Source organism: Mycolicibacterium litorale, assembly GCF_010731695.1.
Lineage (GTDB): Bacteria > Actinomycetota > Actinomycetes > Mycobacteriales > Mycobacteriaceae > Mycobacterium > Mycobacterium litorale.
In genome coordinates, this window is the sequence record NZ_AP022586.1 from 2,908,979 (window position 1) to 3,022,935 (window position 113,957).

Sequence of the window (113,957 nt, forward strand, 5' to 3'; positions counted from 1 at the left end):
GCGGCTCGGCCCGGTGTCCTACTGCGCGGCTCGGCCGCGGTGTCCTACTGCGCGGCTCGGCCGCGGCGCCCCAGCGGGACCCTCAGCACCACATCCGTCCCCCCACTCGACACGTCATGCATCCCCAGTGACCCGTCCAGCTCGGCCGACACCAGCGTCCGCACGATCTGCAGCCCCAGCCGATCGGACTTCTCCAGGCTGAACCCGGCCGGCAGGCCCTTGCCGTCGTCGTGCACCACCACGTCCAGCCACCGCGCCGAGCGCTCGGCGCGGATCGTGACACTGCCCTGGGCGGTGTCGGCGTCGAAGGCGTGCTCGATCGCGTTCTGCACCAACTCGGTGATCACCATGATCAGCGCCGTGGCGCGGTCGGCGTCGAGCACGCCGAGATCGCCCTCGCGCTTGATCCGGATCGGCGGGCCGACGCTGGCCACGTCGTTCATGATCGGCAGGATGCGGTCCACCACCTCGTCGAGGTTGACCTCTTCGTCCACCGACATCGACAGCGCGTCGTGCACCTGGGCGATCGACGACACCCGCCGGACCGACTCCATCAGCGCCTCGCGGCCCTCGGCGTTGTTGGTGCGCCGCGCCTGCAGGCGCAACAGCGCCGCTACCGTCTGCAGGTTGTTCTTCACCCGGTGATGGATCTCACGGATCGTCGCGTCCTTCGACAGCAGTGCGCGGTCGCGCCGCTTCACCTCGGTGACGTCCCGGATCAGCACGGCCGCGCCGACCGCCGCCCCGTGCACCACCAGCGGCAGCGTCCGCAACAGCACCGCCGCGCCGCCCGCGTCGACCTCCATGCGCATACTCGATCCGCCGGCGAGCGAATCCCGCACGTGGTTGGCCAGTTCCTGGGCCTCGAAGGGATCGGAGATCAGCGGCCGGGTCACGGTCACCAGGTTGTGGCCCTCGAGGTCGGCGGCCAGCCCCATGCGGTGGTATGCCGAGATCGCGTTGGGGCTGGCGAACACCACGTTGCCCGCGCCGTCGAGCCGGATGAATCCGTCGCCCACTCGCGGGCTCGACCGGGACATGGCCAGGTCGCCCACGTTGGGGAACGTGCCCTCCGACAGCATCAGCAGCAGGTCCCCTGCGCAGTCCAGATAGGCGACCTCGAGCGGGCTCGCCGTGCGCCGCGCCGCCAGCGCGGTCTGGTGGGTGAGCACCGCGACGACGTCGTCGCGGTAGCGCACCGGAACCGCTTCGACGTTCAGCCCGGGCGAATCAGTCTGCGGCGCAGGCCCTTCCCGGCCGATGGTGCCGGACTCGAAAGTCGCGGTGACCAACGGCATGGTCTCGGGGATCGCGGTGGTGCCGACCGCGTCGGCCAGCAGCACGGTCGGCGCGGTGTTGGGCCGCACCTGCGCCACGCACACCAGCACGCCGTCGTCGCGGCGGACCCACATCAGGTAGTCGGCGAAGGACAGGTCGGCGAGCAACTGCCACTCACCGACCAGGACGTGCAGATGATCGACGGCGTTGCCGGGCAGCACGGTGTGCTCGGCGAGCAGATCACCGAGTGTCGACATGTCGCTCTACCGGTGGTGCCGGGAGGGGCTAACTGATCACCGCGATGAGGTCACCGGCCTGGATGACGTCGCCTTCGGCCACGTTGACCTTGGTCACCGTGCCGGCGACCTCGGCGAGCACCGGGATCTCCATCTTCATGGATTCGAGCAGCACCAGGGTGTCACCCTCGCCGATCTGATCGCCTTCGTGAACCACGACCTCCAGCACACTGGCCACGATCTCCGCGCGAACGTCCTCGGCCATCTTCACCCCACTCATCCTCGGCTGCTGCCTGCCGGTCTATCGAACCACAACACCGCGTCGCCAGAGCATTCGCCGGGCCATGAGACAATGGTGCGAAGCCGCCTGCGGTACGCGGGCCGGGCGAACTTTGACCAGACGGAGGAACATCATGGCCAAGCGTGGCCGCAAGAAGCGCGACCGTAAGCACTCGAAGGCCAACCACGGCAAGCGGCCCAACGCCGGTTCGAAGTCGGTGCGCTGACCGTACGTACACACGAAACTACGGTTGTTCAGGGAATTCGGCCGAAATCCCTCAACAACCGTAGTTTCGTCGTTTGTACCGTCAGCTGCGGTAGATCGTCGTGCGGCTGATCTCGATCCGCAGCCGTTCGCGGAGCCGGTCCGGCGCCTTCTCCCCACCGCATTTGGCGGCGATCAACCGCTTGACGCGTTCCTCGACGCCGTAGTGGCGCAGGCACGCGGGGCACTCCTCGAGGTGATGTTTGAGTTTGTCGCGGGTCTCCGGTGTGCACTCGCCGTCGAGCAGCGTCCACACCTCGGCGATGACCGCCGCGCACTCGGGATGCTCGGGGTCGACCGGGCCTACCGGCGGTGTCCACCGCTCTTCGTCACTCACGACGACACCTCCTCGGGCGCTTGCGCACCGCGGACGAACCCGCGGTCTCGCGCGACATCGGCCAGCAGCTCACGCAGCTGCTTGCGGCCGCGGTGCAACCGGGACATCACGGTCCCGATGGGCGTATCCATGATCTCCGCGATCTCCTTGTACGGGAACCCTTCGACGTCGGCGTAGTACACCGCCATCCGGAACTCCTCCGGCAATGCCTGCAACGCCGCCTTGATCTCGGTGTCGGGCAGCAGTTCCAGCGCCTCCACCTCGGCTGACCGCAGACCCGTCGACGAATGCTCGGCGTTGGCGGCGAGCTGCCAGTCGGTGATCTCCTCGGTCGGGTACTCCGACGGCTGGCGCTGTTTCTTGCGGTAGCTGTTGATGTAGGTGTTGGTCAGGATGCGGTACAGCCACGCCTTGAGGTTGGTGCCCTCGCGGAACGAGCGGAACCCGGCGTAGGCCTTGACCATGGTTTCCTGCAGCAGATCCTCGGCGTCGGCGGGGTTGCGCGTCATCCGCAGCGCACCGCCGTAAAGCTGGTCGAGCAGCGGAATCGCGTCGCGCTCGAAGCGTGCGGTCAGTTCGGCGTCGGATTCGTCTCGTTCGACCGCCGATCCGTCGATGTCGGTCATCGTGGTCGACACCGTCCCTTCTGTCGCGGCGCCGTCGAACAGGCCCGGCAAATCCACCGGACGGTCCAGGCAGGCCAATGGCACCAGAGTCCTCCCTTGATCCTAGAGGTAATGACCGACGTGTTCCCGGCTGCGTGTGCTGCCGAAGTCCTTCCGATCAACAGCACAACCTCGCACCGTTGTTCCCGGCCACATCGGAGCCGCCTCTAAGCTGATCCGCGTGCGCGCAGCGACGCCGGCGATCGCGGCCCTCCTCTCCGCCGGAGTGGACCACGAGGTCCTGCAGTACCGGCACGATCCGCGGGCCGGGTCCTACGGCGAGGAAGCCGTCGAGGAACTGGCCGACACCGGTATGGAGGCCACACAGGTCTTCAAGACGCTCGTGATCGCGATACCCAGAGGGCTCGCGGTGGCGGTGCTGCCGGTCCCGGCCAGACTCTCGCTCAAGGCCGCGGCCGCCGCGCTCGGCGTCCCGAAGGCCGCGATGGCCGAACGCGCCGCCGCCGAACGGTCGACGGGCTACGTGCTCGGCGGCATCTCTCCGCTCGGGCAGCGCAAGCGGCTGCCGACGGTGGTCGACGCCTCCGCGCTGCAGTGGGACCGGGTGCTGTGCAGCGCCGGTAAGCGGGGCCTGGAGATCGCGGTCGCACCGCAGGACCTCGTCCGGTTGACCGACGCGGTGACCGCCGACATCCGCGCGTCATAGGCTCACACCCATGACACAGACGTCAGGCACCCCGCTGGCCGGCAAGACCATGTTCATCTCCGGCGCGAGCCGCGGCATCGGGCTGGCCATCGCCAAACGCGTCGCCGCCGACGGCGCCAACATCGCGCTCGTCGCCAAGACGGCCGAACCGCATCCGAAACTGCCCGGCACCATCTACACCGCCGCCAAGGAGATCGAAGACGCCGGCGGCCAGGCGCTGCCGATCGTCGGCGACATCCGCGACGGCGACTCGGTCACCGCCGCGGTGGCCAAGACCGTCGAACAGTTCGGCGGCATCGACATGTGCGTGAACAACGCGTCGGCGATCAACCTGGGCTCGGTCGAGGAGGTGCCGCTCAAGCGTTTCGACCTGATGAACGGCATCCAGGTCCGCGGCACCTACGCCGTCACCCAGGCCTGCATCCCCCACATGAAGGGCCGGGACAACCCCCACATCCTCACGCTGTCACCGCCGATCCGGCTGGAGTCGCAATGGCTCACCCCGACGGCCTACATGATGGCCAAGTTCGGGATGACGTTGTGCGCGTTGGGGATCGCCGAGGAGATGCGTGACGCCGGCATCGCGTCGAACACGCTGTGGCCGCGCACCATGGTCGCGACGGCCGCGGTGCAGAACCTGCTTGGCGGCGACGAGGCGATGGCGCGGGCCCGCAAACCCGAGGTGTACGCCGACGCGGCCTATGCGGTGCTCACCCGGCCGTCCCGCGAATACACCGGCCAGGCACTGCTGTGCGAGGACGTGCTGCTCGACTCCGGCGTGACGGACCTGTCGGTCTACGACTGCATCCCCGGCTCCGAACTCGGCGTCGACCTGTGGGTGGACAGCCCGAATCCTCCTGGCTACCAACAGGGTTAGTCCGCCTGGTAGACGATCCCCCGCCCGATCGCCTCCCGCACCACCGGCAGCGCCGCGGTGGCCAGCGCGCCGGCGTCGACGCCGTGGTGCGCGGCGAGCAGGTCGATCAGCGTGCCCAGCGGCACCTCACCGCGGCAGCCGGCCAGCAGCGCCCGCGACACCTCGTCGACGCCGATGACGGCGCCCGGCCCACCCGGCCGGCGCACCGCGGCGCCGACGACCTGCCAGCCGTCCGGCCCGGGCAGCGACTGTTCATCGAGGAACACCGGTGCGGTGGACAGCCGCGCGGCCAGGAGCGCCTCGTCGGTGGTGTGGTGCAGGTATTCGCGGCGGGCGAAGAACGCCTGCACTTCCGGACCGGTGACCACCTCGTCGGCCGCGGTGATCTCTTCGAGGACGTGGTCGGGTGGGCGCTGCTCACCCGCGCGCGGGGCGCGCAGCGCGATCATGCCCATGCCGATCGCGGTGATGCCCTCGGCGGCGAACCAGTCCAGCCACTCCCCTCCCCGCCGGGCCGCCTGCTCCGGCGCCTCGCCCGCATCGGAAGTCCACAACGAGACGTAACTGACCGGATCGGCGAGTTCACGCTGCACCACCCAGGCATGCAGGCCGGTACCGGCCAGCCACCCGCTCACCCGCTCACGCCAATCGTCGCCCGCGCGCACGATCCAGTTCGCCATGACGTGGGCGGTCCCGCCTGGCTGCAGATGCGCGCCGACCTGTTCGATCAGGCTGCGGCACAGGCCATCTCCGACGACGCCGGAATCCCGGTAGATGTAGTCGCGGGCACCGGCGCCGACCACGAACGGCGGATTGGACACGATCAGGTCGAAACGCTCACCGGCGACCGGCTCGAACAGGCTGCCGCAGCGCAGATCCCACGACATCCCGTTGAGCCGGGCGGTCGCCGCCGCCAGCGCCAGCGCCCTCACGTTCGTGTCGGTGGCGACGATGTCGGCGCAGTGGGCGTCGAGATGCAGCGCCTGGATCCCGCAGCCGGTGCCGAGGTCGAGCGCACGCCCGACCGGCTCGCGCACCACGGCGCGGGCCAGCGACACCGACGCACCGCCGATGCCCAGGACGTGGTCGCGCCGGACGGCGCCGTCGCGCAGCGCGGAGTCCAGATCGGACACTACGAGAAAGTCTCGGTGCCCGTCGCCATGCGGGCGGATATCCAGGGCCGCCCGGAACGTCCCCCGCGGGGTCGTCGCGAGCACCCCGTTGGCCACCAACCCGTCGGCCCCCGCGGCCGGGAACGCCGCGTCGACGCGTTCCCGCGGTTCTTCTGCGCCGAGCAGGAACAATCGCGCGACGACGGCAAGGGCCGTTCGGTCGCCGGAGGCCCGCTCGGTGGCGCGCAGCGCCGGCCACCACACTCCCCGCGCGAACGCGGCGTCGGCGTCGGCGCCGAGCAGACTCGACACCCCGTCGGTGGTGAACTCCGCGGCCCGCAGGTCAGCGCCGAGTGCGTCCAGGACGGCGGCGTCGTGCAGCGGGCCGGACGATTCCGGCGGCCGGGTCAAAGCAGGGTGGCCTGTTCGGGTTCCGGTTCGGCGGGCGCGATGAGCTCCGGACCGTTGTTGCGGACGCTGTTGACCAGCCGGGACACCTCACGGACTTCGATGCGGTCGAGATCGCCGTGCCCACGCAGCAGCCCCTCGTCGATCGGTGCGTCGGGGTCGAGCCAGCGATCCCAGTCGTCGGCGCTGATGGTCAGCGGCATGCGGTCGTGAATCTCCGCGAGCGGCCCTGCGGCGTCGGTGGTGATGATCGTGCAGCTCAGCAGCGGCGGCGCCTCCTTCGGCGCACCCTTGGGCCGCCAGGTGGTCCACAGCCCGGCCATGAACAGCGGTTCGCCGTCGGCCCCGTACATGAAGAACGGAGTCTTCGCCGCCTTCTTGCCCGACCCGCCGTCCGCCGGGTTCGGCCGCCATTCATACCAGCCGTCCATCGGCACCAGACAGCGCTTGGTCTTGGCGGAGCTGCGGAACGCCGGCGAGGTGGTGACCTTGTCGGCGCGTGCGTTGATCAGCAGCGGGCCCTTGTTGTCGGGTGTGCCGTCCTCGCCGCTCTTGACCCACGGCGGGATCAATCCCCACCGCATGGACCGCAGCCGGCGCGTCGACTCGTCGTCGGGTTCGCTGTGCCGTTTGACCACCGTGCTGATCGTGGTGGTCGGTGCGACGTTGTAGTTCGGGCCGGTGTCGTTCGGTGCGGTGTTGGTCTCGTCGATCGCCTTGATCTTCTCGGCCAGCAGGGCCGGGTCGGTGGTCACTGCGAAACGTCCACACATACCTCCGATAGTGGCACGCGCAGCCGACAAGGCAGGATGGGAACCGTGAACAACTGGCCGGCCCCCTCCACGCCGACCCCCGTCCACGCGACGCTGACGATTCCGGGTTCGAAGTCCCAGACCAACCGCGCCCTTGTGCTGGCGGCGCTGGCCACCCCTGCGGGGGCGTCGACGATCAGCGGTGCGCTGCGCAGCCGCGACACCGACCTGATGATCGGCGCGCTGCAGACGCTCGGCTACGAGGTCGAGTGCGTGGACACCGTCGCATGCGAACTCGTGGTCAGCGGCGCCCTCGCACCGGCTGCCGAAGCCCGAGTCGACTGCGGGCTGGCCGGTACGGTGCTGCGCTTCCTGCCGCCGGTGGCCGCGCTGAGCACCGAGACCGTCGCGTTCGACGGCGACGAACAGGCCCGCGCCCGCCCGATCTCCCCGCTGCTGGCCGGTCTGCGCGCCCTCGGTGTGCACATCGACGGCGACGGTCTGCCCTTCTGCGTACGAGGCGAGGGTGCGGTGGCCGGTGGCACCGTCGAGATCGACGCCTCGGCGTCCTCACAGTTCGTCTCCGGGCTGATGCTCTCGGGAGCGGCGTTCCGCGACGGGCTGACCATCGTGCACACCGGAGAGTCGGTCCCGTCGGCGCCACACGTCGCGATGACCGTCAGCATGCTGCGGGACGCGGGTGTCGAGGTCGACGACAGCCGGGCCAACCGGTGGACGGTGCATCCCGGACCCGTCGCCGCCCGGCAGTGGACCATCGAACCGGACCTGTCCAACGCGGTGCCGTTCCTGGCCGCCGGCGTGGTCAGCGGCGGCGCGGTGCGGGTGACCGGCTGGCCCGCCGCGAGCACCCAGCCCGCCGACGCGATCCTCGCCATCCTCGAAAAGCTCGGTGCGGTGGTACGCCAGACCGAGTCGTACCTGGAGGTGCAGGGCAGCCGGCACTACGACGGATTCGACGCCGATCTGCACGACGTCGGTGAACTCACCCCGGCGGTGGCCGCGCTCGCCGCGGTCGCCGCACCCGGCGCGGTGTCGCGGCTGCGCGGGGTGGCGCATCTGCGCGGTCACGAGACCGACCGGCTCGCCGCGCTGCGTGCCGAGATCAACGGACTGGGCGGGCAGTGCGAGGAGACCGACGACGGACTGGTGATCACCGCCACCCCGCTGCACGGTGGCGTCTGGCACTCCTACGCCGACCACCGGATGGCGATGGCCGGCGCGATCGTCGGATTGCGCACCCCCGGCGTCGAGATCGAGGACATCGCCACCACCGCCAAGACGCTGCCCGAGTTCCCGCAGCTGTGGACCGACATGCTCGCCGGGCAGACCGGAGCGGACCCCGAGGCAGGCGCTTGAGCCCTCGCGAGTACGACGAGTCCGACGTCCGGGTCCGGCCGGGTCGGGGCTCCCGACCGCGAACGAAGACCCGTCCGGACCATGCCGACGCGCGCAGTGCCATGGTCGTGACCGTCGACCGCGGCCGCTGGGGCTGCGCACTCGACCGCGATCCGCAGCGGGTGGTGACCGCGATGCGGGCGCGCGAGCTCGGCCGCACCCCGATCGTCGTCGGCGACGACGTGGAAGTGGTCGGCGACCTGACCGGGCGGCCGGACACGCTGGCGCGCATCGTGCGGCGCGGCGAACGCCGAAGTGTGTTGCGCCGCACCGCCGATGACACCGATCCGACGGAGCGGGTGGTGGTCGCCAACGCCGACCAACTGCTCATCGTCGTCGCGCTGGCCGATCCGCCACCGCGGACCGGCTTCGTCGAACGCGCCCTGATCGCGGCGTACGCCGGTGGCCTGACCCCGATCCTGTGCCTGACCAAGAGCGACCTCGCCCCCGCCGAGCCGTTCGCCGCCCAGTTCAGCGACCTGGACCTCACCGTCATCACCGCGGGCCGCGACGATGCGCTCGACCGGGTCGTCCCGCTGCTGACCGGACAGGTGACCGTGCTACTCGGCCACTCCGGTGTCGGAAAGTCGACTCTGGTCAATCGTCTTGTGCCGCAGGCTGATCGGGCGATCGGCGCGGTGAGCGGCGTCGGCAAGGGGCGGCACACGTCGACGCAGTCGGTGGCGCTGCCGCTGGCCGACGACGGCTGGGTGATCGACACCCCGGGCATCCGCTCGTTCGGATTGGCCCACATCGCGCCCGAAGACGTGTTGCTGGCGTTCTCCGATCTGGCCGAGGCGATCGCCGACTGTCCACGCGGCTGCGGGCACATGGGTCCGCCTGCCGACCCGGAGTGCGCACTCGACGAGCTCACCGGCGCCGCGGCGGGCCGGGTGGCCGCCGCCCGTCACCTGCTCGGAGCGCTCAACGACGCATGAGCGGCGGATATCTCGACGACACCCGCGCCCCTTACGACGCGACGGCGGCTGCATACGCCGAACGCTTCCACCACTGGCTCGACCGCAAGCCGCTCGAGCTCGCGGTGCTGCAGGCGTTCGCCGGGCTGACCGGACCCGGCGGACCCATCCTCGACGTCGGCTGCGGGACCGGGGCGACCACCGCGATCCTCGCGGGCCACGGCGCTGCGGTGACCGGAATCGACCTGTCCCCCAACATGATCGGTGAAGCGCGAAAGTTCAACCCGGAGCTGGACTTCCGCATCGGCTCGATGACCGCACTCGACGTCGACGACGCATCCGTCACCGGCGTGTGCGCGTGGTATTCGGTGATCCACATCCCCGACGAAGGCCTCGGCGCCGTCTTCGCCGAATTCCGCCGGGTGTTGCGGCCCGGCGGGTTTCTGCTGCTCGCGTTCCAGGTCGGCGACCGACCACGCATCCTCGACGAGGCGTTCGGCCGGACGGTGTCCCTGGTCTTCCACCGTCGCACCCCGGCGCAGGTCGTCGCGGCGTGCCTGTCGCACGGATTCACCCCCTACGTCGAGATGGTGCGTGAACCCGACGACGACGGGCTGGAGTCGACACCGCAGGGCTTCGTGATCGTGCGCAAACCCACAGCACCCTGACAGCACGACACGGAAAGCCGCGCGGCGTGTGCGGGGTTGCACGAACGGGCACACAGAACACGTCGATGCCACTATTTCAGAAGGAGAATCGACCTTGAGCAACGCTCCCACCATCACCCTGAACGACGGTGCGCAGATCCCACAGCTGGGATTCGGCGTCTACCAGATCAAACCCGACGAGACGGCCAAAGCGGTCAAGACGGCACTCGACATCGGCTACCGCCACATCGACACCGCCGAGATGTACCGCAACGAGCGCGGCGTCGGCCAGGGCATCCGAGACGCCGGAGTCGAACGCTCCGAGGTGTTCATCACCAGCAAGCTCAACAACGGGTTCCACCGGCCCGACGACGCGCGTCGCGCCTTCGACCAGACGTTGAGCGAGTTGGGTTTCGACGGTGCGGACGGGTATGTCGACCTGTTCCTGATCCACTGGCCGCTTCCGACGCTCTACGACGGCGACTTCGTGTCGACGTGGCAGACCCTCGAGGAGTTCAAGAAGGACGGCCGCGCCCGCAGCATCGGCGTCTCGAACTTCCAGGTCGACCATCTGGAACGGCTCGCCCGTGAGACGGAGACGGTGCCCGCGGTCAACCAGATCGAGGTGCACCCGTACTTCACCAACGAGGCGGTGCGCGCCTACGGCGCCGAGCACGGAATCGCGACCGAGGCGTGGTCCCCGATCGCGCAGGGCCAGGTCCTCGACGACGCCGTCGTCACCCGCATCGCCGAGGCGACCGGGAAGACCCCGGCCCAGGTGGTGCTGCGCTGGCACATCCAGCGCGGCGACATCGTGTTCCCCAAATCGGTGACGCCCCAGCGGATCGAGGAGAACTTCGCACTGTTCGACTTCGAACTGGGCGATGACGACGTCCAGGCGTTGGCCGGCCTCGACAAGGGTGAGCCAGGCCGCACCGGGCCCAACCCGGACACGTTCGACTACATCCCCGACTGACCCCGGAAACGCCGAGACTGCGGGGAGATCGCCGATTCCGATGGAATCGCGATCTCCCCGCAGTCTCGATGCGTCTAAGCGGCGAGCGCCGCGCGCGCCTCGCGCTTCTCGCGACGACGTGCCCGCACCGCGGCGATCGACGACTTGAGGCCGCGCCGCTGAGTCGGCTCGAGCTCGGCGAACATCCGCTCGCTGCGGGTCTCGGGCGCGTTGTCGGCGGTGTCGCGCAGGTACTTGTCCGGCAGCGACAGCTTGGCGATGGTCCGCCAGCTCTTGCCGTACTGCACCAGGAACGACCCGGTGGTGTAGGGCAGGTCGTACTTGTCGCACACCTGCTGCACCCGCAGGGAGATTTCGTGCAACCGGTTGCTCGGCAGGTCCGGGAACAGGTGGTGCTCGATCTGGTGGCACAGGTTGCCGCTCATGAAGCGCAGCAGCCAGCCGCCGGTGAAGTTGGCGCTGCCCAGCATCTGACGCAGGTACCACTGCCCCTTGGACTCACCGACCATGTCGGTCTTGGTGAACTTCTCGGCGCCGTCGGGGAAGTGGCCGCAGAAGATCACCGCGTTGGCCCAGACGTTGCGGATGACGTTGGCCACCGCGTTGGCGGTCAGCGTCGACCGGTACGTCGCGTGCGGCGACAGCGCCGTCACGGCGGGCCACGCCACGTAGTCCTTGGCCAGCTGCGCACCCGCCTTGGCGGCGAATTCGCGTGCCCGGATCTTGCTTTCGTCCCGGTTGTCGCGGCCCTTGAAGATCTTGCCGAGCTCGACGTGCTGCAGTCCGACACCCCACTCGAACCCGATGGCGAGGATGGTGTTGTAGAGCAGGTTGCCGAGGTTGAACGGCTTCCACTTCACGTCGCGGGTGACGCGGATGAGGCCGTAGCCCACATCGTCGTCCATGCCGAGGATGTTGGTGTACTTGTGATGCATGAAGTTGTGGGTGAACCGCCAGTGCTTGGAGGCTCCGCCCATGTCCCACTCCCACGACGACGAGTGGATCTCCGGATCGTTCATCCAGTCCCACTGGCCGTGCATGACGTTGTGGCCGATCTCCATGTTCTCGATGATCTTGGCCACGCCCAGGGTCGCGGTGCCGGCCCACCAGGCCGAACGACGGGAGCTGGCGGCCAGCAGGAGCCGGCCGGTCACTTCGAGTGCCCGCTGCGCCGCGATGGTGCGACGGATATAGCGCGAATCGCGCTCACCGAGGGAGTCTTCGATGTCTTGCCTGATCGTGTCGAGTTCGACACCCAGGCTCTCGATGTCGGCGTCGGTGAGATGTGCGAATTCGGGTACGTCTGTGATTGCCATCCTGGCGCCTCCTTCCTCTACCTACGGTAGCGTAACCTACGAAGCCGTAGGTTACCAGTGGGTAACCGCTGAACGGCCACTACTAAACGTCGAGCACACAATCGCCGGAAGCGGCGGAGACGCAGGTCTGGATCCGGTTACCCGGTTCGTGTTCCACGCCGGTGCGCAGGTCGCGGACGTGGCCCTCGACCAGGCCGACGACACACGACTGGCAGATGCCCATGCGGCAGCCGAACGGCATCTGGATGCCGACCTTCTCCCCGGCGTCCATCAGCGAGGTGGCCGCATCGGCTTCGACGGTCTTGCCGCTGCGCGCGAACTGCACCGTTCCGCCCTGCCCGTGCGGCGCGGCCTTGGTCACCGCGAACCGCTCCAGGTACAGCCGGTCAGCGATGCCGGCCCGTTCCCACACCTTCTCGCCGTCGTTGAGCATGCCTTCGGGGCCACACGCCCAGGTGTGCCGCTCCCGCCAGTCGGGCACGATCTCGTCGAGCCGGGACAGGTCGAGACGGCCCTGGGTCCGGGTGGTCCGCAGGTGCAGGCGGTAACCGTCGTGGCTGCCCTCCAGAGCGGCCAACTCCGAGGCGAACATCACGTCGGACTCGGTCGGCGCCGAGTGGACATGGACCACATCGGTGATCTGGTCCCGGCGCGCCAGCGTGCGCAGCATCGACATCACCGGGGTGATCCCGGACCCACCGGTCAGAAACAGCACCGAGGCCGGCGCCGGATCGGGCATGACGAAATTGCCCTGCGGCGCGGCCAACCGCACGATCGTGCCGGGCGCCACGCCGCCGACCAGGTGAGTCGACAGGAACCCCTCGGGCATGGCCTTCACCGTGATCGTGATGGTCCGGCCCCCGCTGCGCGGGCTCGAGGTCAGCGAGTAGCTCCGCCAGCGCCACCGGCCGTCGATCAGCAATCCGATCCCGATGTACTGGCCTGGTTGGTAGTCGAACGTGAAGCCCCAGCCGGGTTTGATCACCAGGGTCGCGGAGTCCTCGGTCTCCCGTCGGACGTCGATGACGCGACCACGCAACTCGCGGGCCGACCACAACGGATTCGCCAACTGCAGATAGTCGTCGGGCAGCAACGGCGTGGTGATCTTGGCCGCGATCTTGCGCAGCGCATGGATCGCGGGATGCTTCGCGGGAACGTCGGGGCGCACCGTGTCGGCCACTTTGGCCGAGACTTTGACGTGACTCTTGGCCATGAACCTACGGTACCGTAACTTACGGTTCCGTATCCAGCCCTAGAGCAGGTCGAGCAGGAATGGCAGCTCCTGCGGGGCGTACCAGGCGAGGTCGTGATCTTGCGCGTCGCCGACCGTCAGTTCGGCGTCCTCGTCGCCGAAGTCCGCGATGTCCACGGCGTTGATCGCGAGCCGGACCGCGCTCTCGGCATCCGCGTTGTCGACGTAGGCGGCGATCACGTCGGAGTAGGCGACGGGGCTCGTCAGGCGCACCACCGCCTCGTCCAGATCGGGCCGGGCCGCCGCGTCCTCGACGTCGACGACCAGGACCGCCCGCCGCGGCGGCAGGCTCGCACCTTCGTCGGCGGCCAGCAGCCGCAGCGAGGCGAGCGCGGCGTCCCGCAGTGCCACTTCGGCCAGTTCGTCGTCGTCACCCTCGGCGTACGACTCGCGCAACGCCGGCGTGACCGCGAACGCCGTCCCGTTCACCGCGTGCAGCGACCGGTCGGCGACGAGCTGGCTGAGCATGGCGAGGGTCGCCGGGATGTAGACGCGCATCCCGCGAGACTAACTACTTGGCGTCGGGATCCTTCTCCACCGAGATCATGAAGTCGTCGCCGTGTTCGATGACACCGTGGATCACCGCGCTGTCCACCGCCTCGGCGGCATACCGCTTCCGCACCATCATCGGGTCGTTGCGCAGATCCTTCACCAGCGCGACGGCCAGCCCCACCATCACCAGTACGAACGGCAGCGCGGCGATGATCGTGATCGTCTGCAGTCCGGTCAGCGCGTCGGCGCCGCCGACCAGCAGCATCACCAGGGCCACCGCACCGGTCGTCACACCCCAGAAGATCACCACTCCGCGGGTGGGTTTGATCGTGCCGCGCTCGGACAGCGAGCCCATCACGATCGATGCGGCGTCGGCGCCGGAGACGAAGAAGATGGCCACCAGCACCATCACCAGGATGCTGGCGATGGTGGCGATCGGATACTGATCGAGCAGGGTGAACAGCTGCTCTTCGTTGCTGCCCTCACCCGCCAGGTCGACGCCCCCCTCCTGGGTGTTGATCGCCGCGCCGCCGAGGATGCAGAACCACACCAGCGACACCAGGCTGGGCACGAGAAGCACCCCGGTCACGAACTGCCGAATGGTGCGGCCGCGCGAGATGCGGGCGATGAACATGCCGACGAACGGTGTCCACGAGATCCACCACGCCCAGTAGAAGACGGTCCACGACTGCAGCCAGGTGTCGACCTCGGCGCCTTCGGCGCCGGTGCGGGCCGACATCACCGGCAGTTCGGCGAGGTAGCTGCCGAGCGAGGTCGGCAACAGGTTCAGGATGAACACCGTCGGGCCGACCACGAACACGAAGACGGCCAGCAGCAACGCCAGCACCATGTTGATGTTCGACAGCCACTGGATGCCGCGCGCCACACCGGACACCGCCGAGAGCACGAAGGCGATGGTGAGGCCGGTGATGATCACGATCAGCACGGTGTTCCCGGCTTCCCCGATGCCGGCGACGATCTGCAGGCCGCTGCGAATCTGCAACGCGCCCAAGCCGAGTGAGGCAGCCGAACCGAACAGCGTGGCGAAGATCGCCAGCATGTCGATGACCTTGCCCCACGATCCGTTGGCTCGCGAGCCCAGCAGCGGTTCGAACGCAGCGCTGATCAGCTGCAGCCGGCCCTTGCGGTAGACGCCGTAGGCGATGGCCAGGCCGACGACGGCGTAGATCGCCCACGGATGCAGCGTCCAGTGGAACAACGTGGTGGCCATCGCGGCCTGCACGGCATCGGAGTTGCCCTCCGGTCCGGTGCCCGGCGGCGGCGTGGTGAAGTGCGTCAGCGGTTCGGCCACACCGAAAAACATCAGGCCGATGCCCATGCCCGCGCTGAACATCATCGCGACCCACGACACGCTGCGGAACTCGGGTTCCTCGTCGTCGCGGCCGAGCGGGATGTTGCCGTAGCGACCGAGCGCGAGCCACAGCACGAAGACCACGAACCCCGACGCGGTGAGCACGAACAGCCAGCCGGTGTTGTTCATCACCCAGCTCAGCGCGTTACCGGATGCGGTCGCCAGTGACTCGGTGCTGACGAAGCCCCAGACGAGGAACGCGACGGCGATGACGGCGGTCACGCCGAACACCACCCAGTCGAGGCCTCGCGAGCCGGTGTAGGCCTCGTGCTCGATCGGGGTGTCGAGCGCCGGGTGCGGGATGGCCTCGTCGGTGGGCGATTTGAGCGCCGAGTCCACCGTGTGTCGCCGCAGCCGGTGTTTGTCCTTCTCTTTGCTGACCGTCATGGTCTGACCATGAGACCCCTGCGAAGCGGTTCCGTCAATCCGCAGAAGGTAACCGTCGTGTCACCGGGCGGCCTCCAGCAGTTCGTCCAGTGACTCCGCCAGCAGGCCGGGCAGCACGTCGACGTCGCTCATCGCGTCACGGTCGGCGTTGATGCCGAAATAGAGCTCTCCGTTGTACGACGTGACACCGATCGCGAGCACCTGGTTGTGCAGCAGCGGCGGCACGGCATAGGTCTCCAGCAGCTTCGTGCCCGCGACGAACATCTGTTTCTGCGCGCCGGGGACGTTGGTGATGAGCAGGTTGAACTGCCGCGGCGGGAAATTGGTGGCGACGCGAATACCCATGGCGTGCAACGTCGGTGGCGCGAAGCCGGACAGGGTGACGATGGTGCGGGCGTCGACGAGGCTGCCCGCCGTCGGGTGCGATTCGGTGGCGTGGGCGATCTGCGACAGCCGCACCACGGCGTTGCTCTCCCCGACCGGCAGGTCGACCAGGAACGGCGACACCTGGCTGATCGCCTGCCCGGGTCCGGTGGAGTCGAGGTCGGCGTCGGGGTAGATCGACATCGGCGCCATCGCCCGGACGGTGGCCGTCGGCGTGACCGGCTCTCCGCGGGAGAGCAGCCAGTTGCGCAGCGCCCCGGCGACGACGGCGAGCACCACGTCGTTGATGTCGCAGTCGTAGCGCGCCCGCACCGTGCGGTAGTCCTCGAGGCGGTGTCCGGCCACCGTGAAACGCCGGTTGCGTGACACGGTGGTGTTCAGCGGGCTGCTAGGCGCGGTGCCCCGGGTGAGGTTGCGCGCCATGTCGGTGACCTGGCGGGCCGCCGCGACGAGCTGTTCGGCGTTGGTCAGGTCGGTCACCGCGGCACGCACCGCGGCGAGCTGTTCGGCCGGCCGGGTGATCCACTCGCCGACGGCGCCCAGCAGCAGCGCGCGGTCGCTGGGCTCGCGCGCGGGGATCCAGATGTCCTCCCCGAATTGGGGCGGCTTCTGGGTGCGGTCGGCGATGACGTGGCCGATCTCGAGCGCGGTCATCCCGTTGACCAGCGCCTGGTGGCTCTTGGTGTAGATCGCGACGCGGTTCTTCGCCAGCCCCTCGACCAGGTACATCTCCCACAGTGGCCGCGACCTGTCGAGCGGCCGGGAGCCGAGGCGGGCGACCAGGTCGTGCAGCTGGGCGTCGCTGCCCGGAGACGGCAGCGCCGAGCGCCGGATGTGGTAGGTGATGTCGAAGTCGCGGTCGTCGATCCAGACCGGCCGCGCCAGGCCCATCGTCACTTCCCGGACCTTCTGCCGGTAGCGCGGGATCTGGGGTAGGCGTTGTTCGACGGTGTGCAGCAACGTCTCGTAGCTCAACCCGCTGCGGGGTTTGCGCAGGATCGACAGCGTGCCGACGTACATCGGCGTCGAGGTGTTCTCGAGGTGGTAGAACTCCGCGTCCGACGCCGACAGCCGGCTCACCATCCGACGCCACCCCTTTCGTCGACCGCCGATCCCCCGCCACGGTAGCGGCCCCATCTGTGCACCCGCATCACGGGTGCTCCCGACCTGCGCGCAACCGTGCGACGATGAAGGCGTCTGTTCCTCTCCAGCAGACGGCCGTGTCGTGTCCTGCCGAGCATGGAGAGTGCCGTGACCCCATCTTCGCCGTCATCGCCGTCATCGCCGTCGCACGCCGAGCGCCCGTCGTCCATCTCGCCGGTCGTGGACTACGAACCCGCGCCCCTGGGCGTTGCGGGTACCGCATGTCCCCCGCCGTCGCCCGCGGCGCTGCACCGGCGGACCCCGCGGATGCTGCGCCCGGCCCCGCGGCCGGACACCGAACCGGCGGTACCGCGGGCGGCGGCGGTGTTCACCGACGTGGCGCTGCGCCGGGTTCTCGAGGTCCTCGACCGCCGACGGCCCCCGGCGCACCTCAAGCCGATGCTGGCGCCACCGCTGCTCGACACCGTCGGCACGCTGTGCCGCATCCGCTACGGCAACCCGGCCAGGCTGCGCCGCGTGCGGTTACGCAGTGTCGGCCCCTCCGCAGCGGAGGTGTCCGCGAGCTACACCCGTGGTGACCGTGTCCGCGCGATCGCGGCGCGGGTCGAACTCACCGGCGACGGCCGCTGGCAAGTGGTCGCCCTCCAGATCGGCTGATCAGCCGCGCCGCTGCGTCCGCGAGGGCTTGGCCTTGGCCTGCTTGCGGGCCGCCTCCCTGCGCTCCCGGCGGGTGGTGCCTGTCGTGGCCGCGTGGCGCGGGCCGCCGTTGGAGCGCTGCACCTCGGCGCTGCCGTCCTCGCCGGGGCCGACGTAGGTCAGCGGCGGGGCGTCATCGTTGTTGATGCCCTTGGCGCGCAGAGTCGGCGCCGGAGTCTCGCGCTCCTTGGTGGCCACACCGCCCTGGCTGGTCTGCTCCTGGGCCTGCGCCGCGGCCGCCGCGAACTCCGACAGTCCCGGCGGTGCGGCGACCGGTGCCACGCGGGTCGACGGTGCGGCGGGCGCCGCCTCGACGGTCACGTTGAACAGGAAGCCGACCGACTCCTCCTTGAGCGCTTCGAGCATGCCGACGAACATGTCGTAACCCTCGCGCTGGTACTCCACGAGCGGGTCGCGCTGCGCCATGGCGCGCAGGCCGATGCCCTCCTTGAGGTAGTCCATCTCGTAGAGGTGCTCGCGCCACTTGCGGTCGATGACGTTGAGGAGCACGTTGCGCTCGAGCTGGCGCATCGCGCCTTCGCCGGCCAGCTCCTCGAGCTCCCGCTCCCGCTCGGCGTAGGCCCGCTCCGCATCCTTGATCAGCAGGTCGAGGAGTTCCTCGCGGGTCAGCTCGCCGGCTTCGCCGACCGCATCGGAGTCCACGAGGTCGTGGTAGTCGACGCCCACCGGGTAGAGCTGCTTGAGCGCGGTCCACAGCTGCTCGAGGTCCCAGTCCTCCGAGTAGCCCTCGGCGGTGGCGCCGTCGACGTAAGCGGTGATGACATCGACCAGCATCTTGTGGGCCTGCTCGGCGAGATCCTCGCCCTCGAGGATCCGGCGGCGCTCCTTGTAGATGACCTTGCGCTGCTGGTTCATCACCTCGTCGTACTTGAGGACGTTCTTGCGGACCTCGAAGTTCTGCTGCTCGACCTGGGTCTGCGCGCTCTTGATCGCGCGGGTGACCATCTTGGCCTCGATCGGCACGTCGTCGGGCAGATTCAGCCGGGTCAGCAGCGCTTCGAGCGTGGCGCCGTTGAAGCGCCGCATGAGCTCGTCACCGAGCGACAGGTAGAACCGGGACTCGCCGGGGTCGCCCTGACGGCCCGAGCGGCCGCGCAGCTGGTTGTCGATTCGGCGCGACTCGTGGCGTTCGGTGCCCAGCACGTAGAGCCCGCCGACCGCCCGGACGTCCTCGGCCTCTTCGCTGGCCTCGGCCTTGATCTGGTTGAGGGTGGCCTCCCAGGCGGCCTCGTACTCGTCGGGGGTCTCCACCGGGTCGAGCCCCTGCTCGCGCAGACGCCGGTCGGCGAGGAAGTCGACGTTGCCGCCGAGCACGATGTCGGTACCGCGACCGGCCATGTTGGTGGCGACGGTGATCGCGCCGAGGCGGCCGGCCTCGGCGATGATGTTCGCCTCCTGCTCGTGGTACTTCGCGTTGAGGACGTTGTGCGGAATCTTGCGCTTGGTGAACTGCTTGGACAGGTACTCGGAGCGTTCGACGCTCGTGGTGCCGATGAGGACCGGCTGCCCCTTCTCGTACCGCTCGTAGACGTCGTCGACGACCGCGATGAACTTCGCCTCTTCGGTCTTGTAGATGAGGTCGGTCTGGTCCTGACGGATCATGTCGCGGTTGGTCGGGATCGGCACGACACCGAGCTTGTAGATCTCGTGCAGCTCGGCCGCCTCGGTCTGGGCGGTACCGGTCATGCCGGCGAGCTTGTCGTAGAGCCGGAAGTAGTTCTGCAGCGTGATCGTGGCCAGCGTCTGGTTCTCGGCCTTGATCTCGACGTGCTCCTTGGCCTCGATGGCCTGGTGCATACCTTCGTTGTAGCGGCGGCCCAGCAGCACGCGGCCGGTGAACTCGTCGACGATGAGGACCTCGCCGTTGCGGACGATGTAGTCCTTGTCGCGCTGGAACAGCTCCTTGGCCTTCAGCGCGTTGTTGAGATAGCTGACCAGCGGCGAGTTGGCGGCCTCGTAGAGGTTCTCGATCCCGAGCTGGTCCTCGACGAACTCGACGCCGATCTCGTGGACGCCGACGGTGCGCTTGCGGATGTCCACCTCGTAGTGGACGTCCTTTTCCATCATCGGCGCCAGCCGGGCGAACTCGCTGTACCAGCTGGAGGCGGCGTCGGCGGGGCCCGAGATGATCAGCGGCGTACGGGCCTCGTCGATGAGGATGGAGTCGACCTCGTCGACGACGGCGTAGTTGTGGCCGCGCTGCACGAGGTCTTCGAGCCGGTGCGCCATGTTGTCGCGCAGGTAGTCGAAGCCGAACTCGTTGTTGGTGCCGTAGGTGATGTCGGCGGCGTAGGCCTCGCGCCGCTCGTCGGGGGTGAGCCCGGACAAAATGACGCCGACGGACAGGCCGAGGAAGCGGTGCACGCGGCCCATCCACTCGCTGTCGCGTTTGGCCAGGTAGTCGTTGACCGTGACGACGTGCACGCCCTTGCCGGACAGCGCGTTGAGGTAGGCAGGCAGCACACAGGTGAGCGTCTTGCCCTCACCGGTCTTCATCTCGGCGACGTTGCCGAAGTGCAGGGCCGCACCGCCCATCACCTGGACGTCGAAGTGGCGCTGGCTGAGCACCCGCCAGGCGGCCTCGCGGGCGACGGCGAACGCCTCGGGCAGCAGGTCGTCGAGGTCTTCACCCTCGGCGATGCGCTTGCGGAACTCGTCGGTTTTGGCGCGAAGTTCGGCGTCAGACAGCTTCTCGACGTCGTCGGACAAGGTATTGACATAGTCAGCCACCTTCTTGAGGCGCTTGACCATGCGGCCTTCACCGAGACGGAGCAACTTATCGAGCACGCTTTTTCCCCTGTGGGTTGAGGTATCAGACGTGTCCCATGGTAGAGGTCGCGCCTGGGAACTCCGTCTTCCTGGCAGTCCCGGCTGCGTGTTCGCACGACGAACCCCGCGACGGGGTGGCGTCGCGGGGCCGTGGTCAGCAGGTCAGGCGGGCGGGATCACGCCAGCCGGATCAACCCGTAGTCGTAGGCGTGGCGGCGGTACACCACGGTGGCCCGGTCGGTCTCCTTGTCGTGAAAGAGGAAGAAGTCGTGGCCGACGAGTTCCATCTGCGACAGGGCGTCGTCGACCGTCATCGGCGTGGCCGGATGCTCCTTGACGCGGACGATGCGTCCCGGCTCGTGCTCGTCCTGCGGGGCGCCGAACAGGTTGGCGTCCTCGGCGGGCGCCGGCTTCTCGTCCTCGATCGCCGCTGTTGCGGCCGTCGCCTCCGCGACCGACACGGGCCGCTTGTCCCCGTAGTGGATCTTGCGGCGGTCTTTGCTGCGGCGCAGCCGGTTCTCGAGTTTGCTGACGGCCGCCTCGAAGGCGCCGTAGAAGCTGTCCGCACACGCCTCGCCCCGGACCACGGGTCCACGTCCGCGCGCGGTGATCTCCACATGCTGACAGTTCTTGCGCTGGCGGCGGTTCTTCTCGTGGTCCAGTTCGACGTCGAAGAGGTAGATGCTGCGGTCGAACCGCTCGAGACGCGTGAGCTTCTCGGCGACGTAGGTTCGGAAGTGATCGGGAATCTCGACGTTGCGGCCCTTGACGACGACCTCGGCCTTCGGCGCCTCGACCGGCGCTTCGTCCTCGATCACCATCGTGCGGTCAGTTTCGACGGAATACGTTGACATACTTGGCAACTCGTTTCTCTTTCGCGTCGCACGCAGAGCGCGTGCCGGGATTGTCACGGAACGCGCCGACGGGAGTTGAGTGTCGCATGGATTTGCCGCAGCCCACCGGCGCAAGGTGTCGACTGTCACCTCCTACCGTTGTGCGGTGAAGTGGCGCCTCGTTCTGAGCGCCGCCGTGAATTCACGGGTGGTTAAGGCCGACGGTAGTCGTTGTTCACCGGGTCGGCCAGTGGTTCCCGAGACTGTTTCAAGTTCTTCACGGCGGTTTCATCCGACGGTGATCGCTGATCATGCGCGTCATGCATGAGCGAGGGTGACCACAGCAACCACCCGGGCGCCGGTCGTTTGCAGCACACGGACCGATTCGGTGGCCGTGGCGCCCGTGGTGATGACGTCGTCGACGAGCACGACGGCGCCGTCAACCGGCCGGATGAGCCTGATCCGGTTGGCGACATTGCGCTGCCGATCGGGCACGGACAGGCCGACCGAGTCCCGCGTCAGCGCGCGCGAGCGCAGGGCCGAGACGACCTCGAGTGAGGCGGCGCGGGCGATTCGGGTCACCGGGTCACCGCCGCGGCGCCGGGCCGCGAATCGGCGGGTGGGCGCCGGCACGAAGGCGACGGAGGGTTCGACGATTCCCCACGACCCCAGGTGCTCGACACCCTCGCGCAGCGCGCCGGCGAGCGGCGCGATGAGATCGGCGCGGCCGCGTTCTTTGAGCGCGAGAATCGCGTGTCGCCGCGGACCGGCGTATCTGCCCAGCGCGAAGACGGGAACGCCGGGATCGAGGCGCGGGCTGACCAGGTGCGGTTCGTCGGGCCGCACGATTAGCGTCGCGGCACAGTGTTCGCACCACCGCGTGGCCGGCCGGCCACAACCGCCGCATTCGAGCGGGAGGATCAGGTCGAGCATGGCTGCAGTGTGGCCGGAGGGGGCGACAGCTCCGCGAAGCGGCGACTTGTCGGTGGTTCGAACTAGTGTTCGAGTCATGGGTTTCAGCGTCGGATGCCACCCGCCCACCTCGACACCGGCCAACCCCGCACCAACAACCACTTCCACCCGCAGCGCTACCTCACCGACCACACCGGCGAGGACGACGAACCCGAATAGCGCTGGCGGCGTGAGGTTCCGGAGCCGAGGGCTATCCCGGGAGGACCGGCACCGTGCCGGCGACCATCAGCGGGCGCACCTCGGTCCACGTGGGGTCGCCTTCGGCAGTCGACGGCGACAGCTGGACCACGCCCCGCGCGTCGGCGACGTACACCGTCGACGGGTTGGCCGCCACGGTGGTGACCGGCATGGCGAGGTTGCGGCTCGGCCCGTCGGAGTTCACGCCGTCGAGGTTGACGTAGGACACCGGATGCTGCGGATCCTTGCGACTGACCACGATGTCGTCGCCGGTGCGCCAGGACAGCGACACCACCGTCTCCCCCAGGCCGAACCCGAGACGCCGCGGATAGGTCAGCGCGAACTGCCCGCCCTGGGTCTGCTCCACCGAGGCGAGGATGACCTGCCCGCCGATGACCATGGCCGCCCGGGTGCCGTCGCGGGACAGCTGCAGTTCGGCGATCGGGCCGGGGAACTTCAATGCCACCGGACCGGCGTCGACGGGGATCCGCGCCGGCTGGCCGGACGCGTCCTGGATCACCCGCACCACGTTCGCGCCGTCGACCACGACCCACACGGCGTCGTCGAGTGACCAACTCGGCCGCGACAGGCTCCGGCCCTCCAGCGCCTGATTCGCGCGTCCGCCGAGCGGACCGATCCACAGCGTCGACTGCATGTCGGGCGCGCCGGGCCGCAAGACCACCACCGAGGCGGCGTCCTGACCGTTACGCGACACCGCGGCAGACGCCTGGTTGGGTGCCTGCCCGAACGAGCCCGGCACCCGCGGCGCGCGCTGCGCGTCCAACGACACCAGCGATCCGCCCATCAGCGCGTGCAACCCAGCCGCCGCACCCGCGAACGCGCCGGGGTCGGTGGCCGCGACGTCGGAGGTCTCCCAGCCGTCGGCGAAGCGGTCGTCGAGCGGGGCGCCGTCGGCGTTGATCACGTACGGCCCGTTGATGCCTGCTCGGTTGAGGGTCCAGATGATCTGGGCGGCGAGCAGCTGCCTGCTGTGCGGATCGGTGGTCGACAGGTTCTCCAGATCGACCCGCGCGCCGCCGTATCCGCGGCCCACCCCGGTCTTCCCGCCGTCGGCCCGCGTCACCGGTCCGCGCAGCGTCAGCGGCGACCCCAGTAGGTTCCGTACGGTGTTGGCCATCTCGGGCCGTGCCCCGGCGATCAGTTTCGACACCAGCTCGGTGGCCAGTTGGTCGGGATCGGACACCGCGACGTATCGCGGATCGGGTACGACGGTGGTGCCGGTCGGGTCGACGAAATAGAGCGTGTTGCGCTTGTAGGTCGACTGGAACTGCTGCCAGTCGAGGAACACCCCGTTGGGCAGCCGGTCGATGCGCCAGCCGTCCGAGGTCTTGACCAGCTCGATCGGCCCGGGGTCCGGCAGCGCACCCTCCCCCGTCTCGAAAACGCCCATATCCGAGATCGAGCCCAGGATGTCGGCGCGCATGGTCACCGAAACGCGTTCGGGCTCACGGGTTTCGACGAACACCACGCGGTCGATGAGCAACGCGCTGCCTGCGTCGTCCCAGGATTGTGACGCCGACTCCGTCAGGAACTGGCGCGCCGCCAGATGCCGGTTCGCGGGATCGGCGGTGGCCTTGAGGAATTCGCGCAGCAGCACGTCGGGATCCATGCCCGGTGTCGGCTTCGGAAGGCTCGGCGGTGCGGGGCGCTCGACGGTTCCGATCGCCTGCGGTGCCGACGAGTTCGGCACCCCGGCGCAGCCGGACGCGGCCAGCGCGAACGCGAGCAACCACACCACCGCCCCGAGACGTCTCACACCGTCTCCCCTGCCGGTTGGCGTTCGCGGCCACCACGTCGCGGCGCCTTCTCGGGCGAAATGGGTTTCAGCGGCAGCGGGCTGGTCGTCACCTTGTGGCCGCGCACCAGCGGCAGGGTCAGCCGGAAGCAGGCGCCCTTGCCGGGTTCGCCCCACGCCTCGAGCCGGCCCTGGTGCAACCGGGCGTCCTCGATACTGATCGCCAGCCCCAGCCCCGTCCCGCCGGAGCGGCGCACGCGTGACGGATCCGACCGCCAGAACCGACTGAACACCAACTTCTCCTCGCCCGGCCGCAGACCGACCCCGTAGTCCCGCACGGTGACGGCGACGGTGTCCTCGTCGGCGGCCATCCGGATGCGCACCGGCTTGTGCTCGGCGTGGTCGATCGCGTTGGCGATCAGGTTGCGCAGAATCCGTTCCACGCGGCGCGGATCCACCTCGGCGATGACCTCCTCGGCGGGTTGGTCGACGATCAACTCGATGTCGGCCTCCTGCGCGAGGTGGCCGACGTTATCCAGCGCGCTCTGCACCGTCGAACGCAGATCCACCGACTCGACCGACAGTTCGGCGACGCCGGCGTCGTGGCGGGAGATCTCGAGCAGGTCGCTGAGCAGCGTCTCGAACCGGTCGAGTTCGCTGACCATCAGCTCGGTCGACCGGCGCAGCGCCGGGTCGAGGTCGTCGGCATGGTCGTGGATCAGGTCGGCGGCCATGCGCACCGTCGTCAACGGCGTCCGCAATTCGTGGGACACGTCAGAGGTGAAGCGGCGCTGCAGGTTCCCGAATTCTTCGAGCTGGGTGATCTGACGCTGCAGGCTTTCGGCCATATCGTTGAACGACACCGCCAGCCGGGCCATATCGTCCTCGCCGCGCACCGGCATCCGTTCCGACAGATGCCCTTCGGCGAACCGCTCCGCGATGCGCGACGCCGAGCGCACCGGCAGCACGATCTGGCGGGCCACCAGCAGCGCGATCGCGGCGAGCAGGCCCAGCAGCACGATGCCGCCGGTGGCCATGGTGCCGCGCACCAGCGCGATCGTGGACTCCTCGTTGTTCAACGGGAAGATCAGGTACAGCTCGAGGTTGGTGACCTCCGAGGACGTCGGGCTGCCGACGATCAGCGCGGGCCCGGAGAAGCCGTCGGCGGTCACGGTCGCGTACTGGTAGCTGACCTGGCCCGCCTTGACGAAGTCGCGCAGCGCGTCGGGCACCTGGCCGACAGGTCCTGCGGCGGTCGCGGCGCGGGGTCCGTCACCGGGCACGACGAGCACTGCGTCGTAGGCACCGGCGAGTCCGCTGCCGGCGTCCGCTTTGCGGTCGATCAGCGTGTTCCTCGCCAGCTGCAGACTGCTGTCGAGGGAGCGGGTCTCCTCACCGCCCACGATGCCGCCCACGGTGTTGCGGGCCTGTTCGATCTCCTCGATCGCCGCCTTGACCTTGACCTCGAGGATGCGGTCGGTGATCTGGCTGGTCAGCACGAAGCCGAGCACCAGGATGACGGCGAGCGACAGCCCGAGGGTCAGGCTGACGACACGCAACTGCAGCGAGCGGCGCCACACCAGGCTCAACGCCCGTCCCAGCGCGCCGAGTCCGCGAATCAGCGGTCCCGACCGCCAGAAACCTCCCCGGATGCGCCGTCTCGCGCCCCAGATCATGGAGGTCCGGCCTTGTATCCCACTCCTCGAACGGTCAACACCACCTGCGGATTCTCCGGGTCTTTCTCGACCTTGGCCCGCAACCGCTGGACGTGCACGTTCACCAAACGGGTGTCAGCGGGGTGACGGTATCCCCACACCTGTTCGAGCAGCACATCTCGAGTAAACACCTGGCGCGGTTTGCGTGCCAGCGCCACCAACAGGTCGAACTCCAGCGGGGTCAGCGAGATCTGCTCGCCCTGCCGGGTGACCTTGTGGGCGGGAACGTCGATCTCCACATCGCCGATCGACAGCAACTCCGCCGGCTCGTCCTCGTTGCGGCGCAACCGGGCGCGAACGCGTGCGACGAGTTCCTTGGGTTTGAACGGTTTCATGACGTAGTCGTCGGCACCGGATTCCAGGCCGAGCACGACGTCGACGGTGTCCGTCTTCGCGGTGAGCATGACGATCGGCACACCGGAATCGGCCCGCAGTACGCGGCAGACGTCGATGCCGTTCATGCCGGGCAGCATCAGATCCAGCAGCACCAGATCCGGGCGGAGCTCCCGGACTGCGGTCAGCGCCTGGGTGCCGTCGCCGATGACGGCGGTGTCGAATCCTTCCCCGCGCAGGACGATGGTGAGCATCTCGGCCAGCGATGGGTCGTCGTCGACAACCAGAATCCTTTGCCTCATGGTGTCCATGGTGTCACCAGATCGCGATAAAACCCTGCTGCCACACGGGGCGTTTCGCCTGTTGACCTCAGGAAGCGGTGAGCCGCTCGGCCAGTGCCGCCCCGTCGGCGTCGGGCCCGGCCACCATCCAGCGGCCACACCAGTCCATTGCGGCCAGCGCCGTGTAGACGTCTCCAGTGCGCCGCTGCAGCCCGCCGTCGCGCTCGTAGGCGTCGCGGGCACGGTCGGCTTCCTGTTCGGCCCGGCGCTCGGCGCGCTCGGCGGCCACCTCCGTGGGCACGTCGAGGAGGATCTGCCAGTCGACGGCAGGCAGATCCAACCGGTCGTACTCCAGCGTCCGCACCCACTCGACGACCTCGCCGTCGGCGGCCTGGTGCAGGCGCGCGGCGCTGTAGGCGGCGTTGGAGGCGACGTAGCGGTCGAGGATCACCACGTCGTAGGCCGCGGTGAGGTGCCCGATCTCCTCGCGGGCGTCGGCGCGGTCGAGGGCGAACAGCACCGCCATTGCGTACACCGATCCGGCGAGGTCGCCGTGACCGCCGTGCAGCGCCTCGGCGGCCAGGTCGGCGGTCACCGACCGGTGGTAGCGCGGGAACGCCAGCGTCGCCACCGAGCGGCCGACCCCTTCGAAGGCGGCACGCACACCGTTGGTCAACGTCCGTTTGCCGGCGCCGTCGACACCTTCGATCGCGATCAGCACCCGCCGAGCGTAGCGGGGTGCCGGTCGGTCGTGGGGTCAGCCGGCGGGGGTCAGCCAGGTCATCGCCGCCACCACCAGCGCCTGGGTGGCGGTGTCGAGGGTCGGCTGGATGACCGGTGCGAAGTTCGGCGAGTGGTTGACCGGAATGTCCTGCTCCACCCGCCCGGCTTCGGCGGCTCTGCGGAACGCCGCCGGATCGACACCGCCGACACCCCAGTACGTGTACGGCACCCCGAGCGCCGTCGGGATCTCGCTGAAGTCCTCGCTGGCCGCGCCCTGCGGCATCTCCCAGCATTTGTCGCCGAAGAACGACGCGAACGCGTCGTGCACGCGCGTCGTGGTCTCGGCGTCGTTGTCGGTCAGCGGGAAGCGGTCGAACAACTCGAACTCCGGGTCCTTCGGCGATCCGGAGGCCTCGCATTCGGCCGTGACGATCCGGCGGACCGTGTCGAGGATCGTGGTGCGCGTCTGCTCGCTGAATGTGCGGATGTTGAGTTGCAGCACCGCTCGATCCGGGATGACGTTGCTCTTGCTGCCCGATTGGATGCTGCCGACGGTGAGAACAGCGGGTTCTGACGGAGCGACCTCACGCGAGACGACGGTCTGCAACCGCAGCACGATCATCGCGGCCAGCACCACCGGATCGACCGACGACTGTGGCATGGATCCGTGCGAACCGCGGCCGTGCACGGTGATCCGCATGCTGTCCGCGGCGGCCAGGAACGGACCGGCGTGCGTGCCCACCATGCCAGCGGGAAGCGGCAGGACGTGCTGTCCGAGTGCGACGTCGACCGCGGGCAGCACGTCCGCCAGGCCGTCGTCGACCATGGCGCGGGCGCCGTCGGCCGTTTCTTCGGCCGGCTGGAACAGGGCGACGGCCGTACCGTGCCATTCGTCGGTGCCCTCGGCGAGCAGTTGCGCCGCGCCGAGCAGGGCGGTCACGTGGACGTCATGCCCGCAGGCGTGCATGACCGGGACCTCGTGGCCGTCACGATCGGTGCTGTGGACGGTGCTGGCGTAGTCCAGTCCGGTGGCCTCGGCCACCGGCAGCGCGTCCATGTCGGCGCGCAGCAGCACGGTGGGTCCGGGCCCGTTCGCGAGCACGCCGACCACACCGGTGCCGCCGATACCGTCGTGCACCTGGTATCCGAGGCCGCCGAGCCGGTCGGCGATCTTACGGGCCGTGCCGAACTCCTGGTGTGACAGTTCGGGGTTCCGGTGCAGATCTCGGTAGCAGTCCTGCTGCCAGTCGCGGATCCCGGCCAGGCCGGCCAGGACGGTGTCGGTGGCGCTCATGTGTGCCCTCCTCCGCAGTCGCAGACACGACTGCCTCCCGGAGTACCTCGTGCGCTACGGCGGAAACACCCACGGCGCCGCGTTGGACGCGACTCGATGCCGGTCGGTTCCGTCGGGCGCACAACTGGTGCATCCGACCTCCCCCAACCGCCGATAAGCTCCTAATCGCCGGCCGGGGAGTTTGCTGTTGGTTGATGGAGCCCCAACCGGCGTCAGCGCACCATGCACGTTTCATCGATTTCGACGTCGAAGCCGACCGCCTAGGTTCTGGAGGTTCGCCGAATGGGGCAATCAGTGGAAGTTGTCGTCTCCGAGCTGGACTCGGCGGCGGCGCGGCTGGCAGACGCCGGACAGCGCCTCCAGGACGGCCTCTCCGGCGTGGATCTGGAAGTCGGGCAGCTACTCGGGTCCGGATGGAAGGGCGGGGCGGCGTCGGCCTTCGGCACGGAATGGGACAAGTGGCATTCCGGGGCGGGCCAGGTGGTGCGCGGTTTGCAGACGATGTCGCAGTGGTTGACGGTCGCGGCCAAGGAGTACGCGAAGACCGACGAGCAGGCTGCCGGGGCGGTCGACTCGGCGATGCAGCAATCGGGCGGTCCAGGTGCGTCCACGGGCGGGGGCAGCACGGGTGGAGGCCCCGCCGGCGGGCACGCCACATGGCAGACCGCCGGCGGGACCGCGCGCGGCCAGGGCGGTGGTGCCGACTTGGCTCAGCAGATGAACCTGTCGGGGCCGGCCACCTCGCCGGCAGCGCAGTTCGGTCAATTCGTCCCGACGGCCGCGCAAGCCGTACAGGGGGCCGCGGGACAGTCCGCCCAGGCGGCGGGCGGGCTGGCACAGCAGGCCGCCGCGCTGGCGCAGCAGATCGTCGAGCTGGCACAGCAAGCCGGTGACGACGAGAAAGACTCGGAAGACGCACCGCTCGGCGATTCGGCGGAGCCAGGGAACGTCACCGGGTCCCCCGTGCCCCTCGACTCGCTCGAGCCGGCCGTCGAGGCCGTGCCTGTTGTGGGAGACCAGCTGCGATGACCCAGTTGGTGGTGAGCTTCTCGCAACTGCAGTCGGCCATCGACCACATGCGCGAGTTCGAGCGTGACGTCGCGGAGGTCCTGGAGGACGTCGACCAGACCATGGTGGCCCTGCGCGCGACGTGGCACGGCGAGGCTTCGGACGCCCAGGCGCGGTCGCAGCAGCAGTGGGAGGACGGCGCCGAACAGATGAAAGAGGCGCTGTCGCAACTGCAGAAGATCGCCGAGATGGCGCGCAGGAACTACGCCGATGCGGTGGAGAAGAACGGGCGGATGTGGGCGTAGCAGCCTCCGGCCTGCTGATCGAGGTCGATCCGGACGCGCTGATCGCTGCGGGCAAGCAGATGGGCTCGCTCGGCACGCAGTTGGGCATGCTGTCGGATGCGTTGGGCCAGCTGGTGTCCGGCGGCATCGCCTCGGGCACCGATCCGGCCGGGTTGAACTTCGGGTTGAAATACGGCGACCAGGCGCAGGAGTTCGCCGATGGGCTGGCCGACGGGGCGAATTCGTTCAAATCCGTGGGCTACATGATCGAGGCGACCGGCTACAACTACAAGAACGCCGACGCGGTGTCGACCGTCGGCGGATCGGGGCCGACGGGAGGGCTGGGCGCTGAGCCGAGTCCGACCGCGGCCGGGGACGCGGCGACGGGCCCGAACGGGGTCATGATTCCCCCACCGAGCAAATGGCATCTCGTCGTGCCGTTTCTGAACGTGATCCCCGGCGGCATGTTCGCGGGCGCCGCGCTGACGTGGCCGACCGGCAATTCCGCGATGATGCGGCTGACCGCCACGCAGTGGCACAACCTCGCCACCGGATTGTCGGTGTTCGAGCAGGAGATGGCGACAGTGAAAAGCACTGTGGCCGCGCAGAACATCCCCGAAGGCGAGAAGATCGGGGAAGTTCTCACCAAGCTGGGACAGTTCACGACGGGACTCGCGGATTCGGCGTCGACACTCGGAACGTCGATCGACGATTTCGCCGCCGGCGTGCAGGAGACCCAGGACGCCATCCGCCGCCTGCTCGACCGCATCTCCCTGGACGGCCTGTGGGACACGGTGAAGGGCATCTTCACCGGCGAGGCCGACGACATCCTGCGCGAGGTCGCCCGCGATATCGGCACCGTGCTGGAGAACTTCCAGGACCAGGTCAAAGGAGTCGTCGGACTACTCGAGGAACTCGCCGCAGCCCTCGGCGACGCGGTGACGAGCATTCAGCAATGGGTGCGCCCCAAGCTGGAGACGCTGCTCGGCGACGAGGTGGGTGGCGCTCTCGCCGACGCGTTCACGCTGTACACCGACTTCCAGGTCGGGCTGACGACGGGGTTGATCAACACCGTGGCGGGCACCGTGTCGATGGCCGACCCCGACACCTGGAAGGGGATGGCGGAGGTCGCGATGTCGGTGGCGCAGGACCCGTCGAAGCTGCCCGGCGTCCTGGCCGACATGGGTGCGGAGTTCATCGCGTTGGACAAGTGGTCCGGCGACCACCCGGGCCGGGCTGCCGGTGAGGCCGCGTTCAACATCGGCTCCCTGTTCGTCCCCGGGGGGGCGCTGTCGAAGACGGGCACCGTGGCCAAGGGGCTGCGGGCCACCCGCGGACTGCTGGAAGACGGGCGGATACCGGGGCTGCGCGGCCTCGGCTCGGGAAGCGGCACACCGAACCTCGACAATGTTCCCGACCTCGAGGGAGTGGGGTCGAGGGTTCCGGATATCCCGGAGGTCCGCCCGCCGGCGATCCCGGAGTCCCTGATCAACCCGACGGCACCCGGCGGCGTCGACGCCCCGTCCAGCCCGCGCGGCTTGGAAGGTCCGGCGGGCCCGCCGAACCCGCCGGGGCCGGCCGCCGCCCCGGGCGGTGGCGAGAGTCGCGGCGTCGGCGGCGGAGGCGACGGTCCGCCACCTGGTCCCCCTGGAACCGCCAGCGGCCCACCGGATTCCGGCCCGGTGCGAACGGACGGACCGTCACCGCAGCCGCCGTCACCGGCATCGCCGGGGCCGAGCCAGCCTGTTGACGCGCCGAGCCAGGTACCGACCGCCGGCGATTCTGCGCCGCCTGCCACCAATCACGCACCAGAGTCGTCGAGTCCCTCGACGTCCCCCGACGCCGGCCGGCCGGCGTCGGAGCCCAGCCACTCGCCCACGACCCAGGAACCCCCGAGGTCCGAGACGGCGCCGTCCCACAACGGCCCGATCCACCCGGATGCCGGCACGTCCCCGTCGCCAGACCAGCACGCCGGCGGCTACCCGCCGAGCGAAACACATTCGAACGCAGTCGAACCCAACGGACAATCGGCCGACCGTACGCACACACCGGTGGATCAGCCCGCTGCTCCCCCGCCCGCGGCGGAGCATCATGCCGGACACGATCGCACTACCGCCGCGGCCAATTCGCCTGACCAACACGCACATACGCCGAGCGAGGGGCGTCAGGACTCGGCCGCCGCGACGCCGCCGGTCGGGATGGCCGGCATCGGGCCGATGGCCTCGCACGCTCCGGGGACGACCCACAGCGCGAGCCCGACGCCCACACCGGATGCGCGGACCCCCGAGGCGCGGACACCGGATTCGCGGACATCGGATGCGCGGACGCCGCACGCGGGGTCGACTGAAGTTCCACGCACACAACAGCCGTCGGCAACTGGCCCGGCGCCGGGTCATACGCCCACGGCACCGGTGAATCCGGCGAAAGAGCCTCCGTCGAGCTCCGCGAATCAGCAATCTCCCACAGGATTGGACACGCCCAGCGCCCGGGGCGCGGAGGCCTCACCTCCTCCCGCGGAACGCCCGGCAGACCACAGACAACCCGATCTGCCGAACAACCCCCCACACACCGGATTACACGACCCGCCGGCCAACCACGGCATCCCCGGCGAGCGACTGCCCGATCTTAGCGACATCAACAGGGAATACCGCCTGCCGGACGGATCGGTCGACCCGGACCGGTTCGACGACTGGGCGAGCGCTGTCGCCGATGCGTATCCCAGGATCACCCAGGACGGCGTCGCCGGTGTGTACGACTACACGACTGAGAACTACCAAGGCATGAACCCTTATCTCCGGGATATCGATCCGCTGTCACCACAACAGCAGTCGGCCCTCGGGGCAGATTCGATCGAATCGATGACCGATGCTCAGCGCGCATCGTGGGAAGAGAGGATCTCAGACACTGACGATGGGCTGGCGGCGCTGCCACCGTACAGAGCCGACGCAGCCGACTCGGTGTCGTCCACCTGGCGAGGGCTGCATGCCTCTGACGAGTTACTTGCGCAATTGGAGATGGGCGACATCTTCACCGATGCTGCGTACTTCAGTACCTCGCTCGACTCGAACGTCGCCCGACACTTCGCGGTCAGCGCGGCCCCAGACAAGACTCCCACGTTGCTGCGTGTGGAGGGCCACAATGGAGTGGATGTGTCACAGCTCTCCCGCTATACCGACGAAGCCGAGATTCTGTTTCCGCGTGGTTCGCAGTTCGAAGTGGTATCCCGCACTCTCGGAGCCGACGGCGTCGTAGAGATCACCCTGAAGCAGGTCCAACCATGAGTCCGCAGCCATTCACCCCAGCTGACATCACCGATGCGCTTGTCTCGCGAAGACGGAAAGGCCATGGCCTTTCGGTCCCGTATGCGCGCAAGTGGGAAGTCGGCGGATGCCAGGCGGTTCACTCGCTGCACGACTACCCGTACAACGGAATCGACGTGTTGAGTGAAGGCCTTGTGAGGCTCGGTCGACCGTTGTTCCCCACCGAGTACGGGGTGGCCGTGGGAGAAGGCACAACGGCACTGTGGGTCGCCATCAACCGGAGCACACGAGGCGAAGGCCCCCCTGACGCCTACTTGCTGGGGCGGCACAACGAAGAGACCGCTCAATACACGGGGAACACCCCCGAGGTGGTGATCAAGCTCCTCGAACAGACGGCGCAACCCGTGGTCGCGATGCCGATGGCGGAAGAATTGCAAGTAGGGTTTCCCGGTCTCCCCGACCGCGGGGTGACCTATGTTGGAAGTTGGCAATGGGACGTGCACGGTGAGGCACGCGGTGACGAGTTCGTCCTACGCGCCGCCGTGGCGACGTTGGCCGCCATAGAGTCCAAGAGAGCAACAGATGCCCACTGATCCAGTAAGCGCGCTATCCCAGCTTCCCGCGACCGCTGCGATCACATACAGAGGCATGTCGGGACCTCCCCCGAATGCGGCGTTCACTTTGGGCGACATCCTTCCCACGTCAGCCGATCCACGAGTGGCCAGCGAGAATTTCACCTCGGAACGTGTCGCGGCCATCGTGACCATGACCGGCCGTTCCATCGCGCCGATGTCGCGGCACCCCGAGGAGTTGGAGATTGCGATTCTTCCGGGAACGCTGCTGCTGCCGGCTGGGGCGATCGCTGTTCCCGGCCTCACCAACCCCGTCGTTCTCCTGACTGAGAAGGGTTGGGCGCCTGAACTCCCAGAGTCGAGAGCCGAACTGGAGCGGACAGTCATCGAGCACGTCACCCATGCTATGGCCCAGCCCGCGGTACCCATATTCTCTCCCGGAAGGTTCACGCCACCGCGGCGCTCAGCCGGTCAATGAACCCCGGTCCAGTCCCACCTCACCACAGCCGCTCGCCGGTCACCGCTCCGACGATCACGACCACAGGCAGAGGCAGCACCAGCACAGACGCCGCCACTGCGGGCACCGTCATCGCGCCGATCGCGGCGGTCAACGCACCCAGCACCACTGCCGCGACCAGCTGCAGTATCCGTACCGCGAGCATCTGCCGTTGTCGCGCAACCGATTTGAGCTGCCTGCCCGGCATATCGCGCATCACGCGCGCGTACATCACGACCAGCGCCAGTGCACCGACACCCGCCACAATGCGCAGGATCACGGTGGGGTGGCCGTCCTCGCCCAGCGTGTACGTCAGGATCACCGCGAACCCCACGATCAACACCACCCACGCCGACCGGCGCAGCACACCACCGACAATGACACCGAGGTTCTGGCGCAGGCAACTATGGTGGACATACAGTTCCGACGGCCGAGCTGTCATCGAAGGTTCACATGCGACCGTGGTGGTCTACCCGGAGAATGCGGCTGAACCTGCTTGGTGGCACCCGCAGATGCGGACCATGTCTGACCATCCACCGGCCGCGATGATCGACCGGAGTGCGTCGCTGTGGGCGACGCCAGTTTCCCCCAGTGAAGGAGTACGCGGAAATGCAACTGGAGACGCGGGAACAGGCACTGGCGTATCTGGCACAGATACAACCGAGCGTGACGTTCGAGGTGCAGCCCTTCGAGAGCGGATGGATCTGCAAGCAGAACCTTCCCCCGCAGGAGAACCTGGGGCGTGGTCTGGGGATGGCGAGTCTGATCATCGACAAGGAGACCGGGGTGGTGACGGTTCAGTCGAGCCTCCCGAGGGACCTGATAGCCCAGCAGTACGCGGAGGCGAAGAGGACGGGCGAACCGCTTCCTGGTCGCCAGATCTATCCGCACCAGTGGCGCATCACGATTCGCCGGATCCGGGAGGACAGGCAGCGGATCGAGTACCAGATGGCAGCGGAGTCGTTGACCGATCCGCCGGAGCCGACGCAGCAGCATCCCCTGACGATCGACAAACAGACATACCTTCACGATCCGACGGATTGGCTGTCGAGCGTGGCGATGTCGCACGCGGAGTGGATGAGCCGGCAGAACCAGGGGGCGTGGCCGGAAGTGGACACGACCGAGGTGTAGGCAACGCCGACCGACTACCGGACGATCTGCCGCCGGTCGCTTCGCCGCAAGTGGATGGGCGGGACACCACCGCGCTACCTGACTACGACTGGACTACACCGACACACCCTTCGCCCCACACGACGCGGAAACTCATCTCATCCGGTTCCAGGCGACCCGGAATCAACCGGTCAGTACGACGTCCCACGCAACTCCGACATGGGCGGTAGCGGAGAGTACGACGCATGGGACGATCGTTCACGGGGAATGGCTTCACCAAAGCGGGCGACGACGTCGTTCCGGAGTACATCGCCAAAGACTTCACGATGCGGAAAGGTGCCGAGATGTGGGAGGTTCTCGATGACGGGACTCAACCTTTGGTGCCGGTGCTCAGGGGCGGGTCGTGGATTCCACAGGGCAACTGATGGATGAGGTACCGGTGACGGGTGCGGTGGCCGAGTACCACGGGCATCGTTATCCGATCGCGTTCAGCGGCGACGAGTGGGTGGCGCTACGAGCCGACCCCGCCGACGTCCCCGACGGCTTCGAGTCCGGTGAGTCGTCGGTAGGACAGCGCCGCTATCAGGCCTGGGTGAAGGTACCGAGGTCTGAACTGGATGGATTGATCCATGTCCGAGCGCGCGGCAAGCTTGCCGGTCACTCCGTCTCTCTCCAGGAGCGGTTGCCCGACGGCCGGATAGGGATCGAATTCGTCGGTCCGCCCGGCGTAGCTATCGAACTCGGCTTGAATGGTGATCAGTACACGGGTTGGACTGGCGTCGTCGCTCCAGAGGACCTGACAGACGTCACCGTGGAGGAGGTTCGTCGTGTCTGAACCGCTGGTCCTTCAGAAACTGCTCACGGCCAACCTCGCTGCGGCCATCGTCGAACACGGACTGGACCACCATGACGAGCCGAGGTGCTTCTACTCTCCGATGACCCAGCCGACGCTGAACGAGTCACTGCGGAACTTGTAGAGCCCGCGGTGTATGAAGTTGCCGTCGACGCCAGTCGCCTGGCGAATGTCCGGGGAGTAGAGAACCAGCGCAGTCCGACAAGCCAGGGAGACGACGAATCAGTCGCATCGCGTGGATTTCGACCATCATCAGGTAGTCGAGAGACTTCGCTGTGAATCGAACCGAGCTCGCACGAGCGCTCGAAGCCATAGGGATAGCTCCCGAAGTTCTCGCCCTAGGGGACATGCCGATTATTCGTGGTGTCTCGAGCAGTCATCGGATGGCATGTGGGAGGTGTACTGGTCTGAGCGAGGTGGCTGCCTGCCCGGGGGAAAACTCCCCGAAGGAGACTTCGAGGCCGTGGTGCACACGGATGGGATGCCGAATGGGCGGGACTACACCGTGAGAGGCATGAAGACAGGAGAAATCATCTGATGCAATTGAGTAAGATCGCCATGAGCCCATGGGATTTCACGCTCTACGCGACTGAGAATGGATCGAGGGTTTTGAAAGTCATGTTCAGCGATGGCGACTACAAGGTGGACATCGGCCGCTTTTTCCTGATCGATTCGCTCGCCTGGGGCGCTGACGATATCGAACAACTCAAGAACCTGGCCGCCCAAATCCGTGCCGACTATCCGGATGTTTCCTTTCCCGTTCTGGACAAGGCGGACCTGGAGATCCTCAAGTGAGGGTTCGATCCGTGCACGCCGGCAGTGTGTCCGCCGAAAGTCGGCCTCTATGGCGGCCCTGACGGCTCGCAGGGGGTCCAGATGATCGGCGCACAATCACAGATCATGTGAGGGTTGCGCTATGAATCAGACTGAGTAGGAGCGCGGAACAAGAACAACCTCGTCCCCTTGCGCGCTGTAACCGATGCGTGCTTCCAGCTGCTCGGTCGCAGACCTACAGCCAGCTCCTGGCAGGTGACATCGCCCTCAATAGTCAGACCCAGCGGCCACCTCACCACAGCCGCTCGCCGGTCAACGCTCCGACGATCACGACCACCGGTAGCGAGAGCACCAGCACAGACGCCGCCACTGCGGGCACCGTCATCGCGCCGATCGCGGCGGTCAACGCACCCAGCACCACTGCAGCGACCAGCTGCAGTATCCGTAAAGCGAGCATCTGCCGTTGTCGGACAACCGATTTGAGCTGCCCGCCCGGCATATCGCGCATCACGCGCGCGTACATCGCGACCAGCGCCAGTGCACCGACACCCGCCACAACGCGCGGGATCACGGTGGGGTGGCCGTCTTCGCCCAGCGTGTACGTCAGGATCACCGCGAACCCCACGATCAACACCACCCACGCCGACCGACGCAGCACACCACCGACGATGACACCGAGGTTCTGGCGCACCACATCCCGGTACGACGGATCCGCGCGTTCCGCCTCGACGAAGCCCCGCATCGCACTGCGCCGCCTGCCGCGGGCGTTCTCGAGTACCGCGAGACTGTGGATGGCGTCGGCGTGCTGAGGGTTCAGCTGTAATGCCTGCCGGTAATCGGCCTCAGCCCATTGGTATTGCCCGAGCGCGCTGAACATGTCCCCACGCAAGATCAAAGAGTCGACGTCTGCCGGGTTGAGCCGCAACGCCTCGTTGACCGCCGCCATCGCCTCGCCCATGCGACCCGTTGCCTTCAACAGTCGCGCATGGCCGTACTGCGCCTGGTAGCTCGACGGATGCGCCGAGGCCGTCCGCCAAGCCATCGACAGCGCCTCGTCCCTCCGGCCCAGCATCTCCAGCGCGCGCGTGTAGACACGCATCGTGTGCTCGTTGTCCGGTTCGGCGGACAGTGCCGCGTGCGCGCTGGCCGCGGCGGCCGACCAGTCCGACTGCCCCAGCTTCGCGCGCGCAAACGCCGTCAACAAGCGCGGATTGTGCGGGTCCGCTGCCAACGCCGCCCGAATCGCCTCCTCGGCGCGTATGTGATCGCCTGCGGCGAAGTGGTTCTCGACCACCTGCAGGACCCGGCCGGCGTCACCGGCCGCGGTCACCGCGCACTCCCACCCCAGGTGCCGTCATCGAGAACAAACTCTACGACACCTACACAGCCAATGGGCTGTCTACACCGCCTCGGCGGTGGAGGCGCTCTGCCCCGCGGCAACGTCGTGCACCGCATCGACGAGCATCGGCATCACCGCATTGTCGTACCAGCGCAGCCATTGTGCGCAGGAATCGGCGTGCCCGTGCAACATCTCGACCGCGAACGGGTCGATGCGGGGCCGCGGCGAGTCGAACATGACCGTCACGGCTCCCCAGTTGCGTCCATCCTCGTCGCACATCGGCACCGCGAGCTCGGCCTGAATCCCGGACTGCGCCAGCACTTCCATGTCGATGAGGTTGTACAGCGAAGAGATCGCGACATCGTCGACGCGCACGACCTCACAGTGCCCGGTGGCGTACCCGGCCGCCGAACCGTCCAGCTCCACATAGCTGAAGTGATGCCGGAATTGCTCCGACAGACCGGTATGGCTTTCGATGCACAGTCCGCCATGCATGGCGTCGCGCAGCTGCACCGCACCCGCCGGTGCGGAGAAGAGGTCGACCGCGGTGGTCAACAGGTCGGCGAGCACGTCCGCCCGCTTCGGCGCATCGCCGCGGCCGCGCAGCGAGAACGACAGGGCCGGCGCCGGCCCGCTCGTGGTCGACCGGGTGGCCGCCTCTGTGTTGACGACCGCCGCCGACAAGTGCCGCAGCTTGACGTCGTAGCGCTGCGAAATCGTCAGCAGCGCACGGAAAGCCGTATCGGGATCGGTGAGTCGATGGTCGTCCTGCAGCCGGGCGACCGCGTTGCGCACCGTGGCGTGCGAGATGAGATTGACCGGCGCCACCAGCATCGACAACTCGTCACGGACCTGCTCGTCACCGATGTGGACCTCGGCCATCCCATGCCCTCTCGTCAAGTGATTGTGAGCTCTCAATACCCCAGGGCCCACAGCACGAAACGGTGGTCACCGACACGTAAGATCCATGCCGGCCTCGCGGAAACCGGTGTCAGAACCGCCCGCAGTTGGGCGCCGTCGGCACGCCCTTGAACCGGTCGGTGATCCACTGCATCGCCGGTTCGCCGTCGACGAGCATCGGCAACGCATGGTTGATCACCGCCTTGTTCAGGAACGGCGGTTGTTCGTTGGTCCGCGCTTCCACATCGGCGCCCTGCGCGCACCAGTCCCGACCCAGTTGCATCGCCGGCGCCCACGGCACCAGCGGGTCGAATCTGTTGGCGTTGATCAACACTGGCGCATTCGGCGTGGACCGTCCCAGCTTCTGCTCGTCGAACAGAGCCTTGAACGGCTCCTGCTCGACGAGTTGGTGGATGTCCTGATTGAAGTACGGCTGCAGGTGCCGGAACATGAACTTGCTGATCGTCTCGGCGACGCACTGGTCCTGCACCTTGAACAGCATGTCCGTGCCGCGCGGGGTGAGCGTCGCCCGGATCGCCGCCTCGTGCTCCGGGTAGGCGGTCATCACCGAGTTGAGCGCGTAACCGACGACGCCGACGAGCATGCTTCCGTCGGCGAACGGGAACAACGCCTTCAGGTCGGCCGGCGGTGCGCCCGCATAGGTCCCGACGATGCCGAGCTCGGGCGCGTACTGCTGGGCCATCTCGGCTGCCGACGCCGCGGCCCCACCGCCCTGGGAGTATCCCCAGAACGCCACCGGCCCATCGGATTTCAGCGACGTCCCGGGTAACCGCTTGGCGGCCCTGGCGGCATCGAGCATGGCGTGACCCTGGGAGACGCGGCTGACGTAGGTGTGCAGGCCCGGCGTTCCGAGCCCTTCGTAATCGGTCATCACGATCGCGAAGCCGCGGGCGACCATCGTCGCGACGAACAACTCCTCGTAATTGAAGGCGATGTCCAGATACGGCGCCCAGTGGATGCCCTGGTTGAACTGGCGCGACGGGGCGCACTGGTCGCCCTGCCCCTGTGTTCCGGGTCCGTAGACGATCAGCGGGCGCGGTCCGGGATGCGGCCACGGGTTGTGCGGTTCGAAGTAGGTGCCGGTGACGGCCACGGGTTTGCCGCGAGCATCGTTGCTGCGGTACATGATTCGCGTGCCGTTCGCCATGATCATGCCGAGTGCGCCGGACGGTTCGAGCACCAGTCGCGACGGCTCCGTCCGGATCAGGTCCCCCGGCGCACCCGGCGGCAACGGTTCCGGCGGGGTGTAGAAGGCCTGGTACTCGTCTTCGTTGAAGTACGGGTGATGGTCGTCGATCGTCGGATCGTCGGCGGCGGCGATGCCGGATACCGAGACCGCGATGACGAGAATGCTGACAACGGCGAAGAGAACCCGAATCCCCCGACCCATCCGCGAAGGTTAACAAATCGGCTCGTGTCCGTAACGGCCACCCTCGCGAAGCCCGCCCAATGAACCGAAGAGCCCCGGCACACACCAGGTGCCGGGGCTCTTTCGTGCGGGCTGTCAGTACCGGTAGTGCTCCGGCTTGTACGGGCCCTCGACGTCGACGTTGATGTACTCCGCCTGCTCCTTGGTGAGCTTGGTCAGCGTGCCACCGAGCGCCTCGACGTGGATGCGGGCGACCTTCTCATCGAGGTGCTTGGCCAGCCGGTACACCGCGTTGTCGTACTCGTCGTTCTTCGTCCACAGCTCGATCTGCGCGATCACCTGGTTGGAGAAGCTGTTGCTCATCACGAACGACGGGTGGCCGGTCGCGTTGCCCAGGTTCAGCAGTCGGCCCTCGCTCAGCACGATGATCGACTTGCCGTCCTCGAACGTCCACTGGTCGACCTGCGGCTTGATGTTGAGCCGGTGGGCGCCCGAACGCTCCAGCGCCGCCATGTCGATCTCGTTGTCGAAGTGGCCGATGTTGCCCAGGATCGCCTGGTCCTTCATCGCCTTCATGTGGTCGAGGGTGATGATGTCCTTGTTGCCGGTCGAGGTGATGACGATGTCGGCCTGGGAGATCGCCTGCTCGACGGTCACGACGTCGAAGCCGTCCATCAGCGCCTGCAGGGCGTTGATCGGATCGATCTCGGTGACCTGGACGCGGGCGCCCTGGCCCGCCAGCGATTCCGCGCAGCCCTTGCCGACGTCGCCGTAACCGCAGATCAGCACCTTCTTGCCACCGATCAGCACGTCGGTGCCGCGGTTGATGCCGTCGATCAGCGAGTGCCGCGTGCCGTACTTGTTGTCGAACTTGCTCTTGGTGACCGAGTCGTTGACGTTGATGGCCGGGAACGGCAGCTCGCCGGCGGCCTCGAACTGGTACAGCCGCAGCACGCCGGTGGTGGTCTCCTCGGTCACGCCCTGGACCGACTCGGCGATCTTCGTCCACTTGGTCTTGTCGGTCTCGAACCGCTCACGCAGCAGGTTCAGGAAGACCTTGTACTCGGCGGAGTCGTCGTCCTCGGCGGGGGGCACCACGCCGGCCTTCTCGAACTGCGCACCGCGCAGCACCAGCATCGTGGCGTCACCGCCGTCGTCGAGGATCATGTTGGCCGGCTCGTTCGGCCAGGTCAGCATCTGCTCGGCGGCCCACCAGTACTCCTCCAGCGTCTCGCCCTTCCAGGCGAACACCGGGATGCCCTGCGGCTCTTCCGGGGTGCCGTTGGGGCCGACGACGATCGCGGCGGCGGCATGGTCCTGGGTGGAGAAGATGTTGCACGACGCCCAGCGCACCTCGGCGCCGAGCGCGGCGAGGGTCTCGATGAGCACCGCGGTCTGCACGGTCATGTGCAGCGAACCCGAGATGCGGGCGCCCTTGAGCGGCTGCACGTCGTGGTACTCGCGGCGCAACGCCATCAGGCCCGGCATCTCGTGCTCGGCCAGGCGGATCTCCTTGCGGCCGAATTCGGCCAGGGACAGGTCGGCGACCTTGAAGTCGATGCCGTTGCGGACATCGACTGTCAGCCGCTGCTCAGTCGTGGTCATGTGTGTTTCCTTCTCGTGCGCGCGTCGCATTATTTAGCTAAGTTACATATTAGCCATCGGGGCGGTGCGTCTTCGCCAACCGCGGATCCTGCTCGATAACACCGTAGCGCTCCGCGAAGGGCGTCATGAGCCGGGCCAGGTCACCGGCCACGTCGTGGTCGGCTTCCGGCGGCATGGAGACGTAGCTCATCGCCAGGCGCACGATGGCCCTGGCGAGGATTCCGGCGTCCTCGTCACTGGCCTTGACCCAGCTGTGCTGGAACGTCGAGGTCAGCCGGTCCGAGCACCGGCTGATGATCGGACCGCTGTCGGTGGTGATGATCTGCAGCAGATCCGGTTTGGTGTCCCCCGACAACAGCGAGATCACCAGCGGGTCGGCGGCCGATTCGGTGAAGAACGCGCGGAAGCCTTCGAGGAACGCGGCGTACACCTGGCCGACGTTGCCCTCGATCGCGTCGTCGACCGCGTCGACGAGGCGGTCCGCCAGGCGCAGCGCGTACCCCTGGGCCAGCCCCTGGCGGGAACCGAACTCGTTGTAGATGGTCTGGCGGCTGATGCCGGCGGCCTTCGCGACGTCGGTCAGCGTGATCGACGACCAGTCGCGGGTGTGCAGCAGTTCGCGCATCCCGTCGAGGATCGAATCGCGCAGCAGCACCCTCGACGCCTCGGCGTAGGGGACGCGGCGGTCGCGCGGGCTGGTCACACGCGCGACCTTAGCGGTCATCCCCGGGCGACCTCCACCATCTCGAAGTCCGATTTGGCCGCGCCGCAGTCCGGGCAGCTCCAGTCGTCGGGGATGTCGTCCCACCGGGTGCCCGGGGCGATGCCGTCCTCCGGCCACCCCTTGGCCTCGTCGTACTCGAAACCACACTGCACGCAGACGAACAGCTTGTAGTCCTCGCTCATGGTCGAGCTCCGATCTTTTCGAAATCGACTTTCTCCCGCACCGCACAGTCCGGGCAGCACCAGTCGTCGGGCACGGCGTCCCAGCGGGTGCCCGCCGGGAACCCCTCGCGTGGCGCACCCTCGGCCTCGTCGTAGACGTACTCGCAGCCCGGGCAGCGGTAGGCGGTCATGCGGCGTACCTCGCCAGCACCTTGTCGCGCACCCGCGGATGGATGTTGACCCGGGTGATGTCGCCGCCGTAGTGCGCCAGCACCCGGTGGTCCATCACCTTGCGCCACAGCGGCGGGAAGTACGTCAGCGCGATCATCGACGCGTACCCGCTGGGCAGGTTCGGCGCGTCCGCCATGCTGCGCAGCGTCTGGTATCGCCGGGTGGGATTCGCGTGGTGATCGCTGTGCCGCTGCAGGTGGTAGAGGAACAGATTGGTCACGATGTGGTCGGAGTTCCAGCTGTGCACGGGTGCGCACCGCTCGTAGCGGCCGCTCTCGAGCTTCTGCCGGAGCAGCCCGTAGTGCTCCAGGTAATTCACCGTCTCGAGCAGCGTGAAGCCGAACACCGACGAGATGACGAGGTACGGGAGCAATCCCACTCCGAACGCCGCGATCAGCGCACCCCACAGCACCACCGACATCGCCCAGGCGTTGAGCACGTCGTTGGACCAGTGCCACGTGCTCTTGCCGGCGCGCTCGAGCCGCTTGGCCTCCAATTCCCACGCCGAGCGCAAGCTCCCCCAGACACTGCGGGGCAGGAACTCCCAGAACGTTTCACCGAACCGTGCCGAGGCGGGATCCTCCGGTGTGGCGACGCGGACGTGGTGGCCCCGGTTGTGCTCGATGTAGAAGTGGCCGTACCAGGTCTGCGCCAGCGTGATCTTGGACAGCCAGCGTTCCAGCGAGTCCTTCTTGTGGCCGAGTTCGTGCGCGGTGTTGATGCCCACGCCGCCCAGCACGCCCACCGACAGCGCGAGCCCGATCTTCGCCGGCCAGCCCAGACCGCCGTCGAAACCGAGCCAACCGAGGTCCGCCGCGGTGAACAGGTAGGCGCCGAAGATCACGCTGGCGTATTGGAACGGCAGGTAGATGTAGGTGCAGTAGCGGTAGTACCGGTCGTTCTCGAGCCGCTCCATCACCTCGTCGGGCGGATTCTGCCCGTCCGGCCCGAACCGCAGATCGAGTGCGGGCAGCAGGACGTAGAGCAGGATCGGGCCGATCCAGAACGGCACCTGGGCCGCGGCGTGCCAGCCGACTTCATTGAGCGCCCACACGATCGGCAGCATCACGAACAGCGCGGTCGGGGCGATCAGACCCATGAGCCACAGATGGCGCTTCTTGTCGCGCCACTCGATGACGTCGAGGGCTTGCGGATCAGCGGTCACTGCACCACCTCCATGTGAGCGTCAACACGAACTGAGTTGACTATAGAGGCAGTTTTGTCCGATGTCTAGACACGGGACGCCATTTTGTAAAACGGACTACTCGACGACTGCCTTCCGCTCGCGCCGACCCAGCACCGAATGGCGACGGCCGTAGAGGAAGTAGACGGCCACGCCGATCGCCATCCAGATCAGGAACCGCATCCAGGTCAGCCCGGTCAGGTTCAGCATCAGCCACACGCACGCGATGATCGAGGCGATCGGCAGCAGCGGCACCAACGGCGCCTTGAAGCCGCGCTTGAGGTCCGGCCGGCTGCGCCGCAACACGATCACACCGGCCGAGACCAGCACGAACGCGAACAGCGTCCCGATGTTGACCATCTCCTCGAGCTTCCCGATCGGGAACACCGTCGCTGCGATCGCGACGACCACGCCGACGATCACCGTGATCCGCACCGGCGTGCCGTGTTCACCGGTCTGGGCGAGCTTGCGCGGCAACAGACCGTCGCGCGACATCGCGAACAGCACCCGGGTCTGGCCCAGCATCAACACGATCACCACCGTGGTAAGGCCCGCCAGCGCACCGATCGAGATGACGGTGGCCGCCCAGTCCACCCCGTTGGCCTCGAACGCGGTCGCGAGGTTGGCACCGCTGCCCGCGTCGCGCAGCTGGGTGTAGGACACCATCCCGGACAGCACCACGGCCACGGCCACGTAGAGCACGGTGACGATCGCCAGCGAGGCGAGGATGCCGCGGGGTACGTCGCGCTGTGGGTTCTTGGTCTCCTCCGCCGTGGTGGCCACGATGTCGAAGCCGATGAAGGCGAAGAACACGATCGAGGCGCCGGCCAGCAGGCCGTACCAGCCGTAGTGGCTGCCCTCCGCGCCGGTGATCAGCGAGAACAGCGACTGTTCCGAACCCGAGCCGCCCCCGCCGGTCTCCGCGGGCGGGATGAACGGCGAGTAATTGGCCGCCTTGATGAAGAACGAACCCACGATCACCACCAACAGCACCACCGCCACCTTGATGACGGTGATGACCAGGCTGACCTCCGCCGAGAGCTTCGTCCCGCGGGCCAGCAACATCGTGACGATCGCGATGATCACCAGTGCGCCCCAGTCCACCTCGAACCCGCCGAAGTTCGCGATCCCGCCGCCGAATCCGAACACCGTGCCCAGATAACTCGACCAGCCCTTGGCGACCACCGCGGCCGCGACCGCGAACTCCAGGATCAGATCCCAGCCGATGATCCACGCGACGAACTCGCCGAAGGTCGCATAGGAGAACGTGTACGCGCTGCCCGCCACCGGCACGGTCGAGGCGAATTCGGCGTAGCACAGCGCCGCCAGCCCGCAGGCGACCGCGGCGATGATGAACGAGATCGAGATCGCCGGCCCGGTGAGGTTGCCCGCCGTCGACGCCGTGATGGTGAAGATCCCCGCGCCGATCACGACCGACACCCCGAACACCGTCAGATCCCACCAGCTCAGATCCTTGCGGAGCCGGGTCCCCGGTTCGTCGGTGTCGGCGATCGACTGCTCGACCGATTTCGTGCGCCATCTGCCGGCCATGACGTTTCCCTTTCGGATGGGTCCAGATGCGAGTTCGGGCCCGGATCTGGGGAATGTACCGAGTACTGTGACCCGATGGGGCGGAGTACTAAACACGCGGTCGTCATCGGCGGCAGCATCGCGGGAATGTGTGCGGCGCGCGTGCTGTCGGACGTTTACGACCGGGTGACCGTATACGAGCGAGACGAGCTGCCCGAACGCCCGGTCAACCGGGCGGCGGTACCGCAGGGCCGCCACGTCCACCTGCTGATGGCGCGCGGTGCGCAGGAGTTCGAGAGCCTCTACCCCGGCCTGCTCGACGACATGGTGGCCGAGGGCGTGCCGATCCTGGAGAACCGCCCCGACTGCATCCACTTCGGCGCCGCCGGCCATGTGCTGGGCACTCAGCACACCCTGCGCGACGAGTTCACCGCGTACGTCCCCAGCCGTCCGCAACTGGAATGGCAGATCCGGCGGCGCACCACCGCGATTCCCAACGTCACCGTCGAACGCCGGTCGGTCGACCAACCGGTCTTCGATCGCGCCGCGCAACGCGTCACCGGCGTGCTGCTCGACGCCGACGGCGAGCCGGAGACCGTCCACGCCGACCTCGTCGTCGACGCCACCGGCCGCGGCACCCGGCTGCCGGTGTGGTTGAGCCAGTGGGGTTTCGAACGGCCCCACGAGGACACCGTCGAGGTCGGCATCGCCTACGCCACCCAGCAGGTGCACATCCCCGAGGGCCTGCTCGCCGAGAAGGTGGTGGTGGCCGGCGCGTCGGCCGCGCAGCCGCTGGGTCTGGGCATGCTGTTCTACGAGGACGGCAACTGGAACGTCACGACGTTCGGCGTGGGCAAGGTGCCGCCACCGCAGGACTTCGCCGAGATCTGCGACCTGGCCGACAGGATCCTCCCCGCGCACGTCGCATCCGCGCTCCGCGCCGGAACGCCCCTGGGCGACATGGCTTTCCACAAGTACCCCACCAGCCGCTGGCGCCGCTACGACAAACTCGACCGATTCCCGGCGGGCATCGTGCCATTCGGCGACGCGGTGGTGAGCTTCAACCCGACCTTCGGGCAGGGCATGACGATGACGTCGCTGCAGGCCGGTCACCTGCGCCGCGCGCTGCAGCGTCCCGAGCGCGATCTGGCGCGCACACTGAGCAAGGCGACGGCGAAGACCACGTTCCCGGTGTGGCAGATGAACGCGATCGGCGATCTCACGCTGCACAACGCCAGCGGCCCCATGCCGAAGTGGTACGGCCCGGTGGGCAGCCTGTTCGACCAGTTCCTCGGCGCCGCGGAGACCGATCCGGTGCTGGCGGAGTGGTTCCTGCGGCGGTTCAGCCTGCTCGACAGCCTCTACATGGTTCCCTCACCCCGACTGGTGGGCCGCACCATCGGCCACAACATGCGGTTGTGGCTGGCGGAGAAACGCGCGTCGAAACGTACGGCCCCCGACCTGGTGGTGAGCGGCTAGATCCCGACGGTCACCCGGAACAGCTTCGTCGGCTCCGCCGCGAGCAACCGGATCGGCCCGTCGTCGGCGGTGACCCACGCCGCCGCGCCGCGCTGCAAGGTCAGCGTGCCGCCCTTGGCGTGCACCTCCACCGCGCCGTCGGTGCACACCAGCACCTGGGGGCCGTCGTGGCGCGACGGTGCGTCGACCTCGTGGCCGAGGCTGTCGCCGTCGAGATGCAGCACCGACACCGCGAACTCCGCCGCCGGGGTGAGGTAGTCGAGTTCGACTCCGTCCCTTCCGATTTCGGGACGCAGGACGAGGTCGGGAGTCGGCGTGAAATCGAGTACCCGCAGCAGTTCAGGCACGTCGACGTGCTTGGGTGTCAAGCCGCCGCGTAGGACGTTGTCCGAGTTGGCCATCACCTCGACACCCACACCGTGCAGATACGCGTGCAGGTTCCCTGCGGGCAGATAGATCCCCTCACCCGGGCTCAGTGTGATGCGGTTGAGCAGCATGGCGGCCAGCACGCCGGCGTCCCCCGGATAGCGTTCGCCGAGTTCGAGCACCGTCTTCACCTCGGCCGCGAACTCGGTCTGCCCGGCGCGGATGTAGTCGATCGCACCGTCGAGCACCGCGGGCACCAGCACGTCGAGATCGGGTTGCGGCGCGGTGATCCACGTGGTGAACAGGGCGCGCAGCCCGTCGGGTTCGGACTGCCCGTGCAGCAGATTGACGAACGGGTCGAGTTCGGGCACCCCGAGCGCCCGCATCAGGTCGACGGTGCGCGCGACCGGGCGGAACCCGGCGAGCGCCTCGAACCGGTCGAGCGCCACCAGCAGTTCGGGTTTGTGACTGCGGTCGCGGTAGTTGCGCATCGGCGCCGTCACCGGGATCCCGAGGCGCTCTTCACGATCGAATCCCTCGGCGGCCTGTATCGCACTCGGGTGGGCCTGCAGCGACAACGGCTCGTCGGCGGCCAGCACCTTCACCAGGAACGGCAGGGTCTCGCCGAACCGGCCGAGGACCGCTGCGCCCAGCTGGCCTTCGGGATCGGCGCGCAGCGCGTCGAGCAGCGAGACTTCACCGTCGTCGGCTTGCAGGTACGCCGGGTCGCCCGGATGCGCACCGAACCACAGCTCGGCCTCCGGATGCGCTGTCGGACTTGGCCTTCCGGTGAACTCGGCAATCGCGGTCCGCGAACCCCACGCATAGGTCCGCACCGCCCCCCTCAGCAGATGCACTCGCTCAACCCCGGACCAGTCGCAGGTAGACCGCGGTCATCTCCAACCGCACGGCCAGTTTCGCCAATTGCTGTTCGATCCCCCTGCCGGCGGACGCGACCGCGGTGGGTTCCGGTCCGTCGGGCACATCTTCGGCCGTGACCACGTCGACGTCGTCGTACCCACTGACCCGCGACGACACCGTCGGGCGCTCCGCGTCGGTGGTCAGGACGAAGGTACGCACGCGGCGCGGTAACGGCCCGTCGAGTTCCTCGTCGTGGAACAGCGAGCTCTCGTGGCCCCCCGCACCGGGGGCGCCGAAGCCGGCGCGCAGCGCGACCAGCACGTCACCGAGACCGACCGCCGCGACGGTCTCCTGCGCCACGCGCAGCAGCACCGCGGCACCGTGCCGGGCGAGCGCAAGCGTGGTCGCGTTGTCACCGGCGAAGACGACGTCGCGGCCCGAGATGCGCTCGGCCAGCGCCTTGGCCGGGTTGGTGAACAGATCCCGCCCCGCGCTGTTGCGCAGCGCCTCGGCGTCGAGTTCGTCGGCGAGTCCGCCCAGGTCCACCCGCAGCGCCGGGTCGATCACCTGCAGGATGGCAAGTCCCGACGCGAGATAGCGGGACAATCCGAAGTCGTCGGGCACCCACAGCCGTGGCGCCAGCACGACCGCCCGCCCCGCCGTCGCATCCCGGAGCGGCCCTTCGTAGGGCGCGACCACCACGACGCGGGCGCCGCGGCGCACCCCGGTGGCGGCCGCCGACACCAACGCGGGGTCCGCGGGGTCGTCCCCCGCCACGACCAGGACGTCGAGCGCGCCGATCCAGGGCGGCGCCTCGGAAACGGTGACGATCGGGGCCGCGACGCCGGCGCCGAACGCGGCGGCCAGCACCGCTCCAGCCGTCTCTGCTGCACCCCGGCCCGCCAGCCAGATCACGGTGCGCGGCGGCTGGCCGGACCGCAGCGGCTCGAGCAGACCCTCGTCGAGGGCGGCCGCCGTCGCGCGCACCTGCGCACCGGCCATCGCCGCGGCCCGCAGCAGCCCTTCGCGGTCGGCGGCCAGCAGACCGTCACCGTCGTCGAGGTCCACCACGGCAGCCGACGACCCGGCGCTCACGTCGATGCCCTGCCCTGTTCGGAGTTCGCGGCCTGGACCGTCTGCGAGACCTGCCCGACCACCTCGGCGACCTCTTCGACCGTGCGCGCTTCGACGTTGAGCCGCAGCAACGGTTCGGTGTTCGAGGTGCGCAGGTTGAACCACCGGCCGTCGCCGAGGTCGACGGTGACCCCGTCGAGGTGGTCGATGGAGTGGATCCGGGTGCCGAACGACTTGAGTACGGCCTCAACGCATACCGGCGCGTCGGCGACGGTGAAGTTGATCTCGCCGGACGCTTCGTAGCGCTGGTAGTCGGCCATGAAGTCCGACAGCGGCCGGTCCTGTTCGCCGAGGGCCGCGAGCACGTGGAGCGCGGCGAGCATGCCGGAGTCGGCACCCCAGAAGTCGCGGAAGTAGTAGTGCGCCGAGTGCTCGCCGCCGAAGATCGCGCCGGTCTCGGCCATCAGCGCCTTGATGTACGAGTGCCCGACGCGCGAACGGACCGCGGTCCCGCCGCGTTCGGCGACGAGTTCGGGCACCGCCCGCGAGGTGATGAGGTTGTGGATCACCGTCGCGCCGATCTCGCGGCCGAGTTCACGCGCGGCCACCAGCGCGGTCACCGCCGAGGGCGACACGGCCTGCCCCTTCTCGTCGACGACGAAGCAGCGGTCGGCGTCGCCGTCGAACGCCAATCCGATGTCCGCACCGGTCTCCAGCACGTAGGCCTGCAGGTCGATGAGGTTGGCCGGGTCCAGCGGATTGGCCTCGTGGTGGGGGAAGGTGCCGTCGAGTTCGAAGAACAGCGGCAGCAACCGCACCGCCTCGATCGGCCCGAGAACCGCGGGCGTCGTGTGGCCCGCCATACCGTTTCCGGCGTCGACCGCGACCTTCAGCGGACGCAGCCCCGAGATGTCCACCAGCGAACGCAGGAAATCCCCGTAGTCGGCCAGCACGTCACGGTCCGAGGCGCTGCCGCGGGGCCCGTCGTGGGCGGGCACCCCGGTGATGACCTGCTCGGCGATCTGGGCCAGTCCGGTGTCCTTGCCGACGGGTTTGGCGCCGGCGCGGCACAGCTTGATGCCGTTGTAGGCGGCCGGGTTGTGGCTTGCCGTGAACATCGCACCGGGGCAGTCGAGAAGCCCGGAGGCGAAGTACAGCTGATCGGTCGACGCGAGGCCGATCCGCACGACGTCGAGCCCCTGGGCCATCACCCCTTCGGCGAAGGCCTCCGACAGGGCGGGAGAGCTCGACCGCATGTCGTGACCGATGACGACCTGTCCCGCGGAGTCGGAGACCAGTCGCGCGAAGGCACCGCCGACGTCGGCCACGAAGGCCTCGTCGAGCTCCTCACCGACCAGGCCACGTACGTCATACGCCTTGATGACGCGATGAACCGTCGCAGCCGGCCGAGACATACTCCTCCTAGGAGACGGGGACGTTGCCGTCAGCCTATCCGCACCGGAGGCTTCGCTCCGCAGCTATGAGGCCCTACTCGGACGGGTCCGGCAGCACGCGCAGGTGCCCGCGCCGGCGTCCGGTCGTCTCCGGCCTGCGGACCGGCGGTGCCAGCAAAGCTCCGCCCTGGGCACCGCTGGTCGGATCGGAGAAGCCGGGGACGACGCCGCCTGCGGGCGCGACCGCCTCGCGACCCTCGCGGACCGCATCGGCCAGGGCGACGAGATCGTCGTCATCGGAGTGCGAGGGCAACGGTCCGGCGTGGCGGACCAGTTCCCACCCGCGCGGCGCGGTGATGCGTCCGGCGTGGCCCACACACAGATCCCACGAGTGCGGTTCGGACACGGTGGCCAGCGGGCCGACGACAGCGGTGGAGTCGGAGTAGACGAACGTCAGCGTCGCCACCGCATAGTGGGGGCACCCGGGCCGGCAGCAGCGACGGGGAACATTCACGAACGGAAGGCTATCGCGGGAGAAACGCCGCGTGGTGCCGGACACGCGCAGCGGCGGACCCGCCGATAGCCAACCGTTACGATCGGTGACCGTGGCCGAGGGCAACCGCTGGAGATCGCGCCGCGGTCGCGGGATGCGCGGCCCGCTCCTCCCGCCGACCGTGCCGGGGTGGCGCAGCCGTGCCGAGCGATTCGACATGGCGGTGCTCGAGGCTTACGAGCCGATCGAGCGGCGCTGGCAGGACCGGGTCTCCGGTCTGGACGTCGCGGTGGACGAGATCCCGCGGATGGCCCCGAAGGATCCGGGAAGTGTGCAGTGGCCGCCGGAGGTGGTGGCCGACGGGCCGGTGGCGCTGGCCCGGCTGATTCCCGCCGGGGTGGATGTCCGCGGTAACGCCACGCGGGCGCGAATTGTGTTGTTCAGGAGGCCGATCGAGCGCCGGGCCAAGGATTCCGACGAACTCGCCGAGCTGTTGCACGAGGTGCTGGTGGCTCAGGTGGCCACATATCTGGGGGTCGAGCCCTCCGTCATCGACCCGACGATCGACGACGACGACTGAGAGCGCCCCCGCAGGGGGAAATCCGGAGGGGTCAGATGATGCCGCGTTTGAGGCGACGGCGCTCGCGCTCGGAGAGCCCGCCCCAGATGCCGAACCGCTCGTCGTGGGCCAACGCGTAGTCGAGGCACTCGTCACGGACCTCGCAGCCCATGCAGATCCGCTTCGCCTCGCGCGTCGACCCGCCCTTTTCGGGGAAGAACGCCTCGGGATCCGTCTGAGCGCACAGCGCGCGCTCCTGCCACAGATCGTCGGCGTCCTCGGTCTCGGTGTCGATCTGTTCCGGAACCAGACTCAGTTGGGGCCGACCCATGGCCCCCATCGGTGCGGCTCCCGCGTCGGTGTGTGGTGCCCCGCCGACGGAGCCGAGTAGCCGGCTGTCGAACCGGACCACGCGATCGAATTCGCTTTGCTCAAAAGACATTTCCCGCCCCTCCTCACTCGGTGTCGTAGATCCACGTGGCCCCACTAGGTGCTGTACGGCCAACCCAATTCGAACAAGTGATCGAATCTCGGTCTGCGACACCGAAATCGGCTGGCCAACCGGGAAATGACACTGGTGTGATTACACACGCGTTGGCAGCTGGGGTCAAGCGCTGGAACAGGAATTCATATCACCTCGTGACAGTTCCGCGGCGCGTCGGAAATGTCGGCGTGTCCGATCCGTGACTTCGCCGGCCACGGCGAAGCGTCAGGAGCGGTGCAACCCGCCGGCGGACAAGCGCCTAGTCTCGTTCGATGTGAAGGTGACGGTACTGGTCGGCGGCGTAGGCGGGGCACGCTTCCTGCTCGGCGTACAGCGGCTGCTCGGGCTGGGACAGTTCGGCCCGGACACCGCGCAGGTCGAGACCGACCACGAGCTGACCGCGGTGGTCAACGTCGGGGACGACACGTGGATGTTCGGGGTGCGGATCTGCCCCGATCTCGACACGTGTATGTACACCCTCGGCGGCGGGATCGACCCCGAGCGCGGGTGGGGCCATCGCGACGAAACCTGGCATGCCAAAGAGGAACTCGCCGCCTACGGCGTGCAGCCCGACTGGTTCGGACTCGGCGACCGCGACCTGGCCACCCATCTGGTCCGCAGTCAGATGCTGCGCGCGGGCTATCCGCTGTCCCAGGTGACCGAGGCGCTGTGCGCCCGGTGGGCGCCGGGCGCGCGACTGCTGCCCGCCAGCGACGACCGCAGCGAGACCCACGTCGTCATCACCGACCCGGACACCGGGGAACGCCGCGCCATCCACTTCCAGGAGTGGTGGGTGCGCTACCGCGCGAAGGTGCCCACCCACAGCTTCGCGTTCGTCGGCGCCGAGAAGGCCACCGCCGCCCCCGGCGTCACCGACGCCATCGCCGAGGCGGACGTCGTGCTGCTCGCGCCGTCCAACCCGGTCGTCAGCATCGGCTCGATACTCGCCATCCCCGGCGTCCGCGGCGCGCTGCGGTCGACCACGGCGAAGGTCATCGGGTACTCCCCCATCGTCGCCGGAAAACCGTTGCGCGGCATGGCCGATGAGTGCCTGTCTGTGATCGGCGTCGCATCGACCTCCGAGGCGGTCGGACGCCACTACGGCGCCCGCGCGGGCACCGGCATCCTCGACGGGTGGCTGATCCACGAGGGCGACAGCGCACAGATCGACGGCGTGGCGGTCGAAGCGGTGCCGCTGCTGATGACGGATCCGGCGGCCACCGCCGAGATGGTCCGCGCCGGGATCCGGTTGGCCGGAGTGACGCTGTGACCGAAGACGGCTCCGCCGCGATGACCGAACACGGCTCCGCCGCGGCGATCGAACTGCTCCCGGTGCCGGGGCTGCCCGAGTTTCGGCCCGGTGACGACCTGGCCGCCGCGCTGGCCCGCGCCGCGCCGTGGCTGCGCGACGGTGACGTCGTCGTGGTCACCAGCAAGGTGGTGTCGAAGTGCGAGGGCCGCATCGTGACCGCGCCGCAGGATCCCGAGGAGCGGGACGCATTGCGGCGCAAGCTCATCGACGACGAGGCGGTGCGCGTCCTGGCCCGTAAGGGCCGCACGCTGATCACCGAGAACGCCATCGGGCTCATCCAGGCGGCCGCCGGGGTCGACGGCTCCAACGTCGACGCCGGCGAACTCGCACTTCTACCGGTCGACCCCGACGGCAGCGCCGCGCGTCTGCGGACCGGCCTCGCCGAGCGACTCGGCGTCACCGTCGGGATCGTCATCACCGACACCATGGGCCGCGCGTGGCGCAACGGCCAGATCGACGCGGCGATCGGCGCTGCGGGCCTGAGCGTGCTCTACGGATACGCCGGCGCGCACGACGCGCACGGCAACGAACTCCTGGTGACCGAAGTCGCCGTCGCCGACGAGATCGCCGCGGCCGCCGACCTGGTCAAGGGCAAGCTCACCGGGATCCCGGTGGCCGTCGTGCGCGGACTCTCGTTGCCGGACAACGGATCCACCGCACATGATCTGCTCCGGCCCGGTGCGGACGACCTGTTCTGGCTCGGCACCGAGGAGGCCATGGCGCTCGGCCGGGCACAAGCGCAGCTGCTGCGCCGGTCGGTGCGCCGCTTCAGCGCCGATCCGGTGCCGCCGGAGATCGTCGAGGACGCGGTCGCCGAAGCGCTCACCGCCCCGGCACCGCACCACACCCGGCCGGTCCGCTTCGTCTGGGTGACCGAGCAGGCGGCGCGCACCCGCCTGCTCGACCGGATGAAGGACCGCTGGCGTGCCGACCTGCGCGCCGACGGCCTGCCCGATGACGCCGTCGAGCGACGGCTCGCCCGGGGCCAAATCCTCTACGATGCACCGGAACTCGTGATCCCGTTCCTGGTGCCCGACGGTGCGCATCACTATCCGGACGCCGCCCGCACCGCCGCCGAGCACACCATGTTCACCGTCGCCGTCGGCGCCGCCGTCCAGGCGTTCCTGGTCGCGCTGGCGGTCCGCGAGGTGGGCAGCTGCTGGGTCGGGTCAACGATCTTCGCCGCCGACCTCGTGCGCGACGAACTGGACCTGCCCGCCGAATGGGAACCGCTGGGCGCCGTCGCGGTCGGCTACCCCGCCGACCCCTCGGGTCCCCGGGATCCCGTCGACCCGGGCGACCTGCTGGTGCGCCGGTGAGCCTGCACGGGTCCGCGGTCGAGCTGTTGACCGACTGGGCCGCCCCCGACCCGGCGCAGGACTCGTTGCGGCACGCCGTGCTCGCCTTCCTGGCGGCCCGCCCCGACGGCTGCCTGCGCGCCTGCGTACCCGGTCACGTCACCGCGTCGGCACTCGTGCTCGACCACACCGGCAGCCGGGCGGTGCTGACACTGCATCCCCGCTTCGGCCGCTGGCTGCAGGTGGGCGGACACTGCGAACCCGACGACCCCGACGTCGTGTCCGCCGCACTGCGGGAGGCGAGCGAGGAGTCCGGGATCGACGGGCTGGTCATCGACCCGCGTCTCGCGGCCGTGCACGTGCACCCGGTGACGTGTTCGCTGGGCGTGCCGACCCGCCACCTCGACCTGCAGTTCCTGGTGCGCGCGCCGCAGGGTGCGCGGCTCACCCGGTCGGACGAGTCACTCGACCTGCGGTGGTGGCCCCTGGACGCGCTGCCCGCCGACACCGATTTCGGGCTCGCTCAGCTCGCCGCGGCCGCCCGCAGGGGCTGAGCTCAGACGTCGGTCGAGTACCGGATGCCGCCGTCCGGGATCGTCACGCCGGGCCACACGCGCGCCCCGCGCAACAGTTCGCACCGGGCGCCGATGTCGGCGCCGTCACCGATCACCGCGTCACGGATCAGTGCCCGCGGACCGATGCGCGCACCGAACCCGATGATGGACCGCTCGATCACCGCACCCGCCCCGACGTCGGCTCCGTCGAAGATCACCGCACCGTCGAGGCGTGCCCCGGCCTTGATCTCCGCGCCGCGGCCCACCACGGTGCCGCCGATGAGCAGCACACCCGGCGCCACCGACGCGCCGTCGTGGACGAGCGACTCCCCGCGGCGACCGGGCAGTGCCGGCGACGGCGCGATCCCGCGCACCAGGTCCGCCGAACCGCGCACGAAGTCCTCAGGCGTCCCCATGTCCCGCCAGTACGTCGCGTCGACGTACCCGCACACCCGCAGGCCGTCCGACAGCAGGCCGGGGAACACCTCGCGCTCCACCGACACCGGACGGTCGCGCGGGATGCGGTTGATCACTTCCCGCTTGAAGACGTAGCAGCCGGCGTTGATCTGATCGGTCGGTGGATCCTGCGTCTTCTCCAGGAACGCGGTCACCACTCCGTCGTCGTCGGTCGGCACGCAGCCGAAGGCACGGGGGTCGCCGACCCGCACCAGGTGCAGGGTGACGTCGGCGTCCCGGCTCTCGTGACTGTCCAGCAGCGCGCGCAGATCGCAGCCCGAGAGCACGTCGCCGTTGAACACCATCGCGGTGTCGTAGCGCAGCTTGTCGCTGACGTTGGCGATCGCGCCGCCGGTGCCCATCGGCTCGTCCTCGAAGACGTAGTCGATCTGCAGGCCGAGTTTCGACCCGTCGCCGAACTCGGCCTCGAAGACGTCGGCCTTGTACGCCGTGCCGAGTACGACGTGCTCGATGCCCGCTTCGGCGATCCGGGAGAGCAGATGGGTCAGGAACGCCAGCCCGGCGGTCGGCAGCATGGGTTTCGGCGCCGACAGCGTCAGGGGCCGTAACCGCGTGCCCTGTCCGCCCACCAGGACGACGGCGTCCACCTGAGCCGGATTCACCATGACCTACCCCCCTTGGCCTGATTTCGACGCGCCTTGCGCACCACCAACCCGGCCCGCACGGCCAGCGCGCCCTTCATCGCCGCCCGCAGCGGCGCCTGCCACCGGCGCGGGTACCGATCAGACAAGAAAGTGTAGGTGCTGCGGTGATGGGCGGCCAGGTTGCGAGCCGGATCCCGCCCGGTCGAGTGCCCCTTGTCGTGCAGGATCTCCGCCGACGGCACGTACACGTTCAGCCACCCGGCCTGACCGAGCCGATCGCCGAGGTCGACGTCCTCCATGTACATGAAGTAGCGCTCGTCGAACCCGCCGATCTGCGCGAACGCCGCCCGCCGCAGCAGCAGGCAACTGCCCGACAGCCAACCCACCGGGCGTTCGCTGGGCTCCGCGCGGTCCTGGCGGTAGGCCGCGGTCCACGGGTTGGACCGCCAGAACGGGCCGACGACGGCGTGCATACCGCCGCGGACCAGGCTGGGCAGATGCCGTGCCGACGGATAGACCGAACCGTCGGGGTCGCGGATGAGCGGCCCGAGTGCGCCGGCCCGCGGCCACCTGGCCGCCGCCGCCAGCATGAGGTCGATGGATCCCGGGCCCCACTGCACGTCGGGGTTGGCGACGATCAGGAACTCCGGGTCACCGGCATCGGCGTCGATCGAGGCGACCGCGCGGTTGACCGCGGTGCCGTAGCCGAGGTTGCCGCCGGTGCGCATCAGCCTGGCGTTGGGATAGCGCTCGACCGCCCGCTCCGGTGCGCCGTCGGTGGACCCGTTGTCGGCCATGATGACCGTGACCGGCCGATCGGTGGCGTGCGCGAGGGTCGCCAGGAACCGGTCGAGGTGCGGCCCCGGTGAATACGTCACCGTGACGACGGTCAACTCGTCACTCACCTGGCGACCACCGATTCACGCCCCACACGGCGTAGAGGGTAGCGGCCGCTCACCGCTGCCCCCGAACGGCCGCGACGAGCGCCTCGCGCCACGGGCGCAGCGGCGTCAGCCCGCGCGCGGCGGACGCCGCACCCGACAGCGCCGAGTACACCGGCCGTCGCGCCGGCCGGGGAAACCGGTCACTGCCGACCGGGCGCACCCGCTCGGGATCGGCGCCGAGCGCTTCGAACACCGCGCGGGCCTGGTCGAATCGGCTGGCCTCGCCGCTGTTCGCCGCGTGCAGCACCGGGCCCCGCACCCGTCCGTCGGCGATCTCGAGCAGCGCGCCGACGAGGTCGTGGGCGCTGGTCGGCGATCCGGTCTGATCGGCGACCACGTCGACGGTCTCGCCGCCGAGCGCTTTGCGGCGCATCGCCGCGACGAAGTCAGACCCGTCGGCGCCCTCGTAGACCCACGCGGTGCGCACGACAGACGTCTCGGGAAGCGCGTCGAGCGCGGCCCGCTCACCGGCGAGCTTGCTGCGGCCGTAGACGCTCAGTGGCCTCGGCTCGTCGTCGATCTCGTACGGCCGCGGTGGCGCGCCGCCGAATTCGCCGCCGAAGACGTAGTCGGTGGAGATGTGGATCAGGCCCGCGCCGACCCGCGCGCAGACCGCGGCCAGATTCCCCGGCCCGGCGCCGTTGACCGCGTGCGCCCGCTCCGGGTCGGCTTCGGCGCCGTCGACGTCGGTGTAGGCCGCGCAGTTGACCACCACGTCGCCCGCGGTGACGTGGCGCGCGACCGCCGACGGGTCGGTGATGTCACACTCGGCGGAGGTGAGCGGCAGCGCATCGCGACCCTGCCGGCGCGCCTGAGCAGCGAGGATGCGCCCCACCATGCCGCCGGCACCGGTGATCACGAGACGTTGCGGCATGCGTGTGAGTTTGACACGCGTGCTGGCGCGCCGACGATCGCTACCCCGTCTGCGCCGCACTCGCCAGTAGCCTGAGCTGATGCCCGCTCGAGTCCTTCGTGCCGTCGCCGTGACGGTGACCCTCGCCGTGGTGCTCGGGACCGGTGTGGCCTGGAGCCGGATCCGGTCGTTCGAAGAGGGCATCAACCACATCAGCTCCCCGGCTCTCGGGGAGGGCGGCGAGGACGGTGCGATCGACGTCCTGCTGGTGGGCTCCGACAGCCGCACCGACGCGCACGGCAACCCGCTGTCGCAGGAGGAGCTGGCCACCCTGCGCGCCGGTGACGACGTGTCGACTAACACCGACACGATCATCCTGATCCGCATCCCGAACAACGGGCAGTCGGCGACCGCGATCTCGATCCCCCGCGACTCGTACGTCCAGGCGCCGGATCTGGGCAAGATGAAGATCAACGGTGTCTACGGGTCGGTGCACCTCGAGAAGCTCAAGGAGCTCGTCGAGGAACAGGGAATGGACCCGGCCGAGGCCGAACCGATCGCGGTGGAAGACGGCCGTGAGGCGTTGATCAAGACGGTCGCGAACCTGACCGGTGTGACCGTCGACCACTACGCCGAGATCGGGCTGCTGGGCTTCGCGCTGATCACCGATGCCCTGGGCGGCGTCGACGTCTGCCTGAAACAACCTGTCTACGAACCCCTTTCGGGTGCCGACTTCCCCGCCGGCTGGCAGAAGCTCAACGGGCCGCAGGCGCTGAGCTTCGTGCGCCAACGTCACGATCTGCCCCGTGGCGACCTCGACCGGGTCACCCGCCAGCAGGCCGTGATGGCCTCACTGGCGCACGAGGTGATCTCCGGCAGGACACTGTCCAGCCCGGCCACGCTGAGCCGGCTCGAAGCGGCCGTGCAGCGCTCGGTGGTGCTCTCCGACGGCTGGGACATCATGGATTTCGTCGACCAGCTGCAGAAGCTCGCCGCGGGCAACGTGGCCTTCTCCACCATCCCGGTGCTGCGCGAGGACGGCTGGAGCGACGACGGTATGCAGAGCGTGGTGCGCGTCGACCCCGCGGCCGTGCAGGAGTGGGTGACGAGCCTGCTCAACGAGCAGGACGAGGGCAAGACCGAGGAACTGGCGTACACACCGGACAAGACTACCGTCGAGGTCGTCAACGCCACCGACATCAACGGGCTGGCCGCCTCGGTGTCGGCGGTCCTGTCCCAGAAGGGGTTCACCCCCGGCCCGACCGGCAACTACGACAGCGGACCCGTCGACTCCAGCCAGGTGCAGGCCGCGAAGGTGGACGACTTGGGAGCGCAGGCGATTTCGCGAGACCTGGGCGGGCTCACGGTCGTGGAGGACAAGTCCGTGGCGCCGGGCACGGTCCGTGTGGTGCTCTCCGACGACTACACCGGACCCGGTTCCGGCCTCGACGGCACCGATCCGACGATGCTGACCGCCGACCCGGCCGGCACCACCGCCGTCGACCCGGCCGCACCGCCGCCGCCCCCGCAGATCATCACCGCCGGATCCGAGGACCCGGAGTGTGTGAACTGACCGTCACCGCCGCGCTGCTCGGGCCTCTGCTGGACTCGGCCCCCGCCGCGCCGAGCATCACCTACTACGACGACGCCACCGGCGAGCGCATCGAGGTGTCCGCCGTGACGCTGGCCAACTGGGCGGCCAAGACCGGAAACCTGCTGCGCGACGAACTGGGCGCGGGACCCGCGAGCCGGGTCGCGGTGCTGCTGCCCGCGCACTGGCAGACCGCGGCGGTGTTGTTCGGGCTGTGGTGGATCGGGGCCGAGGCACTCATGGGCGGCGGCGCCGACCACGACGGGGCCGACGTGGCACTGTGCACCGCCGACCGGATCGACGAGGCGGACGCAGCGGTCGGTGCCGGTGAGATCGCCGCCCTGTCTCTCGATCCGTTCGGCAGGCCGGTCGCCGATCTGCCGGTCGGGATCACCGATTACGCCACCGCCGTCCGCGTCCACGGCGACCAGATCGTGCCCGAGCGCGGGCCCGGTCCGGCGCTGAACGGCCGCTCGGTCGACGACGTACTCGCCGCGGCCGCGCGCGCCGCCGCCACCGCGGGCCTGCAACCGGGCGACCGGGTGCTGTCGACCGCCGACTGGGCGACGGCCGATGACGTCATCGGTCGTCTGCTCGCCGTCTACGCCGTCGGCGGTTCACTGGTGCAGGTCGCGCACCCGGACGCCGCTGCGCTGGACCGGCGGCGCGCGATGGAGAAGGTCACCCGCACCCTGGAATGAGCCGGTACCGCCGGTGTCAGCAACGGCTATCGACTGCAGAGCCATTTCCCGAGCTGGCGAAACACGGTTGCCCCCGCCGAGTGGTAAATTCAGCGGCGACACGGCGTGCCATCGAGTCGTCCGCCGTGAGAGCAGGGGTGGTTCCATGCACGGTCCGGTCACCGCGGTGGTCACGCTGCTGGCGCTTGGTTTGTGGCACCTGCACAACCGCCGCCATCCGGGCTGGCGGGTGAGCGCCGACGGCAGGTTCTTCGTGCTGTCCGGCTACCCCACCCTCGCGATCGCCGTGTACTGGCTGACCGCCGCGCCGAGCCACACCGCGTGGGAGTGGCTGCTGGGCAACGCGTGGACCGTCGTGTCCATGGTGTCGTTCGTCTACGGATTCAATGCGCTCAACACGGTGCCGAAGCGGCAGCGGTCGGCCTCCCGGGCCATCGAGACCCTGCCCGGGTGTTCTGCCCGGCTGAACTGACCCCGGTCGGAGGTCCGGTCAGAACCGGAATTCCGTCGGGACGGTGTCTGCGCGTCCGAGCATCCAGGAGATCGCCGCCGCGCACCGGTCGGCCGCCCGGCCATCCCCGAACGGGTTGCCCCTCGACACCATCGCCGCTCGCTCATCGGCGTCGTCGAGCAGCCGGCAGGCCTGCGCCAGGACCGCATCGCGATCGGTGCCCACGAGCACCGCGCACCCGGCGTCGACAGCCTCCATCCGCTCGGTGACCTCCCGCAGCACGATGACCGGGACGCCGAAGCTGGGAGCCTCCTCCTGGATTCCCCCGGAGTCCGACAGCACCAGGGTGGACGCCGCCAGCGTGGCCACGAGGATCGGGTATGCCAGCGGCTCGGTCACCAGCACGCGGGGATGGGCACCGAGCGCGGTCCGAACCTGCTGCGCCACCGCCGGATTCGGGTGCGCGGGCAGGACCACCTCGACGTCGGAGTACTTGTCGAGCAGCAGCAGCACCGCGTTCAGCACGCGGTCGAGCGGCTCACCCCAGGACTCACGCCGGTGGGCGGTCACCAGCAGCAGCCTGCTCCGGCCGGTACGGGCGCGCTCGACGAAAGCGGCGACCCGGGGGTCGGCGACCCGCCCGCCGCGGGCTGCGATGTCGAGCACCGCGTCGATCACGGTATTGCCCGTGACGACGATGTCTGCCGCCCGGGTGCCCTCCCGTTCGAGGTTCGCGCGTGCGTCGGCGGTGGGCGCGAGATGCAGCCGGCTGATCTGACCGACCAGCCTGCGATTGCCCTCCTCGGGGAAAGGCGCCGCCAGATCGTGTGACCGCAGCCCCGCTTCCACATGGGCGATCGGCAGTTTCGCCCAGAAGGCGACCATCGCCGCCGCCAACACCGTCGTGGTGTCGCCCTGGACCACCACCGCGTCGGGAGTTCGCTGTCCCCAGTGTTTTTCGAGCTGGGTCGTCAACGCGGCCATGAGTTCGGCCTGGCTGCCGCTGCCACGGTCGATGCTCAGCGTCACGTCGGGTTCCAGCCCGAACGCGTCGAGGGCCTGGTGAACCATCGTCGGGTGCTGGCCGCTGGCGACGAACACCGGCCTCATGCCGTGCGCCCGCAGAGCGGGCACCAGCGGCGCCAGCTTGATGGCCTCGGGACGGGTTCCTGCTACCAGATGGACTTCGGTCACCTCGCCCACTATGCCGGAAGCAGTGAAGTGTTGTAAATTCGCTTGGCAAAGTTACCTTGAAAGTTCCCGCCCATCGGCTCGACGATCAGAAACGGCAGTTCAACCCGGTGATAGCCGCTCTTATGCTCACTTCCTCGACGTTTTCGTACGCGATCGGGCTGATTCTGCAAAGCATTGCCGCTCGCCGTACCATCACCAGCAACAGCATTGAGCGCGGGTTGGTCATTCGGCTCGCGACCGACCGCTGCTACGCGTGGGGGCTGGCCGCCCAGGTCGCCGGCTTCCTGCTGGCCTTCTACGCGCGCGAAACGCTGCCGGTGTACCTGGTGCAGGCCGCGGCGTGCGCGGCAGTGGGCGTGGCCGCGGTCATGGGCGCGGTCGCCTTCGGCTGGCGGGTCACCCGCGCCGAGGCCGCCGTGCTCGCGGTGTTGACCGTGGCGCTCGTACTGCTGGCCGGGGCCGCCGAACCGTCCCGGGTCACCGCCGTGCCGCCGGCGACCGGGTGGGTGCTCACCGCGCTCCTGGCGTCCTGCCTCGCTCTGGCACCCGCGGCCTGGCGGGCCCGCGGCGCGGTGCCCCTGGCTGGTCTGGCGGGCGCGGCATTCGCCGTACTCGCCGTGGCCAGCCGTCCGCTGCCCGCCCTCGACGTGACGGCGTTGCCGCTGCAGCCGCTCGCCTGGCTGACGCTGGCGGCGGCCGCCGTCGGGCAGATCCTGCTGGCCGCCGCGCTGCAGCGCGGGTCGACGACATCTGCCGGGTCCGCGATGGACGCCGTGACCATGGTCGCCGCATCCGCGGCCGGGCTCGCCCTGGTCGGTGATCGCATCGCCGACGGCCGAACGGCGTGGCTGGTCGTGGGGCTGATCCTCGTCGTCGCCGGCGTACTCGCCATGGCCCGCGTCGGCACCGTCGTCGGCGAGCCGATCCGCCACACGGACAACGACGTCGCCGACCAACCGATCACCCAGGGGAACGCCCGATGACCGACCACCGTCCCGTCGCCAGCCTCTCGTTCGACCTCGACAACGTCTGGTCGTTCCTCAAGACCCACGGCGATCCCGAATGGGAGACGCGGCCCAGCTATCTCACCACCGCGACACCGCGGATCGTAGAGTTTCTCGGCGAATCGGGCCTACGGTCAACGGTTTTCGTGATCGGCGCGGACGCCGACCGCGACGACGGGGCCGAGGCGGTACGGGCGTTCGCCGCCGGGGGCCACGAGATCGGCAACCACTCCTACGAGCACGAGCCGTGGCTGCAGCGGTACAGCGCCGACCGGGTCGCCGCGGAGATCGACCGCACCCATGCGGCGATCGTCGCCGCAGGCGCACCGGCGCCCACCGGATTCCGCGGTCCCGGTTACAGCACCAGTGCCACGCTCGAACGGCTGCTGGTCGAGCGGGGATACGCCTACGACGCCAGCACGTTCCCGACCTGGATCGGCCCGCTCGCCCGCGCCCACCACTTCCGCACCGCCACGCTGACCGCCGAACAGCGTGCGGATCGCGGGCAACTGTTCGGCGGCGCGCACCAGGCGCTGCTTCCCCTGCGCCCGCACCGGTCCGCGAGCGGGATCGCCGAACTGCCGGTCACCACGATGCCGCTGCTGCGCATCCCGATACACGGGTCCTACCTCATGCAGCTGTATGCGGTCTCGCCGCGGGTGGCGCGGCTGTACTTCAGCACCGCCGTGCGGCTGTGCCGGGCGCGGGGCATCGGGATGACGATGTTGCTGCACCCCACCGATTTGCTCGACCGCCGCGACGCCCCCGCGCTCGACTTCTTCCCGGGAATGGGTGTGCCGGCGCGCGAGAAGTTCGCATTCATGCGGTGGGTGACGGCGGCGATGCAGCGTCATTTCACCGTGCTGGGAACGCGCGACCACGTCCTACACGCGCTCGAAGCGGAGAGCTCCTGTGCGCCCGTTCCGTGACCCCCGTCGACGCCGGCGGACATCGTTGGGATCCGTCGTGGCCGCGGTCCTGACCACGACGCTGGTGATCGCGCTGGCCGTCCACGGCGTCCAGGCCGCGCACAGCGCGCCGCCGGACGAAACAGTCTCGCTGCAAGCGCAATTCGACCAGTTGCGACCCGGTGACACCATCCGGCTGGAGCGGCGTACCTACTTCCACCACGGCGTCCTCCGGATCACGGTGCCCGGCGTCCGGATCGACGGCAACGGCGCGACCCTGGCCGCGACGAACGCCCCGACATCGGCGGTCCTCATCGACGCGCCGGGGGTGTCCGTGACCGACGTGACGCTGAGCGCGCCCACCGACGGGCCCCGGCGCACGGGACTCGAACAGCACAAACTCGTCGTCGGCGGCAACGGCGTCTCGCTGACCGACGTGACCGTCGACGGGTCGGCGGCCGCGGGCGTGTTCGTCGACGGCGTCAGCGGCTTCCACCTCACGCGCGTCACCGTTCGCGACTCCCTCGCCGACGGCATCCACATGACCGACGGCGCCACCAACGGCACACTCGAGAGCCCGCGCACCGAACGGACCGGCGACGACGGCGTGGCGGTGGTGTCCTACGGCACCGACAGACCGTGTGCCGGTATCACCATCACCGCACCGGTCGTCGAGGGAACCCGTTGGGGCCGTGGCATCTCCGTCGTCGGCGGCCGGGACGTCGCGATACGTGACATCACGGTGTCCGGTACCAGCGGCGCCGGGGTCTACATCGCGTCCGAGGGCGACCCGTACTTCACCGATTCCGTCGCCGGCATCCGGGTCACCGGCGGCACGATCGCCGGGGCGAACACCGATCCCGCCGTCGTGCACGGCGCGGTGCTGGTCTACTCCGGCCACGCCGGTCACTCCGTCAGCGGTGTCTCGGTCTCGGATCTGACGATCACCGCGACCCCGCCGACCGCGCAGCGCGGCATCGGCGTGATCGCCAAGCCCGGGACGGTCGACGCCATCGCGTTCCGGCAGATCCGGTTGCAGGACAACGGCGTTCGACCGCTGCTGGTGGACGCACCCGCCCCAGCCGTCGAGACCTCCGATTTCACCGTCAACGGCACACCGGTCGACGTCCGTTGACCAGCCGACCCGCAAGGAGCACCGTGACCACTGCCTTCACCGTCGTGCACGTCACCGAGTCGTTCGCCAGCGGCACCGCCGCGGCGATCCGCGACTTCGCGCGCAACTACCCGGCCGCCGACCACCACCTCGTCTACGCGCGCCGCACGGAGGCCGCGGTCGGCACAGCGGAATTCGCGGGATTCACCGCCACCGCCGAGTTGCCCGACGGGCATGCCGCCCGGCTGCGGTTCATCCGCCGCTACGTCACGGGGCTGGAGGGGCCGGTCGTGGTACACGCCCACTCCAGCAAGGGCGGGGTGTACGCCCGGCTCGCCGTGCGCCGGTCCGCGCGCCGCCCGATCGTCTACTCACCGCACTGCTACGCCTTCGAACGCCGCGACGTCGGTCCGGCGATACGGGCGGCGTTCCGGGCCGCCGAATGGCTGCTCTCGGTGAACACCAGCGCGTACGGCGTCTGCTCACCGCGCGAGGCGCGCCTGTCCCGCTGGCCGCTGAGCACACCGCGTGTCGTCACGGTGCCCAATGTCGCCGGACCGTGCACGGTGCCGGCGAACACCCGCACCACGCCTGAATCCGTTCTGCGGGTGGTCGGCAACGGCAGACTCGGCGCCCAGAAGGATCCGGTGTTCTTCGCCGACGCCGTCACCTGCGCCCGGCGCACGCACCCCGATCTGGAGGCGGTGTGGATCGGGGACGGCGACGCGGATTGCGCTCGGTACCTTGCCGATCGGCGCATCACGGTGACGGGCTGGCTGCCCCGGGCCGAGGCACTCGCCGAACTCGCCCGCGGCGACGTCTACCTGCACACCGCCCTGTGGGAAGGGCTCCCCATCTCGATTCTGGAGGCGAATGCGGCAGGCCTGCCGGTCGTCGCCCGCACCCGGCCGTATCTGGACGGGCAGCGTCTGCCGTTGACCTTCGCCGAACCCGCCGGCTTCGCCGACCTCCTCCCGGCGTTGGCCACCGCGCGCGATCGTGCCGCCGTCCGCGACGCCACTCGCATCGCGCTGGCCGACAACTGCGACGGCAGCCAGCAGGTGGCGCTCAAGGAGCTCTACGGCCCGTACGCCGGGGCGCGCTGATGGACCGGGTGCACGTCAACGGTAAGTGGCTGGCTCAGCCGCTGACCGGCACGCAGCGCTACGCCACCGAGATGGTGCGGTGCCTGGTCGGCGCGGAGGCGGTCGATCTGGTGCTGCACACGCCCAAGGGCGTCGAGGCGCCGGCGTGGGCATCGGCGCCGCACGTGGAGATCCGTCCGGCACCGGTGGGCGGAGTGCTGTTCGAGCAGCTGTACCTGCCCGCGGCCACCGCCGGCCGGATGCTGCTCAACTTCGCCGGTCCCGCACCGGTTCTCAAACGCAGGCAGCTGGTCACCATGCACGATGCGACGGCCTTCCGTCATCCGCACACCTTCCGCCGGGCCTTCGTCGCGTTCTACTGGGTGATGTACGTCGTGCTGTCGCGCACGGCCCGCCTGCTCCTCACCGTCTCCGATTTCAGCGCCGACGAACTCGCCTGCGTGCTGCGGGTCGACCGGGGACGGTTCCTGGTGGCGCCGTGCGCGGCCGACGGTCTGACCCAGCTCGATCCGGCGCGGCCCGACCTCGACGTCGACGGCGGGCAGTATCTGGTGGTCGGCACCCTCGCCCAGCACAAGAACCTCACCGGTGCGGTGGCCGCGCTCACCGCGTCAGGGCGCCGCGTGGTGGTGGTGGGAGCCGCCGGTCGCGACCAGGTCTTCGCGGCCATAGCGGATCTGCGGACCGCGGCGACGGTGGCGGGCCGGCTCACCGACGCCGAACTGGTCTGGCTGTACCGCAATTCGCGCGCGTTGGTGTTCCCGTCGAAATACGAGGGCTTCGGCTTACCTGTCCTCGAGGCGCAGGTGCTGGGCTGCCCGGTCATCAGTTCGTCGGCGGCGTCCCTGCCGGAGGTCGGTGGTCGCGGCGCCCTCTACTTCGACCCCGACGACAGCCGCGATCTGCTCGCCCGGATCGAGGAGTTCGAACGCGACGCCGGGCTGGCGGCCGATCTCATCGAGCGCGGGCGGCTCAACGCCGAGCGGTACTCCTGGGAGCGTTCGGCGGCCACGGTGCTCACCGGGGCGCTGGGCGTCCCGCTGGCTCAGCTCAGTACGGCGACCGGTTCCTGAACGTCGTCACGACGGGTGGTGCGCCATCGGCGGTCGGCACGCGTGACGAGTAACGCGACGACACCCAGTGCCACCCACGACGGCAGCGAACGTCCCTGCGTCCAGTGCATGTAGCGCGGCAGTTCGATCAGGCCGACGAAGAACAGCGGGTACAGCAGGAGGCCGACCGGTGAGCCCTCGCGGAACGCCCGGTAGAGCAGTCCGGCGATCACGCCGGCGATCAGGAAGAAGAGCAGCCCGCCCGCCGTGCCGTAGTCGAGGTACGGGATCGAGAAGCCCGTCGCGTTGTTGAACTCCGGGTTGCCGTAGTGGGTGAGCATCGCGACGTAGTCGGCGTCGGTCACCACACCGTTTCGTCCCGGGAAGTTCCCGGCCAGCTGGTCGTACAGCCCGAGCTGGCGGACGCCGGGTGCGTCCCACAGGAATTCGAGAGTGGTCAGCGGTTCGCGCCCGGCCACGTTGAGGTGGTTCAGCTCCAGATAGCCGTTGTTGACCGCGGTGGCGTAGTAGCCGGCGACCCGTTCGAACGAGAACTGCCAGAAGCTGCGGCCGGTCCCGCGGTAGAACTCCCAACTGCGGAAGTATTCGAACACGGAGAAGATCACGATCACCGCGGGAAGCGCCACCACGGGGACGATCCGTACCAGTGACCGCATCCGGGGCGTCTCGGCCACCCGGTAGCAGGCGACCACGGCGATCGGGACGACGAGTTCGAGGACGGCCAGCCGTTCGGCGAAGATGAAGGCGCGCGGCACGGACATCCCGACGACTGCGACGATCTTGAGCAGTTCGGCCCGTGAATTCTGTTGTGCCAGGACGACGCTCGAGACGATGACCGCAGCGATGCCGAACTGGGTCATCGTCGTGACGCCGGGGATGGTGCCCACGACGGTTTTGATCGGGGCGGAACCGGAGTAACCGGAGGCGCCGGCGATCTGCGCCCAGCCGATGCCCGCTCGCGCCATGAGCAGTCCGAAACCGAGGTAGCCCAGCACGGTGAGGCCGACGAGGAGCGAACTGGCCCGGCACAGCAGGGCGATCGCCTCGGGGCGCAGGTTCGGCCACCGCTGGGCCGGGAGCCGCACCGGGCGCAGCGCCCCGACCGCGCTGGCGCCCACGGCCAGTGCCAGTGCCCCGCAGAACATCAGGACCAAGACATGGCCGGTCACCGATTTCGGGGTGTTCCACAGCGCGCGGAACCTGTCGTCGCTGATTGCCGCGGTGAGCAGGATCGACATGGTCGCCACCATCAGGATCACCGATGTCGGCGCCAACCACCAGACCCTGGCCCGGCGGGTGGTGGTGTCGGGCCTCATGGTGTGGTGGCCGCCGCCTCGACAGCGGGATCGGCCTCGCGGGCCGGTGCGTCCGCGGACCCGTCACGCTGTGTGGCGGGCGGCGTCTTCGTCCCGCGAGCGAACAGCGGCCAGTAGGTTACCGCAGCCCGCAGCGGAACCGGACTCGACGCGGTGGCGGCACGGACCGCGGACACCGCAGCGACCGAATCCACGTTCAGACGCGTCACCAGGACCAGATCCGTCGCGGCCGCGATCGCCTGGGTGGCCAGGGCCGAATCGCCGAGCGCCCCGATGTCGAGGATCAGCGTGTGGTCGTGTTTCGATCCGGCGGGCAGCGTCACCGAATCCTGGGCGAGCGTGACGAGGACGGTCGGACCCTGTTCGGCGGCGGCCGTCTCGAGCAGCGAAGCGACGCGGCCGGATCCCGAGGAACGCGATGCGCCGATGACGACGATCACCCGGTTGGGCGCCGTACCGGGGCACTGCGCGAAGAGCGTGCGCGCCAATTGGCGTTGTGCGGCATCGGAATCGGGACCGTGGCCACCACGCAGGCTGACCTCCGGGGTGAGGATGCGGTCGACCGCGTCGGCGATGTCGGTGACGGCAACGACCCGGCCGGAACGGCTCCGGTAGAGACCCATCGCGATCAGCGCGAACAGCCCGCCGAGCAGCCCGCCGAACAGCGCCCCCAGCGGCCACCGGTCGGAGCCGACCGACGGATCGGTCAGCGGTGAATTCAGCACCTGCATGCCGGTCGGCTGCGCGGCCTGCAGTTCGACGTTGGAGCGCAGCTGCTGTGCCTCGATGAGCCGCCCCACATCGCGGGTGGCCCTGATCGCCTTGATGCGTTCGTCGAGTGCGGCCAGGGCGCTGTCCAGCTGCCGGTCGGTGAGCTGACGCAGACGCTGGTCGTACAGGTTGAGCGCCGTGCGCACGGTCGCCATCGATTCCCGCGCCGTCGCCCCGGTCGACGAGATGGTCAGCACCTGCGACGTACCGTTCTGGGTGATGGTGAGGTGCGCGGGCCCAGGGCGTCCCAGTCGTTCGTTGACCGCTCTGGCGAAGCCCGCGCCGTCGAGGTAGGCGACCTCACCGGCGACGTAGTCGCTGATGTGGCTCTGCGTGAAGTCAATGGGCGCCCCGGTCACCATGGCGACCAGATCGACCGGCGGCGTCACCCGAATCTGCGCGCTCGACGTCGGGTCGGCGTTGCGGTTGAGGTAGAAGGCACCACCGGCCAACGCCCCGAGGGCGACGCCGATGAGTGTGCCCACGGCCAGCGCCACGAGCCACACCCGGGACGACCTTCGGGTGATCGCCGAGAGGACTGACGACTGAATCGGGGAAAGCTGGACGGCCACGGGTGCGTGCTCCTCCAAGATCGGCATGCGTCGACCCACGGTCGTCGGGTCATTGCTGGTTTGTCGCTCCGCATACTATGCCACCAGACGGTGGCTGGCTACACCGCACCCGGAAATGCCTGTTGTGCAGATGAAAACCGGCGTCGCGATCCGATGATCCGCACCGACAGATCATCACGGCGAAGGACGTAAACTTTGCCATGCGTGGACGACGTTCAGCCCGGCCCGCGGTGCTGCGCCGACGGCCGCACGGCTGGCCCGCCACTGAGCCACCGCGACCGCGGCCATGGCCGACGCGGAGGCCACCGCGAGCCACACCGGCCCGCCGGCCACCGCCGCCGTCACGGCGAACGGAACCGACACGGCCAGCGCGATGAGCGCCGTTCGCGCCGCCTCGGTGATGTGCCCGCTGACGATCATCAACGTGATGTTCACGCCCAACGCGGTCTTGGCGATCCCACCGGCGGCCATCACGACGAGCAGAACGGCGGCCTCGCGCATCGACGGACCGTAGGCGAACCCGAGCAGGTCGGCGCCGAAGGCGGCCAGCACCCCGACCGCGACGATCGTCACCGCGGTGCTCAGCGTGGCGACGGCCGACAGGACGCGCACCACCTGGTCACGTTCCCCGGCCGCCCACAGCCGGGCGGCGGCCGGTGTGACGGCGAGCGCGGCGAGGCTCTCGATGATCGTGACCTGCAGCGCCAACGTCGCCGCGGCGGAGTAGAGCGCCGCCGTGTCTGGCGGGAAGACGACATTGGCCAGCCACACCGTCCCGGGCAGACACAGGAACGCGGCGAGGTCCAGAGTGAAGAGCCGGGCCCCCGCGCCCAGTGCTCCCCGCAGCGTCGCCACACCGCCGCCCGCGCGGAACGCGATGTCGTGGCGGCCGACGACGAGCGCCGCGCACAACTGCAGGACCGATACGGCCGTGTAGCTCGCCATCACCTCCAGCAGTGTCGGATGCGCCACCGCCACGGCGATCGCACCCACCACCGGCAGCACGACCATGCTGCGGATGTGGTGAGTGGTGGCGACTGACGCCCCCACACGGCCTGCGGCGGCGAAGATGTCGCTGAGCGTCAGCCGCAGCGACTCCGCGACGATGCCGGCGGCGGTCAGGACGACCACGGGCAGGTGATGCGGTGAATCGCGCAGCGCCCAGGTCGCCAGCACCGCGATCACCGGCGCGCTGATCACCGACAGCGCCGCCGTGGCGCACAGGTGCGAGGAGGCGATCGCCCGGCGCCCGACTCGGGTCGGCTCAGCGGCGACCAACCGGATCACGTTCGGGCCCAGCCCGAGTCGGCCGACCAGGGGTCCGATGGACAGCGCGGCGAGGATCGCGAAGAACACGGCGGCGTCGCGGGCGTCGAGCATGCGGTAGACGACGACGGTCAACGACAGCGTGGACACCAGCCCCGCCGCGGCCGCTGCGGTGCGCAACCCGAAGCTGCGCCGCATCTCCGATGTGGCGACGCCGACGGCGGCGGTCACCCGGCGCCCAGCCACCCGGCGACCTGACCCCGGACGAAGGCCAGGTCGGCGCGGGCATGCACCTTCTGCCCACGGGCGGCCCGCAGGCCGGCGCCGGCGATCTTGCGCGCGGAGTAGTACGCCAGGCTGCTGACGGGCAGGTCGTGTCGGCGCCACAGGTACCCCTGCCCGACACCGTATTTGGCCATCTTGGCGATGTATGCGGGCGTCATCTGGTCGCGGTCGTCCTCCTGGAAGACCTTGATCTCGGGACGGTATTCGACGGTGTGCCCCGACGCGATCAGCCGCAGCAACAGATCGGACTCCTCGCCGGCACCGCGACGCCCGGGCGATCCGACGCCGACACCCTCGTCGAACGGAGTGCTGGACGGCAGCGCGTCGCGCCGCAGGAAGATCGTCGAGCTGACGGAGGTCCGGAGGAAGTTCCGCCGCGTCACCGTGGCCGGCTCGGGCAGCCACCGCAGCATCGACGGAGCTCCCGCCTCGGTCACCTGCATGCCGGTGACGCCGCTGAGTTCCGTTCGCCGGTCGAGGGTTTCGATCACCGCCCGGAAAATCTCCGGCGGGTACCAGCAGTTGTCGTCCGGATACGCCACGATCCGCCCCTGCGCCAGCGGTGTGCCCGCGTTGCGGCCGGTGGACACCCCCAGACCGCTGGTCGTCACCCGGTGGGGTCCCGGCAGCGCGAAGTCGGCGAGGACCGCCGCGCACGACTGCGCCGCGCTCTGGTCGACCAGGACGAACTCGACCCGGTCGGCGAGCGCACTGGCCGCCACCGAGGCCAGGAGTCTGCGGAGCGCCTCGGGCCTCCCGATGGTCGAACACACCAGCGAGATGAGTGCGTCCATCACCCTCCTTCCTCCGGACTGCCTCGAGCAAAATATCATTGGTAAGCTGTGCTCTGCCCGGGCACCGCTTATATCGCTGTTCACCGCCTACAGCGTGAGCGACGGGTTTTGCCGCTGACACAGGGAGCGAATAGCACCTCGGTGCCGCGCCCGCCCCGAAGACCGCCGCCGCGCACGCCGGCGCCCGAAGTGCGAAGGACCGCCGCAGTGCCCAACGTGCTCCGTCGCCCGTCACCGGGCGCGCTCGTCGCGCTTCTCGGTATCACGATGGCGAGCTCATTGACCATCTTCTACGCAGCCAAGCTGTGGACGGAACGGATCACGGCGATCACGCCCGCGCCCTGCCGTACGCCGGGATGCCTGGACGGGACACTGGTCGACTTCCGCGACACGGTGTGGCTGCCCACCCGCTGGCTGCTGTCCGGAAACGATCCGTACAACACCGCCCTCTACTCGGCGCACTTCCCCTACGCCCAGGACTATCCCACCTACGCCCCGGCTCATCTGGCGCTCTGGATGCCGTTCGGTCGGCTGCCCTGGGAGGCCGCCGCCGCGGCCGACGTCGTGCTCAACATCGTCGTCGTCGCCGCGGTGGGCGCGTGGGCAGGGATGCGGGCGGCGAGGTTGTGGACGGCACCCGGCACACCCGGCCGCACCGCGCTGGTGGGCGCAGGTTCCCTGGGGGTGGCACTCGTCTGGCTCGCCCGCACCGCCGCCGACGGAGCCAGCCACGGCCAGCCGTCGGTGGTGTACGCGCTGCTCGCCGCGCCGGCACTGTTGTCCCGGAGTCCCTGGGTGGCAACGCCTCTCGCCGCCGTCACCTGCCTCAAACCCCAGATCGGGATCTTCGTCGTGGTCCTCCTGCTGGCGCAGCGCAGGTGGCGGGTCGCCGGCTCGGCGGTACTGCTGGCCGGCGGCGTGTCGACGGTGACGGCACTGTTCCTCGCCGACGGTCGGCTGGGCGCGTGGCTGGAGACGCTGCTCTCCAACGCCAGCTCGGCCGAGGCGATCCGGACGGTCGACTACCTCGACGAGCGCGTCGACCTCACCGGGGCCCTGCTGGACGCCGGCCTGCCGGTGCCGGGCTGGACGTCGCCGGTGGTCCTGCTCGCCGGCCTGAGCGCCGCCTACCTACTGGCGCGCCGGCTGGACCGGCGGCTGCTGCCCCACACCGCGGTTCTCATCGGTCTGAGCATCGGACTGATGGCGTTCTACCACATCAGCTACGACGCGATGTGGATGCTCGCGCCGATCGCGCTGGCGGCCGCAGAGCTGTGGCGAAGCGGCGCACGACGGGCGCGGGCATGGTCGGCGCCTGGGCTCGTGGCGTTGGCGGTGGCGTGTTGGGCATCGCGCTGGCACCCGCTCGAGCTGCTGTTCGGAGACGGCTCCACCATCTGGATCATGCGGGCGCTCGTCGTCGTCGGTGTCGCGCTCCTGGTGGCCGGTACGTGGCGGCTCGACGGTGACCCCTCGTCTAGGCTCCTGCCATGGCCATCGAGTCCGCTCGTACGCCGCTCGACGCCGGACTGCTACGTGCCGATCTCCCGGCCGGATGGCGGACACTCGATGTCGTCGACGAGACGGGATCCACCAACGCCGACCTCCTCGCCCGGGCCGCAGCCGGAGGCGAGGTGGCGGGCAGCGTCCTGCTGACCGAGTTCCAGCACTCGGGACGCGGCAGGCACGGCCGCCAGTGGTCCGCCGCCCCGCGGTCGCAGGTCGCGATGTCGGTCGGTGTGGACGCCGGCGGCGTCACGCCCGACGCCTGGGGCTGGTTGCCGTTGCTCACCGGGGTGGCGGTGCGCGACGCCGTCGCGGAGGTCACGGGGGTGCAGGCAGGCCTCAAGTGGCCCAACGACGTTCTCGTCGGCGACGGGAAGTTGGCGGGCATCCTCGCCGAAGTCGCCGCCCCGCAGCCGGTGGTGGTCGTGGGCATCGGCCTGAACGTGTCGCTGAGCGCGGACGAGGCGCCCGATCCACGAGCCACGTCACTCGCGATGCTCGGCGCGTCAGATCTCGACCGCAATCCGCTCGTGAGCGCGATCCTGCGGTTCCTCGGCGAGCGCGTCTCCCGCTGGCGTGGCGCCGACGGGGCGGACCCGGCGCTCATCGCGGACTACCGCAGGCACAGCCTGACCCTGGGTCGCGGGGTCCGGGCCATCCTGCCCGGTGACCGCCGGCTGGAGGGAACCGCGACCGACATAGACGGTCTCGGCAGGCTGACCATCACCACGGGCTCCGAATCCGTGACGGTCGCGGCGGGTGACATCACCCACCTTCGTCCGGCGGGCCCGGCCGACGACGCCTGACCGCACCGGTATTCATTCAGCGTTTGCTGAATCTGCATGTTGACGTCACTTTTCCTGACAGCCAACCCCACCTGACGCCAGAGGCGGTGCTCCACGCCGCGGCGCATCGGCGGGGACCGCCGGCCCACGCGCCGCCATCCACAGCATCCGCTTCGAAAAGTGCTGGATCTGCACCGTGGTGCGCAGTACCACCGAGCGCCCGGGAATCCCTATCTACGCCGGCGTCAACACATGGCAATCGGCCGATGGTGGCCGTGTGACAGAAATAAACAGTTCACAGCTCCTTCTTGCTGCTGCGCCGCCTTCCCCCGCAAAAAGGTTTTATGACCTAGATGTGACCTGAATCTCACCATTGTGCGATGCCGCCGACTGTGGTGTATTTATTAGCTGTAGCTACATCAGCGAACGCAAAACGCTGGACCACGCCGGCCGTTGTCGATCGGAGCCATCGGCGGACGCGGGTTGACACCCCGCTCCATCAGGTGACGTCGACGCCGGCCGGGGAGCCCCCGGGTGACAACCGCGCACATTGCCATACGCGGATGCAACAGCCGGGAAGTTCACCGACACCGCGCCCGCCAGGACGCTCCCGACCATCAGCGCGTCTGTCCAGGCACAGCCTCGGGCGGTCGCGCCCAGCCGAAATCCATCCGTACCGCCACGGCGTCGCGTGGCGTCCCGAACACACCGAGGAACCCCCATGACCGAAACGCTCCTCCGCGAACACGTCGACACCAAGGTCCGGCTCGGGCAGGTGCACATCGTGCTCCCCGCGTACAACGAGGAGGGCTCGCTGCGCCCGCTCCTCGAGCGCATCGACCGACTGGCCACGACGCAGCCGCTCACGGTGTGGGTGATCAACGACGGGTCGGCGGACGGCACCGCCGCGGTCGCCACCAGCGGACCGCCGTCCCTGAAGGTCAATCTGGTGACCCATGAGGTGAATCTCGGCCTCGGACAGGCCATTCAAACCGGGTTGCGCTCGGTGCTCGCCGTCGCCGGCGACGACGACGTGCTCGTGGTGATGGACGCCGACGACACGCACGACCCGACACTGGTCGCCGCGCTGGTGCGTGAGATCGACAGGGGCGCCGACATCGCGATCTGCTCGCGGTTCACCGACGGCGGGGACGACGCCACGGCTCCGCCCCTGCGCAGGCTGATGTCACGGGGGGCCGCGCACATGTTCCGCGTCGTCGCCAAGGTCGACGGGGTCCGCGACTTCACCAGCGGTTACCGCGCCTACCGGGTCTCCCTGCTACGCCGCGCCGCGGGTCACTGGGGTGAGCGACTCGTCGTCGAGCAGGGTTTCGCCTGCATGGTGGAACTCCTGCTCAAACTGCGCCACCTCAACCCCAGCATCGCCGAGGTCCCGCTCGTCCTGCAGTACGACCGCAAACAGGGCGCGAGCAAGCTGAAACTGGCCCGTACGCTGCGGCAGTACTTCAAGCTGCTCGTCCGCGAGTCCTTCACGCCCGCGCCGTACCGGCAGATCTGATGCACACACCGATCGAGCCACGTCCCGTGGTGATCATCGGCGGCGGGATATCGGGACTGACGGCGGCCTACCGCCTGACCCGCGCCTCGATCCCCGTCCACCTCGTCGAGAGTTCCGATCAGCTGGGCGGATTGGGTATGGGCGGCGAGATCGGCGGTGTCGAGATCGAACGCTTCTACCACTGCGTGATGCCCACCGACGAACACCTGCTGCCGCTGCTCAACGAGCTCGGGCTGGCCGACACGATCCGGTGGCAGCAGACCACGATGGGCATGAACGTCGACGGGCGCCGCTTCCCGTTCAACAGTGCGATGGACCTGCTGCGCTTCACGCCGCTGCGATTCGCGCACCGGATCCGGTTCGGCGCGGTCTCGCTGCTGCTGCGCCGGCTGGGCCGCGGGCAAGACCTCGACAACACCAGGACCGAGGACTGGCTTCGCAGCGTGTACGGGCCGACGGTGTGGCAGCGCATGTTGAAACCCTTGTTCGGCGCCAAGTTCGGCGACGCGTTCGGCGAGGTGCCCGCCCGCTACCTCTACCAACGGCTCGGCCGCGAGAGCAACGTGGCCATCCGCGGATACCCGGAGGGCACGTACCGCGCGATCGTCGACCGGATGCGGACGGCCATCGAGACCGGAGGCGGCCGGATCCTCCGCGGTGTCTCGGTGCAACACGTGGCTCTCGACGGCGACGGCGCGCGGGTCCGGCTCGGAACCGGTGCCGAGATCGCCGCGCAATCGGTGATCTCCACGGTGCCGATCCCGCTGCTGCACAAGCTGGCCGATGAGCGGCTGCGGTCGGCGCTGCCCCGGGTGCAGCTCGACTACCAGGGTGTGGTGAACGCGGTCTTCCTCCTCGACCGGCCGCTCGACGGGCACTACTGGGCGCCGGTGATCAACTGCGACACCGAATTCGACGGCGTGGTGGAGATGTCGGCGCTCACCGGCACCGAGCGTTTCGGCGGCCGGTCGCTCGTCTACGTCATGCACTACTGCGGGCGGGATTCGGCCTTGTTCGCCGAGCCGGAAGCCGACATCGCGCATCGCTGGAAGGCCCAGCTGCGCTCGCTCTATCCCGATCGCTTGACCGACGCCGGGGCGGTCGAATACGTGAAGGTCTTCAAAGCGCCGTTCGTGGAACCGATTCCGACGCTGGGCTACCACGAGCGCATACCGGCCGTCCGCGTCGGGGACACGAACGTGTTCCTGGCCACCACGGCACAGATCTATCCCGACGTCACGAGCTGGAATTCGTCGGTGGGACTGGCCGACCGGGTGGTGCGTGAGGTGATCGACAACCGCGACTCGGCCCGCCGCCGGGTGGTCGCCCATGCTTGACAACAGCGCCAAGGTGCAGGCCGCCGAGATCCTCAGCGTCCTCGGCGGCACCGCCTTCGCGGTGGCGGTCAGCTCCGATGTCGCCGTCCACCACCACACCTGGGTGCGGGTGGTCTTCGGGGTAGGCATGGTGGCGGCCTGGGTGGTGCTGCTGGCCGCCCAGAAGTCCACCGACACGAAGATCCTGGGCCGCGGCTTCGAGGAGTTCAAGCGCGTGCTGCTGGCCACCGGCAAGCTCCTCGGCCTGGTCGCGATCGTGCTACTGGTCACCGGCAGTCCGCTGCCCCGCCAGACCCTGCTGATCGCGATCGCCTCAGGACTCGGCGGATGCCTGCTGGCGCACGTGCTGAGCACCGTCGTACTGGTCCGGCAGCGCACCCGGCCCGGCGGCCGGCGAACCCGGTTGCTGCTGGTGGGCACCCGCCCCGAGGCGGATCGTGTCGCGGCCGCGGTGTCCAGCGACGCCCGCGCCGGTTACGAGGTGAGCGCGTTCCACGCGCTGGCCGCTCGGTCGAACGAATTCGCCAGCGCCTCAGGCGGGTTGGATCTGTGTGACGACCGCCCCGAGGACCCCGTGGTCGACACCGCCGAGATCACCGAACTGGCCCGCGCCCACCAGGCACAGTCGGTGGTCATCACCTCGGCCGACCGGATCAGCGACGAATGCCTACGCGACCTGCGCTGGGCGCTGCACCCGCACGGGATCGACCTCATGGTGGTGCCCGGTGTGGCCGGGATCGCCCAGCCCAAGCTGAGTCTCGAACGGCTGAGCGGGCTTTCGCTGCTGCGGGTGGACGAACCGGGGTACTCCTCGCTGTCCGCCCTCGCCAAGGCGCTGTTCGACCGCGTCCTGTCCGTTGCGCTGCTCGCGCTGCTCTCACCGCTGTTCCTGGCCATCGCGGTCGCGGTCAAGGCCGAGGACGGCGGCCCCGTCTTCTACCGGCCTGCGCGCGTCGGCCGGCGCGGTGAACCGTTCCGGATGTGGAAGTTCCGATCCATGCACCCCGACGCCGAAGCCCGGCTGACCGAGGTGCGCGCGCTGTCCGGGAAGTCCGATGACGCGTTCTACAAGTGGGCGGGCGACCCGCGGATCACCCGGATCGGCAGGGTACTCCGACGCACCAGCCTCGACGAGCTGCCGCAGCTCATCAACGTCGCCGTCGGCGAGATGAGCCTGATCGGACCCCGACCCATGGTGGACGGCGAGGGCGCCGAGTTCCCCGGCTTCGTACAGCGCCGACTTCTGGTGAAACCGGGGATGACCGGGCTGTGGCAGGTGTCGGGCCGGTCGGACATCAGCGAACAGGACCGGGTCCGGCTCGACCTGTACTACGTGGAGAACTGGTCGATGGACCAGGATCTGCGGATCCTGGCCAGGACCGCGGTCACCGTGGCCCGCGGCCACGGCGCCTACTGATCTTGGTCAGCGCAGCAGTGCGCGCGACATCACCACGCGCTGAATCTGGTTCGTGCCCTCGTAGATCTGGGTGATCTTGGCGTCTCGCATCATCCGCTCGACCGGGAAGTCGATGGTGTAGCCGGCGCCGCCGAACAGCTGGACCGCGTCGGTGGTCACCTCCATCGCGACATCGGAGGCGAAGCACTTCGACGCCGCCGAGATGAAGCCGAGGTTGCCCTCGCCGCGTTCGGCGCGCGCCGCGGCCGAATAGACCATCAGCCGGGCGGCTTCCACCTTCATGGCCATGTCGGCGAGCATGAACTGGACGCCCTGGAAGTCGCTGATCGACTTCCCGAACTGCTTGCGGTCCTTGGTGTACGCGATCGCCGCATCCACCGCGCCCTGGGCGATACCGACGGCCTGTGCGCCGATGGTCGGGCGGGTGTGGTCCAGCGTCGCGAGTGCGGTCTTGAATCCGGTGCCGGGCTCACCGACGATCCGGTCGCCGGGGATGCGGCAGTTCTCGAAGTACAACTCGGTGGTCGGCGAACCCTTGATGCCGAGCTTGCGTTCCTTGGGCCCTACCGTGAAGCCCTCGTCGTCGATGTGCACCATGAACGCCGAGATGCCGTTGGCGCCCTTGTCGGGATCGGTCACCGCCATCACGGTGTACCAGGATGACTTGCCGCCGTTGGTGATCCAGGCCTTGGCGCCGTTGAGGATCCAGTCGTCGCCGTCGGCCTTGGCGCGGGTGCGCATCGAGGCCGCATCGCTGCCCGCCTCCCGCTCCGAGAGCGCGTAGGAGGCCAGTTGCCCCTCGACGAGGTCGGGCAGCACCTTGCCCTTGAGCTCCTCGGAGCCCCGCAGGATCAGGCCCATGGTCCCGAGCTTGTTCACCGCGGGGATCAGCGACGCCGACGCGTCGACCCGGGCGACCTCTTCGATGACGATGCACGCCGCCACCGAGTCGGCGCCCTGTCCGCCGTACTCCTCCGGTACGTGCACCGCGTTGAATCCCGACGCGTTGAGCGCGTCGAGCGCCTCCTGCGGGAACCGCATCTGCTCGTCGACGTCCGCCGCGTAGGGGGCGATCTCCTTCTCGGCGAGTGCGCGGATCGCCGCGCGCAGTTCCTGGTGCTCCTCGGGCAACTGGAACACGTCGAAGGACGGATTTCCGCTCCAACCAGCCATCGTGGCCTCCTTGCTACTCACCGGTAACTTTACCCGCGGTCACTGGCCGCCGAGTAGCCGGTCCCGCAGCGCGGCGTCCTTCTCGAGCACCATCTGTTCGAGGCCCTCCTGGAACGCGACCATCCGGGCGCGCAGCTTGGGGTCCGCGGCCGCGAGGATCCGCACCGCCAGCAGTCCGGCATTGCGCGCGCCCCCGATCGACACCGTGGCCACCGGCACCCCGGCCGGCATCTGCACGATCGAGAGCAGCGAATCGAGTCCGTCCAGCCGGGCCAGCGGCACCGGCACGCCGATCACCGGCAGCGGCGTGGCCGCGGCGACCATGCCCGGCAGGTGCGCCGCGCCGCCCGCGCCGGCGATGATCACCTCGATACCGCGATCGGCGGCGTTTCGCGCGTAGTCGAGCATGCGCCCGGGTGTGCGGTGAGCCGAGACCACACCGACCTCGAAGGGCACCTCGAACTCGGCCAACGCCTCTGCGGCGTCGGTCATCACCGACCAGTCGCTGTCGCTGCCCATGATCACCCCGACGCGTGGTGCGGGTGCGTTCACCTCGAGAGTCCTTCCCTGCCGTGGACCCCACGGACATCGGCACCGTGCGGATCCCATCCGTCGGTCCACTCGGCGTGGGACAACCAGTGCGCGGCCCGCTCGGCGCGCTCGCGCAGCACCTCGGGATCGTCACCGGTGATGTTGACGTGGCCGATCTTGCGCCCGGGCCGTTCCCCCTTGCCGTACAGGTGGACCTTGGCGTCGGGTATGCGGGCGAAGAGGTGGTGGACGCGTTCGTCCATCGTCATCGCCGGCGTCTGCGGGGCGCCGAGCACGTTGGCCATGACGGTGGCCGGAGTGAGCAGCGCCGTGTCGCCGAGCGGATAGTCCAGGACCGCGCGGACGTGTTGTTCGAACTGGCTGGTGACGGCGCCGTCCATGGTCCAGTGCCCGGAGTTGTGCGGGCGCATGGCGAGTTCGTTGACCAGCAGCCGACCGTCGACGGTCTCGAAGAGTTCGACCGCCAGCACGCCGACCACGCCGAGTTCGGCGGCCAGCCGCAGGGCCAGCTGCTGGGCACTCGCGCCCATCTCGTCGGACAGGTCGGGGGCCGGGGCGAGCACCGTCACGCAGATGCCGTCGCGCTGCACGGTCTCCACCACCGGCCAGGCCGCCCCCTGGCCGAACGGCGAGCGGGCCACCAGGGCGGCGAGTTCGCGACGCATCTGGACGCGCTCCTCGGCGAGCACCGGCACCCCGTCGGCGAGGTACCGGGCGGTGACCTCACGCGCCTCGTCGACGTCGGTGGCCAGCACCACACCACGACCGTCGTAGCCGCCGCGCACGGTCTTGATCACCACCGGTCCGCCGACCTCGGCCGAGAACGCCACGACGTCGTCGACCGTGTCGACGGCGGTGTAGCGCGGGATCGGCGCGCCCATGGCTTCGAGCCGGCGCCGCATCACGAGTTTGTCCTGGGCGTGCACCAGCGCCTCCGGCGGCGGCGCCACGTTGACTCCCTCGGCCACCAGCGTCTCGAGCGCCTCGGTGGGGACGTGCTCGTGGTCGAAGGTCAGCACGGTCGCACCGGCGGCGGCACGGCGCAACGCGTCGATGTCGGTGTGGGATCCGATGACCACGTCGGGGCTCACCAGCGCGGCGGGCTCCTGCGGGCCGGTCGCGAGCACGCGCAGGCTCTGGCCCAGCGCGATCGCCGCCTGATGGGTCATCCTGGCGAGCTGACCGCCGCCGATCATGGCCACCACGGGTGGCGAAGAAGGAGTACTCGGCACGACGCCTATCGTGTCATGGCCGCGACCGGGTTATTGACCAGGAAGGAAGCAGCGATACGACTGGGATACGACAGGGCTCGCCGGACTTACGTAGACTGCCTCCTTGTGTCCTTCGCCGATGCGACGATCAAGAGGCTGCCGCGGCCCATCCGGCCGTATGCCGAGCAGCATCATGAGCTGATCAAGTTCGCGATCGTCGGGGCGACCACGTTCGTCATCGATTCGGCGATCTTCTTCACGCTGAAACTGACGATCCTCGAGCCCAAACCGGTGACGGCGAAGATCATCGCCGGGATCGTCGCGGTCATCGCCTCCTACATCCTCAACAGGGAGTGGAGCTTCCGCGACCGCGGTGGACGTGAGCGACATCACGAGGCGTTGCTGTTCTTCGCGTTCAGCGGCGTCGGCGTGCTGCTGAGCATGCTCCCGCTGTACTTCTCGAGCTATGTGCTGGGCCTGCGGGTGCCCGAGGTCTCACTGACCATCGAGAACATCGCCGACTTCGTCTCCGCCTACATCCTCGGCAATCTGCTGCAGATGGCGTTCCGGTTCTGGGCGTTCCGGCGGTGGGTGTTCCCCGAGGAGTTCGGGCGCAATCCAGACAAGGCGCTGGAGTCGGCCCTCACCAGCGGCGGTATCGCCGAAGCGCTGGAAGACGCCGTCGAGAGCCATGCCGAACCGCGTGCCGAGGACGACCGCAAGACGGGCAACGTCACGCCGCTGCGACGGCCGGCACGGCGCCGGGACAAGCTCGATCAGCTCGGCGACTCTTCGGACCCCAGGGTGTCGAAGACTTCGTGATAGAGCAGTGAGTGCACGTGTTCCACCCGTGGAATGTCGTGGAACTCGAGCGGATCCTGCGCCGCTGACTCGATGATCAGCGTGCCGGTGCGCAGCATGCGGTCCAGCAGGCCGTGCCGAAACTCCACACTGTTGATCCGCGCCAGTGGGATGTCGATGCCCGACCGGGTGAGCAACCCGTGGCGGAACATCACCCGGCGGTCGGTGATCACGAAGTGCGTCGTCCACCAGGTGAGGAACGGCCACACCGACAGCCAGCCGACCAGCACGAGCCAGATCACGCCGATAACGAGGAAGATGACGTTCTTGGCGGTGGCGTCCCACCGCAGCGTGTTGACGTAACCCGCGACGAACGCGGCGGCGGCGCTGGCGAGCAGAAGCACCAGCACCGCACCGATCAACCGCTTCCAGTGCGGATGCCGGTGCAGGACCACCTGCTCGTCCCTGGCCAGCACGTTGTCCGGATAACCCACGGCAGCACTTTACTCAGACGCGAGGACGCCGCGGGTGCCGTTTCAGTAGGCGCCGGAATGACGCAACATCGCCTTGACGGTCTTGAACGCGATCTGGAGGTCGGAGATCATCGACCAGTTCTCGACGTAGAACAGGTCGAGCCGGACCGAGTCCTCCCAGGACAGGTCGGAGCGACCGCTGACCTGCCACAGGCCGGTGATGCCGGGCCGCACCAGCAGGCGGCGCTTCACGTGGTCGTCGTAGGTCTTGACCTCGCCGGCCAGCGGGGGCCGGGGGCCGACGACGCTCATATCGCGCTTGAGGACGTTGATGAACTGCGGCAGCTCGTCGATGCTGTACTTGCGCAGCAGCCGGCCGAGCGGGGTGACCCGGGGATCCTCGCGGATCTTGAACAGCACTCCCCCGTCGCTCTCGTTGAGGTCGGCCAGCTGGGGCAGCATCCTGTCCGCGCCGTCGACCATCGTGCGGAACTTGATCATCTCGAACGGGCGACCGTCGAGGCCGATACGTTCGGACCGGTAGAAGACCGGGCCCCGGCTCGTCAGCTTCACCGCGATCGCGACGGCGATCAGCACCGGCGAGCCGAGCAGCAGGACCGCGCTCGCGAAAGTCATGTCGAACAGCCGCTTCTGGAAGCGCTTGGCGCCGTTGTACTGCGGCTTCTCCACATGGATCAGCGGCAGTCCGGCAACCGGGCGCATGGTCAGGCGCGGACCGGCGACGTCGACGACACCCGGCGCGACCAGCAGGTCGATGTCGAGCTTCTCGAGTTCCCAGGACAGGTCGCGCATCCCGCGACCGTCGAGCCGCTCGGTGGCGGTCACGGCCACGGCCTGGCTCTTGGTCGCGGTCACCGCTCCGACGACGTTGGTCTCGTCACCGAAGGTGGGGATGGAGCCGACCCCGGGGACGTCCAGCTCGGTCTTCTCGAAGCCGCTGGGCACACAGGCACCGACCACGAGGTATTCCGAACCCGTCTCGCGCGCAAGCGATCTGGTGAGATCGCGGATGGCGTGGGGATTGCCGACGACGAGCAGCCGGGTGATGCAGCGGCCGTACTTCTCGCGCAACGAGGCGACGACCCGGCGAGCGATCCAGCGGAACAGCATGAGCGTCACCAGCCCGATCGGCAGTGCGATCATCAGGTAGCCGCGCGCGATGTTGAGCTTGAACAGCATGGACACGATCGCCACCCCGCCGAACACGGCCAAGGTGGCCAACCACACTCGCCGGTACTCCTCGGCCCCCGAGCCGATGACGCGGGGGGAGCGGGCGCGATTGATCGACATCGCCAGCATCCAGGCGACGGCGATGATCACGGACAGCACCGAATACGCGAGGTTCGGATAGGTGTCGGTCTCGCCGGGCAGGCTTCCGAACCGGAGCCACTGCGCGGCGCCGACGGCGGTCACGACCGCCACGAGGTCGACCACCACCAGACGGCGCGCATAGCCGCGCTGCCAGAGTGGCACCCTCCCCGACTCGGCTACCACCTTTGCTGTGAGATCAAGATCCTCATTCACCGCGGTCATGCGGTCCCCCCCGATGTTCAATTGCTCCCACCCGACTTTAACCGACCTCGCATGATCATCTCAAGACGATCACGATTTCGCTCGGCAGCCCGGCATTTATTTTGTGAATTCACGCATCAACGTCTACGGACACGCCCCGCCACTAGCCAGTGGCGTTCGGATCGGCCTACACGCTGCGACGATGCGATTGGAGCCGATAACGGTTGACTTACGCGGGCGTCAATGAGACAATTCCCCGAGTCCGCCCGCGACGTAGCCAGTCGCCCATTGCGCCATGCAATTCATTTTTTCGGCGGAGTCCGTGGATATTCACGAAAAGACGCCCGATTGCGCCCGCCCGCCGTACCCCCGGTATGGCCGCTGATGTGACGTAGAACACAGTCATTTCGTTTGCTGGACGACTTTCGGGCATCGCTTCGCCTCGCGCCCGCCGGACCAGACCTGAGCTCCGGATTCCTAAGGGCATCGTGAGGGCATCGTGCGATTTCTAAGGGCATCGTGAAAGCGCCGCGGGCAGGTGGATAGCATCAAGTCCCATGACGAGCGTGACTGATCCTTCTGCGCCCTCCGGCGCCCATGAGATCGACATTCACACCACGGCGGGCAAGCTGGCTGACCTGCGGAAGCGCACCGAAGAGGCACTGCACCCCGTCGGTGAGGCCGCCGTCGAGAAGGTGCACGCCAAGGGCAAGCTGACTGCCCGCGAGCGCATCCTGGCCCTGCTCGACGAGGACTCGTTCGTCGAACTCGACGCGCTGGCCAAACACCGCAGCACCAACTTCGGTCTGCAGGCCAACCGGCCGCCCGGCGACGGTGTGGTCACCGGCTACGGCACCATCGACGGCCGCGAGGTGTGCATCTTCAGCCAGGACGCCACCGTCTTCGGCGGCAGCCTCGGCGAGGTCTACGGCGAGAAGATCGTCAAGGTGCAGGAGCTGGCCATCAAGACGGGCCGGCCGCTCATCGGCATCAACGACGGCGCCGGCGCGCGCATCCAGGAGGGCGTCGTCTCGCTCGGCCTGTACAGCCGCATCTTCCACAACAACATCAAGGCCTCGGGCGTCATCCCGCAGATCTCACTGATCATGGGCGCCGCGGCGGGCGGTCACGTCTACTCCCCCGCGCTCACCGACTTCGTAATCATGGTCGACAAGACCAGCCAGATGTTCATCACCGGCCCCGACGTCATCAAGACGGTCACCGGTGAAGAGGTGACCATGGAAGAGCTGGGCGGCGGCCACACCCACATGGCGAAGTCAGGCCTGGCGCACTACGTCGCCTCCGGCGAGCAGGACGCGTTCGACTACGTCCGTGACCTGCTGTCCTACCTGCCGCCGAACAACTACGCCGATCCGCCGCGCTACCCGTCGCCGACGCCGGAGGGCCCGATCGAGGAGAACCTCACCGAAGAGGATCTCGAACTCGACACGCTGATCCCGGACTCCCCGAACCAGCCGTACGACATGCACGAGGTCATCACCCGCATCCTCGACGACGACGAGTTCCTGGAGATCCAGGCGGGCTACGCGTCGAACATCATCGTGGGCTTCGGCCGCATCGACGGCCGCCCGGTCGGCATCGTCGCCAACCAGCCGACCCAGTTCGCCGGCTGCCTGGACATCAACGCCTCGGAGAAGGCCGCGCGGTTCGTCCGCACCTGCGACTGCTTCAACATCCCGATCGTGATGCTCGTCGACGTCCCGGGCTTCCTGCCGGGCACCGAGCAGGAGTACAACGGCATCATCCGCCGCGGCGCCAAGCTGCTGTACGCCTACGGCGAGGCGACGGTCGCCAAGATCACCGTCATCACCCGCAAGGCCTACGGCGGCGCGTACTGCGTCATGGGCTCCAAGGACATGGGCTGCGACGTCAACGTCGCATGGCCGACGGCACAGATCGCGGTCATGGGCGCCTCCGGTGCGGTCGGCTTCGTCTACCGCCAGCAGCTCAAGGAAGCGGCAAAGCAGGGCCAGGACGTCGACGCCCTGCGTTTGCAGCTGCAGCAGGAGTACGAGGACACGCTGGTCAACCCGTACATCGCGGCCGAGCGCGGCTATGTGGACGCGGTGATCCCGCCGTCGCACACCCGCGGCTACATCGGCACCGCGTTGCGACTGCTGGAGCGCAAGATCACCCAGACGCCGCCGAAGAAGCACGGCAACATTCCGCTCTAGATCCCAGCTGCGAATCCCCTCCAGGAGACCCATGTCGCAGGACACCGACATCACCGAGGTCAGCGATCACCGTCAGCTGACCATCGATCTGCCCCCGGCCGCGGATCCCCACATCCAGATCGTCAAGGGAGATCCGTCCGACGAGGAGGTCGCGGCGCTGGCCGCGGTACTCGCCGGCGCCGGCGGCGGCCACACCGAACCGGGCCCACAGGAGTTCAACCCGTGGGGCCATCCGGTCGACAAGCTGCGCTACGACGTCACCAGTTGGCAGCGGGTGACGCTGCTGGAGCGGACCCACCTGCGGAGGTGACCCGGGTCGTCCTCGGTTCCGCCTCCTCGGGCCGCCTGAAAGTGTTGCGCCACGCCGGAATCGAGCCGCTGGTCGTCGTCTCCGGTGTCGACGAGGACGCGATCGTCGCGACGCTCGGCGCTGCGGCGCCACCGGATCAGGTGGTGTGCGCCCTGGCCGCGGCCAAGGCCGCCGGCGTGGCGGACGCGTTGACGCCCGACGTTTCCGCCGACTGCGTGGTCATCGGGTGCGACTCCATGCTGTGGTTCGACGGCCGCCTGACCGGTAAACCCGGTTCGGTGGCGGCCGCCCGGGCACAGTGGCAGCTGATGGCGGGCCGCAGCGGTGAGCTGTACACCGGGCACTGCCTGGTGCGGATCCGTGACGGTGTCGTGCAGGGGCGCGAACTGGAGGCGGCGAGCACCACGGTCCGGTTCGGCACACCATCGCCCGCCGATCTGGCGGGCTACCTCGACAGCGGCGAACCCCTCGGTGTCGCAGGCGGTTTCACGCTCGACGGGCTCGGCGGCTGGTTCCTCGACGGGATCGACGGGGATCCGTCCAACGTGATCGGGCTGAGCCTCCCGCTGGTGCGCGGCATGTTCGGCCGGCTCGGCCTGTCGGTCACCCAGCTGTGGGCGCACTGACCACAGGCCCATCGGGAGCCTGACCGGCGGTAGGCTCGTTTCCGTGCCGCTGCCTCCTGATTCCAGCCCCAAACTCGCCGACTACGCCCACCCCGAACGGCTGGTCACCGCCGACTGGCTGGCCAGCAATCTCGGCCGCCCGGGCCTGGCCATCGTGGAGTCCGATGAAGACGTCCTGCTCTACGACACCGGCCACATCCCGGGCGCGGTGAAGATCGACTGGCACGTCGACCTCAACGATCCCCATGTGCGCGACTACATCGACGGTGAGCAGTTCGCCGCGCTGATGGACCGCAAGGGCATCAGCCGTGACGACACCGTGGTGATCTACGGCGACAAGAGCAACTGGTGGGCGGCCTACGCACTATGGGTGTTCACGTTGTTCGGACACCCCGACGTGCGGCTGCTCGACGGCGGGCGCGACCTGTGGATCTCCGACGGACGCGACACCACCCTCGACGTGCCGTCCAAACAGACCAGCGGCTACCCCGTCGTCGAACGCGACGACGCCCCGATCCGCGCGTACCGCGAAGACGTCCTGGCCGTGCTCGGCAAGCAGCCGCTCATCGACGTCCGCTCACCCGCCGAGTACACCGGCGAGCGCACCCACATGCCCGACTATCCCGAAGAGGGCGCCCTGCGCGGCGGGCACATCCCTACCGCCCGGTCGATCCCGTGGAGCAAGGCGGCGCGGGACAACGGACAATTCCGCACCCGGGCCGAGCTCGAGGAGCTCTACGGCTTCCTCAAGCCCGACGACGAGACCGTGGTCTACTGCCGGATCGGCGAGCGTTCGAGCCACACGTGGTTCGTGCTGACGCACCTGCTGGGCCTGCCGGGTGTGCGCAACTACGACGGATCGTGGACGGAATGGGGCAATGCGGTGCGGGTCCCCGTCGCCGTGGGGCCCGATCCGGGTGAGGCGCCCGCGTCGTCATGACCATGACCCCCTCGCTCCCGGGGCCGCTCGCCGCAGTCGTCTCCGAGTTCCAGGAAGTACAGGGACAGGACAAGCTCCGGCTGCTGCTGGAGTTCGCCGACGACCTGCCCGCGCTGCCCGCCGAGCTCGAAGAGGCGGCGATGGAACCGGTGCCGGAATGTCAGTCGCCGCTGTTCCTCCACGTCGACGCCGGGGATCCCGAGCGGGTGCGGCTGTACTTCAGCGCACCCGCCGAAGCGCCGACCACGCGTGGTTTCGCGGCCATTCTCGCGACGGGGCTCGACGAACAGCCGGCCGGCGACATCCTGGCCGTGCCCGACGACTTCTACACCGAGCTGGGACTCGCGGCCCTGATCAGCCCGCTGCGGCTGCGCGGGATGTCGGCGATGCTGACCCGCATCAAACGCCGCCTACGCGACAGCTGACGCACCGGCCGGTTGCGGGGGCCGCGGGCGGCACGAGCCGGTCCGATCCATACCGCTCAATACCTAGGCGCGCAACGAAATTCGCGCTCGTCTCGCCGGCCCCCGGGTGGCGGAGCTTTTCTCGGCTCGCCGGCCTACGAGATGCCCTTCGGCGCGGCGGCCGTCAACGCACCACGGCCGGCCCGACCCCGGTGACGAGAATTGCCGGACCCACGTCACCAACCCTGTGGCGGGGTCCGATGGTGTCCGCGCAGCAGTTTTCGACGGCGTCGGGCGAACTTACCCGTGGGTAACCGACACCGCCTACCGACGGCCACAGGTGCGCCGCTTAAACTCCCCGATAAGTTTCTCAAGACGTTCTTAAGTAAGTGCCCGAAAGGCATACCAGCAGGAGGCGAAGTGGCCAGTCACGCCAGCTCGAAGATCTCCAAGGTGCTTGTCGCCAACCGAGGAGAGATTGCCGTCCGTGTCATCCGGGCGGCCAAGGATGCCGGGCTACAGAGCGTGGCCGTCTACGCCGAACCGGACGCCGACGCACCACACGTGCGGCTCGCCGACGAGGCGTTCGCACTGGGCGGGCAGACCTCGGCGGAGTCCTACCTGGTGTTCGAGAAGCTCCTCGACGCCGCGGCGAAGTCGGGCGCGAATGCGATCCACCCCGGCTACGGCTTCCTCAGCGAGAACGCCGACTTCGCCCAGGCCGTGCTGGACGCCGGCCTGATCTGGATCGGGCCCAGCCCGCAGTCGATCCGCGACCTCGGCGACAAGGTCACCGCCCGCCACATCGCCGCGCGCGCCCAGGCGCCGCTGGTGCCGGGCACCCCGGATCCGGTCAAGGACGCCGACGAGGTCGTCGCGTTCGCCGAGGAGTACGGCGTCCCGGTGGCGATCAAGGCCGCCTTCGGCGGCGGCGGCCGTGGCATGAAGGTCGCGCGCACGATCGCCGAGATCCCCGAACTGTTCGAGTCGGCCACCCGTGAAGCGGTCGCGGCGTTCGGCCGCGGCGAGTGCTTCGTGGAGCGCTACCTCGACAAGCCGCGCCACGTCGAGGCGCAGGTGATCGCCGACACGCACGGCAACGTGGTGGTTGCGGGCACCCGTGACTGCTCGTTGCAGCGCCGGTTCCAGAAGCTGGTCGAAGAAGCGCCGGCACCCTTCTTGACCGACGCGCAGCGCAAGGAGATCCACGAATCGGCCAAGCGGATCTGCAAGGAGGCCGGCTACTACGGTGCGGGCACCGTGGAGTACCTGGTCGGTCAGGACGGGCTGATCTCGTTCCTCGAGGTGAACACCCGCCTGCAGGTGGAGCATCCGGTGACCGAGGAGACCTCGGGGATCGATCTGGTGCGCCAGCAGTTCCGCATCGCCAACGGCGAACCGCTCGACATCACCGAAGACCCCACCCCGCGCGGGCATTCGATCGAGTTCCGCATCAACGGCGAGGACGCCGGGCGTGGCTTCCTGCCCGCCCCCGGGCCGGTGACCAAGTTCGAACCGCCCACGGGCCCGGGCGTGCGCCTGGACTCCGGTGTGGAGAGCGGCTCGGTGATCGGTGGCCAGTTCGACTCGATGCTGGCCAAGCTGATCGTCACCGGCGCCACCCGTGAAGAGGCGCTGGAGCGCTCACGGCGCGCGCTGGCCGAGTTCAACGTCGAGGGTCTGGCCACCGTCATCCCCTTCCACCGCGCGGTCGTCTCGGATCCGGCGTTCATCGGTGACGACAACGGCTTCACCGTCCACACCCGCTGGATCGAAACCGAGTGGGACAACACCATCGAACCGTTCACCGGCGGCGACCCGATCGACGAGGAAGACACGATCCCGCGTCAGACCGTCGTCGTGGAGGTCGGTGGCCGTCGCCTCGAGGTCTCGCTTCCCGGCGATCTGGTGCTCGGCAACGGCGGCGGCGCCGCGGCCCCGGGCGTGGTGCGCAAGAAGCCCAAGCCGCGTAAGCGTGGCGCGCAGGGCGGTGCGGCCGCTTCCGGCGACGCCGTGACCGCGCCCATGCAGGGCACCGTGGTCAAGGTGGCCGTCGAGGAAGGCCAGCAGGTCTCCGCGGGTGACCTCGTGGTGGTCCTGGAGGCCATGAAGATGGAGAACCCGGTGACGGCCCACAAGGACGGTACGGTCACCGGACTCGCGGTCGAGGCGGGCGCTGCGGTCACCCAGGGCACCGTGCTGGCCGAGATCAAGAGCGAAGGCGAGTAACTCCCCCGTTTCCCCTGCCGGCGCAGCCCGATCGACGCGAGTCGAGCGGGCTGCGCCGCAGTCGTTGTGCAGGGTTTTTCCGCGCCGGGCGCTGCCCTTCCACGGCGCATCGCTGCCCGCTTTTCGCCGTCCGTAGGCCACAGTCGCACGCCCCTACGACCACGTGATTTTGCTGCGAATCCCGCTCACACCCCGCCTTCGTCGACCCGGAGGAGCCTTCTTCGCGCTTTTACTGATGTCCGCTTGCACGATGTGCTCTTTACGCAAGCAAAGGTAAGTGGGACTACAAAAGATCACTTCTGGTGGACCACACCATGTCGTTGCCATCCGTCGATGGGGTGGCCACCACGCCGACGTGCGCGTGGGCGAACCATACACCGACGGGCCGACCGGGCAACGGCGGTTCGGCGTTCCGCCAGGGGTTTGACGTCGTCGTTCACCGCATGCCGTGGGTCGAGGGCGAAGATCTCGTCCCGGTCAGCGGCCGCCTCCTCGCCGAAATCGCCGCCCGTCCGAGCCATTGATCGTTTTGCCGACATGTGTCAAGGTAAGCCAGGTCATGCTGCTGCAGCGAATAACGAACCGGCACCGGAGAATTTGCCTTGACGTCAGCAGAGCGCATTAAGTTAATGCCGAATCTTCCCAATTGCCTCTAAGGTTCCGCTCAGGTACAGTTTGCTACGTGCCCGAACGGGGCCAGTGCAGGGAAATGGTCATTGGCGGCGGCGTTCCGTCGTCAGGCACCACATGACGAGGCGGGTAGAGGGACAATCGCCTCAACATTTCGAGGGGGAGCGGTCCCGCTTCTCCGGCGAGAGCCGGAGGAGCGGGGCGCCGCCACTACGGCGCCACCCCCGCACGAAGTATCCCGGGCGCCGTAGCGGTCAGGACCGAGGCGATGTCGTCGAGACCGACCGGTGCGGAAACCACCGAAGCCCACGGGTACGTGTCGCGAGTGCGCTCCAGGAACGCGATCGCCGCCGCCAGGTGCCGCGGCTCGTAGTTGTGGACGCCGCGGATCGTCCACCACCGGCGCACCACGCTCTCCGGGTCGAGCGCGAGCGCCGGACCGGGCATCACCGAACCGGCGAGGACGAGCACTCCCCCGATGTCCAACCGGGGCAGCGCCGCCTCGATCGCCGTGGTCGCGCCGGTGAAGTCGATGAGGACGTCCACCGGCCCACCTGCGTCCACCGCGGCGCCGAAACGACCGGCCACCCGCAGCCGCTCGGCGTCGCGGTCGGTGACCCGCACGTCGGCCCCGCCCTCCGCGCACGCCGCGGCGGCGGTCACACCCAGCATGCCGGCCCCGCAGATCAGCACCCGCCGGCCGGCCGGCGGGCCGGCGGCCTCCAGCGTCGCCATCACCGTGGCCGTCGCGCACGCCGCGGGGGCGGCGACCGGGTCGTCGAGGCCGTCGGGCACGCGCTGCACAGCCACACCGGCGGGCAGGGCGATGTATTGGGAGTAGGCGCCCGACAACGGCCAGTCCCCGGCGAACGGTTCATGCCCCACCTTGCGCACCACCGCGCATTTGGCGCTGCGGCCCGACCGGCAGCGTGGGCACCGCCCGCAGGTGGCGGTGACCGACCAGACCACCCGCTCGCCGACCGCCAGCCCCCGCCGCGGGTCGGGTCTCACGACGTCACCGACGGCTTCGTGGCCCAGCACGCTGGGGCATGGACCGCCCCTGCGGCCGGTGACGGTGTGCAGATCGCTCCCGCACACCGTGGCCAGGCGCACCCGCACGATCAGCGTGTCGTCGGCAGGCACGTCCACATCGCGGATCTCCACGCCGTGGGCGGTCCACACCGCGGCCCGGCTCACACGAGGCGCGACCGGATCCACCCCGACAGCCTCTCGATGGCGTAGACGACGGCGAAGATCACCAGCACGATCGCGCCGGCGACGTCGAAGTTCAGCGTGCGGATCGACTCGAACAGCAGGTACCCGATCCCGCCGGCACCGACGATCCCCAGCACCGTCGAGGTGCGGACGTTGACGTCCAGAAGGTAGAGGCTGGACCCGACCAACGCCGGCATCGCCTGGGGAACGACCGCGGCGAACAGCGTCTTCCACCAGCCGCCGCCCACCGAGCGCACCGCCTCCATCGGGCCGGGGTCGATCTCCTCGACCGCGTCGGCGACCAGTTTGGCGAGGAACCCGATGGATCCGAGCGCCAGCGCGCACGTCCCGGCCACCGGCCCGAGACCGAGCGCGGCGACGAACACCACCGCCAGGATCAACTCGGGCACCGCGCGGACGACCAGGATCCAGGCGCGGGCCGGCCAGTAGCACCAGCGATGCGGGGTGACGTTGCGTGCCGCGAGCAGACCCACCGGCACCGACAGCACCACACCGATCGCGGTCGACACCACGCCGATGGCGACGGTCTGCACGGCGGCGTCGAGCAGCCCGACGCCCATCGCGCCGAAGTTCGGCGGGATCATCCGCGCGAACACGTCGAACGACGGGCCGATCCAGGTCAGCAGCGACCACGGGTTGATCTTCAACTCGGTCAGCGCGGCCACGCTCACCGCGAACAGGATGCCGGACAGCGTGAATCGCCAGATGCGGTCCCTGCGGGGATTCGACGTCGCCGGGCGCAGCAGCGCTCGCCGCACCCCGATGGCCAGCACCTCCATCGCACCGATGATGGCCAGGATCACCAGGACGATCCCCAGGGCGCGCGGATAGATCAACCCACGCAGCGCGTCCTGAAGTGCGAAGCCGATACCTCCCGCGCCGACGAATCCGAGGACGACCGACATCCGCAAATTGATGTCGACGCGGTAGACGAAGGTGCCGATCCAGGACGGGACCACCTGAGGCAGAACGGCATTGACCATCTGCCTGAGGTATCCGGCGCCGGCGCTGCGGACCGCCTCGCGCGGGCCGGGATCGCTCTGTTCGATCGCGTCGGCGAACAGCTTGCCCAGCATCCCGATCGAATGCAGCGCCAGCGCCAGGATGCCGGGCAGTACGCCGATGCCCAGTGCGCGCACGAACAGCACGGCGAACAGTAGGTCGGGCATCGCCCGGCAGAACGTGATGACCGCCCGCGCCACGGCGTACACCGCCGGGTGCGGCGTGGTGTTGCGTGCGGCCAGAAAGGCCAGCGGCACCGACGCGACCGCGGCGAGCACCGTGCCGAGCACCGCCATGAGCAGTGTCTCGACCGCGAGCCCGCCGATCCGGCCAGGGTCGTCGAGGCGGGGCGGCATCATGCGATCCAGAAGCGCCGCGACCTCGTCGAGTCCGTCGATCAGCGCAGCGGGCGCGAAATCGATGTACCAGGCGGCGGCGATCGTCGCGACGAACGCGCAGAGCGCGACCAGCTGCACGGGACCCGGCGCCGGCAACCGGCCCGGACTCCGCGACGGCGTCCCGGTGGGGCGCGGGCGGGCCGGCAGTGACGTGCTCACGACCGCGCGGCCGGCCCCGCGACCGCCGGATCGACCCGCCGGTAGATGGCCAGCACGTCGTCGCGGTTCATGCCGACCGCAGGCCGGTCGAGTACCTTGCGGCCGTTACGCAGGCCGACGAGGCGATGGGCCCAGCCCAGCGCGAGATCGACCTGATGCAGGGTGCATACGACGGTGAGCTTCTCTTCGATGCAGACGCGGAAGAGCATGTCCATGACGACCCCGGCGTTCTCGGGGTCCAGGGAGGCGACGGGTTCGTCGGCGAGCAGCAGCGCCGGCCGCTGCATGAGGGTCCTGGCGATCGCCACCCGCTGCTGCTGCCCACCGGAGAGGGTGTCGGCGCGTCGTTCCGCGAAGTCGGCCAGACCGACCCGGTCGAGGTGGCCGAGCGCCTCCTCGCGCATCGCCCGCGGGTAGGTCAGTGCCCCGTAGCGCGGCAGGCTCAGCCTGCCGAGCCCGCCGATGAGAACGTTCTCCAGACAGCTGAGCCGGCCGACGAGGTTGAACTGCTGGAAGACGAACCCCACCCGGCGGCGCAGCCTGCGCAGCTCCGGCTCGGACGCCGTGTCGACGCGGGTCCCACCCACGTTGATCTGGCCCGAGGTGACCGGATGCAGGCCGTTGAGGCACCGCAGCAGCGTGGATTTGCCGGAGCCGGAAAGTCCGAGCAGCACCAGCATTTCGCTGCGGTGCACATCGAGCGAGACGTCGTCGAGCGCGAGGGTGTCGCCGAACCGCTTGGTGACGTTGCGGACGGCGACCACCACGTCATCGCCGGCGACCGAGTGGTCGGGGTCCACGCGTCAGGCCTTGCACTTCTCGGAGCCGGTGACCTCACAGACCTTGCGCACGCCGTCGTAGGCCGAGTCGTCCACGGGGACCACACCCCAGGCGCGTTCGTCGGTGATCAGGCAGTCGTCGGCCTCGCAGAACCCTTCGGCCGCCATGACCTTGGCGTTGGCCTTCTGGGTGAAGACGCTTTCGAGCTTGCCGATGGCGTCGGCGCCCAGCGCGTCGTTGGCCGCGAACACCGATCCGGCGATCATCTCGGACTTCCACACGGTCTTGAGGTCACCGGGTGCGAGATCACCCTTCTGCACCATGGTCTCGTCGACCATGCTGTCGAATGCGAACCCGGCATCGCAATCGCCGTTCTTGATCGACAGCGCCGACGCGTCGTGGCCGCCGGCGTAGATCGGGGTCATCGCCGCGGAGATGTCTGCCTCGGAGCCCGACTTGATCACCCCGGCCTCGATCAGTCCTGCGGTCGGGTACAGGAAGCCGGAGGTGGAGCCCGGGTCGACAAAGCACACCTTCTTACCCGCGAAATCGTTGAGGCCGTTGATCGCTGCGTTGTCGGCGCGGGCCAGGCCGTACGACTGGTAGCCGGGATCGGCGCCTTCGGACTCGATGACGGCGCCCAGCGGCGTGAGCTTCGCCCCGTTGAGTCCGGCGACGACGTAGGCGAACGGCCCGAAGAACGCGAGGTCGACGTTGCCGGCGATCATCCCCTCGACCACGCCGGCGTAGTCGGAGGCCTGCACGAACTCGACGGTGGAGCCGGTCTCCTTCTCCAGCAGCGCGATGAGCGGGTCGTAGCTGGCGCGCATGTCGGCGGAGTTCTCCGCGGGAACGGCGGCGAGTGTGATGGTGTCCGGGAAGCCGTTGTCGTTGGGGGCCTCGGACGCGGTGTCCGAACTCGAACACCCGGCGACCAGGAGGACCGCCGCCGCGGCGGCCGCGGTGGCGAGGCGAGTGAATCTGTGTGTCATGTGCAGCAGTCCTTTTCGAGTGGTTTCAGGCGGCGAGCAGGAGGTCGGGCAGCGCGGCGACGGAGTCGAGCACGTGGGAAGCGCCTGCGGCGCGCAGCGCGGGTTCGTCGTGGGCACCGGTCAGGACCCCGGCGACCGTCGCGGCGCCGGCCCGCAGGCCGCACACGATGTCGGTCGAGGTGTCCCCGACGACGGCGACCTTGCGCACGTCGTCGACGCCGGCGCGCATGAGCGCGGTGAGCACCAGGTCGGGATGAGGCCGGCCACGCACGCCCGGCCCGGGTGCGAGCACCACATCGGCGATGTCGCCCCAGCCCAGCGCGTCGAGGATGCGCTGCTGGGTCGCCGGGCTGAATCCGGTGGTCAGCGCCACCCGGACGCCCGCATCGCGTAACGCCGAAATCGCCTCCGCCGCGCCGGGAATGGGGCTCACGTCGCCGTCCACGAAATCTCCGTAGGCCTGCTCGAAGGCGGCGTTGGCTTCCCGGGCGCGCTCGTCGGTGCCGAACAGAGCACCGAAGACCTCGATCTTGGACTGGCCCATGGTGTCGAGCACGTACCGTCGGGCGCGGTCACGCTCGGGGCCGGCCTCGGGCAGTCCTACGGCGGTCGCAGCCTCGTCGAAGGCGCGGATCACCAGCCCGTCGTCGCGCACGGTGGTGCCTGCCATGTCGAGTACTGCGAGTTCTGTTTGCATGCGGATCACTCTCTGATGCGTTGTGTGCCTGGCGGTTCCGCGGGCCGGAACGCGGGGTTAACAGCTTCCGAAGAATCGGTCTATACCAATCGGAGGTCACAGGCCGATGAGGTCGGCGGTCTGCTCGGCGATCGCCGGGCCGAGCGTCATCCCGCGACCGCCCGGCCCCGTCACGATGTGGACAGCGGCGTCCGGCGACCGGCGGCAGACCAGTTCGCCCGGATCGATGCACTGGCTGTACACCCCCGCCCAGCGTCGTTCGACCGGCGGAAGTGGGCGCCCCAGCAGCTCTTCGACCAGCCCGGTGAGGTATGTGTACGGACCCTCGGACACGTCGAAGGTGAACGGTTCGGCGTACTCGTGGGTGTCGCCGATCGTCAGCCCGCCGTGCAGCCGCTGCACACACAGCAGTTGCATGTGATGGTGTTCGGCGACCACGTCCTGCGGCTGGGTACGCGCGAGATCGTCCGCGGCGGCACCCGCGAAACCCGGGTAGTAGCGCATGCTGTCGCCGTCGGCGATCGCGGTCGGGAACTGTTCGCCCAGCGGAGCCGTCTGCATCATCTGCAGCCGCACCCGGCGCACCGGCAGCTCGCCGGCGAGCTCGCGGACCAGCCCACCGTGGGCCGCGCCGGTACACACGACGACGAGGTCCCCGTCGTGCTGCGTGCCGTGGTCGTCGCGAACGCCGTGGCCCGACACCGCCCGCACTTCGGTCGCAGGCAGGAAGGTGTACCGGCCCGTCGCGGACAGATACGCGCGGATCGCCGGCAGGGCTTGGCGGGATTCCACGGCCGCGTCGCGCGAACAGTGCAGCGCGGCAACGAACTTGCCCCGCAGCGCGGGATTGAGCGTGCGTGCTTCGTCGGGGTCGAGGACGGTGAAGCCGCGCGCGGCGGCGTCGGATCGTCCGGCGACCTCCTCGGCCACCGCGAGCTCGGCCGGTGTGCGCAGCAGGGTCAGCGAGCCCGTCGGACGGAACCCGATGCCGGGCACCGCCGCACCGAGCCGCTCCCACAGTTCGCGGGCACGCAGGGCGGCGTCGAGTTCACCGCGGGTCCGGCCCGACACCCAGACGAGCCCGAAGTTGCGCACCGTGGCGCCGCGTGCTTCCGGTTCGCGTTCGAGGTGGACGACGTGGTGGCCGCGCCGGACCGCCTCCATGGCGTGTGCGGTGCCGAGGATCCCGCCACCGACGATGATGATGCGCATGGGCGCACCCTCCCGCCGCCCGGCGACCGGGCGCCGACGCCGAGGTGGGCGGCAGGCGAACGCCAGGTGAACCATTGGTATAGACCAATTGCTGTTACGCTGTGCCCGTGTCGATCCGGGAGCAGACGATCACCATGCTCGAGTCCCTGCGCGGGGTATGGGACGAACTGGCCGTCGATGAACTCGACCACGCGCTGCAGTCCGCAGCCCGCGCCCTCGACGACGGCGCCGACGACGAACTGGTCCTCGCGTCGGCGCTGCACGACATCGGCCACAGCTCGTTGCTCGCCTGCGGTTCGGTGCCGCACGACCGGGTGGCCCGTGACTGGCTCACACCCCGGTTCGGTGCCCGCGTGGGGTGGCTGGCCGGCGCCCACGTCGCCGCGAAGCGCTATCTCGCCGCGACCGAACCCGCCTACGCCCGGACCCTGTCCGACGTCTCGGTCGCCTCGCTGCACGCGCAGGGCGGCGCCGCGGTCGATCCGGCCTTCGTCGCGCACCCGTGGTGGCCGGACGCGTTGCGGCTGAGGCGTTTCGACGACGCGGCCAAGAACCCCACCGCACGCGGGACCGACATCGACACGGTGGCGGGGTTGGCCGAACGCGTCGCGGCCGCCGGGGCGGGGCCGGCGTGATGGCCGGCGCGATCAAGGTGTCCAAGACCCATCTGGTGCGAACCGAACTCGACAGCCTGCTGGCGGGACTGGACATCGGCGACGCCGTCCCCGCCGAGCGCGAACTGGCCGTTCGCTTCGGCGTGGCACGGGAAACGGTGCGCCAGGCCCTCCACGAGCTGCTCGTCGAGGGCCGCATCGAACGCCGCGGCCGCGGCACCGTCGTCGCGAAGCCCAAACTGGTGCAACCGCTGTCGCTGCGGTCCTACACCGAGGGCGCCGAGCGGATGGGCCGCACGCCGGGCCGCGTCCTGGTCTCCTGGGACGACGTTCGTGCCGACGCGGAGATGGCCACCGCTCTCGGTGTGCGGCGCGGGGCCAAGGTGATGCACCTCGAACGGGTCCTGCTGGCCGACGGCGACCGGATCGGACTGGAGAGCACCTACCTGACCGTGGCGCGGTTCGGCTGGTTGCGGGAGTCTTTCGATCCGGCCACCTCGCTCTATGCGGCGCTGCGCGCATCCGGCGTCGAGTTCGGCGCCGCGCTCGAGCGGATCGAGACCGCCCTGCCGTCACCGCGGGAGGCGGCACTGCTCGGCACCACCACCGCGATGCCGGTGCTCATGCTGAACCGGCGCACGGTCGACGTGGCCGACCACCCGATCGAGTTGGTGCGTGCGATCTACCGCGGCGATCGGGTGGCCTTCGAGACATTCCTCGCCGACCGGTGACGGTCAGGAGCGGATGAACTCCAGCAGATCGGCGTTGATCGTGTCCGCCTGTGTGGTGGGCATCCCGTGCGGGAAGCCGGCGTAGGTCTTGAGGGTGCCGTTGGCCAGCAGTTCGGCCGAGAGCGGCCCGGAGTCCGCGTACGGGACGATCTGATCGTCGTCGCCGTGCATCACCAGCACGGGGATCGTGATCTTGCGCAGGTCATCGGTGAAGTCGGTCTGCGAGAACGCGACGATCCCGTCGTAGTGCGCCTTGGCCCCGCCCATCATCCCCTGGCGCCACCAGTTCTGGATGATCGCCTCCGACGGTTCGGCGCCAGGCCGGTTGAAGCCGTAGAACGGTCCGGACGGCAACGCCCGGTAGAACTCGGAGCGGTTGGCCGCCAACTGCGCCTGCAGATCGTCGAAGACGGACTTGGGCAGGCCGCCCGGATTGCTCTCGGTCTGCACCATCAGTGGCGGCACGGCGCTGATCAGCGCCGCCTTGGCGGCGCGGCTCTCGCCGTGGCGGGCGAGGTAGTGCGCGACTTCCCCACCGCCGGTGGAGTGCCCGACGTGCACGGCGTCGTGCAGGTCCAGGTGTGCGACGACGGCGGCGAGATCGTCGGCGTAGTGGTCCATGTCGTGGCCGTCGGCGGTCTGCGTGGAACGGCCGTGGCCGCGGCGGTCGTGCGCGACCACGCGGTAGCCCCGGTGCAGGAAGAACAGCATCTGGGTGTCCCAGTCGTCCGACGACAAGGGCCAGCCGTGGCTGAACACGATGGGCTGACCCGAACCCCAGTCTTTGTAGAAGATCTCGACGCCGTCGTCGGTGGTGATGGTGGGCATGCTTTTCTCCTCGCTCGGGCAACGGCCGGGCCGTCGGTGTGCGCGTGTGCGCGTGTGCGTCCGCGGCAACGCTGCCGCCCCGGAAACGTAGTCCCTCCGTCGTTAGAGTTCACCCCGGGCGAGAAGAAGGAGGCCGAATCATGGAACCGGTCGAGATCAACGCGGGTGCGTGGTACCTACGGGCGCTGCGCGCCGACGCCCTGATGGACGACCGCCCGGCGCTGCGGGACCTCGGCGAGGCGGACCCGGACCACGTCGGCCGGGCCGCCGGCGACTGGACCGGCGATGTCCGCTACACCTGGGCGGTGTGCGAACCGACCACCGGCGAACTGCTGGCCGAGGTCGCGCTGCGGCCGGACACCGGCGACGTCTCCGCACGGACGCGCCCGGGACACGATGACGCCGCCGAGGCGGCGGTCGAGGCCGTCCGCCGGTTCGCCACCGCACTCGACCTCGGGAGCTGAGCGCCCGAACCGGAACCAGCGTCAGGGTTCGTCCACGTCCCTCCCGGTGGCGAGGTCCCCGCACTCCACCGCGACGACGTCGTCGCGGTGCCGGAGGAACCACCGCGCGCCCTCGTCGCCGTCGAGCGAGGCGAGCAGCGCCGGCCAGTGCCGCCGCGCGATCACCACCGGATGACCGGGCCTGCCGTGGTAGACGGCGCGCGCCACCCCGCCGGTGGCCGTGCGTGCCGCGTCGAGGACCCTGCGGATCACGTCGGCCCCCACGTCCGGAGTGTCCACCGTGTGCAGGACGGCCGCGTCGGCGGGGCCGATCGCCGCCACGCCCGCGCGCACCGATGCGCTGAGCCCCTCACTCCAGTCCGGGGCGACCACCGCCCGCGCCGCACCCGGTACGTCGACGACGGCCGCGCCCAGCACCACCACGACGTCGTCACACCCTCCGCCGAACAGCGCATCCACCCCGCTGCGCAACCAGAGGCCGTCGTGGGCAAGGACTTTCGGCATGCCGTACCGAGTGCCGGCGCCCGCCGCGAGCAGCACACCGGCCGCAGACCAGGTTTGCGACATACCCACCAGTGTCACCTGCCGGTGCGGGCGATCGACCGTCGCCCGCCGAGTCGACGAATCCGCAGGTGAAGCGTTGGTGAGAAAGTAGACGGCGAACTGTCTATCGCTCGACTATCGGCGTAGTGTCGGTTCAGGTTGACCGCACAGCCTGCCGCAAACGTCATCGACGAAGGCGCTGGGCCCGACCCGGGGTTCGGCGCCAGGTTTTGAGACAGCAGGGCCTATTTCCCTGACGTGAGCCACAGTACGAATCTTCGACTGATGGAGTCACCGATGTCCCTCCCCGAACAGCCGATCTCCCCCGAGGCGCCGACGATCTGCCGCACCGCCCGGTTCGAGGTCGCCGCGTCGCAGTCGTCGACGACGGTCGTCACCGCTCATGGCGAACTCGATGCCGCCAACGCGCAACACTTCGCCGACTTCGCATTGCGTCATGCGCAGAAGTCGCTGATCCTCGACCTCTCCTACGTAGAATTCTTCGGCACCGCAGGGTTTTCCGCGCTGCACACACTCAACGTCCGCTGTGCGGGATCCGACATCGACTGGGTCCTGGTGCCCAGCGCAGCGGTCAGCCGGTTGCTGCGGATCTGCGATCCGGACGCCACGCTGCCGTCGTCGGAGACCGTCGAGAAGGCGCTCGCGCTACTACAGGGCGAGCCGCGCCCGCTACTGCAACTGGTCGCGGAGCCGCGTTAGCGATTTGGCCAGCAGCCGCGACACGTGCATCTGTGAGATGCCCACGCGTTCGGCGATCTGCGTCTGGGTCAGGTTCTCGAAGAACCGCAGCAGCAGCACCATGCGCTCCCGCTCGGGAAGCGCCGCCAGCAGCGGCCGCAACGCCTCGCGGTTCTCGATCTGGTCGAGCCCCATGTCGAAATCGCCCAGCGTGTCGGCGATCGCGGGGGCGTCCTCGTTGCCGCTGTTCCCACCGCTGTCGATCGACAGGGTGTTGTAGGAACTGCCGGCCACCAGACCCTCGACCACCTCGTCGCGGTCCATCCCGAGTTCCTCGGCGAGCTCACTGGCCGTGGGCGCGCGGCCGAGGCGTTGGGACAGTTCGGCGGTCGCCGACCCCAACCGCAGGTGCAGTTCCTTGAGCCGCCGGGGCACCTTGACCGACCAGCTGTTGTCCCGGAAGTGGCGCCGGACCTCACCCATGATGGTCGGCACCGCGAACGACACGAAATCCGAACCGGCGTCGACGTCGAAGCGGATCACGGCGTTGACCAGGCCGACACGGGCGACCTGGACCAGGTCGTCGCGCGGTTCACCGCGACCATCGAATCGGCGCGCGATGTGGTCGGCCAGCGGCAGGCAGCGTTCGACGATGCGGTCGCGCTGGCGCTGGAACGTGGGCGTATCCGGGGTGAGCTGCTGGAGCTCCCGGAACATGGCGGCCACGTCCGAGTACTCAGAGTTCTGTCGTGGCGACGAACCCTGTGCCGACGATGGCGTCACCGCAACGAACTCGCTCGTCTCGTCGTCAGCGAGATGCCGAATACCTGACCGTCTTCGTGGCCCTGGCCGTTGGAGAAGGTGCGCACCTCATCGGTCAGCGAGCTGAGCACGTGCCAGCTGAAACTGCCGGGCGCCAGGATGTCGGTGTTCTGACACGTCGTCGACGCGTCGACCACGACCTCGGAGTCGTTGGGGTGCACCACGACCACGAGCGTCGACTTCGGGACCGCCGAGCGGATCAGCCGGGTGCAGGCTTCGTCGACCGCCAGGCGCAGGTCGGAGACGGCGTCGAAGTCGAGGTCCTCGAAGGTGCCGACGGCGGCGACGAGGGTACGCAGCACCGCGAGGTTCTCCAGCGTCGCTGCCACGCGCAGCTCCACCGAACGGTCGGCGTTGGCCTGCCCGTTGTGCTGATTGACGACCTCGGCCATCTGACCTCCCGGCAATATCGAAGCGAGACTACCCCAGCCCGTTCGACGGCTAGCCATCGGCACGAGCGGTAGTCGCAGGTACGTACGTGTGACTGCAGTTTTCACCGGGTAATACCCGGTCATGGAGCAGATCGACAGCGACGGCGGGTGGTCCCCCATCCTCATCGGGGCCGGGCTCGTGCCGGCCGCCGGATGATCGATTCAGCGCGCGCGCCAACCTCGTGCTCACCATGGTGTGCCTTCCATACCCCGGTTTCGGCCGGCGCCAAACACCCAACTCCCATCCCAGGTAGGTGTCGATGCGACTTCGGCGCAGCGTAGTCAACGGCCCCGGACTGCGCCGGGTCCGCCGCGGCAAGGGTTTCTCGTATCAGGACCACAACGGCGACCCCGTCACCGACTCGGCGACACTCGACCGGATCAACGCGCTGGTGATCCCGCCGGCGTGGAAGAAGGTGTGGATCTGCCCCTATCACAACGGGCACATCCAGGCGGTCGGCACGGACGCCGCGGGACGCCGCCAGTACCTCTATCACCAGCAGTGGCAGGAGGAACGCAACGAGGAGAAGTTCGACCGGGTGCTGCAGATGTCCGCGGCCCTGCCCGGGATGCGCCGGCAGCTCGCCGCGGATCTGGGCGGGCGTGGTCTGCAGCGCGACCGGGTGCTGGCGCTCGCGCTGCACCTGCTCGACCTCGGGTACTTCCGCGCCGGCGGCGAGCAGTACGCCGAGGAGAACAACTCGTTCGGCATCGCCACGCTGCTGTGCGAACACGTCAAACTCCAGCGGCAGGCGGTGGAGTTCGACTATCCCGCCAAGAGCGGGGTCCGGCGCACCCTGGTCATCGACGACCCCGAGGTGGTGAAGTCGGTGCGGGCACTGCTGCGCCATCCGGACCGGCCGGACCGGCTCTTCGCGTGCCGAAGTGACCAGGGCTGGGCCGAGATCCACTCCGACGATCTCAACACCCGGTTCAAGGAACTCGTCGGCGCGGAGTACTCGGTGAAGGACCTGCGCACCTGGCACGGCACCGTGCTGGCGGCCACGGCGTTCGTCGACGCCGACCCGCCGGCCAACAAGACCGTGATCAAACGCGTGGAATCGGCGGTGATGAAAGAGGTGTCCGAGGCGCTCGGGAACACCCCCGCCGTGGCGCGCGCCTCATACGTGGACCCGCGGGTGGTGACCGGTTACGAATCCGGGCTGACGATCGCCGCGGCCGCCCGCCGGGCCGAACGCGCCAAACGCCCCGACGAGCGCCAGGCCATACTCGAGCGGAGCACCGCGCGGTTGATCCGCAAGGTCGCGAAGAGTTGACGGTCGCGAAGAGTCAGAAGCCGGTGCCGTTGCCGAGGTAGGTCAGGCCGAGCTCGACGAGCATCACGGCGTCCAGCAGGTTGCGCGTGTCGACGACCACCGCGCCGGGCGCCTGGTCGGCGATGCGCGCCCAGTCCAGGTCACGGAACTGCGGCCATTCGGTGAGCAACACGATCGCGTCGGCGCCCTTCGTCGCGAGGTAGGGGTCGTCGACACCGACGATCGCCACCGCCCGCAGCATGTCGCCGTCGATCGCACCGAGCCGCGGGTCGTAGCCGGTGACCTGCGCGCCGCGGCCCACCAGCTCGGCGCAGACGGTGAGCGCGGGTGAGTCGCGCACATCGCTGGTGCCCGCCTTGAACGTGAGGCCCAGCGCCGTGACACGGGCCTGGTCGATCGGCGTGCCGATGGTGCGGCTGACCGCATCGGCGATGCACACCGGTTGCGCGGCGTTCGTGACGCGGGCGGATTCGACCTCCGGCAGGGCGACGCCGTACTCGCGTCCGGTGTGCAGCAGCGCGGCGGTGTCCTTCGGCAGACACGAGCCGCCCCACCCCGGGCCCGGTTGCAGGAAGTGCGCGCCGATGCGGATGTCGGCGCCCATACAGCGGGTGACGTCGGTGACGTCGGCGCCGACCTGTGCGCACAACCGGGCCAGCGAGTTCGTGTAGGAGATCTTCACCGCCAGGAACGCATTGCTCGCGTACTTGGCGACCTCGGCGCTCTCGGGGCTCATCCGCAGCACCCGACCCGGCGGATAGAGCGAGGCGACCGTGTCGGCCGGGGCGTCGTCGTCGGCGCCGATCAGGATCCGGTCGGGGTGGCGGAAGTCGCCGATGGCGTGGCTCTCACGCAGGAACTCGGGACTCGACACGGCGTGAATCCCGCTGTCGCGCAGCCGGTCTCCCACACGCCGGGTGGTGCCCACCGGTACCGTCGACTTGAGCGCCACCACCGCGCCGGGCCGCAGGACGGTCGCCAGATCGTCGACGGCGGCGTGGACCGCCCGCAGATCGGCCGATCCGTCGGGCATGCTCGGGGTGGACACGCAGACGAAGACGACGTCGCGGTCGGCCAGCGCACGGTACTGCGCGGTGAAGCGCAGGGTGTTCGTCCGTAGTCCCCGCTCGAGCAGTTCGGGGAGGTCGGGTTCGTCGATCGTCGCGACGCCGTCGTTGAGCAGGCGCACGCGCGCTTCGTCGACGTCGACGCACACGGTGTCGTGACCCCGCTCGGCCAGGCACACCGCGCTCGTGAGGCCGACGTAACCGGCACCGATCACGCCGACCCGCTGCGGGCTCACACCGGCTCCTTGCGCAACGCGTCCACCGCCCCGAGTACCGCGGACACGGTGAGCGCCAACAACCCTGGGTCGGGTGCGTCGCCGTGGGGATCGCCGTCGCGACCGGCCCACAGGACGGCGTGGGGGCCGGTGCCGCGGGGACCCCAGAGGCTCGGCGGCGTGGGTCCGAACAGCAGCACCGACGGTGTGCCGGTGGCGGTGGCGATGTGGCCCACGCCGGTGTCCCCGCAGACCAGCAGCCGGCAGTCGCTGATCAGGGCCACGAGATCGAGCAGGCCGAGGGTGCCGGCCAGGACCGCGCTGCCGGGCAGCCCGGCCTGCGCGGCGACCGTGCGCGCCAGGTCGACTTCGCCTGCGTCGCCGGTGATGACCACGTCGTGGCCGTCGGCGTACAGCGCGGCGGCCACGGCGGCGAACCGTTCGGGGGGCCACCGCCGGGCCGGGAACGCGGCGCCGGGGTGGATGACGGTGACGCCCGACCGGTCGGGACACCCGGGCGGTCTCGGGATGGTGAGATCGGCTCGCTCGCAGGGGATTCCGGCCCATTCGAGCAGCCCGCACCAGCGGTCGACCTCGTGGACGTCGGTCGGCCACGCCGGACCCTGCAGCTGCGGGAACGCGTCGTGGCGATGGGTGAGGATCGAGCGGGCACCGAGGCCGAGCAGGTCGCTGATGCTCTCGGGGCCGCTGCCGTGCAGATTGACCGCCAGCACGGGTGGGGTGTGCAGCGGCCGAAGCCGGCCCAGTCCGGCGGTGGGCTGGACCGCGTCGACCGCGCCGGTGAGCAACGCCAGTTCGCCGAACCGTTCGGGGGCGGCCAGCACGATGTGGGCGTCGGGGTGGGCCCGGCGCAGGCCCCGCAGCGCGGGCACCCCGGTGAGCAGATCCCCCAGCCCGAGCGCCCGTAACACCAGGATGGTGTCGGGCGCGGCGGTGTCGCTCAGGGCCATGACGACTCTGTCGAGGCGGCCACCACCAACTCCCGCACCTCGCATCCGGCCGGCTGGGTGAGCGCGAAGATGACTGTCTCCGCGACGTTCTCGGGCTGGTTGAGCTTGGCGTCCGGCGGCGGCTTGTACTGCTCGTCGCGGTTGTCGAAGAACGCGGTGTGCATTCCGCCGGGGATCAGCGTGGTCACGCCGACCTCACCGGCCAACTCGGCGGCCAGGGCGCGGGTGAAGCCGATGACCCCGAACTTCGACGCACAGTAGGCGGTCGCGTCGCTGACCGCCTTGATGCCCAACGTGGAGGCGCACGTGACGATGCGGCCATGAGTCGCCTTGAGATAGGGCAGCGCCGACCGCACCACCGCGGCGGTGCCGAGCAGGTTGACGTGGATGACCCGCTCCCAGTCCTTGACCGCGACGTCGTCGAGCTTTCCGCAGGCGTCGGTGCCCGCGGCGGTGAACACCCCGTCCACTCGACCGTCCACCCGCTCGGCCAGTTCACGCACCGCGGTGTCGACGGCGCCGGTGTCCGACAGGTCGCAGTGGACGAACGCGATGTCCTCACCGAGATCGGCGGGCAACGGGTTCACGTCGATCACGAGCGGTGTGCCGCCGTGCTGGAGTACGGCTTTCACGGTGGCGGCACCGAGTCCCGAAGCGCCGCCGGTGATCAGGATGTTGCCGAGGTTCTGGGTGGTCATGCAGGGTCCTTTCGGTTCACGACCGCACCGCGTGGGTCGAGCTGGCGGCAGCGATCAGATTGGAGGAGGAGTAGCCGGCGACGGTGGGCAGCAGCACCACCTCACCTCCGTGCCTTCGCACGACGCCTGCTTCCGGGAGGTCGGCCTCGGTGTAGTCGCCGCCCTTGACCCAGATGTCGGGCCGGAGCCGCTCGAGCGCCGCTTCGGGTGAGTTCTCGTCGAAGATCACGACCGCGTCGACGCATGCCAGCGCGGCGAGCACGCGCGCGCGGTCCTCGGCGGCCATCACGGGTCGGCTCGGGCCCTTGAGGGCCCGGACCGAGGTGTCGGAGTTCAGCAGGACCACCAGCGCGTCGCCGAGCTGGCGGGCCTGGTGCAGCAACCGCACATGGCCGGTGTGGAGGAGGTCGAAACACCCACCGGTGGCCACCAGCGTGCCACCGCGCCTGCGCAGCCGGTCCCGCACCTCGGTGATGTCGCCGGTCAGCGCGCTGGACTGGCTTGCCGCCCGGCGTCCGCCGACCGCGACAGCGCGCGACACCCCGACGGCGCCGCCGGTGGTCACGAATCGGCTCGCCGATTCGACGGCCGCGCTGACCGCGGCCGCGGCGTCGTCACCCGCGCCGAACGCCTGTGTCGCCGCGACCGCGAACCGGTCGCCGGCACCGCAGGTGTCACGGCGGCCGGTGGACACCCCCGCCGCCGCGGGCACCGGGATGTGGACGCTGCCGGCCTCACTGGCCAGCACCGCTCCCCCGGCGCCGAGGGTGACGCACACCGCGTGGGCACGCCACCGCTGGCGCAGCCGTTCGGCCGAGTGCGCATCGCTGTCACCGCGTTCGGAGAACCGTTCGGCCTCAGCCTGATTCGGGGTCACCAGCCAGCAACCGGATATCGGGGCGGCTCCGCGTGGGTGCGGATCCCACACCACGGGGATGCGCTCGGCAACGTCGGTCAGCAGCTGTCGGACGCCGGGATGTGCGCAGACGCCACGGCCGTAGTCGGCCACACACACCGCGCGCGCGGCGTTGAGCACCACGGCCACCTCGTCGGGCAGGTCACCACCCGCCGCTGTGCCGTCGCCGTGGTCGAGGCGCAGCATCGACTGCCCCGCGGCACGGATTCTGGTCTTGCACACCGTGCTCCCGGTGAGCGGCAGCGCCACCACCCGCACCCCGGCCTCCTCGAGCAGCGAGGCCAGCGCGTGGCCGTCGGCGTCGTCGGCCAGCGCGGTGACCAGGACGACGTCCCGGTCCACCCGGGCGGCCAGTACCGCGGCCAGGCCGGCGCCGCCGGGGCGGTGCCAGGTGCGCTCGGCGTCGACGACGGGGACCGGCGCCTCGGGGCTCAACCGGGTGGCGCTGCCCTCGATGTCGACGTCGAGCATCGAGTCGCCGATGATGACGAGGGGTTCAGCCACGGGGCGCTCCCACCACGTCGTCGACGGCCATGCACAGCCCGTGCACCAGCAGCAGGTGGATCTCCTGCACGGTCGCACCGCTGGGAGCGTCGACGCAGATCGCGTCGTCACACATCGCCGCGAGCGGATTCGGCGCCGGACCGGTCAGCGCCCAGCACGTCAGCCCCATTTCGTGGCCGGCCTTCACCGCCGCCAGCACGTTGGGGCTGGTGCCGCTCGTGGACAGGGTGACCAGCACGTCGCCGGGCCTGCCATGGGCGCGCACCCCCCTGGCGAAGACCTCTTCGACGCCGTAGTCGTTGGCGATCGCGGTGAGTGCGGAGGTGTCCGCGTGCAAGGAGATGGCGGACAACGGTATTCGTTCACCCATGAACCGCCCGACGAGTTCGGCGGTCAGATGCTGTGCCTCGGCGGCGCTGCCACCGTTGCCGCAGGCCAGCAACCGGCCTCCGGAGGTCAGCACCCCGGCCAGGTGCCTGCCCCAGGCGTTCACCCGTGGCGTCTCGACGCCGATGCGGGTCAACGCCTCGGCGAGTGCGGAAATGTGCGTCTCGATCATGGTTCTCCTCCCAATCGATCGACCGCGGCGAGCAGTTCGCTGTCGCTGATGCCGTCCAGACACGGATGGCCGGGTACCGGACAGGTGCGGGCACGGGTGAGCCGGCACGGCGCCTCCTGGTCGCCCAGGCGAAGCACGGTGCGGCCGTAGGGACTCCACTGCGACGCCGGCACCACCGGCGCGAACAGTGAGACCACCGGCACGCCGACGGCGGCGGCCAGGTGTGCGGGGCCGGTGTTGGGCACGACCACCACCCGGGCCGCTGCGTACAGCGCGGCCAGTGTGGGCAGCGTCGTGCGGCCCCCGAGGTCGAGCGCCACGTCGGCGGCGACCTGACGGGTGAGGTCTTTCTCCGCAGCGTCACCGGTCACGACGACCCGGTGCCCGGCGGCCGTCAGCGCCGCAACCATCTCTTCGCTGCGGTGTGCGCTGGGCCGGCGGGCGGGTACCGCCGCTCCGGGGTGGAACACCACGTACGGTCCGGCGGCGGCGATCTCGGCGAGATCCCCGGTCAGCGGCGCCGGCGGACGCACCCGCAGCGCCCCGTCGTCGCCGTCGGGCAGCGCGCAGTCCCCTGCCCGGGCCAGTGACAGTGCGCGTTCCGGTTCCGGGATCCCCGGTTCGACATGGTGGCGCAGGTCGAGCAGTGTGCCCGGATAGTCCTCGCTGATCGCCCCCACCCACGGCACCGAGGCCATCCGCAGGATCAGCGCGAGGGGCAGCGGGGACTGGTGGAACGACGTGAAGACGAAGGCGCGGTCCGGCCGGATGTCCCGCAGTTGTTTGACCAGCGACTCGACGTGGCCTGCGGTCAGCTCCGGCGAGTCGAAATCCACCCAGGGCGCCTGCCATTCGACGATCTCGTCGACACCGGGCAGCAACTCGGCGGCCGCCCGCCCCCTGGGTCCGGAGAGGAACGTCACCGAATCGTGGTGCTCGGCGACCGCGCGGACGGCAGGTCCGGTGATCAACACGTCACCGGCACTGTCCAGGCGCGCCACCAGAGCCTTCGTCATCGCGTGTCCCGAAGGATCATCTCCACCGCATCCTCGATCGTCGCGGCCACCCGCGCCCTGGTGCTGGCGTCGGAGATCTCGTGGCGCAGCGTGCGTTCGGTGGGTACGAGCACCGCATCGGCGCGCGCCGAGAGGGCGGCGTTCACGTCGCCGCCGGTGTCGCCGATCATCACGCACCGCGCCGGGTCGACGCCGAGTGCCTCAGCCGCGGCCCGCACCATCCCAGGTGCCGGTTTGCGGCACGCACATCCGTCGTCGTTGTCGTGCACGCAGATCTGCCACGAGTCGAACGGCCCGAGTTCGGCGTCGACCCGGGCGTTGACCGCGGCGAGCTGCTCGTCGGTGATCAACCCCTTCGCGACCCCGGACTGGTTGGTCACCACGGCGAGCAGCAGGCCGCGGTCGCGTAACCGGCTCAGGGCGTCGACCGCACCGGGCATCGGCTTCACCCCGGCCGGGTCGTTCAGGTACGGCCCGTCCACGATGATGGTGTCGTCGCGGTCGAGCAGGACGGCCAGCGGCGGGTCGCGTCGCGCACCGCGGAACGCCCACTCGCCGCGTAGCCGGTGGTACATGGCCACCGGCGGGATCAGGGCGCTGGTGAGCAGCATCCGGGCCGCCTCGGGCGCGGTGCGCGGTCCCGCGAGGAACCGGCGCGCGGTGAACTCGAGCGTCAGCCCCAGCCATGTGGCGGCGGCCCCCGCGGCAGCGCGCCGTCGTCCTGCCAGCGCCGCCACCGTGGCGACGGCCGCGGCGGCGGTCGTCGCGGTGTGCGCGGGTAGCCGGCCGCGGCCCTCGCCGACCGCCGGTCGCCAGCGTCTGCCGAACTTGCGCCGCATCAATGCGTTGTCGCGGTTGCCGATCTGCGCACGCACGCTGCTCAACAGCGACGCCGGCGCGACCGGATGGGTGGAGCGCCGGGCACCCTGGGTGATCTCATTGCCCTGCAGCGTGATTCGCAGCGCGATGTCCGAGTCCTCCCGGTAGGCCCGCGGGAACCGCTCGTCGAAACCGCCGACCGCCACCAGCACGTCGCGCCGGTACGCCATGTCCGCGGTGATCCACCGGGCGTCGGCCAGGCGCTGGGTGCGCTTCTCGTCGTCGGTGGCGCGCCGGCCCTCGACGCTGGGCACCTCGATGACCGCCTGGGTGCCCGCGGCCCCGGTGGTGTCGGCGCCGCGCAGATCGGCGGCAAGGGCCGCCAGCCAGCCGGGTTGCGGGACGACGTCGTCGTCGACGAAGCACACCCAGCGGGTGCGCGTGGCCCGCCAGCCCGTGTTGCGCGCGGCTGCCGGTCCGCGACCGCCGCTGCGCAGCACCGTGACCGGGAGGCCGCTGTGCACGGTGAGCGCGGGCGCATCCCCGGGGCGATCGTCGACGATGACCACGGCTTCGGGCGGGGGCCCGCTTTCGGCTTCGAGCGCGGCGAGCAGCCGGTGCAGCGACTCCCGGCCGATCGTCGGGACGACGATCGAGAACGATGCGGTCTGCGCTGCCGTCACACGGCCCTCCGCACCAGGAAGGGCCCGATCGCGAGCACGTCGATGGGACTGCTGCCGAAGCATTCCAGCGCGTCGCGGGGACTGTCGACCATCGGGCGGCCCGCGGTGTTGAAGCTGGTGTTGACGACCACCGGCACCCCGGTGCGTTCGGCGAACCGGCTGATGGTGGCGTGCAGCAGCGGCTGGCTGTCGTCGACGGTCTGGATGCGGGCGGTGTTGTCGACGTGGGTGACCGCGGGGATCCGGGAGCGCCACTGCTCGGCGACCTCGTGCACGAACAGCATGTACCGGCTCGGAATCGGGCCGCCCGAGAAGATGTCGCCGGCCCGCTCGGCCAGCACCATGGGCGCCACCGGCCGGAACTGCTCGCGCCCCTTGACGGTGTTGAGCCGCTCCAGGTTCTCGATGCGGCGGGGGTCGGCGAGCAGCGACCGATTGCCCAGGGCACGGGGCCCGAACTCGGCCCGGCCCTGGAACCAGCCGATCAGCTTGTCATCGGCCAGCGCATCACCGACCGCGGCGGCGAAGTCGTCCGGGCGTTCGAACGGGACCGCCGCTTCGCGCAGCGTCGCCTCGATCTCGTCGTCGGTGAAACCGCGGCCCAGCGAGGCCGACGGCATCGGGCTGATCGGCTCGCCGGCCTCACCGGCCAGGGACAGCGCGGCCCCGAGCGCCGTGCCCGAATCGCCCGCCGCCGGCTGCACCCAGACGTTGTCGAAGCCACCGCGGGCGAAGATCTTCGAGTTGGCGACGCAGTTGAGCGCCACTCCTCCGGCCAGGCACAGGTTGTCGGAGTCGGTCCGTCCGCGCAGCCAGCCCACCAGGTCGAGCAGCAACTCCTCGACCACGTGCTGCACGCTGCACGCCAGGTCGGCGTGTTCGGGTTCCGGACGGTCCAGGGCATGACCTTTACCCGCGCCCGCCTTGCGTTTCGGGGTGAACGACTCCCAGTCGACCGGTTCGGTGCGGAAACCGC

Annotated in this window: 113 protein-coding genes and 1 pseudogene (1 of these 114 cut by a window edge); 49 read left to right on the plus strand and 65 right to left on the minus strand. The window is 69.2% G+C overall.

What is annotated here, in order from left to right; translation table 11 throughout:
- Positions 1-44: 44 nt before the first annotated feature.
- Positions 45-1,535: a two-component system sensor histidine kinase PdtaS gene (locus tag G6N30_RS13790; RefSeq protein WP_134053656.1), complete on the minus strand. Its 1,491-nt coding sequence runs from the start codon at positions 1,533-1,535 to the stop codon at positions 45-47.
- A gap of 28 nt (positions 1,536-1,563) precedes the next feature.
- Positions 1,564-1,779, minus strand: a complete 216-nt coding sequence (locus tag G6N30_RS13795) for a biotin/lipoyl-binding carrier protein (RefSeq protein WP_059089178.1) — start codon at positions 1,777-1,779, stop codon at positions 1,564-1,566.
- A gap of 148 nt (positions 1,780-1,927) precedes the next feature.
- Between G6N30_RS13795 and G6N30_RS27460 the strand changes: the two genes are divergently transcribed.
- Positions 1,928-2,020, plus strand: a complete 93-nt coding sequence (locus G6N30_RS27460) for a 50S ribosomal protein bL37 (RefSeq protein WP_003882799.1) — start codon at positions 1,928-1,930, stop codon at positions 2,018-2,020.
- Positions 2,021-2,101: 81 nt separating this feature from the next.
- Here the strand turns inward: G6N30_RS27460 and rsrA are convergent, their stop codons facing one another.
- Together rsrA and G6N30_RS13805 are read right to left on the minus strand one after the other, a co-directional pair.
- Positions 2,102-2,395: a mycothiol system anti-sigma-R factor gene (rsrA, locus tag G6N30_RS13800; RefSeq protein ID WP_011558791.1), complete on the minus strand. Its 294-nt coding sequence runs from the start codon at positions 2,393-2,395 to the stop codon at positions 2,102-2,104.
- Complete coding sequence (locus G6N30_RS13805) at positions 2,392-3,021, minus strand: sigma-70 family RNA polymerase sigma factor (protein ID WP_179965634.1); 630 nt, start codon at positions 3,019-3,021, stop codon at positions 2,392-2,394. The genes rsrA and G6N30_RS13805 overlap by 4 nt, the downstream gene beginning before the upstream one ends.
- Before the next feature lie 220 nt (positions 3,022-3,241).
- Here G6N30_RS13805 and G6N30_RS13810 point away from each other — a divergent pair, with 220 nt between their 5' ends.
- Entirely contained in the window at positions 3,242-3,727 is a 486-nt protein-coding gene (locus G6N30_RS13810) for an aminoacyl-tRNA deacylase (RefSeq protein ID WP_407664654.1), read from the plus strand.
- 10 nt (positions 3,728-3,737) lie between these two features.
- Positions 3,738-4,604, plus strand: a complete 867-nt coding sequence (locus tag G6N30_RS13815) for an SDR family oxidoreductase (protein WP_134053660.1) — start codon at positions 3,738-3,740, stop codon at positions 4,602-4,604.
- On the opposite strand, the gene G6N30_RS13820 is transcribed toward G6N30_RS13815, so the two are convergent.
- Entirely contained in the window at positions 4,601-6,127 is a 1,527-nt protein-coding gene (locus G6N30_RS13820; protein ID WP_134053662.1) for a DUF7782 domain-containing protein, read from the minus strand. The genes G6N30_RS13815 and G6N30_RS13820 overlap by 4 nt on opposite strands.
- A complete protein-coding gene (locus tag G6N30_RS13825) occupies positions 6,124-6,897 on the minus strand; it encodes an SOS response-associated peptidase (protein ID WP_163687579.1) in 774 nt (257 codons plus the stop codon). Before G6N30_RS13825 ends, G6N30_RS13820 begins: the two co-directional genes overlap by 4 nt.
- A gap of 36 nt (positions 6,898-6,933) precedes the next feature.
- On the opposite strand from G6N30_RS13825, the gene aroA reads away from it, so the two are divergent.
- The 4 genes from aroA to G6N30_RS13845 all read left to right on the plus strand — a co-directional run bounded on the left by aroA (position 6,934) and on the right by G6N30_RS13845 (position 10,832).
- Entirely contained in the window at positions 6,934-8,253 is a 1,320-nt protein-coding gene (gene aroA / locus G6N30_RS13830; RefSeq protein ID WP_134053664.1) for a 3-phosphoshikimate 1-carboxyvinyltransferase, read from the plus strand.
- A complete protein-coding gene (gene rsgA / locus G6N30_RS13835; RefSeq protein ID WP_134053666.1) occupies positions 8,250-9,230 on the plus strand; it encodes a ribosome small subunit-dependent GTPase A in 981 nt (326 codons plus the stop codon). Before aroA ends, rsgA begins: the two co-directional genes overlap by 4 nt.
- The gene (locus tag G6N30_RS13840; protein WP_134053668.1) at positions 9,227-9,877 is read left to right on the plus strand and encodes a class I SAM-dependent methyltransferase; all 651 of its coding nucleotides are present in this window, start codon (positions 9,227-9,229) and stop codon (positions 9,875-9,877) included. Before rsgA ends, G6N30_RS13840 begins: the two co-directional genes overlap by 4 nt.
- A gap of 94 nt (positions 9,878-9,971) precedes the next feature.
- Entirely contained in the window at positions 9,972-10,832 is an 861-nt protein-coding gene (locus G6N30_RS13845; protein WP_134053670.1) for an aldo/keto reductase, read from the plus strand.
- Positions 10,833-10,906: 74 nt separating this feature from the next.
- Here the strand turns inward: G6N30_RS13845 and G6N30_RS13850 are convergent, their stop codons facing one another.
- The 5 genes from G6N30_RS13850 to G6N30_RS13870 all read right to left on the minus strand — a co-directional run bounded on the left by G6N30_RS13850 (position 10,907) and on the right by G6N30_RS13870 (position 17,118).
- Complete coding sequence (locus tag G6N30_RS13850; protein WP_134053672.1) at positions 10,907-12,148, minus strand: fatty acid desaturase family protein; 1,242 nt, start codon at positions 12,146-12,148, stop codon at positions 10,907-10,909.
- Positions 12,149-12,230: 82 nt separating this feature from the next.
- The gene (locus tag G6N30_RS13855; protein WP_134053674.1) at positions 12,231-13,361 is read right to left on the minus strand and encodes a ferredoxin reductase; all 1,131 of its coding nucleotides are present in this window, start codon (positions 13,359-13,361) and stop codon (positions 12,231-12,233) included.
- A gap of 39 nt (positions 13,362-13,400) precedes the next feature.
- On the minus strand, positions 13,401-13,898 hold the full coding sequence (locus tag G6N30_RS13860) for a DUF6912 family protein (RefSeq protein ID WP_134053676.1): 498 nt from the start codon (positions 13,896-13,898) through the stop codon (positions 13,401-13,403).
- A gap of 13 nt (positions 13,899-13,911) precedes the next feature.
- Entirely contained in the window at positions 13,912-15,651 is a 1,740-nt protein-coding gene (locus G6N30_RS13865) for a BCCT family transporter (protein ID WP_134053678.1), read from the minus strand.
- A 60-nt stretch (positions 15,652-15,711) separates the two neighbouring features.
- Positions 15,712-17,118: a WS/DGAT/MGAT family O-acyltransferase gene (locus G6N30_RS13870; protein WP_134053680.1), complete on the minus strand. Its 1,407-nt coding sequence runs from the start codon at positions 17,116-17,118 to the stop codon at positions 15,712-15,714.
- A gap of 156 nt (positions 17,119-17,274) precedes the next feature.
- On the opposite strand from G6N30_RS13870, the gene G6N30_RS13875 reads away from it, so the two are divergent.
- Positions 17,275-17,796, plus strand: coding sequence for an Rv3235 family protein (locus G6N30_RS13875; RefSeq protein ID WP_134053682.1), 522 nt, complete (start codon positions 17,275-17,277; stop codon positions 17,794-17,796).
- Here G6N30_RS13875 and secA read toward each other — a convergent pair whose 3' ends face one another.
- The 8 genes from secA to G6N30_RS13920 all read right to left on the minus strand — a co-directional run bounded on the left by secA (position 17,797) and on the right by G6N30_RS13920 (position 28,709).
- Positions 17,797-20,643, minus strand: coding sequence for a preprotein translocase subunit SecA (secA, locus tag G6N30_RS13880; RefSeq protein ID WP_134053684.1), 2,847 nt, complete (start codon positions 20,641-20,643; stop codon positions 17,797-17,799). It abuts the gene before it with no gap.
- 158 nt (positions 20,644-20,801) lie between these two features.
- Entirely contained in the window at positions 20,802-21,479 is a 678-nt protein-coding gene (gene hpf, locus G6N30_RS13885) for a ribosome hibernation-promoting factor, HPF/YfiA family (RefSeq protein ID WP_134053686.1), read from the minus strand.
- A gap of 297 nt (positions 21,480-21,776) precedes the next feature.
- Complete coding sequence (locus G6N30_RS13890; RefSeq protein ID WP_134053688.1) at positions 21,777-22,391, minus strand: ComF family protein; 615 nt, start codon at positions 22,389-22,391, stop codon at positions 21,777-21,779.
- A gap of 229 nt (positions 22,392-22,620) precedes the next feature.
- On the minus strand, positions 22,621-24,384 hold the full coding sequence (lpqB, locus tag G6N30_RS13900; RefSeq protein ID WP_134053690.1) for an MtrAB system accessory lipoprotein LpqB: 1,764 nt from the start codon (positions 24,382-24,384) through the stop codon (positions 22,621-22,623).
- Positions 24,381-26,039, minus strand: a complete 1,659-nt coding sequence (gene mtrB / locus G6N30_RS13905) for an MtrAB system histidine kinase MtrB (RefSeq protein WP_134053692.1) — start codon at positions 26,037-26,039, stop codon at positions 24,381-24,383. The genes lpqB and mtrB overlap by 4 nt, the downstream gene beginning before the upstream one ends.
- The gene (gene mtrA / locus G6N30_RS13910; RefSeq protein WP_059087635.1) at positions 26,036-26,722 is read right to left on the minus strand and encodes a two-component system response regulator MtrA; all 687 of its coding nucleotides are present in this window, start codon (positions 26,720-26,722) and stop codon (positions 26,036-26,038) included. The genes mtrB and mtrA overlap by 4 nt, the downstream gene beginning before the upstream one ends.
- Before the next feature lie 58 nt (positions 26,723-26,780).
- Positions 26,781-27,413, minus strand: coding sequence for a dTMP kinase (locus tag G6N30_RS13915; RefSeq protein WP_134053694.1), 633 nt, complete (start codon positions 27,411-27,413; stop codon positions 26,781-26,783).
- A gap of 36 nt (positions 27,414-27,449) precedes the next feature.
- Positions 27,450-28,709 (minus strand): amidohydrolase, encoded by a 1,260-nt coding sequence (locus G6N30_RS13920; RefSeq protein ID WP_134053696.1) that lies wholly within the window; start codon positions 28,707-28,709, stop codon positions 27,450-27,452.
- 282 nt (positions 28,710-28,991) lie between these two features.
- On the opposite strand from G6N30_RS13920, the gene G6N30_RS13925 reads away from it, so the two are divergent.
- The 5 genes from G6N30_RS13925 to G6N30_RS13945 all read left to right on the plus strand — a co-directional run bounded on the left by G6N30_RS13925 (position 28,992) and on the right by G6N30_RS13945 (position 34,311).
- Complete coding sequence (locus G6N30_RS13925; RefSeq protein WP_134053698.1) at positions 28,992-29,738, plus strand: WXG100 family type VII secretion target; 747 nt, start codon at positions 28,992-28,994, stop codon at positions 29,736-29,738.
- Positions 29,735-30,022 carry a WXG100 family type VII secretion target gene (locus tag G6N30_RS13930; protein WP_134053700.1) on the plus strand — a complete coding sequence of 96 codons (288 nt, stop codon included), beginning with the start codon at positions 29,735-29,737 and terminating at the stop codon, positions 30,020-30,022. The genes G6N30_RS13925 and G6N30_RS13930 overlap by 4 nt, the downstream gene beginning before the upstream one ends.
- Positions 30,013-33,282, plus strand: coding sequence for an ADP-ribosyltransferase (locus G6N30_RS13935; RefSeq protein ID WP_163687581.1), 3,270 nt, complete (start codon positions 30,013-30,015; stop codon positions 33,280-33,282). The genes G6N30_RS13930 and G6N30_RS13935 overlap by 10 nt, the downstream gene beginning before the upstream one ends.
- Positions 33,279-33,854 (plus strand): hypothetical protein, encoded by a 576-nt coding sequence (locus tag G6N30_RS13940; protein ID WP_134053702.1) that lies wholly within the window; start codon positions 33,279-33,281, stop codon positions 33,852-33,854. The genes G6N30_RS13935 and G6N30_RS13940 overlap by 4 nt, the downstream gene beginning before the upstream one ends.
- A 124-nt stretch (positions 33,855-33,978) precedes the next feature.
- Positions 33,979-34,311, plus strand: coding sequence for a rhodanese-like domain-containing protein (locus G6N30_RS13945; protein WP_134053704.1), 333 nt, complete (start codon positions 33,979-33,981; stop codon positions 34,309-34,311).
- A 19-nt stretch (positions 34,312-34,330) separates the two neighbouring features.
- On the opposite strand, the gene G6N30_RS13950 is transcribed toward G6N30_RS13945, so the two are convergent.
- Entirely contained in the window at positions 34,331-34,771 is a 441-nt protein-coding gene (locus tag G6N30_RS13950) for a hypothetical protein (RefSeq protein ID WP_134053706.1), read from the minus strand.
- A 149-nt stretch (positions 34,772-34,920) separates the two neighbouring features.
- On the opposite strand from G6N30_RS13950, the gene G6N30_RS13955 reads away from it, so the two are divergent.
- The 5 genes from G6N30_RS13955 to G6N30_RS13975 all read left to right on the plus strand — a co-directional run bounded on the left by G6N30_RS13955 (position 34,921) and on the right by G6N30_RS13975 (position 37,087).
- Positions 34,921-35,460, plus strand: coding sequence for an SUKH-4 family immunity protein (locus G6N30_RS13955; protein ID WP_134053708.1), 540 nt, complete (start codon positions 34,921-34,923; stop codon positions 35,458-35,460).
- A 224-nt stretch (positions 35,461-35,684) separates the two neighbouring features.
- Entirely contained in the window at positions 35,685-35,864 is a 180-nt protein-coding gene (locus tag G6N30_RS13960; protein WP_134053710.1) for a hypothetical protein, read from the plus strand.
- Positions 35,864-36,274: a hypothetical protein gene (locus G6N30_RS13965; RefSeq protein WP_234880124.1), complete on the plus strand. Its 411-nt coding sequence runs from the start codon at positions 35,864-35,866 to the stop codon at positions 36,272-36,274. The genes G6N30_RS13960 and G6N30_RS13965 overlap by 1 nt, the downstream gene beginning before the upstream one ends.
- A complete protein-coding gene (locus G6N30_RS13970; protein WP_163687584.1) occupies positions 36,267-36,416 on the plus strand; it encodes a hypothetical protein in 150 nt (49 codons plus the stop codon). Before G6N30_RS13965 ends, G6N30_RS13970 begins: the two co-directional genes overlap by 8 nt.
- A gap of 413 nt (positions 36,417-36,829) precedes the next feature.
- The gene (locus G6N30_RS13975; RefSeq protein ID WP_134053713.1) at positions 36,830-37,087 is read left to right on the plus strand and encodes a hypothetical protein; all 258 of its coding nucleotides are present in this window, start codon (positions 36,830-36,832) and stop codon (positions 37,085-37,087) included.
- A 271-nt stretch (positions 37,088-37,358) separates the two neighbouring features.
- Here G6N30_RS13975 and G6N30_RS13980 read toward each other — a convergent pair whose 3' ends face one another.
- The 9 genes from G6N30_RS13980 to G6N30_RS14020 all read right to left on the minus strand — a co-directional run bounded on the left by G6N30_RS13980 (position 37,359) and on the right by G6N30_RS14020 (position 46,150).
- Entirely contained in the window at positions 37,359-38,396 is a 1,038-nt protein-coding gene (locus G6N30_RS13980; RefSeq protein WP_134053715.1) for a tetratricopeptide repeat protein, read from the minus strand.
- A gap of 69 nt (positions 38,397-38,465) precedes the next feature.
- Positions 38,466-39,287, minus strand: coding sequence for an ANTAR domain-containing protein (locus tag G6N30_RS13985; RefSeq protein WP_134053717.1), 822 nt, complete (start codon positions 39,285-39,287; stop codon positions 38,466-38,468).
- A 109-nt stretch (positions 39,288-39,396) separates the two neighbouring features.
- Positions 39,397-40,716: a lipase family protein gene (locus G6N30_RS13990; RefSeq protein ID WP_234880125.1), complete on the minus strand. Its 1,320-nt coding sequence runs from the start codon at positions 40,714-40,716 to the stop codon at positions 39,397-39,399.
- Positions 40,717-40,830: 114 nt separating this feature from the next.
- The gene (gene ahcY / locus G6N30_RS13995) at positions 40,831-42,300 is read right to left on the minus strand and encodes an adenosylhomocysteinase (RefSeq protein ID WP_134053719.1); all 1,470 of its coding nucleotides are present in this window, start codon (positions 42,298-42,300) and stop codon (positions 40,831-40,833) included.
- Between the two features lie 49 nt (positions 42,301-42,349).
- Positions 42,350-43,003 carry a TetR family transcriptional regulator AlkX gene (alkX, locus tag G6N30_RS14000; protein ID WP_179965457.1) on the minus strand — a complete coding sequence of 218 codons (654 nt, stop codon included), beginning with the start codon at positions 43,001-43,003 and terminating at the stop codon, positions 42,350-42,352.
- Positions 43,004-43,020: 17 nt separating this feature from the next.
- On the minus strand, positions 43,021-43,206 hold the full coding sequence (locus G6N30_RS14005; protein WP_134053723.1) for a rubredoxin: 186 nt from the start codon (positions 43,204-43,206) through the stop codon (positions 43,021-43,023).
- Positions 43,203-43,376: a rubredoxin gene (locus G6N30_RS14010; protein WP_134053725.1), complete on the minus strand. Its 174-nt coding sequence runs from the start codon at positions 43,374-43,376 to the stop codon at positions 43,203-43,205. The genes G6N30_RS14005 and G6N30_RS14010 overlap by 4 nt, the downstream gene beginning before the upstream one ends.
- Positions 43,373-44,515 carry an alkane 1-monooxygenase gene (locus tag G6N30_RS14015; RefSeq protein ID WP_234880181.1) on the minus strand — a complete coding sequence of 381 codons (1,143 nt, stop codon included), beginning with the start codon at positions 44,513-44,515 and terminating at the stop codon, positions 43,373-43,375. Before G6N30_RS14015 ends, G6N30_RS14010 begins: the two co-directional genes overlap by 4 nt.
- 162 nt (positions 44,516-44,677) lie before the next feature.
- Positions 44,678-46,150 (minus strand): amino acid permease, encoded by a 1,473-nt coding sequence (locus G6N30_RS14020; RefSeq protein WP_134053729.1) that lies wholly within the window; start codon positions 46,148-46,150, stop codon positions 44,678-44,680.
- Positions 46,151-46,225: 75 nt separating this feature from the next.
- Here G6N30_RS14020 and G6N30_RS14025 point away from each other — a divergent pair, with 75 nt between their 5' ends.
- The gene (locus tag G6N30_RS14025) at positions 46,226-47,608 is read left to right on the plus strand and encodes an FAD-dependent oxidoreductase (RefSeq protein ID WP_134053731.1); all 1,383 of its coding nucleotides are present in this window, start codon (positions 46,226-46,228) and stop codon (positions 47,606-47,608) included.
- On the opposite strand, the gene manA is transcribed toward G6N30_RS14025, so the two are convergent.
- The 4 genes from manA to G6N30_RS14045 all read right to left on the minus strand — a co-directional run bounded on the left by manA (position 47,605) and on the right by G6N30_RS14045 (position 51,817).
- Positions 47,605-48,831: a mannose-6-phosphate isomerase, class I gene (gene manA, locus G6N30_RS14030; RefSeq protein WP_134053733.1), complete on the minus strand. Its 1,227-nt coding sequence runs from the start codon at positions 48,829-48,831 to the stop codon at positions 47,605-47,607. The genes G6N30_RS14025 and manA overlap by 4 nt on opposite strands.
- A gap of 4 nt (positions 48,832-48,835) precedes the next feature.
- A complete protein-coding gene (locus tag G6N30_RS14035; RefSeq protein ID WP_134053735.1) occupies positions 48,836-49,930 on the minus strand; it encodes a TobH protein in 1,095 nt (364 codons plus the stop codon).
- The gene (locus G6N30_RS14040; protein ID WP_134053737.1) at positions 49,927-51,324 is read right to left on the minus strand and encodes a phosphomannomutase/phosphoglucomutase; all 1,398 of its coding nucleotides are present in this window, start codon (positions 51,322-51,324) and stop codon (positions 49,927-49,929) included. The genes G6N30_RS14035 and G6N30_RS14040 overlap by 4 nt, the downstream gene beginning before the upstream one ends.
- Before the next feature lie 73 nt (positions 51,325-51,397).
- Positions 51,398-51,817: a DUF3499 domain-containing protein gene (locus tag G6N30_RS14045; RefSeq protein ID WP_134053739.1), complete on the minus strand. Its 420-nt coding sequence runs from the start codon at positions 51,815-51,817 to the stop codon at positions 51,398-51,400.
- Between the two features lie 133 nt (positions 51,818-51,950).
- Here G6N30_RS14045 and G6N30_RS14050 point away from each other — a divergent pair, with 133 nt between their 5' ends.
- The gene (locus G6N30_RS14050; protein WP_134053741.1) at positions 51,951-52,376 is read left to right on the plus strand and encodes a metallopeptidase family protein; all 426 of its coding nucleotides are present in this window, start codon (positions 51,951-51,953) and stop codon (positions 52,374-52,376) included.
- A gap of 31 nt (positions 52,377-52,407) precedes the next feature.
- On the opposite strand, the gene G6N30_RS14055 is transcribed toward G6N30_RS14050, so the two are convergent.
- On the minus strand, positions 52,408-52,797 hold the full coding sequence (locus G6N30_RS14055) for a WhiB family transcriptional regulator (RefSeq protein WP_134053743.1): 390 nt from the start codon (positions 52,795-52,797) through the stop codon (positions 52,408-52,410).
- A gap of 316 nt (positions 52,798-53,113) precedes the next feature.
- Between G6N30_RS14055 and cofD the strand changes: the two genes are divergently transcribed.
- Genes cofD through G6N30_RS14070 form a run of 3 tightly spaced genes read left to right on the plus strand, consistent with a single transcriptional unit; the run spans position 53,114 to position 56,003 of the window.
- Complete coding sequence (gene cofD, locus G6N30_RS14060; protein WP_134053747.1) at positions 53,114-54,109, plus strand: 2-phospho-L-lactate transferase; 996 nt, start codon at positions 53,114-53,116, stop codon at positions 54,107-54,109.
- A gap of 20 nt (positions 54,110-54,129) precedes the next feature.
- Positions 54,130-55,470, plus strand: a complete 1,341-nt coding sequence (locus tag G6N30_RS14065; protein ID WP_134055269.1) for a coenzyme F420-0:L-glutamate ligase — start codon at positions 54,130-54,132, stop codon at positions 55,468-55,470.
- Positions 55,467-56,003: an NUDIX hydrolase gene (locus G6N30_RS14070; RefSeq protein ID WP_134053749.1), complete on the plus strand. Its 537-nt coding sequence runs from the start codon at positions 55,467-55,469 to the stop codon at positions 56,001-56,003. The genes G6N30_RS14065 and G6N30_RS14070 overlap by 4 nt, the downstream gene beginning before the upstream one ends.
- Before the next feature lie 2 nt (positions 56,004-56,005).
- On the opposite strand, the gene manB is transcribed toward G6N30_RS14070, so the two are convergent.
- From manB to rfbD, 3 genes are read right to left on the minus strand one after another with little or no spacing between them, the layout of a single operon-like run.
- A complete protein-coding gene (manB, locus tag G6N30_RS14075) occupies positions 56,006-57,085 on the minus strand; it encodes a mannose-1-phosphate guanylyltransferase ManB (protein WP_134053751.1) in 1,080 nt (359 codons plus the stop codon).
- Positions 57,079-57,969 (minus strand): glycosyltransferase family 2 protein, encoded by an 891-nt coding sequence (locus G6N30_RS14080; protein ID WP_134053753.1) that lies wholly within the window; start codon positions 57,967-57,969, stop codon positions 57,079-57,081. Before G6N30_RS14080 ends, manB begins: the two co-directional genes overlap by 7 nt.
- A 49-nt stretch (positions 57,970-58,018) precedes the next feature.
- Positions 58,019-58,882 (minus strand): dTDP-4-dehydrorhamnose reductase, encoded by an 864-nt coding sequence (gene rfbD, locus G6N30_RS14085; protein WP_134053755.1) that lies wholly within the window; start codon positions 58,880-58,882, stop codon positions 58,019-58,021.
- 79 nt (positions 58,883-58,961) lie between these two features.
- Here rfbD and G6N30_RS14090 point away from each other — a divergent pair, with 79 nt between their 5' ends.
- The 3 genes from G6N30_RS14090 (at position 58,962) to G6N30_RS14100 (ending at position 61,625) form a co-directional block, all read left to right on the plus strand.
- Positions 58,962-60,434 (plus strand): LCP family protein, encoded by a 1,473-nt coding sequence (locus tag G6N30_RS14090; RefSeq protein ID WP_134053757.1) that lies wholly within the window; start codon positions 58,962-58,964, stop codon positions 60,432-60,434.
- Positions 60,422-61,153 carry a TIGR03089 family protein gene (locus tag G6N30_RS14095; protein WP_134053759.1) on the plus strand — a complete coding sequence of 244 codons (732 nt, stop codon included), beginning with the start codon at positions 60,422-60,424 and terminating at the stop codon, positions 61,151-61,153. Before G6N30_RS14090 ends, G6N30_RS14095 begins: the two co-directional genes overlap by 13 nt.
- 145 nt (positions 61,154-61,298) lie before the next feature.
- Positions 61,299-61,625: a hypothetical protein gene (locus G6N30_RS14100; RefSeq protein WP_134053761.1), complete on the plus strand. Its 327-nt coding sequence runs from the start codon at positions 61,299-61,301 to the stop codon at positions 61,623-61,625.
- A gap of 18 nt (positions 61,626-61,643) precedes the next feature.
- Here G6N30_RS14100 and wecB read toward each other — a convergent pair whose 3' ends face one another.
- The gene (gene wecB / locus G6N30_RS14105) at positions 61,644-62,798 is read right to left on the minus strand and encodes a non-hydrolyzing UDP-N-acetylglucosamine 2-epimerase (protein WP_234880126.1); all 1,155 of its coding nucleotides are present in this window, start codon (positions 62,796-62,798) and stop codon (positions 61,644-61,646) included.
- Positions 62,799-63,016: 218 nt separating this feature from the next.
- Here wecB and G6N30_RS14110 point away from each other — a divergent pair, with 218 nt between their 5' ends.
- From G6N30_RS14110 to G6N30_RS14130, 5 genes are read left to right on the plus strand one after another with little or no spacing between them, the layout of a single operon-like run.
- Positions 63,017-63,781: a hypothetical protein gene (locus G6N30_RS14110; protein WP_234880127.1), complete on the plus strand. Its 765-nt coding sequence runs from the start codon at positions 63,017-63,019 to the stop codon at positions 63,779-63,781.
- Positions 63,778-64,731, plus strand: a complete 954-nt coding sequence (locus G6N30_RS14115; RefSeq protein WP_134053767.1) for a polysaccharide deacetylase family protein — start codon at positions 63,778-63,780, stop codon at positions 64,729-64,731. The genes G6N30_RS14110 and G6N30_RS14115 overlap by 4 nt, the downstream gene beginning before the upstream one ends.
- A 37-nt stretch (positions 64,732-64,768) precedes the next feature.
- Positions 64,769-65,845: a right-handed parallel beta-helix repeat-containing protein gene (locus tag G6N30_RS14120; RefSeq protein WP_134053769.1), complete on the plus strand. Its 1,077-nt coding sequence runs from the start codon at positions 64,769-64,771 to the stop codon at positions 65,843-65,845.
- Between the two features lie 23 nt (positions 65,846-65,868).
- Positions 65,869-66,930: a glycosyltransferase gene (locus G6N30_RS14125; protein ID WP_134053771.1), complete on the plus strand. Its 1,062-nt coding sequence runs from the start codon at positions 65,869-65,871 to the stop codon at positions 66,928-66,930.
- On the plus strand, positions 66,930-68,003 hold the full coding sequence (locus G6N30_RS14130) for a glycosyltransferase family 4 protein (protein ID WP_234880128.1): 1,074 nt from the start codon (positions 66,930-66,932) through the stop codon (positions 68,001-68,003). Before G6N30_RS14125 ends, G6N30_RS14130 begins: the two co-directional genes overlap by 1 nt.
- On the opposite strand, the gene G6N30_RS14135 is transcribed toward G6N30_RS14130, so the two are convergent.
- The 4 genes from G6N30_RS14135 to G6N30_RS14150 all read right to left on the minus strand — a co-directional run bounded on the left by G6N30_RS14135 (position 67,976) and on the right by G6N30_RS14150 (position 73,007).
- Positions 67,976-69,319 carry an O-antigen polymerase gene (locus tag G6N30_RS14135; protein WP_134053773.1) on the minus strand — a complete coding sequence of 448 codons (1,344 nt, stop codon included), beginning with the start codon at positions 69,317-69,319 and terminating at the stop codon, positions 67,976-67,978. The two genes, G6N30_RS14130 and G6N30_RS14135, sit on opposite strands and share 28 nt — an antisense overlap.
- Entirely contained in the window at positions 69,316-70,689 is a 1,374-nt protein-coding gene (locus G6N30_RS14140; RefSeq protein WP_134053775.1) for a GumC domain-containing protein, read from the minus strand. Before G6N30_RS14140 ends, G6N30_RS14135 begins: the two co-directional genes overlap by 4 nt.
- A gap of 147 nt (positions 70,690-70,836) precedes the next feature.
- Complete coding sequence (locus tag G6N30_RS14145; RefSeq protein WP_234880129.1) at positions 70,837-72,174, minus strand: lipopolysaccharide biosynthesis protein; 1,338 nt, start codon at positions 72,172-72,174, stop codon at positions 70,837-70,839.
- The gene (locus G6N30_RS14150; RefSeq protein ID WP_234880130.1) at positions 72,156-73,007 is read right to left on the minus strand and encodes a glycosyltransferase family 2 protein; all 852 of its coding nucleotides are present in this window, start codon (positions 73,005-73,007) and stop codon (positions 72,156-72,158) included. The genes G6N30_RS14145 and G6N30_RS14150 overlap by 19 nt, the downstream gene beginning before the upstream one ends.
- Before the next feature lie 516 nt (positions 73,008-73,523).
- Here G6N30_RS14150 and G6N30_RS27250 point away from each other — a divergent pair.
- From G6N30_RS27250 to G6N30_RS14175, 5 genes and pseudogenes are all read left to right on the plus strand, one after another.
- Positions 73,524-74,132, plus strand: a pseudogene (locus G6N30_RS27250) (glycosyltransferase 87 family protein); the annotation flags it as partial.
- Positions 74,133-74,497: 365 nt separating this feature from the next.
- Positions 74,498-75,319, plus strand: a complete 822-nt coding sequence (locus G6N30_RS14160; protein ID WP_134053781.1) for a biotin--[acetyl-CoA-carboxylase] ligase — start codon at positions 74,498-74,500, stop codon at positions 75,317-75,319.
- A 700-nt stretch (positions 75,320-76,019) separates the two neighbouring features.
- Entirely contained in the window at positions 76,020-76,817 is a 798-nt protein-coding gene (locus G6N30_RS14165; RefSeq protein ID WP_134053783.1) for a glycosyltransferase, read from the plus strand.
- A complete protein-coding gene (locus G6N30_RS14170; RefSeq protein ID WP_134053785.1) occupies positions 76,817-78,154 on the plus strand; it encodes an FAD-dependent oxidoreductase in 1,338 nt (445 codons plus the stop codon). The genes G6N30_RS14165 and G6N30_RS14170 overlap by 1 nt, the downstream gene beginning before the upstream one ends.
- Positions 78,147-79,571, plus strand: a complete 1,425-nt coding sequence (locus G6N30_RS14175; RefSeq protein ID WP_134053787.1) for a sugar transferase — start codon at positions 78,147-78,149, stop codon at positions 79,569-79,571. The genes G6N30_RS14170 and G6N30_RS14175 overlap by 8 nt, the downstream gene beginning before the upstream one ends.
- Positions 79,572-79,577: 6 nt before the next feature.
- Here G6N30_RS14175 and G6N30_RS14180 read toward each other — a convergent pair whose 3' ends face one another.
- From G6N30_RS14180 to G6N30_RS14190, 3 genes are read right to left on the minus strand one after another with little or no spacing between them, the layout of a single operon-like run.
- Positions 79,578-80,744, minus strand: a complete 1,167-nt coding sequence (locus G6N30_RS14180; protein ID WP_134053789.1) for an acyl-CoA dehydrogenase — start codon at positions 80,742-80,744, stop codon at positions 79,578-79,580.
- A 39-nt stretch (positions 80,745-80,783) separates the two neighbouring features.
- Entirely contained in the window at positions 80,784-81,263 is a 480-nt protein-coding gene (gene purE / locus G6N30_RS14185) for a 5-(carboxyamino)imidazole ribonucleotide mutase (protein ID WP_134055277.1), read from the minus strand.
- Positions 81,264-81,292: 29 nt separating this feature from the next.
- Complete coding sequence (locus G6N30_RS14190) at positions 81,293-82,492, minus strand: 5-(carboxyamino)imidazole ribonucleotide synthase (RefSeq protein WP_234880182.1); 1,200 nt, start codon at positions 82,490-82,492, stop codon at positions 81,293-81,295.
- 141 nt (positions 82,493-82,633) lie between these two features.
- Here G6N30_RS14190 and G6N30_RS14195 point away from each other — a divergent pair, with 141 nt between their 5' ends.
- Positions 82,634-83,329, plus strand: a complete 696-nt coding sequence (locus tag G6N30_RS14195) for a GtrA family protein (RefSeq protein ID WP_134053791.1) — start codon at positions 82,634-82,636, stop codon at positions 83,327-83,329.
- On the opposite strand, the gene G6N30_RS14200 is transcribed toward G6N30_RS14195, so the two are convergent.
- Both G6N30_RS14200 and G6N30_RS14205 read right to left on the minus strand, forming a co-directional pair.
- On the minus strand, positions 83,284-83,802 hold the full coding sequence (locus tag G6N30_RS14200; protein ID WP_134053793.1) for a PH domain-containing protein: 519 nt from the start codon (positions 83,800-83,802) through the stop codon (positions 83,284-83,286). The genes G6N30_RS14195 and G6N30_RS14200 overlap by 46 nt on opposite strands.
- Positions 83,803-83,844: 42 nt before the next feature.
- Positions 83,845-85,335 carry a sugar transferase gene (locus G6N30_RS14205; RefSeq protein WP_134053796.1) on the minus strand — a complete coding sequence of 497 codons (1,491 nt, stop codon included), beginning with the start codon at positions 85,333-85,335 and terminating at the stop codon, positions 83,845-83,847.
- 536 nt (positions 85,336-85,871) lie between these two features.
- Between G6N30_RS14205 and G6N30_RS14210 the strand changes: the two genes are divergently transcribed.
- The 7 genes from G6N30_RS14210 (at position 85,872) to G6N30_RS14240 (ending at position 92,542) form a co-directional block, all read left to right on the plus strand.
- Entirely contained in the window at positions 85,872-87,509 is a 1,638-nt protein-coding gene (locus tag G6N30_RS14210) for an acyl-CoA carboxylase subunit beta (protein ID WP_134053798.1), read from the plus strand.
- Positions 87,510-87,540: 31 nt separating this feature from the next.
- Positions 87,541-87,819 carry an acyl-CoA carboxylase epsilon subunit gene (locus G6N30_RS14215; protein WP_134053800.1) on the plus strand — a complete coding sequence of 93 codons (279 nt, stop codon included), beginning with the start codon at positions 87,541-87,543 and terminating at the stop codon, positions 87,817-87,819.
- On the plus strand, positions 87,816-88,445 hold the full coding sequence (locus tag G6N30_RS14220) for a Maf family protein (protein WP_134053802.1): 630 nt from the start codon (positions 87,816-87,818) through the stop codon (positions 88,443-88,445). Before G6N30_RS14215 ends, G6N30_RS14220 begins: the two co-directional genes overlap by 4 nt.
- A 43-nt stretch (positions 88,446-88,488) precedes the next feature.
- Positions 88,489-89,385 carry a sulfurtransferase gene (locus G6N30_RS14225; protein ID WP_134053804.1) on the plus strand — a complete coding sequence of 299 codons (897 nt, stop codon included), beginning with the start codon at positions 88,489-88,491 and terminating at the stop codon, positions 89,383-89,385.
- Entirely contained in the window at positions 89,382-89,810 is a 429-nt protein-coding gene (locus G6N30_RS14230; RefSeq protein WP_134053805.1) for a SufE family protein, read from the plus strand. The genes G6N30_RS14225 and G6N30_RS14230 overlap by 4 nt, the downstream gene beginning before the upstream one ends.
- 399 nt (positions 89,811-90,209) lie before the next feature.
- Positions 90,210-92,018: an acetyl-CoA carboxylase biotin carboxylase subunit gene (locus G6N30_RS14235; RefSeq protein WP_134053807.1), complete on the plus strand. Its 1,809-nt coding sequence runs from the start codon at positions 90,210-90,212 to the stop codon at positions 92,016-92,018.
- Positions 92,019-92,320: 302 nt separating this feature from the next.
- Entirely contained in the window at positions 92,321-92,542 is a 222-nt protein-coding gene (locus G6N30_RS14240) for a hypothetical protein (RefSeq protein ID WP_134053809.1), read from the plus strand.
- A gap of 316 nt (positions 92,543-92,858) precedes the next feature.
- Here the strand turns inward: G6N30_RS14240 and G6N30_RS14245 are convergent, their stop codons facing one another.
- From G6N30_RS14245 to G6N30_RS14270, 6 genes are all read right to left on the minus strand, one after another.
- The gene (locus G6N30_RS14245; RefSeq protein WP_134053811.1) at positions 92,859-93,866 is read right to left on the minus strand and encodes a zinc-binding dehydrogenase; all 1,008 of its coding nucleotides are present in this window, start codon (positions 93,864-93,866) and stop codon (positions 92,859-92,861) included.
- Positions 93,842-95,443, minus strand: a complete 1,602-nt coding sequence (gene phnE / locus G6N30_RS14250; RefSeq protein WP_134053813.1) for a phosphonate ABC transporter, permease protein PhnE — start codon at positions 95,441-95,443, stop codon at positions 93,842-93,844. The genes G6N30_RS14245 and phnE overlap by 25 nt, the downstream gene beginning before the upstream one ends.
- Positions 95,440-96,243, minus strand: a complete 804-nt coding sequence (gene phnC / locus G6N30_RS14255; RefSeq protein ID WP_134053815.1) for a phosphonate ABC transporter ATP-binding protein — start codon at positions 96,241-96,243, stop codon at positions 95,440-95,442. Before phnC ends, phnE begins: the two co-directional genes overlap by 4 nt.
- 3 nt (positions 96,244-96,246) lie before the next feature.
- Entirely contained in the window at positions 96,247-97,215 is a 969-nt protein-coding gene (locus G6N30_RS14260; RefSeq protein WP_134053817.1) for a phosphate/phosphite/phosphonate ABC transporter substrate-binding protein, read from the minus strand.
- Between the two features lie 25 nt (positions 97,216-97,240).
- Positions 97,241-97,912, minus strand: a complete 672-nt coding sequence (locus G6N30_RS14265; RefSeq protein WP_134053819.1) for a phosphonatase-like hydrolase — start codon at positions 97,910-97,912, stop codon at positions 97,241-97,243.
- 96 nt (positions 97,913-98,008) lie between these two features.
- Complete coding sequence (locus G6N30_RS14270) at positions 98,009-99,124, minus strand: TIGR03364 family FAD-dependent oxidoreductase (protein ID WP_134053821.1); 1,116 nt, start codon at positions 99,122-99,124, stop codon at positions 98,009-98,011.
- Positions 99,125-99,258: 134 nt separating this feature from the next.
- On the opposite strand from G6N30_RS14270, the gene G6N30_RS14275 reads away from it, so the two are divergent.
- The gene (locus G6N30_RS14275; RefSeq protein WP_134055279.1) at positions 99,259-99,759 is read left to right on the plus strand and encodes an HD domain-containing protein; all 501 of its coding nucleotides are present in this window, start codon (positions 99,259-99,261) and stop codon (positions 99,757-99,759) included.
- Complete coding sequence (locus G6N30_RS14280) at positions 99,759-100,469, plus strand: GntR family transcriptional regulator (RefSeq protein ID WP_134053823.1); 711 nt, start codon at positions 99,759-99,761, stop codon at positions 100,467-100,469. The genes G6N30_RS14275 and G6N30_RS14280 overlap by 1 nt, the downstream gene beginning before the upstream one ends.
- A 3-nt stretch (positions 100,470-100,472) precedes the next feature.
- Here the strand turns inward: G6N30_RS14280 and G6N30_RS14285 are convergent, their stop codons facing one another.
- On the minus strand, positions 100,473-101,297 hold the full coding sequence (locus tag G6N30_RS14285) for an alpha/beta fold hydrolase (RefSeq protein WP_134053825.1): 825 nt from the start codon (positions 101,295-101,297) through the stop codon (positions 100,473-100,475).
- A 140-nt stretch (positions 101,298-101,437) separates the two neighbouring features.
- On the opposite strand from G6N30_RS14285, the gene G6N30_RS14290 reads away from it, so the two are divergent.
- Positions 101,438-101,761 carry a hypothetical protein gene (locus tag G6N30_RS14290; protein ID WP_134053827.1) on the plus strand — a complete coding sequence of 108 codons (324 nt, stop codon included), beginning with the start codon at positions 101,438-101,440 and terminating at the stop codon, positions 101,759-101,761.
- A gap of 21 nt (positions 101,762-101,782) precedes the next feature.
- On the opposite strand, the gene G6N30_RS14295 is transcribed toward G6N30_RS14290, so the two are convergent.
- Positions 101,783-102,328, minus strand: a complete 546-nt coding sequence (locus G6N30_RS14295) for a nucleotidyltransferase family protein (protein ID WP_134053829.1) — start codon at positions 102,326-102,328, stop codon at positions 101,783-101,785.
- A 273-nt stretch (positions 102,329-102,601) separates the two neighbouring features.
- Between G6N30_RS14295 and G6N30_RS14300 the strand changes: the two genes are divergently transcribed.
- Entirely contained in the window at positions 102,602-103,024 is a 423-nt protein-coding gene (locus tag G6N30_RS14300) for an STAS domain-containing protein (protein WP_234880131.1), read from the plus strand.
- On the opposite strand, the gene G6N30_RS14305 is transcribed toward G6N30_RS14300, so the two are convergent.
- Positions 102,995-103,786, minus strand: a complete 792-nt coding sequence (locus tag G6N30_RS14305) for an RNA polymerase sigma factor SigF (protein WP_134053833.1) — start codon at positions 103,784-103,786, stop codon at positions 102,995-102,997. The two genes, G6N30_RS14300 and G6N30_RS14305, sit on opposite strands and share 30 nt — an antisense overlap.
- Positions 103,783-104,217 (minus strand): ATP-binding protein, encoded by a 435-nt coding sequence (locus tag G6N30_RS14310; RefSeq protein WP_134053835.1) that lies wholly within the window; start codon positions 104,215-104,217, stop codon positions 103,783-103,785. Before G6N30_RS14310 ends, G6N30_RS14305 begins: the two co-directional genes overlap by 4 nt.
- 299 nt (positions 104,218-104,516) lie before the next feature.
- Here G6N30_RS14310 and G6N30_RS14315 point away from each other — a divergent pair, with 299 nt between their 5' ends.
- A complete protein-coding gene (locus G6N30_RS14315) occupies positions 104,517-105,533 on the plus strand; it encodes a DNA topoisomerase IB (protein ID WP_134053837.1) in 1,017 nt (338 codons plus the stop codon).
- Positions 105,534-105,546: 13 nt separating this feature from the next.
- Here G6N30_RS14315 and G6N30_RS14320 read toward each other — a convergent pair whose 3' ends face one another.
- The 8 genes in view from G6N30_RS14320 to G6N30_RS14355 are tightly spaced (at most 16 nt apart) and all read right to left on the minus strand, a layout consistent with a single transcriptional unit that may run on beyond the window.
- Positions 105,547-106,836: a UDP-glucose dehydrogenase family protein gene (locus G6N30_RS14320; RefSeq protein WP_134053839.1), complete on the minus strand. Its 1,290-nt coding sequence runs from the start codon at positions 106,834-106,836 to the stop codon at positions 105,547-105,549.
- Positions 106,833-107,786, minus strand: a complete 954-nt coding sequence (locus tag G6N30_RS14325; RefSeq protein WP_134053841.1) for a glycosyltransferase family 9 protein — start codon at positions 107,784-107,786, stop codon at positions 106,833-106,835. Before G6N30_RS14325 ends, G6N30_RS14320 begins: the two co-directional genes overlap by 4 nt.
- The gene (locus G6N30_RS14330; protein ID WP_134053843.1) at positions 107,777-108,484 is read right to left on the minus strand and encodes an SDR family oxidoreductase; all 708 of its coding nucleotides are present in this window, start codon (positions 108,482-108,484) and stop codon (positions 107,777-107,779) included. The genes G6N30_RS14325 and G6N30_RS14330 overlap by 10 nt, the downstream gene beginning before the upstream one ends.
- A gap of 16 nt (positions 108,485-108,500) precedes the next feature.
- Positions 108,501-109,904 (minus strand): PfkB family carbohydrate kinase, encoded by a 1,404-nt coding sequence (locus G6N30_RS14335; protein ID WP_234880132.1) that lies wholly within the window; start codon positions 109,902-109,904, stop codon positions 108,501-108,503.
- Entirely contained in the window at positions 109,897-110,463 is a 567-nt protein-coding gene (locus G6N30_RS14340; RefSeq protein ID WP_134053846.1) for a D-sedoheptulose-7-phosphate isomerase, read from the minus strand. The genes G6N30_RS14335 and G6N30_RS14340 overlap by 8 nt, the downstream gene beginning before the upstream one ends.
- A complete protein-coding gene (locus tag G6N30_RS14345) occupies positions 110,460-111,479 on the minus strand; it encodes a glycosyltransferase family 9 protein (protein ID WP_134053848.1) in 1,020 nt (339 codons plus the stop codon). The genes G6N30_RS14340 and G6N30_RS14345 overlap by 4 nt, the downstream gene beginning before the upstream one ends.
- Positions 111,476-112,981: an HAD-IIIA family hydrolase gene (locus G6N30_RS14350; RefSeq protein WP_234880133.1), complete on the minus strand. Its 1,506-nt coding sequence runs from the start codon at positions 112,979-112,981 to the stop codon at positions 111,476-111,478. Before G6N30_RS14350 ends, G6N30_RS14345 begins: the two co-directional genes overlap by 4 nt.
- Positions 112,978-113,957, minus strand: the 3' portion of a protein-coding gene (locus tag G6N30_RS14355; RefSeq protein WP_134053852.1) for a carbamoyltransferase family protein. Its footprint extends 676 nt past the window's final position; 980 of the gene's 1,656 nt are visible here — the last part of the coding sequence; its start codon lies off the right edge, out of view — the gene reads right to left on this strand; its stop codon occupies positions 112,978-112,980. Before G6N30_RS14355 ends, G6N30_RS14350 begins: the two co-directional genes overlap by 4 nt.

Coding starts and splice junctions, on each gene's coding strand:
- G6N30_RS14065 (WP_134055269.1), top strand. CDS start 54,130: ATGACCGAACACGGCTCCGCCGCGGCGATCGAACTGCTCCCGGTGCCG.
- G6N30_RS14295 (WP_134053829.1), bottom strand. CDS start 102,328: ATGTCGCAAACCTGGTCTGCGGCCGGTGTGCTGCTCGCGGCGGGCGCC.
- G6N30_RS13850 (WP_134053672.1), bottom strand. CDS start 12,148: ATGGCAATCACAGACGTACCCGAATTCGCACATCTCACCGACGCCGAC.
- G6N30_RS14115 (WP_134053767.1), top strand. CDS start 63,778: ATGACCGACCACCGTCCCGTCGCCAGCCTCTCGTTCGACCTCGACAAC.
- G6N30_RS14160 (WP_134053781.1), top strand. CDS start 74,498: ATGGCCATCGAGTCCGCTCGTACGCCGCTCGACGCCGGACTGCTACGT.
- G6N30_RS13875 (WP_134053682.1), top strand. CDS start 17,275: ATGGAGAGTGCCGTGACCCCATCTTCGCCGTCATCGCCGTCATCGCCG.
- G6N30_RS14230 (WP_134053805.1), top strand. CDS start 89,382: ATGACCATGACCCCCTCGCTCCCGGGGCCGCTCGCCGCAGTCGTCTCC.
- G6N30_RS13870 (WP_134053680.1), bottom strand. CDS start 17,118: ATGGTGAGCCGGCTGTCGGCGTCGGACGCGGAGTTCTACCACCTCGAG.
- G6N30_RS13815 (WP_134053660.1), top strand. CDS start 3,738: ATGACACAGACGTCAGGCACCCCGCTGGCCGGCAAGACCATGTTCATC.
- G6N30_RS14165 (WP_134053783.1), top strand. CDS start 76,020: ATGACCGAAACGCTCCTCCGCGAACACGTCGACACCAAGGTCCGGCTC.
- G6N30_RS13920 (WP_134053696.1), bottom strand. CDS start 28,709: ATGAGCGCCACCGACACCGTCCTGGCCGGCCTGGCCGGGATCCGCGAC.
- G6N30_RS13860 (WP_134053676.1), bottom strand. CDS start 13,898: ATGCGCGTCTACATCCCGGCGACCCTCGCCATGCTCAGCCAGCTCGTC.
- G6N30_RS14325 (WP_134053841.1), bottom strand. CDS start 107,786: ATGGCCCTGAGCGACACCGCCGCGCCCGACACCATCCTGGTGTTACGG.
- G6N30_RS14050 (WP_134053741.1), top strand. CDS start 51,951: ATGCGCGGCCCGCTCCTCCCGCCGACCGTGCCGGGGTGGCGCAGCCGT.
- G6N30_RS14090 (WP_134053757.1), top strand. CDS start 58,962: ATGCCCGCTCGAGTCCTTCGTGCCGTCGCCGTGACGGTGACCCTCGCC.
- G6N30_RS13890 (WP_134053688.1), bottom strand. CDS start 22,391: ATGCTCGACCTGATCCTCCCGCTCGAATGCGGCGGTTGTGGCCGGCCG.
- G6N30_RS14130 (WP_234880128.1), top strand. CDS start 66,930: ATGGACCGGGTGCACGTCAACGGTAAGTGGCTGGCTCAGCCGCTGACC.
- G6N30_RS14040 (WP_134053737.1), bottom strand. CDS start 51,324: ATGTCTCGGCCGGCTGCGACGGTTCATCGCGTCATCAAGGCGTATGAC.
- G6N30_RS14190 (WP_234880182.1), bottom strand. CDS start 82,492: ATGATCGGCGGCGGTCAGCTCGCCAGGATGACCCATCAGGCGGCGATC.
- G6N30_RS14300 (WP_234880131.1), top strand. CDS start 102,602: ATGTCCCTCCCCGAACAGCCGATCTCCCCCGAGGCGCCGACGATCTGC.
- G6N30_RS14005 (WP_134053723.1), bottom strand. CDS start 43,206: ATGAGCGAGGACTACAAGCTGTTCGTCTGCGTGCAGTGTGGTTTCGAG.
- G6N30_RS13965 (WP_234880124.1), top strand. CDS start 35,864: ATGGATGAGGTACCGGTGACGGGTGCGGTGGCCGAGTACCACGGGCAT.
- ahcY (WP_134053719.1), bottom strand. CDS start 42,300: ATGACCACGACTGAGCAGCGGCTGACAGTCGATGTCCGCAACGGCATC.
- purE (WP_134055277.1), bottom strand. CDS start 81,263: ATGGGCAGCGACAGCGACTGGTCGGTGATGACCGACGCCGCAGAGGCG.
- G6N30_RS14055 (WP_134053743.1), bottom strand. CDS start 52,797: ATGTCTTTTGAGCAAAGCGAATTCGATCGCGTGGTCCGGTTCGACAGC.
- G6N30_RS14180 (WP_134053789.1), bottom strand. CDS start 80,744: ATGGCTGGTTGGAGCGGAAATCCGTCCTTCGACGTGTTCCAGTTGCCC.
- G6N30_RS13985 (WP_134053717.1), bottom strand. CDS start 39,287: ATGGCCGAGGTCCACATCGGTGACGAGCAGGTCCGTGACGAGTTGTCG.
- aroA (WP_134053664.1), top strand. CDS start 6,934: ATGGGAACCGTGAACAACTGGCCGGCCCCCTCCACGCCGACCCCCGTC.
- G6N30_RS14265 (WP_134053819.1), bottom strand. CDS start 97,912: ATGCAAACAGAACTCGCAGTACTCGACATGGCAGGCACCACCGTGCGC.
- G6N30_RS14100 (WP_134053761.1), top strand. CDS start 61,299: ATGCACGGTCCGGTCACCGCGGTGGTCACGCTGCTGGCGCTTGGTTTG.
- G6N30_RS14175 (WP_134053787.1), top strand. CDS start 78,147: ATGCTTGACAACAGCGCCAAGGTGCAGGCCGCCGAGATCCTCAGCGTC.
- G6N30_RS13805 (WP_179965634.1), bottom strand. CDS start 3,021: ATGACCGACATCGACGGATCGGCGGTCGAACGAGACGAATCCGACGCC.
- G6N30_RS13825 (WP_163687579.1), bottom strand. CDS start 6,897: ATGTGTGGACGTTTCGCAGTGACCACCGACCCGGCCCTGCTGGCCGAG.
- G6N30_RS27460 (WP_003882799.1), top strand. CDS start 1,928: ATGGCCAAGCGTGGCCGCAAGAAGCGCGACCGTAAGCACTCGAAGGCC.
- G6N30_RS14310 (WP_134053835.1), bottom strand. CDS start 104,217: ATGGCCGAGGTCGTCAATCAGCACAACGGGCAGGCCAACGCCGACCGT.
- G6N30_RS14285 (WP_134053825.1), bottom strand. CDS start 101,297: ATGCCCACCATCACCACCGACGACGGCGTCGAGATCTTCTACAAAGAC.
- G6N30_RS13865 (WP_134053678.1), bottom strand. CDS start 15,651: ATGACGGTCAGCAAAGAGAAGGACAAACACCGGCTGCGGCGACACACG.
- G6N30_RS14135 (WP_134053773.1), bottom strand. CDS start 69,319: ATGAGGCCCGACACCACCACCCGCCGGGCCAGGGTCTGGTGGTTGGCG.
- G6N30_RS14020 (WP_134053729.1), bottom strand. CDS start 46,150: ATGGCCGGCAGATGGCGCACGAAATCGGTCGAGCAGTCGATCGCCGAC.
- G6N30_RS14205 (WP_134053796.1), bottom strand. CDS start 85,335: ATGACCGCGGTGAATGAGGATCTTGATCTCACAGCAAAGGTGGTAGCC.
- mtrA (WP_059087635.1), bottom strand. CDS start 26,722: ATGGACACCATGAGGCAAAGGATTCTGGTTGTCGACGACGACCCATCG.
- G6N30_RS13790 (WP_134053656.1), bottom strand. CDS start 1,535: ATGTCGACACTCGGTGATCTGCTCGCCGAGCACACCGTGCTGCCCGGC.
- G6N30_RS13975 (WP_134053713.1), top strand. CDS start 36,830: ATGCAATTGAGTAAGATCGCCATGAGCCCATGGGATTTCACGCTCTAC.
- G6N30_RS14010 (WP_134053725.1), bottom strand. CDS start 43,376: ATGACCGCCTACCGCTGCCCGGGCTGCGAGTACGTCTACGACGAGGCC.
- manB (WP_134053751.1), bottom strand. CDS start 57,085: ATGGTGAATCCGGCTCAGGTGGACGCCGTCGTCCTGGTGGGCGGACAG.
- G6N30_RS14275 (WP_134055279.1), top strand. CDS start 99,259: ATGCTCGAGTCCCTGCGCGGGGTATGGGACGAACTGGCCGTCGATGAA.
- G6N30_RS14025 (WP_134053731.1), top strand. CDS start 46,226: ATGGGGCGGAGTACTAAACACGCGGTCGTCATCGGCGGCAGCATCGCG.
- G6N30_RS13960 (WP_134053710.1), top strand. CDS start 35,685: ATGGGACGATCGTTCACGGGGAATGGCTTCACCAAAGCGGGCGACGAC.
- G6N30_RS14215 (WP_134053800.1), top strand. CDS start 87,541: ATGTCGCAGGACACCGACATCACCGAGGTCAGCGATCACCGTCAGCTG.
- G6N30_RS14210 (WP_134053798.1), top strand. CDS start 85,872: ATGACGAGCGTGACTGATCCTTCTGCGCCCTCCGGCGCCCATGAGATC.
- G6N30_RS14290 (WP_134053827.1), top strand. CDS start 101,438: ATGGAACCGGTCGAGATCAACGCGGGTGCGTGGTACCTACGGGCGCTG.
- G6N30_RS14140 (WP_134053775.1), bottom strand. CDS start 70,689: ATGCCGATCTTGGAGGAGCACGCACCCGTGGCCGTCCAGCTTTCCCCG.
- G6N30_RS14270 (WP_134053821.1), bottom strand. CDS start 99,124: ATGCGCATCATCATCGTCGGTGGCGGGATCCTCGGCACCGCACACGCC.
- G6N30_RS13930 (WP_134053700.1), top strand. CDS start 29,735: ATGACCCAGTTGGTGGTGAGCTTCTCGCAACTGCAGTCGGCCATCGAC.
- rfbD (WP_134053755.1), bottom strand. CDS start 58,882: ATGCCGCAACGTCTCGTGATCACCGGTGCCGGCGGCATGGTGGGGCGC.
- G6N30_RS14280 (WP_134053823.1), top strand. CDS start 99,759: ATGGCCGGCGCGATCAAGGTGTCCAAGACCCATCTGGTGCGAACCGAA.
- G6N30_RS13855 (WP_134053674.1), bottom strand. CDS start 13,361: ATGGCCAAGAGTCACGTCAAAGTCTCGGCCAAAGTGGCCGACACGGTG.
- G6N30_RS14345 (WP_134053848.1), bottom strand. CDS start 111,479: ATGACGAAGGCTCTGGTGGCGCGCCTGGACAGTGCCGGTGACGTGTTG.
- G6N30_RS13795 (WP_059089178.1), bottom strand. CDS start 1,779: ATGGCCGAGGACGTTCGCGCGGAGATCGTGGCCAGTGTGCTGGAGGTC.
- mtrB (WP_134053692.1), bottom strand. CDS start 26,039: ATGATCTGGGGCGCGAGACGGCGCATCCGGGGAGGTTTCTGGCGGTCG.
- G6N30_RS14015 (WP_234880181.1), bottom strand. CDS start 44,515: ATGGGTCTGATCGCCCCGACCGCGCTGTTCGTGATGCTGCCGATCGTG.
- G6N30_RS13840 (WP_134053668.1), top strand. CDS start 9,227: ATGAGCGGCGGATATCTCGACGACACCCGCGCCCCTTACGACGCGACG.
- G6N30_RS14260 (WP_134053817.1), bottom strand. CDS start 97,215: ATGACACACAGATTCACTCGCCTCGCCACCGCGGCCGCCGCGGCGGCG.
- G6N30_RS13925 (WP_134053698.1), top strand. CDS start 28,992: ATGGGGCAATCAGTGGAAGTTGTCGTCTCCGAGCTGGACTCGGCGGCG.
- G6N30_RS14150 (WP_234880130.1), bottom strand. CDS start 73,007: ATGGACGCACTCATCTCGCTGGTGTGTTCGACCATCGGGAGGCCCGAG.
- hpf (WP_134053686.1), bottom strand. CDS start 21,479: ATGTCAACGTATTCCGTCGAAACTGACCGCACGATGGTGATCGAGGAC.
- G6N30_RS13990 (WP_234880125.1), bottom strand. CDS start 40,716: ATGGGTCGGGGGATTCGGGTTCTCTTCGCCGTTGTCAGCATTCTCGTC.
- G6N30_RS14340 (WP_134053846.1), bottom strand. CDS start 110,463: ATGATCGAGACGCACATTTCCGCACTCGCCGAGGCGTTGACCCGCATC.
- G6N30_RS13940 (WP_134053702.1), top strand. CDS start 33,279: ATGAGTCCGCAGCCATTCACCCCAGCTGACATCACCGATGCGCTTGTC.
- G6N30_RS13950 (WP_134053706.1), bottom strand. CDS start 34,771: ATGACAGCTCGGCCGTCGGAACTGTATGTCCACCATAGTTGCCTGCGC.
- G6N30_RS14315 (WP_134053837.1), top strand. CDS start 104,517: ATGCGACTTCGGCGCAGCGTAGTCAACGGCCCCGGACTGCGCCGGGTC.
- G6N30_RS14170 (WP_134053785.1), top strand. CDS start 76,817: ATGCACACACCGATCGAGCCACGTCCCGTGGTGATCATCGGCGGCGGG.
- G6N30_RS14330 (WP_134053843.1), bottom strand. CDS start 108,484: ATGACCACCCAGAACCTCGGCAACATCCTGATCACCGGCGGCGCTTCG.